Source organism: Prochlorococcus sp. MIT 1323 (genome assembly GCF_047304905.1).
GTDB classification, from domain to species: Bacteria; Cyanobacteriota; Cyanobacteriia; order PCC-6307; family Cyanobiaceae; genus Prochlorococcus; species Prochlorococcus marinus_D.
Genome location: NZ_CP138973.1, coordinates 1 through 115,343 on the forward strand (window position 1 = coordinate 1; position 115,343 = coordinate 115,343).

Below are 115,343 nucleotides of genomic sequence, written 5' to 3' on the forward strand. Positions count from 1 at the left end.
AACTATGGAGATGGGAGCGATTGAGAAGAGATTGCGAGAGGGGTATGGAATGGGCTATGTTTTTGGACTGCGCGAAGGGCTGAGCCCTGTAGCGCAACCCACGCGGTGCTGATAGCGAAAGCTTGAGGTGTCAGTGGGCGCTTACAAGATCAGAGGAGCGATCCGCTGGTGTTGTAGGTTTTAGAAGCGATCGTAAGATCGCAGCGCCTGACACTCCTTACAAGGGAGTGGAGGAGCAGAACCTGGACAACTTAAGAGTTTAGGAACTGACGCTTTTGTCGCGTTTAGGCCCGATGAGCAGCGATCAAAAGCTGATCAAAAGGTTTGAGCAGATATGCGACGAGAGTGTGAGGTCCCGTCAAAAGAAATGAGTTGCAGAAACCTGTTACAGCATCAATTTTTGCTTTCACGGGCGAGGATTGATGTCAAAGGTGTGACAGGTGAAAGCAACGACCGGATCTGAGATCCTGGAAAGTCACAGAAGGAAGAGATTCTGAAGTGCACTCTTGTAATCCTTCTGTCAGAGGAAGGAGGCAACAACTGCTTGTCGTACGCCAGTGCGAATGAGTGGGTGAAGCAAATCAGACTGAGTGATGAGCCTGTAAGGGTTGATTGCGAGAGGGTTTGATCTACTACGGAGAGTTTGATCCTGGCTCAGGATGAACGCTGGCGGCGTGCTTAACACATGCAAGTCGAACGAACCTTCGGGTTAGTGGCGGACGGGTGAGTAACGCGTGGGAATCTGCCCTCAGGAGGGGGATAACGGTTGGAAACGACCGCTAATACCCCATATGCCGAGAGGTGAAATGAATTTCGCCTGAGGATGAGCCCGCGTCTGATTAGCTAGTTGGTGAGGTAATGGCTCACCAAGGCATCGATCAGTAGCTGGTCTGAGAGGATGATCAGCCACACTGGGACTGAGACACGGCCCAGACTCCTACGGGAGGCAGCAGTGGGGAATTTTCCGCAATGGGCGCAAGCCTGACGGAGCAACGCCGCGTGAGGGATGAAGGCCTCTGGGCTGTAAACCTCTTTTCTCAAGGAAGAAGATCTGACGGTACTTGAGGAATAAGCCACGGCTAATTCCGTGCCAGCAGCCGCGGTAATACGGGAGTGGCAAGCGTTATCCGGAATTATTGGGCGTAAAGCGTCCGCAGGCGGCTTTTCAAGTCTGCTGTTAAAACGTGGAGCTTAACTCCATCAAGGCAGTGGAAACTGATTGGCTTGAGTGTGGTAGGGGCAGAGGGAATTCCCGGTGTAGCGGTGAAATGCGTAGATATCGGGAAGAACACCAGTGGCGAAGGCGCTCTGCTGGGCCATAACTGACGCTCATGGACGAAAGCCAGGGGAGCGAAAGGGATTAGATACCCCTGTAGTCCTGGCCGTAAACGATGAACACTAGGTGTCGGGGGAATCGACCCCCTCGGTGTCGTAGCCAACGCGTTAAGTGTTCCGCCTGGGGAGTACGCACGCAAGTGTGAAACTCAAAGGAATTGACGGGGGCCCGCACAAGCGGTGGAGTATGTGGTTTAATTCGATGCAACGCGAAGAACCTTACCAGGGTTTGACATCCTGCGAATCTCTTGGAAACGAGAGAGTGCCTTTGGGAACGCAGTGACAGGTGGTGCATGGCTGTCGTCAGCTCGTGTCGTGAGATGTTGGGTTAAGTCCCGCAACGAGCGCAACCCACGTTTTTAGTTGCCAGCATTCAGTTGGGCACTCTAGAGAGACCGCCGGTGATAAACCGGAGGAAGGTGTGGATGACGTCAAGTCATCATGCCCCTTACATCCTGGGCTACACACGTACTACAATGCTACGGACAAAGGGCAGCAAGTTCGCGAGGACAAGCAAATCCCATAAACCGTGGCTCAGTTCAGATCGTAGGCTGCAACTCGCCTACGTGAAGAAGGAATCGCTAGTAATCGCAGGTCAGCATACTGCGGTGAATACGTTCCCGGGCCTTGTACACACCGCCCGTCACACCATGGAAGTTGGCCACGCCCGAAGTCGTTACTCCAACCCTTGTGGAGGAGGACGCCGAAGGTGGGGCTGATGACTGGGGTGAAGTCGTAACAAGGTATCCGTACCGGAAGGTGCGGATGGATCACCTCCTAACAGGGAGACAACACAATGATTTTGATGTCTGAGTATTTTAATTCTTAGGCCGAAATCCTGTCACCTTAGGTCGATCGGTACCTCAAGTTGAGAATCAAAGAAAAGCTGATTAATCAGCTTGGAGATTGATGATTGATTTTAGTTCCTAAACTTGTCTAGGTCACACCCCGCAAGGGTTACTCCTGGGCCATTAGCTCAGGTGGTTAGAGCGCACCCCTGATAAGGGTGAGGTCCCTGGTTCAAGTCCAGGATGGCCCATTCGGTGTTGGGGGTTTAGCTCAGTTGGTAGAGCGCCTGCTTTGCAAGCAGGATGTCAGCGGTTCGAGTCCGCTAACCTCCACTGACGAATCTTCTGACAACGAGCCAATGGTGAGAACCGTTGTGTGATGTGATTTAGAATTTAAGTTTGCTGGCAGACCCTAGCTTCTTATCATTCCAGGACTCAATCAATTGAGATGAGGTTGATAGGACGCTGGGCTCACTGTAATTCGCAAGAATTTCAGAGATGTTCAGCAGAACCTTGACAACTGCATAGGTAAGTCTGGAAAGAATAAAGCATCTCATGGATGCATTGTTCTTGGCAATCAGCTAATGCAATCTACGTCAGTAGAGAGCTGAGGTTGATCAACGAGAATGATGTTTGATTCTTGAGTCAAGAGCCGAGACTCTATAGCGTTCTTTCGATGTCATCGAGGCATCGAGAGTTTGATTGGTGATTCAAACCATCTTCAATGACAAACAATTCAGTTTAACTGGAGAAGTTTGAGATTGAAGCCAGGTGAATTGCTAAGAATACGTATTCAACTACGTGAAGCGTTATAGAGATTAATTGGTCAAGCTACAAAGGGCTCATGGTGGATACCTTGGCACACAGAGGCGATGAAGGACGTAGTTACCTGCGATAAGTCTCGGGGAGCTGGACACACGCTTTGATCCGGGAATTTCCGAATGGGGCAACCCCTAGTACGGCCAGCTGAATCCATAGGCTGGTGCGAGCCAACCCAGCGAACTGAAACATCTTAGTAGCTGGAGGAAAGGAAAGTAAAAACGACTCCCTAAGTAGCGGCGAGCGAACGGGGAAGAGCCTAAACCGATGGTTTCGACCATCGGGGTTGTGGGACAGCAATGTGTATCAGGGATGTTAGGAGAAGTGTTTGAATGGCACACCACAGAGGGTGAAAGTCCCGTAACCGAAAACTGAACTGAACTAGCTGTATCCCGAGTAGCACGGAGCACGTGAAATTCCGTGTGAATCCGCGAGGACCACCTCGTAAGGCTAAGTACTACTGTGTGACCGATAGCGCAACAGTACCGCGAGGGAAAGGTGAAAAGAACCCCGGGAGGGGAGTGAAATAGAACATGAAACCATGAGCCTACAAGCAATGGGAGCCCGACTAAATCGGGTGACCGTGTGCCTGTTGAAGAATGAGCCGGCGACTTATAGGCACTGGCAGGTTAAACCGGAAATGGTGGAGCCATAGCGAAAGCGAGTCTGAATAGGGCGATCGTCAGTGTTTATAGACCCGAACCCGGGTGATCTAACCATGGCCAGGATGAAGCTTGGGTGATACCAAGTGGAGGTCCGAACCGACTGATGTTGAAAAATCAGCGGATGAGCTGTGGTTAGGGGTGAAATGCCAATCGAACCCGGAGCTAGCTGGTTCTCCCCGAAATACGTTGAGGCGTAGCGTCTAGTGCTCCAGCAGGGGGGTAAAGCCACCATTTCGGTGCGGGCTGCGAGAGCGGTACCTAATCGAGATGAACTCTGAATACCCTGTGTGTAACTAGGCAGTCAGACTGTGGGGGATAAGCTCCATAGTCGAAAGGGAAACAGCCCAGACCGCCAGCTAAGGTCCCCAAATCAACACTAAGTGATAAAGGAGGTGGGATTGCCCAGACAACCAGGAGGTTTGCCTAGAAGCAGCCATCCTCAAAGGAGTGCGTAATAGCTCACTGGTCGAGCGATCCTGCGCCGAAAATGAACGGGGCTAAGTGTTGTACCGAAGCTGCGGATTTAACTTGTTAAATGGTAGGGGAGCGTTCTATGTGGGGCGAAGCGTTAGCGTAAGCGGGCGTGGACTGCATAGAAGTGAGAATGTCGGCTTGAGTAGCGAAAACATGGGTGAGAATCCCATGCCCCGAAACCCTAAGGGTTCCTCCGGCAGGCTCGTCCGCGGAGGGTTAGTCTGGACCTAAGGCGAGGCCGAAAGGCGTAGTCGATGGATAACAGGTCAACATTCCTGTACCGGTTATGTTTTGGGAAGGGGGACGGAGAAGGCTAGCCAAGCCAGATGTTGGTTACTGGTTTAAGCGTTCGAGGCGTTGAGGAGCGGCGAAAACGTTCTGAGCTGAGGCGTGAATACGAGCTGCTACGGCAGCGAAGTTGGTGATGTCATGCTTCCAAGAAAAGCCCTATACCCGTTAAGGCATAACTGCCAGTACCCGAAACCGACACAGGTAGGGTGGTAGAGAATACCGAGGGGCGCGAGATAACTCTCTCTAAGGAACTCGGCAAAATGGCCCCGTAACTTCGGGAGAAGGGGTGCCAGCGAGAGCTGGTCGCAGTGAAGAGGCCCAGGCGACTGTTTACCAAAAACACAGGTCTCCGCTAAGTCGCAAGACGATGTATGGGGGCTGACGCCTGCCCAGTGCCGGAAGGTTAAGGAAGCCGGTCAGCGTAAGCGAAGCTGGCGACTGAAGCCCCGGTGAACGGCGGCCGTAACTATAACGGTCCTAAGGTAGCGAAATTCCTTGTCGGGTAAGTTCCGACCCGCACGAAAGGCGTAACGATCTGGGCGCTGTCTCGGAGAGAGGCTCGGCGAAATAGAATTGTCTGTGAAGATGCGGACTACGTACACCCGGACAGAAAGACCCTATGAAGCTTTACTGTAGCTTGGTATTGTGCCCGGGCTCTGAATGCGCAGGATAGGTGGGAGACGTTGAAGTAGTGCTCGTGGGTGCTACTGAGTCAATGGTGAGATACCACTCTTTCAGAGCTAGGGTTCTAACGTTCACCCGTTATCCGGGGAGCGGACAGTATCAGGTGGGCAGTTTGACTGGGGCGGTCGCCTCCTAAAAGGTAACGGAGGCGCGCAAAGGTTCCCTCAGGCTGGTTGGAAATCAGTCGACGAGTGCAAAGGCAGAAGGGAGCTTGACTGTGAGACCTACAAGTCGAACAGGGACGAAAGTCGGCCTTAGTGATCCGACGGTTCTGAGTGGAAGGGCCGTCGCTCAACGGATAAAAGTTACTCTAGGGATAACAGGCTGATCTCCCCCAAGAGTTCACATCGACGGGGAGGTTTGGCACCTCGATGTCGGCTCATCGCAACCTGGGGCTGAAGTCGGTCCCAAGGGTTGGGCTGTTCGCCCATTAAAGCGGTACGCGAGCTGGGTTCAGAACGTCGTGAGACAGTTCGGTCCATATCCGGTGTACGCGCAGGAACATTGAGAGGATTTCTCCCTAGTACGAGAGGACCGGGAGGAACGCACCTCTGGTGTACCAGTTATCGTGCCAACGGTAAACGCTGGGTAGCCATGTGCGGAGTGGATAACCGCTGAAAGCATCTAAGTGGGAAGCCCACCTCAAGATGAGTGTTCCCATGGCATAAGCCAGTAAGGTCACGGGAAGAACACCCGTTGATAGGCTCTACGTGGAAGTCCAGTAATGGATGCAGCGGAGGAGTACTAATAGACCGAGGGCTTGACCATCCATTTGGTTCTTGCCCGAGAAACAAGTTTTATTCAATTCAGAGCATCATTCGCAAGGATGATGACCTATGCAGTTCTCAAGGTTCACTCCTTGGGAATGATTTTATCCTGGTGTTCATGGCGATGTGGAACCACTCCGATCCATCTCGAACTCGGTTGTGAAACGCATCAGCGGCGACGATATTTTAGGGGTAGCCCTCTGAGAAAATAGCTCAATGCCAGGTAAAACATTTCCGCATGTAGATCATCAACCTCTAGAAAGAGTTGTTGATTTACCAAGAAAAAGCCACCCCTGCGGGTGGCTTTTTTGATGTGCAAGTCAGTGTGATTTTTAAAGAAGATAATCAAATAGACACCTGAGGTCTTTGATTGCTTTGTAGGCCACTTGGATCTTGCTCTGGATTGCCTTCCCTAAGGCTGAATAAAACACGCATGCCTGCTTTTTCTGCGGCATTACATTCTGCGTAGCTATCACTGACAAAAAGCACATTTCCTACGGGAATGTTCATGGCTATGGAGATGTCGCTATAGCTTTTGCTCTCTTTTTTGTTGCCAGTACGAGTATCAAACCAGTGACTAAATAGTGCTGTTTGATCTCCATTGGTCGTGTGTCTGTAGAGCAGCTTTTGAGCTGATATGCTGCCTGATGAATAGACAGCAAGTACATAATCTTTTTGTTTTAGTTTGCTTAGTGCCTCGATAGTTTCTGGGTAGAGTGAAGAGCAGAGTTCACCTTTCTGGTAACCCTCTCGCCAGATCCTACCTTGTAGATCTTTTAAAGCACTAGACTTGCGATCAATTGCTATTAAATGGTGAAGGTAGCTGCAGATGTTCTCGATTTCGCTGCTGTTCTGTCTTAGTGCTTTGCTTAGAAGATCTTTGCTGCTCGGATCCGTATCAGCTTGCCATTCCCCCCAAGCTTCATCTATGAGAGATTGAATCTCATTTTTTTCTCTGTGTTCATTTAGGAATCCTTCTAGATGGGTATCAGCGTAAGGAAAGAGGGTATCGCTGACAAAACTTGTAGGGCATGTGGTGCCTTCAATATCCAGCAAGACGTGAGTGATCACGGGTTTTGTCTGGTTATAAGTTGTTCACGCCAGCAGAGCTCTAGTAGGAACTCCAATATTTCTACATGACGTCTTGCTTCGTTGAGGCTCTCCCCCCAAGCGTATAAACCGTGCCCTGCGATCAGTAGTCCATAGGGTGCATCATGGACTAATTCGCCTGCTGCTTGACTCAATTGGGCAAGGTTTTGGTTGTTTAATAGGATTGGCAGAGTGATTGATGTGGAATGGCTATGAATCCCTTGCAGCCCTTTCAGCATTTCCCAGCCCTCAATTGTTAGTTTCCCAGTATTTTTATAGTAGTTCGATAGCCATGTTGCTGTTATTGAGTGTGTGTGCAGTACGGCCTTGGCGTTGGTCTGCTTGATGATTTTTAAATGCATATCTGTTTCAGCACTAGCCCTACCTTCTCCTTGAATCACGTTACCCGAGCTGTTGACTTCAATGAGTTCGTCTGCCCTGATATTTCTTTTCTCAATGCCGCTAGGGGCCATCAATAATCTCAATGGCGTTTTTTGTAGCACTAGGCTGAAATTACCGCCAGTTCCATCACACCAACCGCGTTGATGGAGATCGCGAATGGTGTCGCTTAGAGCTTTCCGCTGTTGCTGTGAATCGAACATTTTTGCCAGGATTCATCTTTGGCAATTTGGGCACCAGTGGGTGCCACGACCGCAGAGGCTTTCACGGCGGATGGGCGTGCTGCATATCCGGCAGGCTTGGCCTGCTCTGCGATACACCCAGGCTTGACCACCGTAGTTGCCGTTAATGCCTTCAAGATCTCTGAAGTCGCTGAAGGTTGTTCCTCCAGCACCGATGCTCACTCTGAGGACCTCCGTGAGGCAGTTGCATAAGCGTTCAAGTTCGACCTTCTTTAATTGACCTGATGGAGTGTGGGGACGGATTCTGGCTGCAAAAAGGCTTTCATCGGTATAGATGTTTCCTGCCCCTGCCACGATGGATTGATCCAAAAGTGCTGACTTGATTGGTCGTTTCGAACCCTTCAAGCGTTTGCTTAGGTATGAGGAATTGAAGGCGCTGCTGAATGGCTCTGGCCCAAGTTTTTGCAGCCCTGTGATGATTGTTTCCGGGGCGTTGCCAGGTGGAACCCACCACATTTGTCCGAAGCTGCGCGTGTCAACGAAGCGCAGTTCCTCATCTTTTTTGTTCCAGATGCGTACGCGTGTGTGCGGGCAGGGTGAACTGATGACCTCATGCCATTGAAATTGCCCTGTCATGCGCAGGTGAACGCCCCACCATCCACCATCAGGATCTGGTTCTGGTTCTGAATCAGCTGATGGCTGGGCAACATCATGATGTAAAGACGCCATCAAGTACTTGCCGCGTCTTAACCATGAGCCCACGTGCATGCCGCAGAGCATCTTGATGAATAGGGCAGAACCGCCAGGGCTTGCTATGGCTCGTTCTCGGCAAACCTCAACCTGGCCGATCTGAAAATTAACAAGACGGTCTGCCAATCCGCGGCGGACCGTCTCAACTTCAGGTAATTCCGGCAAGCGCCTTAGGCGCGATCGAGCTCTGATTCAGCAAAGCTGTTGGTGAGGTTGCCGTTATCGGTACCTTGCATGCCGAAGTAGTTCGTTTTCTCGAAGCGAACCAGTACCCCATATTTGCCGGTGGTGTCGACAGAGGCCACTGTGCCCACTTCATTGTGCCAGTAACTCTCTTGGCGCCTGATGCGAACTTTGTCGCCTTTTGAGATCGCCATCGCTGCGCAGGTATTGAATTCACCCATAAGACTATCGCCGTGAGTGTGTGAGTTGACTCATGCGTCACAGAATGTCGCCCCTTGGGGTGTAGGCCATGGCAGCATCCAGCCTTAAGTCAGGTGTGTTTTGGTGAGTTCGTCCGTTGCTCTTGATCCTCCTGCTATTGAGTTGGATCTGCCCGATCCGGAGCAGGACGACATCAGCACCATGGAGTTTCTTGCTCGACTCGAGCAAGCCTGGGCCTTGTGCGATCGCTTTGATTTGCAAACTGAGATTTGGCGGGGGCGAATCCTTAGGGCAGTGCGGGATCGTGAGAAGCGCGGTGGTGAGGGGCGTGGTGCCGGCTTTTTGCAGTGGTTGCGTGAACGGGAGATTAGTAAGACCCGCGCTTATGCCCTGATTCAGCTGGCTGATTCGGCTGAGAACTTGCTGGCAGAAGGAATGCTGGAGGAGAGCAGCGTGAATCAATTCTCTAAAAGGGCCTTCATGGAAACAACGCAGGCTGTTCCAGAAGTGCAGATGATGATTTCCGAGGCAGCCAATGAAGGTCAAGAGATCACTCGCAAGCAGGTTCGCCGACTGACAGATGAGTTCACCTCTGCCACAAGCCCCCTGTTGCCGGAGGAGATCCGCCAGCGCACGCAGGAGAATCTTTTGCCTCCCAAGGTTGTGGCTCCTCTGGTAAGGGAGCTGGCAAAACTGCCGGAGCTTCAGCAGGAAGATCTCAGGCGAGCTTTGCGGGAGGAGCCAGAACTGGATTGCATTAAGGATGTAACCAGCACAGCACGCTGGATCAGTAAGACCACAGAGGCCAGCGAGGCGGTGAGGGCTTTCCAGCAAGGTGAACTCAACCTTGAGAAGGCCATGCATGAGGCTCAGCGTCTCGATGCCTTGGGTTTGCTGGCTGATGCTGTCTCTCAGGCTCAGTCGTTAGAAGCCTCCGTTCTGAAGCTGCATACAGCCTGGCGACGATTGGGTGGCTTGCAGGAACGTCTTTGGGTGGAAAGTGGCAGCAGTACCCCTTATCTCCGTGATGTTTTGGGTGCTTTGCAGAGCCTTAGCGGAGCAACCTTGAGGGTGTCGCTTGGGGAGTTGGCGGGAGGGAAACGGGTTCGCTTGCAGCTGGTGGAGGAGGCTCCTGACCAGCTCGAGCCGCCGCCGCTGCCTTGAGTTCGAGATCGTGCCATCAGGCTTGGCGCTCGTTATCTTGAGGGCGCTATTGGTGGTGTGAAGTGGATCCACTGATCGAGGCCCTGCACCATCACTATGGCTGGGATGGTTTCAGGCCTGGTCAACGTCCTGTGGTTGAAGCGATTCTTGCGGGTCAGGATGTTCTGGCGGTGCTCCCCACCGGTGGTGGTAAATCGCTTTGTTATCAGCTGCCAGCCCTGTTGCGTGATGGTTTGGTGGTGGTGATCTCTCCCTTGGTGGCTTTGATGGAGGATCAGGTCATGCAGCTGCAACGGCGGGGGATTGCCGCCGCTTGTTTGCATGCTGGCCTGGATCCGGTGCGCCGTCGAGATGCGCTGGTTCGCTTGCGAGATGATCGCTTGCGTTTGCTGTATCTGGCTCCTGAGCGGTTGCAGGGTGAGGCCACGCGGCAATTGATCGAGGACACAGCTGCGCAGGGAAAGTTGGTGGCACTAGCTGTTGATGAGGCCCATTGCATCAGTGCTTGGGGCCATGATTTCCGGCCTGATTACCGTCGCCTGGGGCAGGTGCGCCGCCTCTGCCCAGGTGTGCCTGTGGTTGCTCTCAGTGCTACTGCGGCTCCAAGGGTGCGTGCCGACATCATCCGCCTCTTGGCTCTTCGTCGGCCGCTGGTGCAGGTTTGCTCGGCCCGGCGCAATAATCTCCACTACGCCATGCGGAGGCGATCGAGAGATCCCTTGCCTGATGTGCTTTCGGCTTTGCAAGGATCACGAGGTGCCACGCTGATCTATGCCAGAACGCGTCGCTCTGTGGAGCAATGGGCAGAGCGGTTGCAGGCTGAGGATGTTGCGGCTACTCCTTATCACGCCGGGCTTGACCCGGAGGTGCGCCAGCAGGCGCTGGCTGATTTCCTAGATCAAGAGAAGCCTGTGCTGGTGGCCACCGTGGCCTTTGGCATGGGTGTCGATCGCAGCGATGTGGGATTGGTTCTGCATTTGAATCTGCCTGCAACGCCAGAGGGCTATTTGCAGGAGTCTGGCCGGGCGGGCCGTGATGGACTTCCGGCCGATTGCTTGGTGTTGTTTTCTCCTGGTGATCGCACCAGCCTTGGTTGGGCGATGCAGGCTTCCGCTCGCCGTTGTGCTGATGAGAACGCTACGCAGGAGATTCAGATGCGGTTGGAGCTGGCGCAGCAACAGTTGCGGCGTATCGAGGCGGTTGCAGAAGGGGAGTTTTGCCTGGAACAAGGGCTCTTGCTTGCCGTTGGTGAATTGGTGCCGCCTTGTGGTCGCTGCGATCGCTGCCAGCAGACTGCCCGCCGCCGTGATTGGTCTGAGCAAGCCTTTGCTGTGCTTGAGGTGCTCGAAGACAGCAAGGGCATGAATCTTCGCAGTCTCAGTGAAAGCCTTTCGTCCACTACAGGCCGCAAGCAAGAGCGTTGGGGTTGGTTGGCTCGCAGGTTGGTGCAGGAAGAGCTGATTACGGAGAGCAATGATGGTGTCCAGCGGCTCTATATACGTGAGAGCGGTCGGCGCTTTTTACGCCAACCCTGGCCGTTGCACTATGCGGCCTGAGTGCAGCCCTCGATGCCCTTAGCCGCCTTTGGCTTTGCAGAGATCCTTGACGAGATCATGCTCAAAGCGCTGCTGTGGAGCACCCCAAGTTTTCCAAGATCCATTCGTGCCGGTGGTATTGATCTTGCGCGCTGGGCAGTTCACAGCCAGATAAAGGGCTTTGCCATCTTTGTTGAGGGTTGGGGCCACGTAGCTTCCTCCCATGAACTTCCAATTGGCCCAGTCCACTTGAAGTGAACCGTAAGTGCGCCATTGCGTTTGCGAAGGCTTGACAGCAACTTGCTGGGTGGATTTGGGCTTGGGTTGTGATTTTGCAGCAGGTTTGGCGGTGGATTTAATCGTTGGTTTCACGGTGGTTTGTGCAGTTGGTTTGATGGCAACTGCCGTGGTGGACTTGGGCTTGGTTTGTGGATTTGCAGCAGGCGTGGTGGTGGATTTAACGGTTGGTTTAACAGCTGGTTTAACGGTGGTTTTTGCAGTCGGTTTGATGGCAACTGTCGTGGTGGATTTTGGCTGGCTTGTTGTTGATGGTTGGACCCGTAGAGACAGTTTGCTGCCGACTAATAACTTGTTGGGGTTGTTGATGCCATTGATCTTGATCAGGGTTGCTACAGGGATTTGATAAGCCCCAGCGATTTGGTTCAATGTTTGCCCTCGAGCCACGGTATGGGAGGTGGCATTTGGATTTGCCTGAATGGCTACAGGTTTGGGCTTTGCTGCTGCTTTGGGTTTGGGAACAACAGCCCCTTGGGGCAGTTTCAGGGTTTGGCCACGTTTGACATAGTTGGCATTGGCAAGGCTATTGAGGGCGACGAGATCCTGTTGGCGCACTCGGTAGCGGGCCGCAATGGTGCTGAGGGTTTCGCCACTGCGGACCGTGTGACGAGTGGTGCCAGCTCTGACTGTGCCTGATGAGCTGCCTGGCAGTTTGAGGGTCTGGCCGATGAATAAGGTATCGGCATTGGCAAGGCCATTGAGGGCGACGAGATCCTGTTGGCGAACTCGGTAGCGGGCAGAAATGATGCTGAGGGTTTCGCCACTGCGAACCTTGTGTCGACTGGCGCCAGCTCTGATTCCCCCAGAAGCACCTCCAGGTAATTTCAACGTTTGGCCGATATATAAATTGTCGGCATTGTTCAGACCATTGAGGGCGATGAGATCCTGCTGGCGCACTCGGTAGCGAACAGCAATGGTGCTGAGGGTCTCGCCACTTCGTACCGTGTGACGGCTTGCTCCAGCCGTGACTGTGCCTGATGCGCTACCTGGCAGTTTGAGGGTCTGGCCGATGTAGAGGTTGTCTGCATTGGCTAGGCCGTTCAGCCGCATCAAGGCCCGAAGGGATACCTGATATCGCGCTGCGATTTCCGAAAGGGTGTCACCGGGTCTCACTGTGACGCTGGCACCCCAGGATGGCAGCGGTAGAAGTGTTGTCAGGGCTAGAGCGCTAACAATGATCCGGCGCATCAATCTCTCTCTACAGTTTGGTGAAAGATAAGCTGCCTCAACAGATGCGCTAGCCCTTTTCAAGCATCCCGAAATGATGCCCTTGCAAAAAGAGGCTTGATTATCCCAGCACCTTTTTGAGCAACGCCAGATTGGCCTTGTAGGGGGGGTAGCGCAATTTGAGATCTAGCCAGAAGGGGCGACGTAAGACAGACTTTTGATGCGAAAAGGTTTCGAAACCAGCCAGGCCGTGATAACGCCCCATGCCACTGGCCCCGACTCCACCAAAGGGCAGCTCAGGAATGCCTACATGCATCACCACATCGTTGAAACACACTCCGCCTGAACTGGTTGTGTTGAGGAGCTGTTGTTGGTCGGCATGTGTTCCGCCAAAGAGATAGAGGGCCAGGGGCTTTGGTTGTTGTCGGACCTCAGCGAGAGCCTCATTAAGGCTTTGCACGCTGATGACAGGCAGCAGTGGGCCGAAGAGCTCTTCCTCCATCAGCGGATCGTCACGCTTGTCTACGTCAATCAGAGTGGGAGCGATGCGTCTTTGATCGGGGTCAATTTGTCCGCCTGAGAGCACCTTGCCGCGCTGCTTTGCTTGATCAAGCAAGTGTTGTAGTCGCTGGAAATGACGATCGTTGATGATCTTGGCGAGGTGGGGTGATCGCAGCGGATCGCCTCCATAGAGCTCAGTAATGGCTCCTTTCATCGCCTGCAATAGAGGCTGTTTGAGTTGTTCTTGGATAAGTAGATGGTCTGGGGCGATGCAGGTTTGACCAGCATTGAGACCCTTCCCCCATACCAATCGCCTAGCCGTGACCGAGAGATCGGCGCCATCAATCACGATGGCTGGGCTTTTCCCTCCTAGCTCCAGGGTCACCGGAGTGAGATGTTCGGCGGCAGCAGCCATGACCTTCTGGCCGATGGCGCCGCTGCCGGTAAAGAAGATGTGATCAAAGGGTTGCTTGATCAGTGCCGCTGCAATGGCCCCATCCCCCTCGATTACCTGTACGACCTCGCTGGAGAAATGTTGAGGGATCAAATGGGCGATCAGTCGAGAGGTGGCAGGGGCATGCTCGGAAGGTTTGAGCACTGCTGTATTGCCTGCTGCTAGAGCACTAATCAGTGGTTGGAGGGTTAGAGAGAAGGGGTAATTCCAGGGGCCGATGATCAGAACGCAACCCAGGGGGTCGAGGATCACCTCGGCTTGACCTGGCTGATGGGCTAAAGGCACTTGTACGTGCCTGGGTTGCATCCAGCGGCTGAGCTGCCGTTGAGCCAGTTTGAGCTCCCCACGCAGAGCGATCAGCTCAAACAATGCCTCGGTTGGTGGTTTGCCTAGATCCGTTGCCAGGGCATCAAGCACCTCGTCTTGGTGCTTTTCGATGAGGACATCAATTTGCTTGAGTTGCTTTCTGCGCCAGGCTTCTGGTCTTGTGAGGCCCGAAATGACTGGCTTGCGCAGTTCACTCAGTAGAAAGTTCTCAGGAAGCAAGGTCTGACACCATTGTTACTCGTGTCTAGGTGTCTAGCAGTGGTGCCGGCGCTGTTGGCGGATGGGCACAAGCGTTGGCGATCAGTTGACCTGCGGGGTTGAAGACGGCGGCCCTGGAGCTACTGGTGCCCTGAGCGAGAGCCAGGCTTAGGAGCTGATCATCCATGGATGTTCTCTTGTTCAAGTGCTAGCGGTGGTCTTGGTATGCAATGGGGCATGCATCAGATCGATGGACTGACCAACACTCCCCGCTGGGTTGCCCAGGCGGTGGTGTATCAGATCTTCCCGGATCGTTTTCGTTGTAGTGGCCGTGTCTTAGTTCATCAGCATTTGGCTTTGCGCTGCTGGGGCAGTGATCCTTCTGAGCAGGGTTTTCAGGGGGGAGATCTCTACGGGGTGATCGAGGCCCTTGATCATCTCCAGGCGCTTGGTATCAGCTGCCTTTACTTGACACCCGTCTTTAGCTCTGCCGCTAACCATCGCTATCACGCTTATGACTACTTGCAGGTGGATCCGCTTCTCGGTGGCAATGCAGCGCTAGAGGCTTTGATTGAAGCGGTGCATCGCCGCGAGATGCGCATCATTTTGGATGGCGTGTTTAATCACTGTGGTCGCGGGTTCTGGGCTTTTCATCATCTTTTGGAAAATGGTGAGGCTTCGCCCTATCGCAATTGGTTTGAGGTGAGGCAATGGCCGCTTCATCCCTATCCACGGCGTGGGCAGGATTGTGGTTACAGCTGCTGGTGGAACGATCCAGCCTTGCCAAAGTTCAATCATGCCCATGCCCCTGTGCGTGAGTATTTGATTGCCGTAGCCCGCTATTGGCTCGAGCAGGGAATCGATGGTTGGCGACTTGACGTTGCTGATGAGGTGCCTGCTGAGTTTTGGCTGGAGTTTCGGCACATGGTTAAGGCAGTGAATCCAGACGCTTGGATCTTGGCTGAGATCTGGGGTGATGCGAGATCGTGGCTGCAGGGGCAGCACTTTGATGGGGTGATGAATTATCGGATGGGTTGGAGCAGCCTTTGCTGGGTTGCTGGCAAGCGATTACGCCGTCGGTATCGCAATCCTGCCTATCCCCTTGAAGCTCTCAGCGGAGAGGCTTTTGTTGAGCTATTGGCAACAACGCTGGGTTGGTATCGACCTGAGGTGAACCGCAGCCAGTTGAACCTGCTTGATAGCCACGATGTGCCGAGAGCTCTGCACACACTTCAGGGTGATCTTGCGGCGTTGAAGTTGGCCTTGCTGTTGCTGTTTTTGCAACCAGGGGCGCCTTGCATCTACTACGGCACAGAGGCGGGTTTGCAGGGTGGCCCTGAACCAGGCTGTCGAGAGGCGTTCCCCTGGGGAACGCAGTGGCCTGCAGACCTGCGCGATTTCATTCAGTCGTTGAGTGATCTGCGCCAACGCTGCCCAGCGTTGGCTGATGGCGGTTTGCAATGGCAGACAATCGGGGCTGACGGGCTGCATGGCTGGGGGGTGAATCCTGAGCTATCCACAGCGCAAGATGAGAAGTCGATCAAGGTTTGGATCAATCGCAGCCGTAGGTCTTGGTTGCCGATTGGCGAATCATCGATGGATCCTCTTTGGTTGGTAGGAGCGCTGGAATGCAATGGCCGGGGATTAGGCCCTCAATCAGCAGTGTTATTAAGGTGAACGTCTGTCGTTGTTGCACTCGAATTTTTTGTTGATTGTTGGCCTGTATTTGATTGACAAAGGCTCGAGGCTTTGATGGCTTGGCTGTGTTTTGTACAGGATATTTGCTGAGGCACTTCCACCAATTGTTGATGTCAAGTTGCGTGCCGATCAATTGAAAGAATAGCTTGATCGATAAGCATGCAGACGATTCTCAGGATCTTTGAGACTTCAAAGGATTGGATCCTACTGCTTAGATAAAATCGGCCTACATCCAAAGTGAGGGCAAAAAGATAACTGATTGCAAGTGCAGCTGTACCACCAGAGATCTTGCTGGTTCTAATGGGTGCTGAAAGGGAGGTGATCAGGGGCTGGGAGGGGGTGATTCCACCGTTATTTGTTGAGGCCGAGTGGCCCAGGGGTGTTCGCAAGCTTTAGGGCATCAAGCCAAATTTCGCTGTCAAGAGGATTGCTGTAAGGGTGATCAGGATGAACGTTTGCCATGCAAAAACTATTGATCGAGTTGGCAATGGTCTTTGTTGCGTTTTCTAGACATAAACGAAGCCGCGCCAAGGTGATCGACGGCTCAAGCAGGCTCGAGGATGCAGACACTTCGTAATGAGCAAAAGTAGAGGTCGATCGTGACAAACCCTCTCTCTGTGGCAATGATGTGTTGAGGCGCCTATTGAGTTGTTATCATAAAGAAAATGAAGGGATTCCCCCAGGCTGAACTGAGTTGTTTGCAGTGAAGTGAAGAGCTGAGGGAGCATTATGAGCAGGCATGACAATCCCCCAATAACCGGATTAACTCCATCAAATACATGGAGCAAATTGTCGGGGAGTAATTTTTCTGGGGATTATCGATATATAGAAGGCATCCTGACAGGTTCTAAATGGGGAAATACCGATCCAGATAAGAACATCAATGAGAGCATTAAGGTAGAACTTCAGTACTCATTTGATGCCAGAAATATTGGACTCGAATGGGGTGATCAAGAAAAACTTGTTGTTAAAGAGTCTCAGGACTCATATCAAGATGTTGGCAATGTCATTTTTACAAAGACAAGCGATTTTGAGTCTAGGAACATTGACTGGGTTTTACTTAATCGCGAAAAGTTTGATCAATATTTAAACATTGAGACTGAGCTTGATGGTGGAATTGTACTTGGTTTGGCGCTAGTGCCAGATAGTAATGATCATGGTGATTTTGATGGCAGTGTGTTTATTAATACTGATGCATATAAAAATAGTGATAACAGCACAATTTCACCCAATGCGTTAGATAGTGGTAGCCTTCATCCTTTGACATTTAAGCATGAACTGGGCCATGCTTTAGGTTTATCTCACCCTCATGATACTTGGGTTGAAAATAAAGCATTTCCAGGTGTAGCTGAAGGCCAGCAAGGATGGAATCAGGGAGGCGATCATGGCCTAAATGCGACTCCTTGGACCGTAATGACATACAACAATGTAGGGGCGAATGTTTACTCACCATCGACTAACACAGGCAAGGGTTTTATCACTGAACTTGGCGCTTTTGATATTGCAGCAATCCAGTATCTCTATGGACCAAACAATTCAAATAAAACTGGCGATGATACTTACTTATTAGATTTAAATTTAAATGGCTTTCAGTCGATCTGGGATGCTGCAGGCAATGACACCATTGACGCATCAAGTTCTACAGGATCAGTCACAATTGATCTACGTAATGCAACGCTTGAAAATGCCCCAGGCGGTGGAGGTTTTGTTTCTCAAGTTGATGGTGAATTGAAGGGCTACACGATTGCCTATAACTCAACCGGTGATGCAGTCATTGAAAATGCAAAAGGTTCAGCGTATGAGGATTATTTAAGCGGTAATAGCTCGAATAACACGCTGGATGGCCAGGCAGGATTTGATACAGCTGCCTTTACTGGAAATATTGGTGAATACAATTTAAGTCTAGATGGCAATACAGCTGCCTTTCAAGTTACTGATAACAGCTCATCGAGAGATGGAACAGATCAGTTGCTCAATATTGAACGGATTAATTTTAATGGCTCAACCTATGACTTTCCAACGGATATAACGCTTTCAACTACAAACTTTGATGAGAATCTTGCTGCTGGAACTACGATTGCATCACTATCTGCAACTGATCGAGATTCAGACAACAACCATAGTTTCTCATTTTCTTTAGGTAGTGAAAATGAAGACAATGCATCTTTTGTTATTACTGGCGATCAGTTAAGCATCAATGAATTAGCAGACTATGAAATCAAGGATGCTTATTCAATCAGGCTCAAAGCAACAGATGGTGATGGATTGGCAATAGCAAAGTCATTTAATCTAAATGTGAATGATATTCAGCAATCTTATTTAGTCAATTCATCAACCAATATTCTCAATGAAGGCGACACCCTAAACACAATAGTAACTACCACAGATGTGGCACAAGGAACAGAACTGTTCTGGTCATTGGCTGGAGACAATATCACAACTAAGGATTTAGTAGATGGTCAACTGAGTGGTTCCAATCAAGTTAATGGGCAAGGCGAATTCACCATATCAAACACATTTGCAGAAGACTGGAGACGGGAAGGCACGGAGAATGTGCTGATCAAGTTGTTTTCTGATTCAGCACGCTTGAGTCAGGTTGCGGAAACAGGCTCTATTGAAATTACTGACACCTCAGTTTCTATTTCTGAAACTTGGCCAGCGAAAGTAGGTGTCACAGAAGCAACAGATCTAAAACTTGCCTATAAACTCAACTCTACAGAAGAAACTAACCATAGCCAACTTGCTGTACTTGGAGATAACGTTGACTTTTCAAAACGCTATAACCTTGAGATTAGTGGTGAAGTTACAGGTGAAACGAAGGATGATAATTACATCTTAGAATCAGCAGAAATCATAGTTAAGCTTGATCCCTTTCTGTTTAATACAGTCAAGGCCTCTGATATTCGTATTAGTAATGATCTCCCCATCGCCAATGCAGTTCATATCGATGAAGACACCGGTAACATTCGTATTGCAGCAGCTGGCCTGAGTGCCCTTTATGCCGGTAATGCGATTTCATCTGAAACTGTACTTGCGTCAATAGATCTTGATATAAAAGAATCCTATCTACAGCTGACTGATCAAGCAGCAGGTGATCTTAACAGAAAGTTCACTGATCCATTGTTATTTTCCTTGGCTGCTAATCAAGACCACACGATATTTTCTCGTGAATTTGATGATGGCACGACTCATAGCAACCGCGAGATCAAAAGTTTACGTGAACTTGGAGGTGATCTTGCCGTAGAAGGAAATGATATTACGCTCTTTAGTGGAAACCTAAACTTAGAAGAACAAGGAGATGGTCTTGTTCTTGGTACGGATCGAGTCATTGGTGTGAAGACAGAACAATTTACCAACCTGGTGCGTTATGGGGATACGATTCAGGCAAGTAGCGTATGGACTAATACCGGTAATGTCAAGGCGAATGATATCCAAGTCATAGGTGTATCTAATAGCAATGCTGAACTCACGAGTTATTATTTTGATACGGGTGTAAGCAGTGTTGATCTAAACAGTGGTCGATTTGATAATGGGATCTTTAATACAGCAGAGCGTCAATCAACTCAACTCAATGCAGAGATCAAGATCACTGGATCGGCAGGTAATGTGGTTGACCTTAGCTCTGGGATAGTCAACCTCAAGTCGAGTGAAGTTGCTAAGTCATTTGAAAATACTAAGGGCTCAAAAAATCTGATTACTTTCCAAGGAGATCTTAATTATGATGGAAGTGTGACAATGAAAGACCTTGCATATCTCAATGCAGGTGCAAGACGTCAACAACTGGAAGATAGAACAGGTGATGTAGATGGAATGATCAAGGATAATGCCGGTAAATCAATAGCAGAAGGCGAAACAAAAAGCCAAGCGAGCAAAGAAACCTATGCGGCAGATGTAGACGCAGATTTCAACGGAAAAATCGACATTAAAGACCTGGCTGTACTAGATCAAGACTGGGGTAAAACACTGCATATTGGTGATAATGATTTTCAAGGCAAAGGAACGAATTTTACTTGGGCAGAACTCAACACTCAATCTGGTATTAGTCAACAATGGAATAATAAATCCTTTGAAGATCAGAATGCCTTAGAAGCCAAGGCCTCTATAGGTGGATATGATGCACCACTTGAGCAAATACTTAGTGTTAATACAGCAGATTCAAATAAAGATGCAGATGCCGTAACTCAATCTGAAATAGTGACTGGCAGCGGCAGCTCACCTAGCATAAGTGATATTCAGGGTGAGGGATTACAAGATGATGTAATCGGTGGATCAAGCAGTTAAGACTTCTTTTAACCTTACAAAATATAAGGCCTAGATCATGAGATTCAACATTTTACAATTTCGAGGAGTTTTTTAACTCATCAGCGAAAGCTAATATTTTATCCACCCTGTGATTGTTCTTTGCATTCTATCTTCCTTGAATATTCATAGATGCTAGTCTATAAATGTTTGCAAGATCATAGATTTTTACTTTTATGTTTTGCTCTTATGTTTCTAGGGAAGTTAGATATTTCGTTGACAACGGGTTTGCTATTGCGTGGGCAATGCAAGAACAAGTGGTATACGTTCCTCAAATGCCCAAAACGGCAGGACGTTTTGCATGCGGCACCCATTGGTTTACTGAATGAATTTCCATTTCCATACCTTTTGGTTTTCTGTTCTCATTCCTTGATGATGTATTCGTATTTGATAAGCGTACTTCTCTACTAAGCTTCTGCAAATTCTTTTCTGCTCACTGGCTTTGGCTAAGCCGCAAAATACAGGCATACTTATGACATAGTATCCTTTTAAAAGAGATACTCGTCTTGGCTTGTCTCTCGACTCTTTGTTCGCTATGTCTGTGCGAAGGAGGTTTTCTTTGAGCTATAATGAGTAGTAATAGCTAGCAGGTGAACCATATGAGATTCACCTCTGAGGACACCCCCGGTCGCATGAGCCCACCCCCGGCCACTTGATGGGTATTTTTACTTATCACGCAAGCGAGGATTATGGTGATTGATCCAGCGAAAATACAAGAGCTTAGGGATCAGAAAAAATCCTATAAGGATATTTATAACAATGGGAACAATGAATGGGGAATAGAGATATCTGATTTAGTAACCCATGCCAAAGCTAAGAATGAGACTGAAGAAGCTGTTCAAAGTCTAAAAGGAGTTGATTCAGCTCACAAAACAAAGCTAGTCAAAGCAGGCTTTGATCTAAAAGAGTTGGCCGATGGAGGAATGAGTGCGGCTGATTTGATTAGAAATGAGGACTTTAACAGCAAAGATATTCTAGCTCTTATGGACGCAAGCGGCAGGCCAAAATTTACTTATAGCGACTTATATTATAATGGTAATAATGGAAGACCACTCCCTGACCTAGCAATAGTAGCGAAAGGTCTAGGCAATGATCAACAAGTAGAAGCGGTTAAAAGCCTAAAAGCAAACCCTTACGTAGACAAAGCAAAGCTAGTGAATGCAGGCTTTGATCTACAGGCCTTAGCCGAGGGGGGAGTGAGCGCGGCTGATTTGGTAAAAAATGAGAATTTTGAGAGCAAAGATATATTAGGGTTGATTGGTACTAATGGAAGTCCAAAATTTACTTATAGTGAATTATATGTGAATGGGACTAGTGGAAGACCACTTTTTAACCTAGTAGCAGCAGCTAAGCAAAAGGATATAGATGGTAATGATCAACAAGTAGAAGCGGTTAAAAGCCTAAAAGCAAACCCTCACGTAGACAAAGCAAAGCTAGTGAATGCAGGCTTTGATCTACAGGCCTTAGCCGAGGGGGGAGTGAGCGCGGCTGATTTGGTAAAAAATGAGAATTTTGAGAGCAAAGATATATTAGGTTTGATTGGTACTAATGGAAGTCCAAAATTTACTTATAGTGAATTACATGTCAATGGGACTAGTGGAAGACCACTTTTTAACCTAGTAGCAGCAGCTAAGCAAAAGGATATAGATGGTAATGATCAACAAGTAGAAGCGGTTAAAAGCCTAAACGCAAACCCTCACGTAGACAAAGCAAAGCTAGTGAATGCAGGCTTTGATCTACAGGCCTTAGCCGAGGGGGGAGTGAGCGCGGCTGATTTGGTAAAAAATGAGAATTTTGAGAGCAAAGATATATTAGGGTTGATTGGTACTAATGGAAGTCCAAAATTTACTTATAGTGAATTACATGTCAATGGGACTAGTGGAAGACCACTTTTTAACCTAGTAGCAGCAGCTAAGCAAAAGGATATAGATGGTAATGATCAACAAGTAGAAGCGGTTAAAAGCCTAAAAGCAAACCCTTACGTAGACAAAGCAAAGCTAGTGAATGCAGGCTTTGATCTACAGGCCTTAGCCGAGGGGGGAGTGAGCGCGGCTGATTTGGTAAAAAATGAGAATTTTGAGAGCAAAGATATATTAGGGTTGATTGGTACTAATGGAAGTCCAAAATTTACTTATAGTGAATTATATGTGAATGGGACTAGTGGAAGACCACTTTTTAACCTAGTAGCAGCAGCTAAGCAAAAGGATATAGATGGTAATGATCAACAAGTAGAAGCGGTTAAAAGCCTAAAAGCAAACCCTCACGTAGACAAAGCAAAGCTAGTGAATGCAGGCTTTGATCTACAGGCCTTAGCCGAGGGGGGAGTGAGCGCGGCTGATTTGGTAAAAAATGAGAATTTTGAGAGCAAAGATATATTAGGTTTGATTGGTACTAATGGAAGTCCAAAATTTACTTATAGTGAATTACATGTCAATGGGACTAGTGGAAGACCACTTTTTAACCTAGTAGCAGCAGCTAAGCAAAAGGATATAGATGGTAATGATCAACAAGTAGAAGCGGTTAAAAGCCTAAACGCAAACCCTCACGTAGACAAAGCAAAGCTAGTGAATGCAGGCTTTGATCTACAGGCCTTAGCCGAGGGGGGAGTGAGCGCGGCTGATTTGGTAAAAAATGAGAATTTTGAGAGCAAAGATATATTAGGGTTGATTGGTACTAATGGAAGTCCAAAATTTACTTATAGTGAATTACATGTCAATGGGACTAGTGGAAGACCACTTTTTAACCTAGTAGCAGCAGCTAAGCAAAAGGATATAGATGGTAATGATCAACAAGTAGAAGCGGTTAAAAGCCTAAAAGCAAACCCTTACGTAGACAAAGCAAAGCTAGTGAATGCAGGCTTTGATCTACAGGCCTTAGCCGAGGGGGGAGTGAGCGCGGCTGATTTGGTAAAAAATGAGAATTTTGAGAGCAAAGATATATTAGGGTTGATTGGTACTAATGGAAGTCCAAAATTTACTTATAGTGAATTATATGTGAATGGGACTAGTGGAAGAGCTCTGTCTGATTTAGTAGCAGCAGCAATAGAAAGACGTGAAGAAGCTATAGCAATTAATAGCTTATATTCATCACCCCACTTATCAAATACTAAACTTGGTAATGCAGGCTTTCAGGCAGATAACTTTTATCAAGCTGGTTTACCAGGCCTATTCAAAAGTCTTCCGGAGCAGGCTAACCGTTTCCATATTGACGCTGCAACATACAAAAGGGAGCTCAAGGGTCTGAGCTATAAAGCTATATACGAAGAGGGACAGAACCCTTTAATAAACGATACAGGATCGCATCAATGGCTAAGCGCTATTATTAAGACGGCTCAACGACGTAATGAAGAAATAGAGGCGATCAAGGATCTTCAAAATCTATCAAATGAATTGCTATCGACATCAGATATTGTTCAGTTCGGAGAAGGTAGTGACAACTATTATTCCTTTAGTTTATCTGCATTAGCTTCTGCGGGGATCTCCATACAAGAATTGATTAAAAATAAAGATTTTTCAAATAAAGAGCTATTATCTATTAAAGATACCGATGGAGTTACTGCTAAATTTACATATAAAGACTTATATAATAATGGTTATGGACGAGATCTCGCTGGACTAGTTGCTACGGCACTTACCAATAATCAAGCAGAAGCAGCGATTAATAGTCTAAAGAGTGTAGAGCATAAATACCTTGGTGAAGCGGATCTGGTCAAATATGGAGAAGGAGATAGCTCGATAAATGGTTTCACTGCTAATGACTTAGCTCAAGCCGGAATTGCTGCATCAGTACTTGTTCAAAATAAAGATTTTTCAAATAAAGAGCTATTATCTATTAAAGATACCGATGGAGTTACTGCTAAATTTACATATAAAGACTTATATAATAGAGGCTATGGACGAGATCTCGCTGGACTAGTTGCTACGGCACTTGCCAATAATCAAGCAGAAGCAGCGATTAATAGTCTAAAGAGTGTAGAGCATAAATACCTTGGTGAAGCGGATCTGGTCAAATATGGAGAAGGAGATAGCTCGATAAATGGTTTCACTGCTAATGACTTAGCTCAAGCCGGAATTGCTGCATCAGTACTTGTTCAAAATAAAGATTTTTCAAATAAAGAGCTATTATCTATTAAAGATACCGATGGAGTTGCTGCTAAATTTACATATAAAGACTTATATAATAGAGGCTATGGAAGAGATCTCGCTGGACTAGTTGCTACGGCACTTGCCAATAATCAAGCAGAAGCAGCGATTAATAGTCTAAAGAGTGTAGAGCATAAATACCTTGGTGAAGCGGATCTGGTCAAATATGGAGAAGGAGATAGCTCGATAAATGGTTTCACTGCTAATGACTTAGCTCAAGCCGGAATTGCAGCATCAGTACTTGTTCAAAATAAAGATTTTTCAAATAAAGAGCTATTATCTATTAAAGATACCGATGGAGTTACTGCTAAATTTACATATAAAGACTTATATAATAGAGGCTATGGACGAGATCTCGCTGGACTAGTTGCTACGGCACTTGCCAATAATCAAGCAGAAGCAGCGATTAATAGTCTAAAGAGTGTAGAGCATAAATACCTTGGTGAAGCGGATCTGGTCAAATATGGAGAAGGAGATAGCTCGATAAATGGTTTCACTGCTAATGACTTAGCTCAAGCCGGAATTGCAGCATCAGTACTTGTTCAAAATAAAGATTTTTCAAATAAAGAGCTATTATCTATTAAAGATACCGATGGAGTTGCTGCTAAATTTACATATAAAGACTTATATAATAATGGTTATGGACGAGATCTCGCTGGACTAGTTGCTACGGCACTTACCAATAATCAAGCAGAAGTAGCGATTAATAGTCTAAAGAGTGTAGAGCATAAATACCTTGGTGAAGCGGATCTGGTCAAATATGGAGAAGGAGATAGCTCGATAAATGGTTTCACTGCTAATGACTTAGCTCAAGCCGGAATTGCAGCATCAGTACTTGTTCAAAATAAAGATTTCTCAAATGAAGAGCTATTATCTATTAAAGATACCGATGGAGTTACTGCTAAATTTACATATAAAGACTTATATAATAGAGGTTATGGACGTGATCTTGCTGAATTAGTCACAACTTCGAAGGCGCGTAAGGAGCAAATTGATGCTATTGATAGTCTAAAGTCTGTGAATTCAAAGTATCTAGGTAACTCTAAGATAGCAAAATCAGGCTTTAATGCATCAGATTTAAAGACGGCTGGAATTTCTGCTAGTGATGTCATTGATAATTCTGACTTTACTAGTAGTGAACTTGTAGGCGCTGGTTATACATACAAGGAATTATTTGATAATTCATCAGGTCGAAGATTAGATGATTTGATTACAACGTCAAAGGCTCGTGGAGAAATGGATATTGCTATTGATCAGCTATCAACTGTTCAGGGGAAGTACTTGACCCAAGGTGAACTCATTTATGCCTTGCCCTCAGCATCTGTAATGGCAGTAGGTGGAGTAACGCAAGATACGTTTGTAAATTCACTTGGCTATACAGAGGCTGAGGCTAAAGGCTTTATAGCAACGGCCAAAGCATTAACAGATAACATTCTACTTGCAGCGGAAGGAGTAACAAATGAATTAGGTCCAGAGAAGTCATTAGAATTTACTTATGAGTTGAGAGATGCAAAAGTAGTCCCAAGCGCCACAAGCACTACTTTCTTAGATTACAAAGATAAATCTCAAACCGCCCTTACAAGTGTAGCCGTTAGAGGAGATAGTATTGATTCTACTTCTAAGTACTTACTTGATATAAAGGTCAAAAACCTGGAAGAAGATTATGATTTGGAATCTACAGATATAACAATCAAATATGATAAGGATCTTTTCGATCAAATAGATCAAAGTCAAATACGCATCGGTGATGCTATGCCTATAGCGAACGCAGTACATATCGATAATGATAATGGCGAGATACGCATCGCTGCAGGTAGTATTAATAAACTAGGTAAAGGCAAAAAAATTGATCATCTTGGTGAAACAACCCTAGCAACAATCGCCTTTAACTTTAATGAAACCAACTTAGAGAAGCATTCAACAACAAATCCAGGCAAGAAGCTTTTTTATTCTCCCCCTGCTGAAGGCGATAATTTAATCAATGAATTTAAAGGTAATCTCAGCTTTTCACTTGAAGTTAATAAGGATTCAACAATATTCTCAAAGGTCGATGAAGCTGCTAACAATTCAACTATAAAAACTTTGCGTGATTTAGCGGTTGATTCCGCTCATGTTGGCGGTGATTTCGAAGTCACTGGTAAGCCAATAAGTCTCTACGAAGCGTCTATGGAGCTTTCTCAGGATAATCAACTTTATTTCGGATCTGAAAGGATTATAGGTGTTTCATCCAACTCTCTTAAAACTAATCTGATTCGGGCCGGTGATACAGTAAAAACAGATATATCTTGGAAGAATACCGGTAATTGTCATGCAGATGATATAAAAATTGAATCTGTTGGCAGCAACAGTTTGGCTACATTAGTTGAAGAGCTTTCCTCTATTAGCTCAACACATCTCTGCGGAGGTGAGTTTGATGACTCAGGACAGTACGTCGCCAATGATAAATCGATAGATGTAAGTCTTGCAGTCAGAATTGAGTCTGATTCAGCTGGAAAAGTCTTCGACTCCTCCCAACATTTCTATAAGCTATCTGTAGGGTCACAATCCTTTGATCAAGGCAAAGGAACTAAAAATTTAATTACTTTTCAAGGTGACTTGAATTACGATGGAAATGTTGGCATGAAAGACCTCGCCTTTCTTAATGCTGGTGCTAGGCGGCAAAAGATAGAAACAGGTCAAACGGTGGCATCGGATACAACTTATGCACGTGATGTAGATGCAAACTTTGATGGATTGATTAGCATTAATGATTTGAGCATTCTAGATAAAGATTGGGGGAAAACAATGCACTTGGGAGATAATGATTTTCATGGACAAGGTACTGCTACCAACCAAATCACCTGGAATGAATTAAGCAGTCAAAATATTGAAGGTACATCAAGTAATCAAGCTCACACTTGGCAGAACGATTCCTTTGAAAAACAAAATTCCCTAGAATCAAAAGCCAAGAGCGACGGCTACGATACCCCTCTTGGTTATCGAGTAATCAATGAGAATTCCAATCCAGCTCCAACTGTCTCTGATTCGAATCAAGACCCTGATGTAGTCACTTATTCTGATTCTGCTCTGACGACTGGTTTAGGTTCTACATCTGGAGATGGCGATATTCAAGGAACTAGCCTTCAAGACGATATCATTGGCGGTTCTAGTATTGGATGAATTGATTTGTCATGCCGTCAATGATTCACTCATGTTTTAATTCAAATAATCTACTTCTTTGCATTATTCATTCTTCTTGCAGTCCTTCCCTTGTTGGCGTCTAAGCAACAAGCTTTTATTTAGTCTCCTTCATTGAATTATAAGTGTAAACTTCCCTGGCAGCACTTGTAGCTCTGGGATCATTCAGTAGTGCTTTGAAAACACTGTATTAGAAGTCAATAGCTCTAAGATGAACAGCCATCCCAAGCCTTTTATTCTCTCATCTTAGGCATATCACTCTCAACCAGAGAAGCGTTTCAAGCTTCTCCCCTTATGATCACCTATATCTTGTTACTGCACTATTGGAATGATCGCATAAGCTCCCGTAGATATTGCTCTCAGGCAATAAGGCCAGTCCAAGGCTTAGACGCAGATCCCTAAGTGCTGCTCTTAAGCAGTATTTGTAACGGGATGAGCATGAACTGCTCAAATCGCTTCCCCTCATTGAAGGCAATGAATAATGAGAATGCAAGATCAGTGCAGTGCTTTTGTCACTTTTCTGTGCGAACGACTCAAGTTTGGTAAAATGTATTGAAATGCTCTTGAACTCCTGTTGGGAGTAAAAGGATGGCCGAATTCACTGCTAGTACAGCCTTTAAGCATGAAATAAAGGGCGATCCTTTGCCTGACAGGGGCTTCATAGACATCGATGGGGATGAGGTTGTTGACATAAAGATAGACCTATACTGGGCACCAGGAGTTCCAAATAACAACGGACACCCATACCCAAAACGCGCCCCCCGACTTTCTGTCAACGGGGGGGACTGGCTTAGTACTAATTCACCTCAATATACACAATATACATATAAGTCATACGACACTGATCCAAACTTTTCCTTAGAGGATTGGAGCAGCTACGACGAAAGTTTATTTGATGATTACGATAAATATGCTGCTGCTTCGACAACTGATTGGCATACGGGGTATATTACTCTTCCAAATAATGACGATGGTAATAGTGTAAGCCAAGAAAATTATATTCTCTATTTTGCTAATCAGGATAAATCCGTTGTCACAAGGTTTGTTGGTGACCATGGTTATGGTGACACCCATGATGCCGCATGGGTCGGTCTCATAGATGGAGCAAGTGCTACCCCCGATCAAGCAACATATAACAGTTGGACTATGTTAAGCGCTACAGCGTCTGGAGGAGATGGCTCTTCATCTGGAGGAGATGGCTCTTCATCTGGAGGAGATAGCTCTTCATCTGGAGGAGATAGCTCTTCATCTGGAGGAGATGGCTCTTCATCTGGAGGAGATAGCTCTTCATCTGGAGGAGATAGCTCTTCATCTGGAGGAGATAGCTCTTCATCTGGAGGAGATAGCTCTTCATCCCAATCAGAAAGCTCTGATCCAGCTGGGTCTTTACAAATCGAATACGAAGTCAGAAAGGCAAAGAGAGTAGATGGTTCTAGTTCTGAAATTCATGATGGAACAAAAAACAACCCCGCAAGTGATATCGCAATTGAGGATATCGATAGCGAGTCCGCTAGTGGTGGAAGTCGATGGACAAGAGCTGCTAGAGGATCTAATAATCTCCCACCGGTTAAGAGTTTAGCGGTAAGGGGTATTGGTGCTAAAGAGGATTCGAATGTTATTTTAGATATTAAAGCTAAGAATCTTTCAGATTATGATCTTGAGTCAGTTGATCTAACCATCAAATTTGATAGCCACCTCTTTGGAGATATCAAAGAAAACCAGGTAATCTTCAATGAAAATATAATGCCTCTTGCGAATGCTGTTCATATAGACAATGCCAATGGAGAAATAAGAATTGCAGCAGGTAGTCTCTCCTATTTTGGCGCGGAAGAAGGAACTACCTCAGGAGCATTGGGTAGTGGCCTGAAAAGTAAGAATGCCACAGAAGGGGACAAGGAAGGAATACTTGCATCGATTGCGTTCAACTTCAGCGATGACTTGGAAAAAGATGGAGGTGTTTATACAAGAACTGGAGATGGTAACTTGCTGACATATAGCGGAGCAAATGGAACTACAAATAAATTTGATGGGCAATTAGATTTTGATATTGAAGTCAATAAAGACCATACAATCTTTAGCAAAGTAGATAGCGCTCTTGGCACCGAAGCGATTGCGTCGCTAAGAGATATGGATGATAGTCGAGTTGACTTAGTTAAAAACAAAGTCAGCCTCTATGAGGGAACGATCGACCTCCATCAAACGTCATTCCTTAAATTTGGAAGTGAAAGAAAAATTGGTGTTGGCGCATCGCCGATTACGACAAACTTGATTCGGGCAGGTGATACGATCTCTGCAGAGGTTGACTGGAAAAATAAAGGCAATACAACTGCCAGTGATTTTAGAGTAGAAAACTGGGATGGATTGGGTTATGACGCTGAAACTCGTACATGGGCAGCTGGCTCACTGAAGGGGAGTAATTGGATTGCAGCAGTTGATGTTAATAAATCTGGACTGGTTGACTCTAGTGATAAGGATAGTGACCCTACGACAGAGCTACTGAAGGGAGCTACTGATGCAACTTTAACTGGGGGTGATTTTTCTCAAGATGGCACCTACAGCGATAAAAATGAGCAAACGAATAAAGTCAGAATTACAGTCGACATTAATGACAATGCTGCCGGAAAAGTCTTCAATGCATCAGATGACTTGTACCAAATTAAAGTTGATGGTGAAGCTACAGCATTCAGGAGCCACGATGGCCAGCAAGCTTATGCGTCCAAAAATCTGATCACCTTTAAAGGAGATCTAAATTATGACGGAAACGTTGGTATGAAAGACCTCGCATTTCTTAATGCAGGTGCTAGGCGTCAAACGATTGAATCAGGTCAAAAGGTGGCATCGGAAGCGACCTATGCACGCGATGTAGACGCTAACTTTGACGGAAAGATTAGTATTGATGATTTGACCGTTCTCGATGAAGATTGGGGTAAAACCCTACACTTAGGTGATGAAAATTTCCAGGGCAAAGTAGGATCAGACGGTGTGACTACTCAGATAACATGGACTGAACTCGATTCTCAAACAAGTGCCGATGTAATCAATGGAGTTTCAATATCAACTGCTGATAGAGCAAACAGCTGGATTAATACATCATTCAAAAACCAAAACGCATTAGAAAAGTTAGCTTCTACTGATGGCTATGACAGCCCTCTTGGAGAAAGATTGGAAGAGGACCAAACATTGGCTGATACAAACATAGATCAAGATGTGGTTAGTCACGGGGGCGAAGGGTTAACTACAGGTTTAGACTCTGGAGATTCGAGTAATGATATGCGATGGACTAGTTTGCAAGATGACATTATCGGAGGAAGCTCAACTTAGTTCTATACCTTCTGTCTAGAACTTTACTGCAATCACTTTAGTCCTGTGATCAAAAAGCTGTAGACATTGAATTGCATTGATTATTACAAGTAAACAGCGCTAGACACTTATCATCAAGTCAGCATAAAGGCCATTAAAAACATTAAGAATTGGCAGCAACAATGCATCATATGGGCAACGCGACCTCTACAGGCAATGCTTTGAATTTTGACCTGATAACAGCTTTAAGTTTAAATTGCGCTCCTGTCTTTAGTCAAAAGAATGACAAAGGAATTCCTATTTCATAGACAGAATTAACGTGATTTCAGCAGAATCGATGAAAAAATAGTTCGTGCTTTTCGATCCCCCGCTACTTCCTGCTGTTGATGATTAGATCGACAACAGCATGCTCTCTTATCCTTTAACCCTCTTCAAACTGATAGTTTTTAGATAGACGGAAGACAGTGCCCGATAGCAACACCAGTGCAATCAAGTTAGGAATTGCCATGAGGCCATTGAGTGTGTCAGCTACGTTCCACACAGCACCGCGATTTCCTGCAATAGCTCCGATCACAACTACAGCTACCCACACCAGGCGGAAGGGAAGAATTGCTCGCACCCCAAAGAGATATTCGGTGCATCGTTCGCTGTAAAAGCTCCAGCCAAGAACTGTCGTTAGCGCAAACACCACGAGCCCAGCTGTCACCACCCAACCTGAGCCTGCAAGGCCACTGTTGAAGGCAGCGATAGATAGATCAGAGCCTGATTCACCACTCTGATAGGCACCGGTGGTGATGATCACCAGAGCCGTCATAGTGCAGATGATCAAAGTATCAATGAAGGTTCCAAGCATGGCGATGGTGCCTTGACGGATTGGGTCATTGGTTTTGGCGGCAGCGTGAGCGATTGGTGCACTACCGAGACCAGCCTCATTGGAGAAGATGCCGCGCTTAAACCCCATCAGAACCACTTGGGTCAACGTGCCGCTGGCAGCGGCTTCTCCTGTGAAGGCATTGGAGAAGATTGTTGAGAATGCCGCTGGTACTTCATTGATGTTGCTGAGGATGATGACCAAGCAGGCAATCACATAAAACAACGACATCAGTGGAACGATTGCCGATGCCGCCTGGGCGATCCGTTTGATTCCGCCAATAATGACTCCAAAGACAAGCACTCCAAGGACGACACCCGTTAAAAGCCGAGGGATGCCGATCGTGGCTAAGGCACTTGACACCTCAAACGATTGCACGCCATTGCCAATACCAAAGCCCGCCAGCATTCCAAACAGGGCAAAGAATCCGCCTAGCCAGGCCCAGTTAGGACCAAGGCCATTGCGGATGTAGTACATCGGACCACCGACATGATTGCCGAGGGGATCCACTTCGCGGAAATGAACTGCAAGGACGGCTTCGGCATACTTGGTGGCGATGCCAAAAATGGCAATCAGCCACATCCAGAACACAGCACCAGGGCCGCCCATGGCAATCGCAACAGCGACACCGGCGATGTTGCCGGTGCCGATCGTGGCTGCCATCGAGGTCATCAGTGCCTGGAATGGACTGATTTCGCCATCGCCAGAGGCGGTTGGCTTGCGAAGCAGCATGCGCATGCCATAGGGAATGCGCAGTAAGGGCATAAAGCCCAGGCCAACCATCAGCAAGATGCCGGTGCCTGCAATCAGGATGACTGTGGGCCAACCCCAGGCAAAGCCGTTGATCGGATTATTGATCGCCTCGACTGCATCTTCCAGTCCGCTGGGGAACTGTCCGAGGTGTAAGGACAAATCTCTCAAGAGCGACGCTGGAAACACATCCATTTCTGCAAGGACTTGCACGATGGTCTCAGAGGTGCCTGCTGAAGGCAATATTCGTATCAGGCTGCCTTTGAGGTTGTTACATCAGCAGTAGCAAGCGTTGTCTCAAGGTTGGTCCTTTGTGACCACCCTCTCTCAATTGCGGCGAACCTCATTTAGGCAAGGACTTGCTGAGATTTGGGCAAGAGTTGCTGAGATTTGGGAAAGAGTGGTTGAGATTTGGCAAAAACAGCCTGAGATTTGTCTTGGCGAGGCAGGCAGAGATTGGCGTAAAGGCTTGCCTTGCAAGCGATGTAGGGCTTGGCGTCGATGCGATCTCTGCAAAAGACCGTTCGTTCTTCCCGCTCCCGGCGGGGAGTCTTTGAGACATCAGAAGGCATTTGGCTCAGCGACTTAAGTCTTGCTGCAGCTAGTGGATTAACCCCATCGCTGCATCTGTTGTCTGCCTAGATGACCCGACAAAAGAGAGAGACCTTGGCAGTCTGAAATTGCTGGTCAGGTTTTTGAGCCAAGGCTCAGCAATGGCGAGAAGCTTGTAGGCGTCAAATTTTTCTCTTCAATTCAGCGAACCTGCTCGTTGATCTTGAGGAGCTTGATCTGATCGGTGATCATCGAGAGCGTTTGAGGCTGTTTGCTGATCCTGCCTACTTCTCTCGAAGAGATACTGATCCGTGCTTTCTCGAGTGTTGTTTGCTTTTTCTTTGCTCGCCAGTTCCGATTAATGGGAACAACTGAACAACGCTGGCTCACTGATTGGGCTCCATAGGGTTGGCAGAGCTTTAAAAAAGACCTCCTAGGCTTTTTAAGCTGGGATTTATTTCTGCGGAGCCAATGAAATGGAGACACTGAAAAGCATTGTGCTTCCTGTGGTTGCGGCAGCTGCTCTGCTAATAGCAGCTTTGTCTCTTGCTTTCATTGCGTTCAGTTTGGCGCCTGTCGCTCACTGGGCAAATAATCAAAACATCTGTGTTGAACAAGAAATCGCGAAGTCGAAGGCTCCTATTTCATGGGGTGTGAGGAAGTGCAATGGCCGCTCAAAGGTCTATCAAGTGCAGCCAACTTGATTTTGCGGGGGCCTGTGGAAAGGCCCCCTGAGCCACAGCGGGTCTCAATCGTGCCCGTATCCCATTTGTGCAAGAAGAGATCTAGTGGCTTGCCCTAGCAATAACCCAAGGCTTTTGGCATGTCATTGGGGTGAACCAGACAGTGCTTTTAGTGGACTTGGTTGATTGTCAAAAGTCTTTTGAGAGAGCCAGCAGGGCTGTGCGCGCTTTTGGTTGCTGCCCTTGAGGTTGCATCGCAAGAGGTATTGGGTAGAAAGCAGATCAGCATGCAGTCCAGCCACCATGTCTTTGATCGAGCGTTGGGATGCGATGAGCGACGAGACAAAGACAATCGTCAAGAAATTCGGTGCGTTCTCTTTGCTTCTCTTTGTTGCTCTCTCGGTTCTTAGAGCCCTTGTGCCTTTGGCGATCATTGCCGCCGGTGGCTATTGGGCTTACAAGGAGTTGGCGAAGAGGGCTTGACGCGCTCCCCACCCTTGAAGTAATACATACTTACTACTAAGGGGCGTTATGGGCGGCAGTTCTGCATGTGAGCCAGAAGGTTGGTTGATTGATCCAAACAAGCACTGGTCCCTTCGCTTCCATCGAGATCAAAAGTCTTGGAGGAGCGATCTGTTTGTGTTTATGGATAAAGGGCGAGCAATGCCTGACGGGTCTCCTGCCTTGCTCAAAAGCAGGAGGCACTTGCCGAAGCGTGATGCCGTTGAGATCTGGAACAAGTTGAGGGCAGATGGATGGTCCCGTGTGGAGCCGCAATGGGGGGTTGGCTTAGACCCTTGACACACCAAGAACAAACCTGAACACCTCGTCTTAAAAACCTGCTACCTGGTTGAAAGAACTTGAAAAGAGGAGATGGATTTTATTTCTCTCAATTGCCTGCATCGGCACAACAAAAGAGACTTTTGCTGTCTCTTGACTGCTCTTGGATTTCCTTCGGTCTCGGTTTCAATGCCCTCGCCGGGATTTGAACCCGGGACCTCTCCCTTACCAAGGGAGTGCTCTACCACTGAGCTACAAGGGCATGTGGAAGGTGGGCCGGGTTGGATTTGAACCAACGTAGGCAGAGCCAGCGGATTTACAGTCCGCCCCCATTAACCACTCGGGCACCGACCCGAACCACACCTGCTGACATTACCAGCAGATCGCACCTTTGTGGCTGAATGTCTGGGAAGGTCTTGTGGGGATCGATACGATCCATTCACCCCCTTCATGCTTCAGGGCCATGCGATTGCTGCTGCTCAACGGCCCCAATCTCAACCTTCTCGGTCAACGAGAGCCTGGTGTTTATGGAGTCATGACGTTGAAAGCGATTGAGGCAGACCTGCTCGCTCAGGCGGAGGCAGAAGCGGTTCAGCTTGAATGTTTCCAGAGCAACTTTGAAGGTGCTTTGGTGGATCGCATCCATCAAGCCATCGGCCAGGTGCAAGGAATCCTGATCAATGCTGGGGCCTATACCCATACCTCGGTTGCTTTACGGGATGCTCTGCTCGGTGCAGCGATTCCATACGTGGAGTTGCATCTCAGCAATACCCATGCCCGTGAGGGCTTCCGCCATCACTCTTATCTTGCTGATCGCGCTGTGGGCGTGGTGAGCGGTTTTGGTGCATTGAGCTATCGCCTTGCTTTGGAAGGGCTGTTGGCTCATTTGCGTCAGCCGCAGCAGGCCCTATGAGTGCTCTTGCTGCTGCTAAGACGTCAAACGCCACGATCAAATGGCTGGCGGCTCCCACCAGTGATGCTTGGTTGGAGCAGGCGATTGCTCATCCGCTCGAGCTGCTGATTGATCACGCTCATTGCGAGCGCAAGGCGGCGGGTGCCGTCGTGCAATTGATGTTCCGCTACTTGTGTGAGCCTGGGCTCGCAGAAGTTCTCAGCCCCTTAGCAAGAGAGGAGCTGGAGCATTTTGAGCGTGTGCTCACGTTGCTCAAGGCCAGAGGGCGTTATCTGGAGCCTCTGGCTGCACCCCCTTATGGCGCAGTTTTGGCCAAACAGATCCGTAGGGATGAACCGCAGCGCATGCTCGATAGTTTTCTGGTGGCAGGGCTGATCGAAGCCCGTAGCCATGAACGCATGTCGTTGCTTGCCACCCACCTAGCTGATCTGGAGTTGCGTCAGCTCTATGCAGATCTGCTGGCGAGTGAGGCGCGTCATTTCGGCCTCTATTGGAGGCTCTGTGAGCAGCGTTTTCAGCGTGAGCTGATCATTGCTCGTTTGCAGGAGTTGGCAGAGGTGGAGGCAGGGATCCTCGCCAACTTGCACCCTCAGCCGCGCATGCATAGCTGAAGCCAACTTCAGCCTCATGGCAGCTTGGCGAATCTCTCGGCGATCGCATCCCCTGTGAAGCTTGCAATCCAGCCTTCTGGGTTATCGAAGAAGCGCACAGCACAAAACTGTGGCTTGCTGCCCATATCGAACCAATGGCGAGTTTTTGCTGGCACGTTGATGCAGTCGTTTTGTTCGCAGAGCACTTGCAGCACTTCCGCGCCGATGTGTAAGCAGAACAAACCACGGCCTTCTACAAAGAAGCGAACTTCGTCTTCGGCATGGGTGTGTTCGGCTAAGAATTTTTGGCGCAGCGCTTCACGATCGGGGTGGTCTGGCGTGATTCGGATTGCATCCACCGTGGGGTAACGGCCATCTGCCTGCACTCGGGCGATCTCGACGGCGTAGGCCGCAAGGATGTCGGCCTCGCTTGGGTTCTGATTGAGCTTGGCTTTGGCTGGCCAATGCTGGAATTCAATGCCCCGTTTGGCCAGCTCGGCTTTGATCACTGCAGGATCATCGCTCTCCAATAAGGGTTCCGCCGGGCTTGTGGCGTTGGTGCTGCCTTCGGGGTGGATGCTGAGGCGACTCATTCCCAGAGGTTTAAGGGGGCTTTGCAGCCATCTTGATCGTGGCGTCTTAGAACGACGGCTGAATGTTTCGTTCGGCTTTGTTGAGCCCTGCTGTTTCAACTACAGCTCTCATCCTGGTCGGAGTGGGCCCTGGTGATCCTGCCCTGTTGACACTGGCTGCCATTGAGGCGATTGAAGCGGCCACTGTTGTGGCCTATCCCGTGGCACGGCAAGGGGGCAAAGGGATGGCCGCGAGCATTGCCTCGCGATGGATTCGTGCTGAGCAACGCCAACTGCCATTGCTTTTTCCCATGGTGGCTGCCGCTGAACCGCGCCAGCAGGCTTGGCGAGAGGCCAGTGATCAACTGGCAAATGCCGTTGCTGAAGGAGAGCGTGTGGTGGTGCTTTGTCAGGGTGATGTGTCTCTGTTTGCCACCAGTTCCTACATCTTGCTTGCTTTGAAGAAGCATCATCCTGATTGCCAGGTTCGGCTGATCCCAGGAGTCACGGCCGTTGCAGCCGCCGCTGCTGCAGGTAACTGGCCCTTGGCGATGCAGCAGGAACAACTTTTGCTTTTGCCGACCCCCGATCAATCCAGCGAGCTCGAGGTTCTACTAGAGGAAGCTGCTGGTGCTGGGCGTGTGCTGGCGTTGCTCAAGTTGGCGCACCGCTGGGCCTGGGTGAGGCCCATGCTCGAAGAGCGCCATTTACTGCAATCAGCACTCTTTGCCCAGCATTTGGGCTGGCCCGATCAGCAGGTGTTGCAGGCCAGCGAGGTGCCCGCAACAGCTAAGCCCTATTTTTCGTTGTTGTTGGTGCGCCAAGGCTGGCCGGAGGTGATGCCCTGATGTCTAGTGCTCTCTCTTTGACCGCCATGCAGTGGTTTGGCTTGTTGCACCCCGTGCTGATCATTTTGTTTGTCTATCCCGTGGTGGGTGCCACGATTCGGCTTGGCACTTTGGCTCGCGAGCGGCGCTTGCAGATCAATCCGCTGCCTGCCTCGGTGCCTGTTGAACATGCCGAGCATGGCCGCTGGGTTGCTGGAGGGGTGTTGGTGGCAGTGTTAATCGCCTTTTTTCATAGCTATTTGGCCGCTTGGTTCGAGGCGGTGCCTGGGGGCTTGGCTGGCGTTGGTCGGCTCGTGGTCTTGGCCTTTGCAGAGTTGGGCACTGTGGTGATCTACCTCCGTCTCCTCAAGGTGAGGCGCCCTGCTGCGCGTGCGCTGTTGGGCCTCGCTTGCTGGTTGGCATTGCTGCTGCTGGGAGCACAACCGGAGATCAATCGCCTCACAGACAACCCTTTCGATGCAGACTTTTGGCGCTCCCACTACTGGAGCGGTGTGTTACTGAGCGGGTTGTTAATTGCATCGGTGGCAGCCAAACCTGAGATTGCTCGTCATCTCTCGATGCGACGACTGCATGTTTACGCCAACGTGTTGGTTGCTGTATTGCTTGCAGTGCAGGCGATTACAGGCACACGTAATCTCTTAGCAGCTTGAGCAGGCCATTGATCGCAACTGGATGATGAGCCGTTGAGTTGATGACGGCGATTGATTAGTGATATTGGCTGGGTGATTGGATGTGGCTTGGTAGCGGCTTGATCGCAACTTGAGGCTTGATTAGGCGTTGGTCGCTTCTGGCCATGCCGTTATGAGTTCTGCGCTGGCTTGCTCTAACAGTGATATTGCATCCGTTGGCGTTGGTGCACGCATCAGGGCATGGCGCAGTTTTGATGCGCCGGGGAAGCCGCTACAAGTCCATCCCATGTGTTTACGGGCAATCAAGAGGCCATGTTCCCCCTTTGCTTGTACCAGCGCTTCAAGTTGTTCACGAGCAATGGTGAGTCGCTCTGCTGCTCCAGGCGTTGCAGGCACTGGGTGGCCGGATAGTGCTGCATCGATTTGGCCCACAAGCCATGGCGCTCCCAGCGAGCCTCTGCCCACCATCACGCCATCGGCTCCAGTGATCGTTAGGCAGCGCTTGGCATCCATGTCGCTCTTGACATCGCCATTGGCAATCACGGGGATTTGCAGTGCGCTTTTGACGGCAGCGATGGCGTGCCAATCAGCTGAGCCTTTGAAGCCTTGCTCTCGAGTTCGAGCATGCAATGTCAACATTTGGGCGCCGGCCTGCTCGAGTGATTGGCACCATTCAATTGGTTTTGCATCGCTGCCACACCAGCCCAGCCTTGTCTTCACGGTGACTGGGATTTTGACCGCTGCAGCAACAGTGCTCACGATTTTTGCTGCCAGTTGTGGGTCACGGATCAGACCAGAGCCACCGCCCTTGCGTGCAATCTTGCGCACAGGACAGCCCATGTTGATGTCGATCAGGAAGGCACCAGCAGCCTCTGCTCGTTGTGCAGCATCGGCCATCGCTTCTGGGCGGTGATCGAACAATTGCACGCCAATGGGCCCGGCTTCATTGGCGAGTTCGTCGATTTTCTGTAGGCCGTGGCCTAGCTCCAGGCTGGTTGCATTGACCATTTCTGTGAATAACAATGCATCTGGCGCCCAGCGCCGAACCAGGCGTCGGAAGATCTGATCACTCACGCCTGCAAGGGGCGATTGCAGCACTCTGCAGCGCAGTGCCCTTGTTGTTCCCCTGCCGGGCAGGCTGAGTTCAGGCACAATGTTGATGATCAGAGTGATCGGATCAACATCCTAGAGAGAATGGCCTCTCTTCATTCAAGGGAGCGTTCTCTAAAAATAAGAATTTTTGGTTTTGTGTGATTGATGGTGGGCTAAATGAGGTGTGAGAATGAATTAGTTGGAGAAGCTTTCGCTTGTTATCGTGGGACAAAAATTGGATTGCAAGTATAACTTTGGCTTTTTGGGAAGTCATTTTTGCTTGTCAAAGACCATCATGCCTCCTCATCCTTGATGGCGGGGCTATGCTATAATTATTGCATGAATATGTAGCTTTTGTGACATGTCTGAGCTGGTGATTAAGTCATTAAAGGATCTCGATGGTCTCCGTTCGGCGCCTGATCTTGATGCGACGCAATCGAAGCATTTGCTTGATCAGCTTTGTGCCTCTATGGGCGATGCTGATTGGTTCACAGTGGGAATCATGGCCCCTTCCTCTAGCTTGGCAATTTTTGTCTTACGAGAGATGGAATCTCGTTTTAATTGGTCTGCCATGAATGTCGTTGATAAGCCTGCTGGCGAAGGGCCTGTCTTTCTTAAGGCGAATCAAAAGACCGGTGATATCCATGTACGCATCGAGCATGGCTTAGGTGAAGGCGTCTTGCTCAGTTGCCAACATAACAATGAAGAAAAAGAAGCAGATACCCTAGGCCCTTTCCCATTAGACTTTTTTAAAATGAAGGATTGAACTTGTTCTGATATTGAATTAAGTTCCTTCGGTTTCATGATCAACAGAAGAGATGCACGATTAGCAAATTAGAGAAATGAGCCATTATAATTTGTCTAAACGTTTTTTGTAATGCCTCTTCCCTTCTTTTTCGATGTGCCCGTTTCGTATTTTTACTATCTATTGGCGGGTACGCTGCTGGGCTTTGTCTTGTTAATTGCTTTTATCTTCTTTAAAATCAAACAAACTCGTTCCTGAACGCTGTATTTGTGATTACTGCCCTTTTCTCTTTGCTGCTGCTAAAATTTGATTTGGCATTCATCCGTTCATTTCTTTTCTATAGCCACTGCTGAAATATCCACGCTCATCATGTGAAAGCTCTGTGCCTGAGTATTCAAAGATGCCTTTTTCTAAATCTTCCATCGTGACTGTATAACCAGCAGCTTTGGCAAGCATCAATACATCCGTCCCTTCGGTTTTTAGCTTCTGCTCTAAGGATGGGCACGCACGCAGCATGGTCATGAATGCTTTGAGATGTGCTTCAGACATACCGTCTTTTGGTAGTTAAGCTGCGTCATCGTATCGACGAATTTAAATTGATCAAGTGCCAATTGTGGAGTGTTTGGCTTTGCTGATGTTGGCTGTGGCGAGCGATTGACTGGGTTAATGAGCCCTTATTTCTCGCGTAGGTTTTCCCGATTTTGCCGATGGCTTGCCTCTCAATCTCGATTACTCTTGACAGTAAACCTAAAATAAATTTTATGCTTGATTCTCTGAACGCTTCTACCCTGCTTGTCGTTGGTGGGATGGCAACCTTGATGTTGCTTTATGCTGGTTTCATCCTGTTTAAGATACGCCAGCGCACTCCTTAGCAAGCATCTCTAGCTTTGATTTGAGGCAATAAGGATCTTGGCTGTTTGGTTTTGATGTTGTTAAGGCGATGTTGCGACCATCGGCTTTTCATTCGCTGAATACGATCGCATCTGCTTAGCAGATGGAGTTGAGCTTTCCTTGATGGAAGTTGGTGATGATTTATCGCTCACAGCAGATGGCATTCACACCACCTTGCTGGATGTTGATAAGGGTGAGTTTCTCGTTGCTGATGTGATTGACTATATCTGATAGAAGAAACCTTGTCCTGGTTCCACATACAATGATTGTGACCGGTGAAATTGGCTTTGCTTCTCATTTAAGTCTTGAATTGTTCTGAAATTTCTTTGCAGGATCCGTCTCTGACTTGGCCTCTTAGCCGGGCTCTATTACTCCAGATTCTCGAAGACCGTCTTAGCGATCGGTTTGTTGCCGAATTGATCTGGGAGCGGCTTGGTTATCAACCCAGTGCTGATTCAGCGTCTGCTTGGTCTGCCGGGCCCCAAACACCGCAGCCCTGGCGTGATGCCTTCCCCACTGCCCCGCCTGTGATTGCGCAGCGGCCGGCAGCTGTACAGCTCACCCGCTCGATCGCAAAAGAACACAAACAGCTGTTAAAGCAGCAGCTTGATTTCGCTGGCTATCGCATTGATGAGCTCTACCCTCGTCGCACCCGTCGTGCCACGGCTGTGAACTGGTTGCTGGCCTGGTTGGCGCAACGGGGAGACGCTCTTCCCGCCGAAGGCCCCTTGCCGCAACCTCTTGACCCTCCCCTTGACCCCGTTAAAGGGCATCCTGGCGATCCGATTGTTGAGTGAACCCTGATTGCAGAGCTGCATCACCCCGTCTCGGTTTGATGCCTCTGTAGGGTCGAGAATGATTGCAAGGATTCAGCCCAGTGGCGCGTCCGATTGTCGCCATCATCGGTCGCCCCAACGTCGGCAAGTCCACGCTGGTGAATCGACTTTGTCGCAGTCGCGAGGCGATCGTTCATGACAAGCCAGGCGTCACCCGCGATCGCACCTATCAGGATGGTTTCTGGGGAGATCGTGAGTTCAAGGTGGTCGATACCGGTGGGTTGGTCTTTGATGACGACAGTGAGTTTTTGCCCGAGATTCGCGAACAGGCCAACTTGGCCCTGGCGGAAGCCTCTGTAGCACTTGTGATTGTTGATGGCCAGCAGGGTGTTACGGCTGCAGATGAGTCGATCGCTGAATGGTTACGCACGCAACCATGTCCCACGCTGGTGGCGGTTAATAAGTGCGAATCGCCAGATCAGGGTTTGGCGATGGCGGCCGAGTTTTGGCGTCTTGGCCTGGGAGAGCCGTTCCCGATTTCTGCAATCCATGGCGCTGGCACAGGTGATCTGCTCGATCGTGTGCTCTCTCTTCTGCCGCCAAAGCATGAGGAGGCAGAAGAAGATGAACCGATTCAGATGGCCATCATTGGCAGGCCCAATGTGGGTAAATCAAGCCTGCTCAATGCTATTTGTGGCCAGCCACGCGCGATTGTTAGCCCGATTCGTGGCACCACCCGCGACACAATCGATACACGTCTTGAACGTGAAGGCCATCCTTGGAGACTGATCGATACAGCTGGCATCAGGCGTCGGCGCAGTGTGAATTACGGCCCTGAGTTTTTTGGCATCAACCGGAGTTTTAAGGCGATTGAACGCAGCGATGTGTGTGTGTTGGTGATTGATGCCCTTGATGGGGTCACAGAGCAGGATCAGCGCCTGGCCGGCAGGATTGAAGATGATGGCCGCGCATGCGTGCTGGTGGTGAACAAATGGGATGCGGTCGAGAAAGATAGTCACACCATGCCGATGGTTGAAAAAGAGCTGCGCGCCAAGCTTTACTTTCTCGATTGGGCCACGATGTTGTTCACCTCTGCACTCACTGGGCAGCGGGTGGAAAGTATCTTTGCTTTGGCCTCCTTGGCGGTTGAGCAGCACCGTCGTCGGGTGAGCACCTCGGTGGTGAATGAGGTGTTGAAGGAAGCCTTGAGTTGGCGCAGTCCACCCACGTCCCGTGGGGGGCGCCAGGGACGCCTTTATTACGGCACTCAAGTGGCTAGCAGGCCGCCTAGTTTCACGTTGTTTGTCAATGACCCGAAGTTGTTTGGCGATACCTACCGCCGCTATGTGGAACGGCAGTTACGAGAAGGGCTTGGTTTTGATGGCACTCCCTTGAAGCTGTTTTGGCGTGGTAAGCAGCAACGGGCTGCCGAACGTGAGCTGGCTCGTCAGCAGAACCGTTCGGGATAAGTCATGGACTGGTTGCGTCAGCTTCCGATCGGGCAGTACGTGGCTGGCAACTCCGGTTGGTTGCGTCGTCTCGATCCCCGTTTGAAGTTGGCCTGGGTGTTGATGTTCCTGCTGACGCCAGTACTGGCTGGCTCGTTGTGGCGTATTGGTTTGGTTGTTGCGCTTGTCTTGATCACCTTGGCCAGTGGTTTGCCGGTGCGGATCTGGTGGCGATCGTTGCTGCTGTTGCTGTTTCTGGGCGCTCTTGTGGGGGTGTTCGCCATGATGTTGCCGACGGGGGAAACCGCTGCCACCCTTGCTGTGCGCTCGCCGCAGGAAGTGCCGGGGGCGAGTGTGACCAGTCTTTCTTGGGAGTTGCTGCGGCTTGGTCCCCTGCGCCTTGGTCCTTTGGCATTGGGGCCCTTTGTGGTTAATCGTCGTTCTGCTGAGTTGGGATTAAACACAGCCACTCTGATCTTCACTGTGGTGCATAGCGTCAACTTGATGTTGCTCACCACCCAGCCGGAGGATTTGGTTTGGGCTTTGAGCTGGTGCCTGGCACCGCTGGCCTTGATTGGTGTGCCTGTCGATCGGCTTAGCTTTCAGTTACTGCTTGCCTTGCGCTTTCTACCCTTGGTGCAGGAGGAGTTGCAGAACCTCTTACGGTCTCTAGCTAGCCGAGCCGTGAACTTGCGGCAGTTGGGTTTCAAGGCCTCTTTTGGTTTGATCCTTTCAGTGGGCGAACGCCTCTTGGCCAACATCCTCTTGCGAGCTGAGCAAGGAGCAGACGCTTTGCTTGCTCGTGGAGGTCTTTGGTTGCCGCCCGATCAGTTCCGCCCTCAGGTGTTATTGACTGGAGCGTCCCTTTGGCTCAACATCGCTTCGGCAATGTTGCTGCTGTTTGTGCTTGGCTTGCGTGGGAAGTACGGTGCTTTGTAGATGATGAACTGTTGCAGGTGAGCGCCGAGAGCTATCTCAATCACCCCACGTTCGGAATGCTCTATCTCGTGGCCCCCGCCGGCGATGGTCGAGACGTTTACGCCACGCTCTATGCCCAGAGGATGTTTTTTCTCGTCACGCTGCAACCTAGAGGGGCACAGTTTGAGGTGATTCCCTATCAGGACGCGCGCCATTACGCCGAACTTCATCTGACTCATTGTCGGCGTGATCGCTCCCCTGAGTACGAGAGTTGGCAGCAGTTGTTTGCTCAGACCTTTATCTGAGGTTGATGTGACGTTGTCTGCTCGTTGGCACGATCTGGGTGATCGGCTTGCTGATGGAGTTCATCTTTTGGCTGTGAGTAAGGGGCATCCCGCAACCTTGATCCGTCAACTTGCCGAGCTTGGTCAGCAGGATTTTGGAGAGAGTCGTTTGCAGGAGGCTTTGCCCAAGTTGGAGGCCTTGGCGGATCTCAAAGGTCTGCGTTGGCATTTCATTGGACGTCTACAGGCGAACAAGGTGCGGGGAGTGGTGAGATCCTTTGCCGTGATCCATTCCGTGGATTCTCTGGCTTTGGCAGAACGCATTTCAAGAATTGCTGCTGAAGAGCAGTGCTGCCCGCAGGTGATGTTGCAGGTCAAATTTCGCGATGATCCCTCTAAGGGTGGTTTCTCTCAAGAGCAGCTCATGCAGGCTTGGCCCGATCTGATCCAGTTGCCTCATTTGCAGTTGATGGGTCTGATGACAATGGCTCCTATAGAGCTTTCACTCGAGCAACGCCAGGAGCTTTTTCGGCAGTGCCGTGAACTTGCCGATCAGCTTGGCTTGCCTGATTGCTCAATGGGAATGAGCGGTGATTGGCTTGAAGCTATGCATGCAGGGGCTACCTGGTTACGGTTGGGGTCAAGTCTCTTTGGCGCGCGTTCAATGGCTAAGTCTTCTTCCGTAGATGACATTAATGCTGTCTAAACCCTTGCCCCGGCCTGCTTAGAGCGCTATTTAGGTGTCAGGTTAAGCAGTCTTCCTCTAAGGGGAACTTACCTTCAGTCGGTTTTAAGCCGATTTACGTTCACATCATCGCGAGAGGATCCCAACGGTGTCGCTTATTTCCCGTCTTCGTGCTGTCGTCGCTGGTGATGACTATCTCGATAGCGATTACGACGACCTCGATTACGACACCGATGACCATATGGATGCTGATCACAGAAGTGATCATGCCAGTGGCGGTGCTTTGGCGACGCCATCAGATTCCAGCCCTTTTGATCTTGGTGGGGGTTTCTCCGGTTCCAATGTGATTGGTATGCCAGGGGTTGGTTCGACTTCTGCTGAGGTGAACCTGATGGAACCAAGGAGTTTTGATGAAATGCCTCGTGCCATTCAGGCCCTGCGAGAACGCAAGACTGTGATCCTCAATCTCACGATGATGGAACCTGATCAGGCGCAGCGTGCGGTGGATTTTGTTGCTGGTGGCACCTTTGCCATTGATGGTCACCAAGAGCGGGTAGGAGAGAGCATTTTTCTCTTTGCTCCTAGTTGTGTCACGGTTTCCAATACCAGTTATGACGAGGCTTCTTCACCATCGATGGTGAGTCAGGATCACGATTCAGTACCGTCATCGTCTCAACAAACTGGTGCGGCGCCTGTTCCGGCCTGGGAGGTCACCAGCGCTGGTGGCCTCTAATCACTCCATGCCCTGCTCTTTGGGGGTAATCGGCCTGGGTCGAATGGCTCAGGCTCTTGTTTTGCCGCTGTTGAAGCAGGGAGAGCTTGCTCCGCAGCAGGTTGTTGCGCTAGTGGGCCGTGCTGCAAGTGTCGAACGTCTCGCAGACCAGCTGCCAATAGGTCTGCGTTTGAAAGCTGCAGATGATCCCACTGCGGCAGAGGCATGGATGGCGCCCATTCAATTGCTAGCTGTAAAACCGCAGCAGCTTGATCAGATAGGGGCTTCAGCAGCTCGTCTTAAGCAAACTGCAGATAGGCCGCAGCTGTTGATTTCTGTGCTTGCTGGCGTGACCTTGGCTCGTTTGCAGCAGGCTTTCCCCGCTCATGCCTGTGTGCGTGCCGTTCCAAATACCCCTGCCTTGGTAGGAGCTGGGCTCACTGGATTGTCTTGGGGAGAGGGAGTTACGGCAGAGCAACGCCTATCGGTTGAGCGATTGTTTTTGCCGGTGAGCGAGGTGCTGGAATTGCCGGAGTCGCAGCTGGATGCTTTTTTGGCGTTGACGTCATCCGGCCCTGCCTATGTGGCACTGGTGGCTGAGGCGATGGCTGATGGTGCGGTAGCGGCAGGCCTGCCAAGGTCCTTGGCCCATCATCTTGCCCATCGCACCCTTGCTGGCACAGCAGCCTTGCTTAAGGAGCAGAAACTGCATCCTGCGGAGCTTAAGGACATGGTGACCTCTCCGGGTGGCACCACGATTGCCGCACTGCGCAAGCTTGAGCGGGCCGGGGTTCGTTCTGCTTTGATTGAGGCGGTTGTTGCAGCTGCTCAACGTAGCCGTGAACTGGCTTGAGTTAGGCCGCCATCTTTGTCGCCCCTAATAAGCCGCGGTAGAGCGTTTCCAGGTCATCGATGTTGCGGGTGATGGTGTATCGCTCCAGCACGCGCATACGGGCGCGGCGACCCAGTTCGGCTGTTAGTACGGGCTGATCGCATAGCACCGGCAGCAGGGTGCGCAATTGGGTGGTGACACCCTGTGTGCTTAATACGATGCCCGCACCGCCATCCAACACTTCCCCATCAGCCCCGGCGTCAGTGGCCACGCAGGCTGTACCTGTTGCCATGGCCTCTAGCAGTGCCAGAGACAAACCTTCTACCAGGCTTGGCAGGAGGAAGACTTCAGCGCATTGCAGTAGGGCCACCTTGGTATTGAGATCTGACTCATAGCCCCACCAGAGCACGTTGTTTTCTTTTGTTGGGGTTGAGTTGTTTTGCAGGGTCGAACGCAGAGGGCCATCGCCAACGATGACCAGTCGACAGCCCTTGGTCTCTACAAGTCGCCAAGCGCGCAGCAGTGCCTCCACATTTTTTTCTGCTGCGATGCGTCCCATGTAGAGGAAAATTCGTTCATTTCCCAGACGTCCAAGCACCTCTTGCTGCATTGGGTTGGTGCATTGGGGACTTGTTGGTGCCCAACATTCAGGATCGACGCCATTGGGGATCACGGCGAGTCGTTGTTCCTGTACTCCAAGTTTGGTAAGAACCTCAGCTTGCAGCTCGGAGAAGACGATCACCTTGTCATAGCGAGCCAGGGCAGGGGCGTAGAGCTGATACGTGAGCTGTTGTGTGCCAGCCGTGAGGTGGCGCATGCCGCTATCAAATGGTGGGTGGAAGGTTGCCACCAATGGCACACCGATTTGCTCGCAGAGTTCTGGCAGCCGGAAGTCGAGAGGGGAAAGGGTGAGGCTGGCGTGGACGAGATCGGGTTGCAGTCTTTCTAATGATTCCCTGAGTTCTCGCTGCGCTCCTGGGAAGGGAATGGTGTAAACCTGTGACTTCACCAGGTATGGCAGGCTCACTTCTGGGTCATTGGCCAACAGTGCGCTCTCGCCGTTGCTAAGGCCGCCTGGATTGTCGAAGTGAATAAAACTCGTCTGATGGCCGCGTTGTCTTAGGGCCTCAGTCGTGTTGAGACCGTAGGTGACGTTGCCGCAGAACGGTGTTTTTTTGCCTAGCCAGGCAATGTGAGCCACCTGCTGCAATCCTCCTGCCGAATGTGAAAGCTAGCAGCGCTGCCAAGGGCGCTCTAATAAAGCTGCTACTAGGGCAAGTGCAGCAAGCAACCACAGCACTGGCACGAGCCCATAGCTGCTGACCAGAGCGCCAGCCAGCACAAGAGGCAAACTCAGGGTGATGTTGATGAGGTTGTTTTGTAGGCCAAACACCTTGCCGCGCTGTGCTTCTGGCGTGTCTTCTTGAATGGTGGTCTGGGCTGGAATCGCTACAAGGGCTGCTCCCACGCCCAGCAAGCCGCATAGCAAAAGAGTTGGTCCGAGAGAACCAAGGACTCCTCCAAGCAGCACAAGGGTGCAGGCGATTGTGCCCAGGCCGGTTGCACACAAGTTGCGGCGGTTGAAGCGGTGGCCGGTTTGGGCCATCACCACAGCCCCCAGGGCCATCCCAATCCCACTCATCGCCAAGATCATGCCGAAACCAGTTGGCCCCAAACCTTTGATCGAACCTGCCAAGGTGATGGCCAGCACGTACATGGCTGCTAGCAGGCTATAGATCACAACAAGGTGGAGCATTGCCCCTCGCACAGCAGCCTGTTGGCGAAGCACCTGCAGACCATCGCCGATTTCCTTCCAGACACTTTCTCTAGAGCTGTCGCGGGGCTGCTCCTGCATGTGGATCGTGCTGAGGCTGATCGCTGCCATGCCGTAGCAGAACGGTAGGAGCAGAAATTCCCCTCCATTCAGTCCTAGGGAGAGGAAGGCTTGTTTGAGCAGACGCAGGATTGGATCACCAAGGGCGAAGCCCACAATCGTGGCGCCCATGCTTGTTGCTTGATACAGGGAATTGGCAGCCAGGAGATGTTCCTTTGGCACCAGTTGAGGGATAGTTGCTTGCTCGGCTGGCGCGAAGAATTGGGTGAGAACTGACTCCAGAAAGGTCATCAGCAGCAGTGCCCAGTACCCCCAGCTCAGACCCATCCAATGGGGACCTGGCAAGAGACAAAGTGGGGCCAAGAGCACCAGCAGAGCACGCAGCGCGTTGGAGGCCACCATCACGCGACGTTTTGGCCAGCGATCAGCCCAGACACCCGCCACGGTTCCCAGCAACATTGCTGGAATGGTGTTGGCTACATAAATGCCTGTGGCAAGCAGGGTGATCTTTTGGGCGCGGGTTTCGAAATCCATCCGAATCGCCGCCGCCACCTCTGCAAGCGCCTCATTGCTTTGAGGGGTACTGCTCACCCAGTACTGGGCAATCAGGTACACCATCAAAACGATGTAGAACTTGTCGGCCAGTTGGGAGAAGATCTGACCGATCCACAGCCGGCGAAAGCCATCCAGCTTGATCACCGCTGCCAATCCGCGGCGTCCTTCTGGATTCGAGCCGGTTGGGAGGGCCGGTTCGGGGCTGTTTAGAGTTGGACCGCTCAAGATGCTTGTGGTGCCGCGGTTATGATCGCCCATCGCTTGAGCTGATGATGGCCTCGCGCAACATCCCTAGAGCTCGCATGTGATGTGGCAGATGGGTGCGGATCCAGCACTCCACTACCGCGAGCAACCGCAGCCACACCTCTGGCGGACCCATCAACTCGCCATCGCGTCGCATGGGCAGGGCAGGGCGAAGCAGCCGCTGCAATAGGGCTAGCTCTGAGGGATTCAGTTGCAGTGCTGCGCCGGGTAGGGCGCCGATGGCAAAACCCTCTTCTGGCATCAAACTGCAGCGCCATTCCCATTGGCCCAGGGGTGGCTCCAGCGCTGTGCCGTTGCGACAGCATTCCTGTACTGGCAGGCCATAGCCGCCTAGAGCAAGTAAATGCACGCACGCTTGCACGCTGCAGGCCAGGGTTGTGTTTGGCTGCGCTGGGTGGGCTTGGCTGAGGGCCTCGAGTCGTTCGAGATGCATCAGCAGTGTGTTTAGCAGGCCAGGTAGAGGATCGTTGCCTGCTACCAACATCAGGCTGAGTTCTGCAAGGGCCTGGGCAGCTGCCAGTGTTTCTAGCTGCTTCCCCACACTGTTAAAGCTGCGTAATACCTTGAGTTGCCGCACCCTTGCTAGGCCTCGGCGTCCTGCGACTTGCAGCTCCAGCAAGCTGAGTGGCACTGCTGCTGCAAGGCTGCTGCGTGGTCGTCGCGCCCCAGGTACGGCAAGGCGAGTCACTCCTTCTTGATCGCTGAGCAGAGTGAGAAGTCGATCATGTTCCCCGAGCGGTCCCACCTTCAAAGAGAGGCCGTTGAGGCGTCGTTCTCCACTCACGTTTGGCCACGGCGTAGTGCCTGCATGAGAGCTGGGCCTTGGCTGGTACCAAGACGGGTTGCGCCTGCTTCCACCATGTCGAGGGCTTGCTCGAGAGTGTGTAACCCCCCGGCCGCTTTGATTCCGCAACGACCCCGAGCGAGGTTTGCCAACAGACGAATATCAGCTGCCGTTACTGCTGGGCCGAAACCATTCCCACTTTGCAGCCCGCTGACGTCAGCATCGATGGCGGCGTCGACTGCCAAGCTCAGGCTATCCGCCGGCAGGCGGGCCATGTTGAGGATGACGTGTACAGGTAGCCCTAGTGCACAGATCTCGGCAAGTTCTTCGGCAAAGAGTTCTGCTTTTCCTTGGCTTAGGGCCCAGAAGTCTGGAACCACATCGAGCTCTTCAGCTCCATGATCGGCGGCCCATTCCGCTTCGGCTTGTTTGAGCGTGCTTGGTATGGCACCGAAGGGAAAAGCGATCACGGCAATCAGCCGCGTTGGACCTGGAGGACCGAGTCGTTCGCGAGCCGCCTGCAGGCGATTGAGGTTGGTGCATACGCCTGCAAAACCGAAGTGACGTGCTGCATCACAGGTCTGCTGTAGGACCTCTTGATCAAGGTGGGGATCGAGCAGTGCCTGATTGATCAGTGGTGCTAGATCAGGTAATTCACGCTGCTGGGAGGGTCCAGGCATCAAGATTGCTCATGCTTAATCTCGAGCCTGTATAACCCCGTAGCCGCCATGGTTACGTCGGTAGATCACCTGCAATTGGCCACTTTCTTGTTCGCGGAACAGGTAGAAATCGTGGTCGATCAGGTCTAGTTGATGCCGGGCTTGTTCGACGGTCATTGGCGACATGGCGAAGTATTTGCGCCTAACGCCTGGACTGGGGAGGTGGGCCTCCTTGCCATCGAGTAGTGAACCGTCGATAGGGGCTTCATCAATCACCGCTTCGGTGGTCGGCGTTGACGAGGCTCGATGCCCGGGGCTGTGATGGTGATCGCTGTGGCGTTCCTTGTAGCGGCGTAGTTGACGGCACAGCTTGCTGGCTACTAGATCAATGCTGGCGTAAAGGTTTTCACTGCGTTCTTGAGCGCGGATTACGGTGCCGTTAGCAAAAACGGTGACCTCGGCAGTCTGTTGAGGCACGCTCGGGTTTCGGGCGACTGAAAGGTGCACATCAGCTTCCTTCACCATGTCTTCAAAGTGTTGAATCGCCCGCTCCAGTTTTGATTGTGTGTATTCGCGTAGGGCAGGTGTTAGTTCAAGATTGCGACCATGGATCAGCAGCTTCATGGCATCCCTCCGGTGCCGATTGATATCGGCAAGTTAGTTACTACCTCTACATCGGCACAATCCCGATCGGCTTTTTTGTTTGAGTGCAGTGAGCCAGTGCCCTTCGAGATGGCTTGGGTTTGGCAGCAGCAGTGGCAGCAACATTTGTTTGCCAAACCCCTTGCTCCGCAGGCGGTTTGGCTGTTGCAGCATCAGGCTTGCTACACCCTCGGTCGCGGTGCAAGCGAGGTCAATCTGCTCTTTGATGTCAACAATCCGCCTGCTGCGTTGCATCGCATTGATCGGGGTGGTGAGGTGACCCACCATTTGCCTGGGCAGTTGGTGGTCTATCCCGTGTTGGATCTTCGGCGCTATCAAACCGATCTGCATTGGTATCTGCGTCAGCTTGAGCAGGTATTGATTGATGTTTTGGCTGTTTTGGGATTGACAGGTGAGCGCTTGCAGGGACTCACCGGGCTATGGCTGGAAGGTCGCAAGGTGGCTGCGATTGGCGTGGGTTGTCGTCGCTGGATTACTCAACATGGATTGGCTCTCAACGTGGATTGTGATCTTGAGAGTTTTTCCGCCGTTGTCCCCTGCGGCCTGGTGGGTCACCCGGTGGGTCGGCTGAATCAATGGATCCCTGGGCTCACAGTGGCGGAGGTGCAGCCTCTGATGCGTCAGAGCCTGAGTGACCGTTTTGGTTTGGTTTGGCAGATCCCAGAGTCTCTGGCCAAGCCAGGGGCATTTGCGTCCGATGCTTAGCGCTCTTAGCCCTGTTTGCATTGAAGATGTCAGATGAGGTAGCAGCAGGTAGCAGGTTGAAAGACGACAACCATGAGGGTTCTCTAGCCAAGGCGGTTTGGCGCCCTTCTAGACATGAAGAAGATGGATTAGCGCATCAGGGTCATGTCGCCCAGATGGGCCGCGTTGATCAGATCTGGCTTTGGTTGGCCCAGAAGCATGGCCAAATCCTGGCGGTTGATGCTCCTCATGCGACTCATCCTGAACGCTTTCGCTATGGAGAGCTTGCTGAGCAGATCGCTTTGGCTGCTGCTGCGTTCAGCCATCTCGGCATCGGCGGTGGAGATGTGGTGGCGTTTTTTGCTGAAAACAGCCCCCGCTGGTTGATCGCGGATCAGGGTTTGATGCGCACTGGTGCTGCTAATGCGGTGCGAGGAGCGACTGCTCCACTGGAAGAGCTGCGCTACATCCTCGCGGATTCAAGCGCTGTTGCCTTGGTGGTACAGAACGCCGAGTTGTGGCACAAGCTTGCTCTTACCGATGAGCAGCGCAGGCCTTTGCGCTTGGTTTTACAGCTTGAAGGTGAGCCCGCTGATGGCGTGATGGGGTGGCAGGAACTGCTTGCTGCAGGAGCGGGTCAGCCTGCACCAGATCCCTTGAAGGATCGCGATTCGGGCTCAGCGGCAACTGTGACGGCCACGATTCTCTACACCTCTGGAACAACAGGGCAGCCAAAGGGTGTGCCCCTTAGCCACGCCAACCTCCTCCATCAGATGAGGTGCTTGGCTTGTGTAGCTTTCCCCTCTCCGGGTGCGCCGGTGTTGAGTGTGCTGCCGATTTGGCATGCCTACGAACGCAGCGCGGAGTATTACTTCTTTTCGTGTGCATGTACTCAGAGCTACACCACGATCAAGCAATTGAAGCGGGACCTGCCGCGGGTTAGACCGATCGTGATGGCGACGGTGCCGCGGCTTTGGGAGGCGATTCAGGCGGGCTTTGATGAAGCGGTTAAGGCTATGCCAACTGGACGGCAACGCTTGCTGCGGATGGCTCTTGCCAACAGTGGCTCGCAACGAAAGGCTTGGCGTAGCTCTCGAAACCTGCTGCTGGAGCCGGTGCCTTTGACCACCCGGACGCTGGCTTTGCTGGAGGCAACGCTGCGCTGGCCTTTGCATGGTCTGGCGGGTGCTCTGCTCTGGCCCAAGGTGCTGAATCAGCTCTGTGGGGGGCGGCTACGTTTTCCCATTAATGGTGGTGGAGCGATTGCACCACATGTGGATGCCTTCTTTGAGGCGGTTGGGCTGGAGCTGTTGGTGGGCTACGGCCTCACTGAGACAAGCCCAGTCGTCAGTTGCCGAAGGCCTTGGCGCAACATTCGTGGCAGTTCAGGACCGCCTCTTCCTGATACTGAGTTTCGGATCGTGGACCCTGAAAGCGGCGTGGACTTGATGTTTCGTCAACGTGGCCGTGTGTTGGTGCGGGGGCCTCAAGTGATGGCTGGTTACTTGAGGAAACCAGATGCCACAGCCAAGGTGCTTGATGGGCAGGGTTGGTTCGATACCGGTGATTTGGGAATGCTGTTGCCCGATGGCTCCTTGGTGCTGACTGGTCGCGCTAAAGACACGATCGTGCTCAGTAGTGGCGAGAACATCGAGCCTGGTCCGTTGGAGGCGGCATTGGTTGCGAGTCCACTTTTGGAACAGGTGATGCTTGTGGGCCAGGATGAGCGGCAGCTTGCTGCACTGGTGGTGCCAAGGGAGGAGGAAATGCTGGCTTGGGCAGAGGATCAGGGATTGTCTATGCAGACTGGCCTGAGTGGATCTCCTGGGGATGAGGCGTTGCGGCGCTTGCTGCGCGGCGAACTCAATCGATTGCTGGCTCAGCGCTCAGGGTCTCGGGCGGATGAACGGTTGGCGGGTGTCGCTCTGGTCGAGGCGTTCACGATCGAGAACGGCTTGCTGACTCAGACTCTCAAGCAGCGGCGCGATCGGATCACGCTCCGAGATGGGGCATTGATTGCGGCCCTTTATGGTCGCTGTTGATTTCGTTTTCAGCCGGCAGTTGACCTCATGGTCACAGGCTGAGACCCTTAGCCATTACTCATCACTTTCATGTCCGAAGGCACGACCCTGTCGATTAAGCGCTCGATTACTGTTCGCGCGGTAGTTACACCAGATTGGAAGGAGGAGGCTGAGCGTGAGCTCAGCAACGCCATTGCAACCACCGATCAGCAGTTGGCCCAGTTGGAGCAGGAAGGTCAGCAGGTGGTTGATGAGGTCCGTCGCCAGAGTGCGAATCCCCTCGACCCACGCGTCCAGGAGCAGGTGGCCCAGGTGCAGCAACAGGTGGCTGGCAAGCGCAGTGAGTTGGAGGAACAGAAGCGCAACCTGCTGCAGCAGCAGGCGCAGGTGCGCGAACTAGAGATGGAGCAGATTGTTGAGCAGGGTCAGATTGAAAGCTTTTGTGACCTGAGCGTCGGTGACAACCTGGTGAAGAAGATGCAGGTGTCTGTGGTTGTACGCGACGGTGTTGTGGTGGAGATAGAGGGAGCCTGACCTCCTTTGAAGATGGGCTTAAGTATTGAAAATAATGTTGGATACAAACTTTGGAGTTAACTAAAGTCCCCTGGAGCCACAGATAGACCGTAGCCAGTAAAATGAACAATAAAGAAGGGCATCAGTGAACCCAACTGAAATAATCAATATAGAGATAAAGAAGAAGTATAAAAGAAAGATGTATCTGGAAATTGCCAGATCAGCCCATCTCTATAAAGATATATGCCTAGATGGGGAAGTCAATCATATGATTGCAGCCTCGTGCATGATCCAAGGGAAAGAAGAAGATCTAATCAGAATTCTGAAAGAAATCCATGAGCAAAGACAAACATGCAGAACAACCGCTCTTATTTTACGAAAAATAAGCGGGAACGATAAATCAAAGATCTACACAAGTTTGCTAAATCATTCTTGCTACAAGAAATCAAGATACGAGCAGATAGATGAGCACCTGACGACAATAAAAAATGGCCTGATCATTGCTAAAGAGGAGTATATAGAGATAAAGAAAAACGAGGATATACCTTGTTGGCCGCTAAGATTAGAAAAATCAAATGAGGTATTAGTTGTTTGCTGGAATGCCTCTATTAATGCAATGGGAAGAGCTGCTGTGCTGTGTGAAGCAGCTATAGAGAGTGGAAAGAATGTCGAACTACTAGGGCTATGTAACAGTAATAGCAAACTTGAGATATGGAAACCAATTCTGGAAAAAAATAGAGAGTACAATATAAGTATAATAACATACGAAAGCAGACAAGATTTATTTAGAAAAATAGTAAAATATGCTAAATGCCATAAATATGAACTTGTATGGGCATCAAAAGTAAGATATGAATCATTAGTCGCAGGAATCATCTATAAAGTCATGTACGGAACAATGATAATGGCAGATGTCGATGAATTTGAAAGTAGCTTCAATACAACAGGGATAGAACTTTCTGACGCGAGGATAATAACGACAAAACCTCTCTCAAGGAGAGAAGTTAATGAACTTGCAGATAATCAAAATAGAAGTACATTATCCTGGGATCTTTATGCCGAAAGAATGATAAACATGTACGATAGAATAACAGTAGCATCAGAAAATTTGAAAAGACATTATGGAGAGGCCGCAATAGTATTAAGACACGTAAGAAATACAAATAGACAGTCAAAAAGGACAATAAAAACAAGGCCTGAATTTATAAGTATACTGTTCAATGGAACAATCAGGAAGCATAAAGGTGTCTGTGAATTGATTGAAGTGCTCAGCGAATTAGCAAAGGCGGGGCAACTAATAGAACTATTTCTATACGAGCAGCCGATAGTTGATGAGTTAAAGAAGAAAAACAAAAGCAGCAATCTAGTAATAAAAGAAATAAAAGAAGTACGGTACAGTGAAAACATAGGCATATGTAAGAATTTTGATTTTATATGTGTGCCACAAAACAAAGAGAACAGCATAAGTAATTATCAAACACCGGCAAAGATCAGTGATGCAGTAATAGCCGAAGTAAGTATATTGTCATCCAATACACCGCCAATAGAAGAACTAATTAATAATGGTATTCAAATAGAGATTGTGGAAATGGAAAAAGAAAGCTTTTTAAAAGCAATTTGCAATTCAAGCAAAAAAAAGGCAAATAAACAAGGGGAAAGTATATTCTCAGTGAAATCTATTCCAAATGAACTGCGAGCAATTATCAGAATGCCTAGTTCATACAAAAAGAAAAGGGAAAACAAATGTAGTGAGCGGGTTGTTGAAGAACTGGAAATGTCTTTAGTAGTTGATATAAAAAAAGAGATCGGCAGAAATATTGCGTTCAAAGAAGAGAGTCTAGAGGTTGTTGTCTTGTGGAGACAGGCAGACACGGGGGATTACCCAAGAAGGCAGCACGCAATAACAAGACGATTAGCAAAAGACAGACGAATTAAGCAGGTTCATCACTTTGAACCACCCGTAAACAAGGATTCACTCGATAGACAGAAGAACAAAGAAAGGGTTATTAGAAGATATAGAGGAATCAAGGAAGGCAAGAAGATAAACTATAATACCTATATATACGAAAGGATAAACGTACAAACAAAAGAATCAGAAACATTCAAGTCAATTGATTGGTATCCAGAGTTCATTGAAAAAAGAATACTTCGTTGTGGTAAAGCCAAGAAGAGAATACTTTGGATATATCCACCATATCCAGAGGTTGGCAGTATCATTCAACAACTCGATTATGACATACTAGTAGTAGACATCGTAGACAATCTTTTAACTGAACATGATCCTTCGAGCATGGATTATAAATATACAATGAGCCAATACAAGTATTTTGCGAATGCGGCAGATATGATAATCGTAAATTGTCAGCCGCTGGTGGATTTATTCGAAAATCTTGGAGGTGAAAAAAAAATTAAACTAGTAAAGAATGCCTATCCAGAAATAATCGAGCAGAAGGTACTGTTTAAAGGACCAATCAAAAATTGTATATATACTGGCAACATGAATGGAAGAATGGACTGGCACCTACTAAGGGATCTATCAGCTCACATTCCAGAAGTAAAAATACAATTATATGGTGAAGCCAATGATAATATTAGTTGGCTAATTAGAGACTGCCCAAATATAGAGTGGAAAGGTGTAATTAGTCAAGATGAAATAAGAAACATATTTGATGAATACTCGATAGCAATTGTGCCACATATTAACAATGAAAAAACAAGATATATGAACCCTATCAAAGTATATCAGTATTTGAGCTTAGGCATACCGGTCATCACTTCATGTGAACTGAATATACCAGCAAGCGAAATATTAATCATAGCCAAAACCTTAGAACAGTTCAAGAAAGGACTTAAGCGCATCGAAGAGTATGGAGCATATGAGAAAGATCAAAATGAAATGAAGAAGACCTTTCTTCAATCAAACAATTGGGATTCGAGGATGGAACTAATCTGGGAAAATCTAAATGAACTAATAATAAATTAAGAGCAAAGAAATGAACCTAGACGCAATCGAAGCAGCATGGAAACAAATAAGTGAACAAGACGAAAAAGGATTGCAAAAAATAGTAATTAATGATCTCAATCAATTTGAGAAAAATATATGGGTTCATATACGAGCAATGAAATACTTATCAGAGCTAATGCCTATCGAAGATTTGGTAGAACTGACATCAATAGGAAAGTGGGAAAGAAATGAAGATGGAGAAAAATGCTTGATAGAAAAAATAGAGTCAATAATAAGAAAAGAGAATAATGAACAAGCAAGAATTAGATTATGGCAAGTTTTCGGTAAAAATAAAAGGTTCAAGAGTTTTTCATTGGCGAAACTCGCATCGATTGAATATAAAAATGGAAACAATAAAAAGGCAATAATATTAATGCTATTGGCAGAGAGTCGAGGAAGAATGAGGAATGATCACAAAAGAATAAAACTAAATATTACAACGAATCAGGAAAGACATATAAGGGAAAAAATGGTTAAGGGCTTAATATATGAGCATGAAAATACAAGATCAATAGAAATATTTAGCTCTTTAATGACACTTGCTATTATATCGGGAGGCAAGGATTACACGGAGAGTTTTTATGCATCACCAAAAGAAACCTTGATACAAAGATGGGAGTATCTATTGTGGTTCAATCGAATACCATTAAAACTGAGTAATGAAGAGGAATTTATTGATGAAATACAAAAAAACTACTTAAAAGCATTGGGTGAAAACGACTACAGGTGGCTTTATCAGTATGCACTAGCAATAATAAGGCATGGCAACTATTTAGAAGGATATGCCTTGCTAAAAAGAGTCAATCAGGAACATAAAAGTTTGGGGCACTTATGTAAACCGGCCATAAGATGTCTAAGAGAATACAAAGAAGATGAGAATAAAGCAAAAAAAGAATTAACATGTCGGACACAAAGGCTAACAATTAATAAAGCAAATAATCAAAAAGGTATTTGCGTACTTTTTTCAGGTTGGTACAGCGCTTTAGGGAATATACCTGATTATATAATCAAAGAAAAATTATTAGAGTTGGGAATATCAACAATCATCCTAAAAGATGATAAGTTGAATTGGTTTTTGACCAGGGAAAAAAAAGCAGATGATAAACTAAGACAGCTCATTGATATTAAAATAAAAGAGTTGAGAACAAACGAGTGTGAGGTGGTATTTATCGGTTCCTCCATTACAGGGTTGAGCGCAATCGAATATGCAACTGTATGTGAGGCCACAACTGTTTTACTGTATGCAAGTCCCTATCGAGAGAAAATAAAAATCAAAGGATCTCGTAAGAAAGTAGGAAAAAAGAATGAACTAAAAATAAAAATAATTGAAGAAATGTTTGCCGACACAGAATCACGGATGGAAATTCTTGAGCTAAGGAAAATACAGATTCTCTACGAGTTTGGCTCGGATAATATTGAAGACAGCGAGAATGCAAAAAAGTTCAGAAGATTCGATAATTGCAAGTCTAAAAGCTACAGAGGTATTGCTAGCCATGGAATCTCAGGGTATTGTGTAAGCATGGGATACTTAAAAAAAACAGTAAAATCAATATGTGAGATAAAATAGTGGCAAACCAAAATGAATGGTTGTGGTTGAAAAGAATAAGTATTCACTTGGAGGTGAATAACGTTTGCAATGCAATGTGCCCAATGTGCTATGACAGAAATTATATTGACGCTGATCAAAACGTAAAAAGACTTGAAAATAATTGTAATTATCAAGTTTCATTTGTCGAATTCAAAAGGTGGTTCAGCAATGAATTTTTCATGGAACATAGCATCAAAAAACTAACAATATGCGGTACAGAGTCTGAGCCCACCTTAAATAATGATCTAGAGAAAATGATAAAATATATTAAAGAAAAACAACCATCGACACTGATCAGAATATCAACTAATGGATCAACACACAAAGAAACATGGTGGGAAGATTTTGGGAAAAACTTGAAGCAGTTTAAGAGTACAATTCAAGTCATTGTAGGAATTGATGGCATAGGAACTAACCATGAAAGATATAGGCTAAACACAAATTACTATCAAATAATAAAAAATATGCAGGCATTTATAAAAGGAGGAGGAACAGCTGTTTGGCAATTCATAGTCTTTGATCATAATCAAGAAGATTTAAATGCAGCGAAGGAAATTGCCTTGAAAATGGGATTTTATGATTTCATAGCAAAGTACAGTAACTACTTATCGCGAGAAAAAAGAAAAGAATTGACTTTTAAATGGAAGGGTAAGACGATTCAATTAAAAAGTAGCGAAGCGAATGAACTCAATGAAAAACAAACGAATAACTCAAGCAATATAGAATGCTACTCGAAACAGAAGAATGAAATTTTTATAAGCTATAAGGGAATAGTGTACCCATGTTCGTGGATTAAATCATCTTTAAAGGGATCATATGGTTTAACAGAAACAGAGGGCTCGTTAAATATACTCAAAAAATTTAGTGTCAGAGAAGCTTCAATCCATCAAAAAGGAATCAACGCCATATTGAAAGATAAGCGTAAATGGCAAGAGTTACAAGACTCATGGGACGAAGTATCGACAAGTCCAAAAGTATGCGATTTATATTGTGGAAAAAGGAAACATGAAACACAATGTTATTTTGATATTGCAAGTAAAGAGAATGAAGGGCCTGAGAGACAAGACAAAATTAATTAAGTCTTTAAGGACAATGAAGTCAGAACGAAGCTAAACTGAAAAACATATGAATGAAATGGAATTAATTAAAACAGAGAGCAATCAATCAACAAAGATTGATTCTTGGGACTTTACCAAAGTAAAGCCCGAGATACCTCAGCAACCTATGGAACATTCAATTCCAGAATATAAAGATGATCATCAAATTATTAGAATTATGAGTCATTATTTTATAAAATAGGGATCCCAAATTTGTGATATTTGCTGCGGACCTGGAAGTCTGATAGAATAATTCTCTGAGGAGCATTCTGAAAAAACAATTTTGAGACTAGAGGGAATAGACCCATGGGATTAAAAACTTAAGGATAGACTACAAATCAAGAGAAAAGACATTTGTGAACAGACTTTTAGCAGATAGCCGATGTAATGTTGAGACATGGAGCTTACAGCTGGAGTTCAAAAGCTGAATGACACGAAGATGTTCATCTTCGGTCAAGAAAGACGTTGGCTCATCTGAAAGCAACACAGAGGGTCGATGAAGAACAACACGAGCAGCTTGTAAGAACTGAACCTGACCAGAAGATAGATCACTAGAAAGTTCACTAATCACGGTGCTCAGGCCCATATGCATTTGGGAGAACAAATCATTTAGACCAACCTGGCCAATTGCTGAGAGAATTTGCTCATCAGAGTATTGAAAAGATGGATCGAAAAAATCTCGTATCGTTGAACCAAGTAAGCGACCAACCTGAGGGACATACATAACATTGAATTGATCCAGTTGATTAATAAGTGGAGTGTTAGGAATGTCATTGACCAAAACGGAACCCTGAGTTGGCAAATAGAGCCCACCTAAAATCTTAAGAAGAGTTGATTTACCAGAACCAGGTGAACCTATAATAGCAGTAGAACCATTAATGAATTTGTAGGATATATTTTGCAGCAAAGGTTCTTGGGTGTTGTAGCAGAATGATACTTTGCGGATTTCAATCTGTATTTTTATATCCTCAGAGTCACTCAGCTTAGAAAAACTAAGATTATATCCACAAAACTGATTGAGATCTCGAATTGCATTCTTACTAAAGTAAGTCGGTGCTGAAGCTAGTATCTGAGAAATCGATTCTGCAAGTTTGGTAAATCCACTAGACACCGATGAGAAAGCAACAAAAATGACTAGATAGCTACCCTGTGATATTCCATTGCTTTCTGAGTATAAAAATAAAATAACAGCTATCAATAGTGACCCTAGAAGCGAATTAAGGAAGATACCAGCTTCACTCCATGCGTTAATTCGCAAGGTAATCTCATTGAGATCTTGTCTAAGATTGTAAAAACGTGAATTAAATGAATTAGTAACACCTAAGGAACGTGCGTCACTAATCGTTCTAAAACTATTGAAAAGATGTTGATCTATTCTTGAATTAATTGAAACAAGTCCAAAAGCTATTTTTCCTGTTCTCCACCCGAAAATAACATTGATAATCGCAGGAATAGTACACAAGAATAAAAGAAGAGCGATGACCCATGGCTGTGCTAAAGCAACACCAAATACGATACAATTAATCGCGATAGTAAATACAGCTAATGGAATACTTACAGACAATGTCTTTATGGAGTTAGTAAATGCCAAGGCAGTTTTGAAGGTTTGAGACCATAGACCAGCTTCTCTCTTAGGCAATGATAGGGGTCGTGCTAGTAGATAACGATCAACAATTGAGATAAAACTTCGATAGCGAATATCTTGTTCAACAAGTGTCGAAAATATTGAGGCTATGGATGAACTGACTGAACCAATAAATTGAGCAAGAATAAGTCCTGTGCCAATTAATAAGAGAGAGGGAAGCTCTCCGCGTGGAACAATAGAGCTGAAGATTGGGTCTATCGCGAGAACTGGTAGAACAGATATTGAAGCACCTAGTAGAAGAAAAATAAGGGTTATAAGATAGCTTTGCCACTGAGGATAAAATTGCAGCCATGCAAATTTGAACTTTGAGATTGGCAACAATGGTAAGCGACTAAACAAAATATAAGGTTGATATTGATCATCGGAATAAGATGGTAAAGTAGGTAGTCGAAGAAGACGAGGAGATAAATACAGACCTGTATTAGAATCCCTATTTAATATAAGAATAGGAGAGCGAAAAACCCCCCTGGCAAAATATCCAAAAGATTGGTTACAAGGAACTGCAATAATATTAAGGTCCTGGAGAATCAATAACAATTGAGAAGCTGAAATGTCTGCGGATGAATCAGAAGAAAGTTGTTTATAAAAATCAATTAATTGTGGAGATGCACAAGAGATAAGTGACTCACAAGAAAGAACTTCCTTTAAGGAAACATGTAGAGTGCATTCACCATTATCGCGAGTCATAGAAATCAGGTAATAGAAGAGAGCTGAATTTGTCCTTTAGAGAAGTCAAGAAATGTCTTAAACTCAATCTGATTAGGAACTTCATGGGATATCAAAATAAGGTTAGGGCAATAACGCATCGCTCCTGAGATAACAAGAGATCTATATCTCTCCGATATTGGAGATGCAGACTCATCTAGTATAATTAGTTTGGGTGAACGTGCTAACACACGAATAAGTTGAACCAGTACAAGTTCACCACCACTCAGATCACGAAAAGAGGAGCTAAGCCTCCGATTTGAGACAGAAAATAGCGGGAGATCAGAAATACCAAGTGTATTAATAATCTCTAAAATAACGTCAACGGAAGCATCTGAACCAATTCGAAGGTTATCAAAGACTGAGCTTTCGCGAATATAAGGGACACCATCAACAAGACCAACAAGCATGTTTAAATCAGTAAATGATATGCCGCTGACTTCATGTCCATACAGTTGAACCGACCCGGATGAAGCAAGTGTACGTCCGGAAACTACACGAGCAAGCGTTGATTTTCCAGAACCACTCTCACCCTTGATAAGAACGGGAAACTGTTCTGTTGACAATGAAAGAGAAAGCCGATTCAGAATTTTGGGTGAATATACGGAATAGGAGTAAACAACATCTGATAAATTCAAGACTAGTTGTTGTGGATCGATTACTAAGCTTGAATCAGATTTCAAAAGAAAACGCTTATCAACCGGTTGGTCTGTAATATCAGACAGACGTTGTATAGATACATTCGTTTCTTGAAGTGTTCTGATAACATTCGAAAGATTCATCAGAGGGGAAAGTGACATTGACACAAGAACATCAATGGCGGCGTATTGGCCTAGTGTCATTTGACCAGACATGATAACAACACCAGCAGCTATTAATAATAATGCTGAACTCGTGTTGTCCAAAACTGACAAGAAAAACTCTTCTCTGACGAAATTGAATGACAAGTCGTTAGATAAAGAAATGCGATTACATTCAGCATTACTGATACTTTTAAGGTAATACTGTTCACGTCCTTCAAGACGGATTTGATCAAAGTCAGTTATCAAATCATAGGTATATCGTTCTGTTAGTGCAGTACATTCTTGAACCTGCTGTTGCTTAGACCGTTGCCTAGGATTAATAGCAATAGCAATTCCTATCGCAAATACAGCAGCAAATAAAGTAAGGATAACAAGAACTAAATTTGTCAAAAATAGAATAAAAAAGAGGATGCCAAGGTTGACAAATGCAACCACAAGTTTAACTAATGACGACTGACTCGACCGGAGAATATTATCAGCATAATTAAACCTAGATATTGTGTCTCCAGATCTACGCGATAAGAAGTATTCTTCTGGAAGATAAAGCATACGCTGGAAAATGCGTGAATTCCATTTAAGGGAAAGATCAGTATATTTTTTAGCAACATATAAAGCGAGAGCGAAGAGAGATAAGGAAGCAAGAAGACCTGTGATAATTTGGACATAACCCAATGGTGTCGACCATTGCTTAATCTGCATCTCAACGATCCAATTGAAAAAAACATCTTGAACTTGTGCGTTACCAACCGCAAAAAAGGAAGAAACAATAACTAGTGAAAGAGCAATGATTAGGAAATATGGGCCAATATCGTTAAGGCTTAATATTCTTGGCACGTTGGCATCGCCAGTACTGTCAAGGGCATGCTTTTTGAGGACAGATGGGATGACACGAGACTTTAAGTAGACAGAGCTGAAATTACTTTGCGCTTCCTCTAAAGGCATCGAAGTGACTCCAAAGGCAGGGTCGTAAACAGTCACAGTATTATTAGTACGTTCTGACAAGACCACAAAATGACTCTCATGCCAAAGAGTAATACAAGGAAGATTTTCTGAAGGTATCTCAGAAATAAGTTCTGTATTCTCAGGGACAAGACGCAATCCGAGAGAAGATGAGAAACGCATTAAGTCTGAAAGATTAATACCACCCCTGGTAGACCCATAAACCTGGCGAATAAGATTAAGTTTATAGGGTGAACGATGAAACAAAAGAAGCATAGATAAACATGCCAATCCGCATTCAGCTTCCTCCGCTTGATAAACAATTCTAAGTTTATTTGTCTTATTCATAGAGATTAACTAACTCGTACGTAACCGGCTTCTTTTCTAAATGCAGGCACAATATATTGAAGAGGTGACCACTGGTCATAAACACATTGAACATCGGCTGCCGAACCTGATATAAAACCCCAAGGGGGAACTAGGCCTGTTGTCCAAATGGGTTTATCATCCTTCAGGTCAATATTGACGACCACGAGATATGGAAATGCGTTGAAACTATTATTCCCTTCATCATCCTTGGATAACTTATCAAATAATTGCTGAACCGTATAATCAAGACCAATTCGACGCTGGTACTCTCCAGGGTTGGTTGGTAAGAGACCAACACTTTCGGCTGTTGCTCTTACATAGCCATATCTTTCTGGTGGAGACTCAGCTGGGCTGATAAGACACTGGTCACCAGGCTTTACTCTTTTTGCCATGTCAGCTGGCATGACAAAAATCCCCTTTACTAATCCAGTCTTGAAATTGACTTGAGCAATTGTGTCGCCTTCTTTGACATAGTCGCCAGCGGTAACGTCTATCAAAGAAATAATCCCGTCTTGGCGAGCAATGATTTCCTTCGTAAGTTTTAAGTTGTAATTTGCAATTTGTGCATCTTGCTGATCGTTAATCTGACCACTCCTCGAGGCAATTGTAAGTTTAAAGAGATCAGACTCAAGTGAGTTGGATTTTCCTTTCAGGGCAAGCAATTGAATCTTGATGTCATCAACTGACTTTAGTTGCTGAAGATATTCCGAATAACTAATGTCATTAGTGGACAACAAAGAATTCATTTTTTCCAAAAGATATTCGTTGTCAACAAGTTGATCTTGTAAAGTAAGCATAGATGATTTTGTGGCCTTGATCTGCCTGATTGTCGATTCCTCTTGTGCTACAAGTTGGGCTGGTGTTAGATCAGACGAAATCTGATAAACCTCTTCGCGATTCGCTGAATTTATCAACTGCTTGGTATTATCAATTTTTGCTATCACATCACCAATTCGGACTTCTTGACCCAACTCGACCTCCACAGATATTACTCGACCTTCAATGGGGGTAAAAACTCGATTTACAATGCCGCGTTTAACTGTTAACCCTACACCATGAGATGTAGGCTTAATACGATAAAAAGCAGCCCATATTACAGTTAGACTTGCCAAAGAGAAAACGGACAAAATAAGAATAAGTATAGGAGAAGAGCTGACTTTTTTTGCCCAATTTGGATTGTAATCGGCCTGAAGCTGACGATAGAAGAATAGTGCAAATTGTTTAAATTTGATCATAATTTGTTCGACTTTTCGTAAACATTTTGCTAGCATTAGCTTATTATAGTCGAAACTGCATGAAAGGCAAAAAAGCAATCATGTTGTTACTTACTGGCCTAGCCAGTGTAACGGAAGCAACCAAAATATCTTTTTCAGAAGAAGCTCCTATGCCAGCAACAATTTCCAATACGAATGAAGTTCTGGCGGCCCAGCAAGAGCTTGGAAGATTGAGAGCAGAAGACCTTGGATTTGAATTTAGCTCTGATTTAATGAATAAAAAACAACAAAAACTTCTACTCAATAAAATAACACTGATTCCCGTCAACGACAATGAATTAGATATTATTCATTACGACCAAAATACATATAGTTGCTGGAAGCAAAAGCAACGAATTATGTTGCTACGTAAGAGATGCCAACCATTTACACAAGAAGAACAAAATTCACTGAGTTTAGACTCTATCTTACTGCGAACAATTGTGCATAGTCCGCTGATACGTTCAAAAGTCAATACTACTGAAAGTAAGCGATGGCTGGTAAGAAAAGCATTCTCTACTTGGTATCCCAGTTTGAGCTTGTCATCAGGTTCGCTCCTAAGTACAAACGTCAAAAACACCCAAAATTATGGGACGCCACCTGATTCAACCAATCCTTCAGTATCTGGAACAGCTTTTCAACCAACAGATCCAATCTCTAACTCCAGTACTCAAAGCAATAATTCCAATGGATTAGTTACACCATACACAACAACAAGTTCGTACACACAGGCTTATCCTGTATTAACACTCAATTGGCAATTCTTTGATGCTACTCGAGCAGATAACATAAACGCCGCAAAATTTGGGCTTGATTCAGCAACTCAAGATACTAAATATGCAATACACCAAGTCATAACAGAAGCAAGTGCACTCTACACCGCAATAATAACTGCTGAATTAAAAATTGCAGGCTTTTTAGATCAGCTTATAGCATACGATCGCTTTATAAAAGTCATTAAAAATCAGGTGCAAAAGGGTTACACCCCTATCAATGAGTTATATAATTCTCAGTCTCAAAAACAGGGAATATTGTATGAATTAAGCAATTCAGAATCAGAATACTTACAGAGCATAGAAGCTCTAAAAGCCCTTTTGAATATAAGCCCAAATCAGTCATTAATTATTGGCAATGAAATGTTCATGCCAAGCTATTGGCCATATTCAGAGCAAGAGACTGAAGATATGATTTATAAATACCCAGAAGTTCAATCATATTTCAAACAGTCGAGTCAATATCAAAGCCTGGCAAAATCAGAATACAAGTCTTATATTCCAAAAATATCCTTGTTGGGATACACAACTTATGTGGGAACAAAAGGTAGTATGTCATATTCTCCACCAAAGCAACCGAATGGTGCCTGGAGTGAACAGTGGTCAAATTACATTGGAATAAACGCAACATGGAATATTTTTGATGGGTTTTCAGAATATCAAACAGGAAAAAGCTATATGAGCCAATCAGATTCCTATAGGGAACAAGGTGAAAATACAATTGTACAATTGAGAGAAAGCATATATGGCGCATTAGCAACATTTAAAATGAGTGGAAGGTTGCTCAACCCTTTGATTAAAAGCTACCAATTAGCAATTCAAAGCCTGAGCTCACAAATAAAGAGGTCAAATATAGGGTTGGATGATCCAACAGATGTTTATCAAGCTGAAATGCAAGCAGCTACAATCATTAATAGCTTTTCAGAAGCATACTCTTCTGTCCTAAACTCTTATTTCACATTGCTAGATTTATCCGGCGCTTATATTTACATAGAGTGATCAACTAGCTTCCGTTGTCTCATACAAGCCTGGATCAACTGACTTTCCTGTTACATCTACCTTGCCTGTATTGGGATCAATTGATAAATCTACTGTAGCAGATGGTTTTGCATATATTTCTGTAATTTCATCACCTTCATCAATAGTGTCAACGAGGATTGGCTTAGTCTCATCAGCTTTCAAGTCAACATCTATATCTCCCATCTCAACATTTGAGGTTACTCCTTTATTAGAAATGTCAACATCTCCATCAACAGAAGTGCTGATTGTCGCTGAAATATCAACACCATCAACGTCCGTATCAACAGTTCCGGAAACCTTAACATCTTGATCTAGCTCTAAATTACTAGCTTCGTTCGTAGCTTTACTCTCAGAAGGATCCTTGAGATCCACATTAATAGCCTCATCGAAATTGCCTGTAACAGTTGTTGTGCCGTCAACAGTAAATTTATCTCCTGAATAATCTTCTTTGATTGTTTCATTGACCTTAGCATCAACATTAACTTCTAAACCACTACTTTCAGTGGTTACTGATGGTTTTTCTCCTGATTCAAAATCAATATCCATGCTTGATTTATCATTAAAGGTAGCCTCACCAGAGATTGAACCATCCTTATTAGTCTCATCAATATCCGTGCTGCCTTTAATATCTACAGTACCTTCTATATTTAGATCATTTACAGAAACACCACTCCCTTCATCGAAATCTAATGATGCTGAACCACTTAGACTTCCAGAAATCTCAGTAGAACCTTCTGTTTTATCAGCACTTGCTGAATCAGATATTTCAACCTGAACACCATCTGCCTGGCCTGCTGAATTGTCTGTTTCTGAGACTGTTACGCTGGCATTACTACCATCTTTAGCCAGGTCTTCGTTAATCTCATCACTGGCTTTGGTTAAAAGAGCATATACTTCATTAATGGCGTCACTTTTTAAGTCTGACTGTATTGTACTTAGGTCATTATCGATTGAATTCGAATACAGCGATGTGGCATCAGAAATATCAGATTTAAGCTCATTTACCTCTCTAGATATATCACTTTTAGAACTATCCGTGTAAGAACTCTCTTGTTCGGAAACATCTGATTGAGTTTCATTTTCTGCCTGTTCATAAGAATGTCTCACATCTGAGACATCAGAAGATGCCTCCGACGTAGCATCGTTGGTTGCTTCAGATTCTGCGTCTGTTTCTACGCCAGCAACAGCCCCTTTTGCTTTCTCAGGAAGTTTTGATGCTGCAGCTGCACCACCAGCAGTACTATCGAGTGAGCGTTTGTATGAAGCGTAGGAGCTGGTAATTGAGGCAATAGCTCCGCTTTGCTCCAGCTTATGCAGAGCATTCAAAACAGCACGAACTGGAGCCAGATCTTCAGGATCGACCTGACGAGAACGAAGCCAATCAGATAATGTTGTTTGAGAACCGTCAATCTCTAGAGGCAGTGAATTGACAGCTTCTTGTATCAGCTTTGGGTCAAAGCCAAGTGATTCAATAATTAGTTTTCTATCGGGTCGATTATTAGCATTAAAATATATGTTTTTTAGTTTCCGATCACGTCCGAGTTCTTGATAGAAAGCAAACAACTCTTGTCTTGCTTCGTCAGAACTGACAGACATTAGGTTTTAAATTACTGAACTTATCTTAGGAATAAAAGCTTTTAGTGATCATAAAGAAACAATTGTTGATACTAGCGACCATCTATTTGTTTTCGCAGCAACCCCGGATATAAGACGATAACTCAATATTTTTATAATTGGAGACGGTGGAGAAAAGCAGATCTTTGAATTATCGAATTGGGATGCAATCGGTCAATAATATTGCGTCTTTTATAGTCATCAGGACAATAGGAGCCCCAATTGAAAGGGTGTTGAAAGTTAATCTTATAAATTTTAAAAAAAACAATAACAAATATTATTCGAAATCACAGAGACTAGCTGCATTGAACCACTATTGATAAATTCAAATACGCTTGTGTCAATTACATACAGTGGCGATCCCTTTGCCAGTAATAACTATTTACAACTTGTGAACATCTTTAACAGCTGACGAATATAAAAATATCGGATTAGTAATTGCGATTAAAGGCATCAATTTAACACCTTTTGTATTGAAGACATATTCTGAGCTTTGGAGAAACCTCATAATCATCACAATATCCGTTGATGCAGCTTGCAAAGGAACCTATCGATAAGAGCGTCTCCCCGGTCATTGGGAATCACTTAGGCAAAATCTGCAGTATCCATTGAAGTGGAGACAATTATAGAAGATTTCTACCAAATTTATCCTATATCTTTGTGTTTACAAACTTAATCTTAGGCAAATGCTATCATTTTATTAATTAGCTGATCAAGTCTGTTTTGACCATTTTTATTATCAACTCACTTCTTAATTGGGGAATGTATACCTCAGAAGAATACCTTAGGCTAGATTTATCACAGCCTTCAAATATTCACAACAAAGTGTTGATTGATATTTTTCAAGAGATTAATATACGCCCTCTCAAGTCACCACAATTGACTCTAGGATTTGGAGCTTTCTAATGTTTACATGCGACGAGTTACGAGAAATTTGGGTCTACGGCACTTTTGATGTAGACAACTTTGGTGATTTACTTCTACCACTCATTGCTCAACATAAATTAGGTCATCATCACCGCGTTGTACCTGTTAGTCCTGAAGGAATGAGAACACAATATCAAGATGCAAAATGCCCTAGATCAATCGAAATCAATGGAATTCCTTCAATAATCTTAGTTGGTGGAGGAAACATCATTACAAGAGAACTGAAAGAACTAGCAGAATATCCTTCTTGGAAATTTGATACCGACACAGCAGCGCTTTCAATATGGCTAGGTCCACTCTTTCAGGCATTAAGGCTCAATGTTCCACTCGTATGGAACTCGCCTGGATGCCTTGAACCCTCCGACATTAGGGGACCACTACAGCATTCGGTATCTAGGTGGATTAATGAAGCATCCACGCTACCTGTTCGACTGAGAGACAACAGCTCTGCTAAAAGATTTTCTGAATTTTACGATGGGCCTATTCAAATTATACCTGATACAGGATATAGTGTTATTGATGCATACCCATATGTCACTCTATTAGAAAGACTAAATATAGTTAGGCAAAAATATTGCTTCGGTGAAAACTATATAGCATGCCATATTAAAATTGAATATGCAGATATAAGCTCTGAATATATAGCTAATATTCTTGATCGAATAGCGAACCATCATCATATGGAACTTGTTTTATTGCCACTTGGCCTATGCCATGGTGATTTAAAAGTTCTGTATAAAGTCTCTAAGAATTTAAAGACAAAACATACAATCATTGATCATGATTTTATGATTATTGATACATTATCAATAATATCAAATGCACATTTAGTGATTACCTCTTCATATCATGCATCCATAATTGCTTCAGTTTATGAAACCCCCTTAAAGCTCATTGCACCTAAGATCTTAGAAAAGTTTGACGATCTACATTTGATCCTCGGCATTGAGCGATTCGAAAGTTGGTCAACATTAACACCCGATCTAGACTTCGCAAAAACTAAAATTATTTGTCAAAAAGCACTTGAACAAACAAGAAAGCTACAGCAACACTGGGACGATATCAAAGATTTGCTTCGACTAAGTTTTCAACAAACTACTCAAAGGAAGCTGCCAGATTCATATCTATCACAACAACCAATCGCAAGAATGGCAATTTATTATTCACTGTTGAAGAAGCCGCGTTATAGAAGAGGCCGTCAGAGTTGTCCGATCTGTGGTTCAAGCAACTTTCTACCAGGAGGCTCGATTCATTTCCGACGTAAACGTGTTTGCAAGCATTGTGGTTCACGACCACGTCATCGAGCTGTTCATCAAGTCTTTAAATCTCTGAAAATCAATCCTGATAGAAAAAAAGCATTGATGTTTAGTCGAGACCCTTCAATTGACCCCAAGCCATTCAGTTCGTTTGAATATAGTATCTTTGATAAAGACAACCATATTAATTTGATGTCCATTGATAGAGAGAACGAATCATATGATTTAATCTTTCTAAATCATGTTTTAGAACATGTACATGATGACCAAAAAGCTTTATCCGAGTTGGCCAGGATATTAAAAGGTAACGGATACATTTTCATTACCGTGCCCAGCCCAGCTTTAATCAACGAGACTGAAGATTGGGGATTTCCAGATCCTAAACTTCACGAACATTATCGAACATACGGTAGAAACATCTATCATTTTCTAAAAGACACCCTTGCTGACTTTACTATTTATGAGGTCGAAGCAGAAGACCCAATTACACAAATTCCAGAATACGTCTATGTTTGTCACAAGGCTAACGTTTATTCGCTGAAATCAGACGTTATTTTAAATTTGAAAATTGTTGATAAACCATCTATCAATGAAAAGCCTGTTCTTGAAAATGGACTATGGCATCTTCGCAAATTAATAGAAACAAGGAATAATCGCAGAGCTCAAAATGCTCTTTCAAGACTCCGTCTTTCCTTTCCAGATGAATTGCGTGTATCAATGCTGGAATGTGACTTACTTCATAGTGAAGAGTTATTTGCTGAAGAGCAAAAACTTCTAGAAATATGTTCGAAGCAACATATCTATAATCATTCAATCATTCTTCGAAAAGCAAGATTAATAGCTGTACAAAATACACAAATAGAGGCATTGAAATTTCTAAGCGATAGCCTCGGCCGAGAATGTGTCTCCAATCAATCCCTTGAAAAAACTCTAGAACCAATCAGATATTTTTTAAACTAGTGAAAAGACACTCGATGTCTTTTGGGAGGTTTAGCTCTGATTTTGAAATACTCCAGAGTCATTTCCTTCAAAGCCTTACGTGTCTGAAGTGGAGATGATGTTGTTGTGCCAAAATGAAATTGATGAAATGTGCCAGCATCAGCCAATACCTTAAGCTCACAATTATTTTCAATCAATCTTGAAAGTAAATCAGCCGATGCAAATCCACCGTCTTTTCTTTGAAATTGAAGATCATAACCATTGACCTCATCCCACATCTTCCGACTTAGGAACAGGCAATTACTTTCAAATATAGTAGGGCCAATTCCAGCATGAGGTTCGAGAAAAGACAATTCAATTAATTGACTTGTCTTTAAAAATGGCCATCCACAGTCTATTAATAACTTGTCTTCACATTTAAAACTTCCAGCACCGTGGTTACCATACATTTGATAATCAGTGCCAAGCTGGTAGTTAGGAACATGGACAACAGTATATAGACTTAAATATTGATCTACCTCTCTAATAATATTTGGAGACCAAAGTCTTGCTCCGTCAATCATAAGGCATAGATAATCTCCACAAGCACGTTCAACCGCAAGGTTCATGGAAGCATGAATAGGTATATCTAGCTCACTAAAGTCTATCACATTGACATTTATGTAATTAACAATATTACTGTCAATGGTTTTTAAGCTCTTGGAGTTATCTGCAATAATTATTTCCGCAGATACTACAGTTTGACTGAGTGCGGATAATATCGATGTCACAGTATTACTGATCTGATGAGTTAATTCATAAGATCCGACGATGATCGACAGTTCCATTACCTAGGGAATATCAGTACAATACTTTGCTAGTGAATTAAGGGTCTTGTGATCCACGAGCAGCATAGGTTCAAATGTAATTCCATATTCATCCTCGATAAGAGATCCCATCATATGTGCTTCAAGTGAATCCATCCCTAAAACTTCAAAATCAATATCCATCTCGTCATTGTAGTTTTCAGGTAATCCCCACACATCTTCAACATAGCGTAGTAGCCAAGAACGAAATTCTTCATATGTGGCAGGAACGATTGGTTTTAGGCAAACAGACTTCGGAGAAGACATCTTTTTATAGACGGTGTGTTCTTATTATAGGTTTCTTATCCAAAAATAATTCTCTTTACTTTCTGCCAATGCAAATCTAGGATAGAGCTTGATTCAGAGCCTAATATAGCAAAAGTACGGGCATCATGATTTTTAATATCATGGAGATGTTGCCAGGATTCAGTAACAAATCCTGGCCTGTGCATAGCTGCCGTAATTGCTTTAAATTTATTGTAATGCGGTTTGGTGATTAAGATCACATCCCCACCAACAGAAGCCTTTGTCACATAGGTATGCATCGAGCTTGTGATGACAAGCCTCGCCTTCTGGATGCTATTAAATGATTGTTGAATGCTCGGTGCCACTTCAAATACAAAAGGAACAGGGGCGTGAGCTGATAGTTGCTGGCATGCCATCAAGTCGCTGTGTGATTCGGAATTCGCATGAGCGACGATAGGGAGGGACCACCGTTGGGCCAAATCTGCGAGATTTGACGCAACATCACTCAGATTAAAACCGAATAGGCTACGAGGCCTTATATTCAGTAAAATTTTTCCTTCAGCCTTTGACATTTTACTACCATGAAAAAGATCAGCATGATCGCGATGCAAAGCTGTATCTGGAACTATAAATTCATTTTTATCAGATCCCATTATCCTCCAAGTCGACAAGTCTCTCCAGGAGATATAATCAACTCTACTTTTTAATTGATCCCATCGTTTTAAAGTATTTCTTTTTAATGGTGCAAAAGCTCCAACAGCGTTAATGATGATTCTGCACTCTTTCTCCAAAGCAATTTCAAGACCTCTTAACCAGAAATCAGAGCCGATGCTATTAAGCGGATATGGTGACTTTTTACTCTCGACAAACCCAAAAGGGATGTCAAAAAGCATATTGCCTCCAATGAGTATAACAATATCACCATTCTGAATAAGATGCTGCGCACGCTCTAGAGAAATTGACGGCCATGCATCACTGAATGTCGATTTTTTACCTGTTAAACTAACACACTTTATTAACATACCAGTTGAATTAATATGGTGACTGAATATATAGGGGAACAGAGCATCGCCATAGTTACTTAAATCATGCATTCCTAGCAGCCATACAGTTTTCATAGCTTTGAATTACAATTCTTAGCCAGTGCAGAATGATTCAGCTTCCGGAAATATTGCCTATTAAATTGCAGCCATTTTTTTTCTTGAGTTATCCAACAAGATGGATCTTCACTCAGTGGCATATGTTCTTGATTACCAAGAGGAGAATAAATCTTCTTATTTAAATAGTCTTCATCGAGAGTATCTATGTTGGCATAGCGTAATACCAAGCCAATACGCCAGTCATTAGATTGATTATTGCTAGACATATGTGCAATTTGACAATGGTGGACGCTAAATTCGCCTTTGCCTAATTCCATCGGAACAAGCTTGCTCCCATCAATACACTCTTCACAAGTTTCTTTCATTTGAAGAATATTATCTTTAGACTGGCTAGATTTATGTCGAAGCTCTTGACAATGAGTTCCTGGAATCACTTGCATGCAACCATTGCTGAGATTTGAATTTGTTAGTGCGATCCAAATACTCAGTGCATGATTATTCTTTAACCCCCAATAGACTGAATCTTGATGAAGGGTGAGATGATCATTACTGCGCGGGGGCTTAGCAATGAAGATTGTATTAATACATACAACGTTCACCCCAATAAGCGACTTAACCATTCGAACAACCTGCTCATCATTAACCAATTCATTAATTTCTGAATACAACAGATGTGGATTCATTTCCTTGTTGAAAAAGCTAAATCTTGAAAACGATGTTTTGGAGCAGGAATCAATTTTCTTATCTCGCACTATTTCACTCATATAGAGATTCAATGCATTATCAACATTCACCTTTCCTGCGGGGCAGATGTAACCATTTTTAGTGAATTTTTGAATATCGACCATTGCTACGTCTATTAATCACTCACTCTAGCTAGTATCACTTCACATTACATAAGAATTTACATATTTCAGCTATAGTTAAAAATGAGTAATATTAAAAATGATTGAAGTACTCATTTCTCTTTCTTCGATCATCAGCTCATACAGCCTTTTTGTCCATATCTAACTTGAGGTAAAGATTAACTTAAATGCTGAGAATATCATTCTTGACCAGTATTAAAAGTCTCGAATTCGTGTCATCTTTCTCTCCCAAAACTTGGAATTGTTTGTCAAACACGACTTAAGGCCGCATCTGTTTTGTTTCTTGGATCTGGAGGTTTAGGGTCACCTATATTGCTTTATTTTGCAGCTGCAGGAATAGGGAAAATCGGAGTCGTAGATTTTTCATATTGTTGATGAATCAAAACTTAAATCACAAATCATTCACGGTACATCTAAAGTTGTTTTGTTGAAAATAAAGTCTGCAAAGGACAGCATTCATTAATTCAATCCGTTTGCGATGTAAGGATTCACAATATAGCTCTAAGCAGTGATAAAGCACTCGATATTCTCAAAGACTACGATATTGTCTGTGACGTAACTGATAATTTCTAGCCCGCTATTTAATCAATGATGCATGTGTCTTTCTTGGAAGACCAAATGTCTATGGATTTATCATTCGTTTTGAAGGTCATGCACTAGTTTTCAATCTTGATGATAAAAGTCCGAATTATCGAGACTTATTTCCAAGTCCACTTCCACCAGAAATGACACCATCTTGTGCTGAAGACGGTGTCATCGTTGTCCTTCCTGGAATCATCGGTGTTATACAAGCAACTGAGGTCATCAAAATCATTACTGGAATAGGAAATCCACTGAATGGTGGCCTTTTACTGTTCCATGCATTTGAGATGAAATTCGATGAACTTCAACTCTTAAATCATATCACAATACGCCAAAAATCACAGAGCTTCTTTACTACAGCATATTTTGTGGCCATCATTGTTCATTAGTAGATTGAATTAAGGCTCAAACCATAAGTTCGCTTCAGCCTTTCTGAATCAGTCAGCTTTTAGGAGAATGATGTTTTCATACTTGCATGGCTTTTTGAGTATTTGCCTATCCCTAATACTCGTTCGCAATCCATGATTCTGTCGAATGCATCACCGATTGCGTAATCAGTTTTCTCGCCCTGCTCTTCCAGTTTTTTGATTTTTTTCTCTAGTTCAAGCATTGGTTTTTGCGCCTTGATGTTTTCAGTTCCGCCATGACTTTTGGCTTCAGGCTCTAAGGCAGCATGATTCAAAAGGATCGATCCCTCTGATTGCAGATATAACGCTGCCAATTGTTCCAGCACCTTTGTGTATTTTTCACCCTTTTGTTTACAGCGTGATCTGAATGCATCCAGCAAATCGGGATTAAAGTTCGCCGAGAATTGCCCTGCTCTCACGATCGACTGTCGATGTATAGGCAAATTTAACAGGTTTGCCTATACATAGCGGCTCTTTTGTATAGGCAAAGCTGCCGCGAGGGATCCTTCGCTTTAATATCTTGATTGATCAACCTCAGTCAGCTCCTGCTATTTGCCTTAGGAACGTTGCAACGAGGTTTGAGCACCCCTCAAAATTCAAGCCGAGGACAGGATTATCGCAACTCACGACATTTTCATGCCTGCTCTGAGCTCAACGATGACGGAGGGCAAGATCGTTGAGTGGCTTAAGCAACCTGGCGACAAGGTTGGGCGTGGTGAGTCTGTGCTTGTGGTGGAGTCAGATAAAGCGGATATGGATGTGGAGTCATTTCAAGATGGCTACTTGGCCGCGGTCTTGATGCCTGCTGGTCGTTCGGCTCCAGTGGGCGAAACGATTGGTTTGATCGTTGAAAGTGAGGCCGAAATCGCGGCTGTTCAGGCCAATGCCCCTGCGCCAGCGTCTGATTCTGCCCCTCTCAAGACTGCTGCAAAAGTTGTCGATGATTCAGCGCCAGCACCAGCAGTGCCACCAGCGCCAGTCATGGAGAGTCCCACTGTTGCGGCTCCGCCGCCTGTTGTCAGCCAAGCAGTAGACACTGATAAACGCATCGTTGCTTCACCGCGGGCTAAAAAACTTGCTGTGCAGATGGGTGTTGATCTGGCCAAGTTGAGGGGTAGCGGACCCCATGGCCGTATCCAGGCTGAAGACGTGCAGCTGGCTGCAGGTCAGCCGATCAGTGTGCCTCAGGTTGCTGAAGGAAACGCTTCTTTCGCAACGCCGCATGCAACTTCTGCAGGCGTTGCTCATGCAGTGTCATCTCCTGTAGGTCAGAGCTTTGGGGCCCCGGGAGAAACCGCAGCCTTCAACAACCTCCAACAAGCGGTCAATCGCAATATGGAGGCCAGTTTGGCCTTCCCCTGCTTCAGGGTTTGCTACACGATCACGACTGATCAGTTGGATGCTTTTTACAAGCAGGTGAAGCCTAAGGGCGTCACGATGACAGCCCTTCTGGCCAAAGCCGTGGCCTTGACGCTGGTGCGTCATCCCCAGGTGAATGCTGCCTATAGCACCGCTGGGATGGTGTATCCAGAGCAGGTGAATGTTGCGATTGCAGTGGCGATGGACGATGGCGGTCTGATTACACCGGTTTTGCAGAACGCTGATCGCACTGATCTTTATGAGATGTCGCGGCAGTGGGCAGATCTTGTGAAGCGCTCACGCAGCAAGCAGTTGCAACCCGAGGAATACAGCACTGGTACTTTCACACTCTCCAATCTGGGCATGTTTGGCGTGGACCGCTTTGATGCAATCTTGCCCCCTGGCACTGGCGCAATTTTGGCGGTAGCTGCATCGCGGCCTGCTGTGGTGGCAGGAAAGGATGGCTCGATTGCTGTCAAGCGCCAGATGCAGGTGAACCTCACTGCCGACCATCGCGTGATCTATGGCGCCGATGGGGCCGCCTTCCTTAAGGATCTTGCAGAGCTGATTGAGACGCGGGTAGAGAGTTTGGCGCTCTGAAGAGGATTCAGATCCAGGTTTGACAATCTTTTGCCGCTCGCCAAAAAGTGATAGCGAGCGGCCTTGATTTTATTCAGGACGCCTAACCACACCAAGTAGAGGATTCTTGACCGGGCCGGCGACCCCGTAGGTCACCACGAATCCTTGACCACCAGCAAACGTCGACGTTCGACCCAAATAACTTTTGTTGATGACGGCATTTTCGTCGTACCAGTTGTTCGCACTCCAGATATTGCCGGCATCATCGACAATCACATCGGTGTTCATTTGAATAACACCACTCTGATAATCGTGAATTACATCACCTGTCGTTTTCCCCTCAGGGCAATTTGATGTATTGGTTCCACAGATGTGCATCAAACTGCTACCAAAAAGATTTGCAACCCATACATTGTCATTGCCATCGATGCTTACACCCCAGGGAATATAGACATCTCCTTTTGCAATGTCTGATTTAATCATCTTCAAATCAGGTGAGATCAAAGCAATCATTCCAGAGCTGGTTTGCTGTGGATTTGCTTTTGCATATTCAAGCCCTTGCATGAATTCCTGCATGATTGTTGTTGGGCGTGGAGGCGCCTTCCTGACCCCAGGAGGTAAAACTAGCGTTGCTGAATCAGTCTGCTGGGCGACCCAAGCATTGCCTTTGGAATCGATTGCTACACCTCTTGCTCCTAAAGCAATGTCAATTGATTGAACTGCCTCAGGGTTTTCTCCAGGGAAGATGGTGAGTTTATTGTTGTAGCTGCTGGTTACCCAGACTCTATTTTGCTGGTCAACAGCAATACCGAAAGGAGCTTGTAATCCTTTGACTGTTAACCGCTCGCCATTCTTATAGTCACCATCGGGGAAACGAATCATGTGATCCTTGGTGTTGTCTGCAATCCATACATCTCCATTCGCTGCGGTTGTTACTGCTTGCAGTTGGCCGATCTCGCCATCAACAGTCGCGGGGCCAAGTGGTTTGCCATCTTCAAGATCAAAGACCCCGATCTTGTTGTTAAAAGTGCCTACCCAGGCATAATTCTTCGAGACTCCTGTTCCCCAGCCCACGCCATTCAGCCCCTGTCCGTTATACCCCTGGGGAGAGGGAGATAAGGCTTCTCCGCTGGCGTTGAACCTGGTGAGGCCTCCGCCAATGGAGTTGATGACACCAGATTGGGAACCAGGCATCCAGTTGGCACCACTCCACATATTGGCGTTGTCGTCAAACATCATTTTCCCGAGTGCCATGGCGCCGCCACCCTCGAGACGGATCGAGAGTGAGAAGCTCTTCGGTTCAAACAACAGGTAGGGAAGGGTTGCGCCTTCTCGTATTTGTTCTGCCTTGTTGAGTGGATATTGTTGAGTGAACAGTTTGTAGAGCTCACTGGCTTTTGCCCATGGCTCTTTGGCGATAGAAATTAGTGCGTTGAGGCTGTTATCTGAATTGGTTAGATTGAGGAACTGATTGCAGCCATCGGCTGTATTGCTATTGCCACAAAGGGCCAATAGGTTGGAAAGAACGTTGAGACGAACCATCGTCTCGGAGTTGGGTAGGTTTAAGCCGTTCAGAAGTGTTTCGCCATATTTGCCGGTGTTTGTATTGACTAGGTGACTTACATGTCCCGAACCAATAGCTAAAGCTGTTTTGCTACCACTGATCTTATTTCCGTTGATCAGTTGAGCATTGGGCCACACTGATCCCACGGATGTCAGTTCGTTGATGACGACAGACTTGTTGGAATTGGAGTCAAGAACACTGAGCATTCTCAAGTTGCCAGCATCTTGCCCATCGATACTTCCTCCTTCGGAAATTAAATAAGTGACCTTATCCTTATTGCGGGGTATGGCCAATTTGAACGCCCCATCCTTAGAGGTTTTGGTCTCAACGATTTTCTTCGCTCCACCCTTGGCGGAAGACTGCCAGAGCAACACCTTGGCTTCACTGACGGGCTTTCCTAATACGGAAACCCTCCCGGAGAGACTTGACGCATTACCCGTGAGGCTGGAGACATCGCAGGAGGCAAGTAAGATCGAAAGCGAGCCCAGCAATGCACCTCCAAGGGTTGGAAAGGAAAGGGGTTTCATCGCTCCAGACCGTTGTTTTGTTTCTTCTAGTTGTAGTACGTAAGCGATGCAAGGTCTTCAGTTCTCGGTGTTACGTCATAGACCTGTGAAAGTGCCGTTTGCTTCCTTTTGTGCATCCTGAAGAAAACGATTCCAAGACGACTTGAGCTTTTTCCAGAAACTTCTGGGGCATCCACTCCTCCGCAATAAGGTTGACGATGAGCGGCTGCCCAGTGTTCAGGCTTTGCCGATCCTTTCTTCGGACGCCTTGTCGTCAGTGGCTTATGCCACTGAAGCTGCACTTGGTGTTCTGATTCTTGGCGGCAGCGGTGCACTTGGCTTTTCTGTGCCGATCACCCTGGCGATTATTGCTCTGGTTGCCATCGTTGTGCTCTCCTACCGCCAGGCGATTGAGGCTTATCCGAAAGGGGGCGGCTCCTACGTCGTGGCACGCGAAAACCTTGGCCGCAACGTTGGTTTGATCGCAGCGGCGGCATTGCTGATCGATTACACCCTTACCGCGGGGGTGAGCCTCATGGCTGGCACTCAGGCTCTCTCCTCCCTTGTGCCATCGATGCTCGATCACGAGGTTTCGCTTGCCTTGCTTTTGTTGGCGTTGATTGGCTGGGCCAATCTGCGGGGCCTCAAAGAGACTGGACGTCTTTTTTCTTTGCCCACCTATGCCTTTGTGGTGATGGTGGCTTTGTTGATCCTTGCCGGTTTGAAGGATCTGATTTTTGAGCATGGCTTTGTGCCGGATATGCCACCAGCTGTGCAAGCCGTTCAGCCGTTGGGGTGGTTTTTGATCCTGCGGGCCTTCAGCTCAGGTTGTTCAGCGATGACTGGTATTGAGTCCATTGCCAATGGAGTGAAAGTTTTTCAGGAACCTGCGGTGGTCAATGCCCGACGCACGTTGTTGGTGATGGGTGTGTTGCTCGCAGCCATGTTTTTGGCGGTTAGTGGGCTGGGTTACATGTATGGCATCGCTCCGAATGATCGGGTCACTGTGTTGGCTCAAATCGGTTCGCGGGCTTTTGGTTCGGGCAGTGTTCTGCTTTGGGCTCTGCAGCTTTCCACTCTCTTGATCCTTGTTTTGGCGGCCAACACCGCCTTTGCAGGTTTCCCTCGTTTAGCGGCGATGTTGGCAGAAGATCATTGCCTGCCAAGGCAGTTGAGCTGGATTGGTGATCGCTTGGTCTACCAGAACGGTATTGGCGTTCTTTTGCTGGTCACGGCGCTGATCATCGTGATCTGCAAAGGCGATACCACTGTTGCTGTGAACCTTTATGCCCTGGGGGTCTTCACTGCCTTCACCCTTTCTCAGCTGGGATTGGTCCGTCGTTGGTGGCGGTTGCGGGGGAATGGTTGGCAGGGCCGACTGTTGATGAATGCTCTTGGTGCAGTCACCACTTTTGTGGTGCTTGTGGTGATCGTGGTGAGCAAATTCCAGGAGGGTGCCTGGACTGTGGTGATTGCCATCCCTGCATTGGTATGGAGTCTGGCGCAGATTCGTCGCCGCTATCGAAAGGCTTATGCAGCGCTCGCTTTGGAGCCTGACTTTGGCCCATTGCAGGTGGCGCCTCGCCAACCTCCTTTGGGTAATCACTGCATCGTTTGGATTCCGGGTTTGTGGCGTGCCTCCATGGAAGCGTTGCGTTATGGATGTTCCATTGCTGATTCCGTGACGGCTGTCTTTGTGCTCGGCGATGATGATGATCCAGACGCAATTCGTACCGCCTGGGACAGACTTGTTGGCGATCATCCCGGTGAACTCGAGCTCCGCCTTTTGGAGAGTCGCTTTAGTTCGGTGATTGATCCTTTTTGTGATTATGTCGTAGAGCAGGAAGAGCTTCATCCGGAGCGCACGACCACTGTGGTGATGGCGCTAGTGATCACTCGCGATTGGCTCGATCAGACGCTTCTCAATCAGCGGGCTGTCTATTTGTTTAAGGCCCTGTCTGGCGACTACAGCCGAGTCTTTTGCGTGGTGCGCTATTACCTAGCGGGATAGTCGATCAGCGACGTCGTTTGGGTTGACAACCTTTCTCTACACACTTTGGCGTTTCAGCTTGAGAGAGGGCGTAGGGGGCTTTTGGGAAAACATCATCGCATTGCTGCTAGCTATTCGCTCCTGTAGTAGGCCTGAGGCTCAAAAGAGGGCACCACAATTGCACTTGCCATCCATGGATCATGAGAAGGGAACTAGAGATTGGATGGGCGACTGAGGTTCTCTAAATGTCAGAATTGAGTTGACGTAGAGCAACACACTCAAGCAAGCATTAAAGATCTCCCATTCCACCCATTACACATCTCCCTTGCGTACAACTCTTCTTCACCCATCCCTCTTTTGTGCAACTGAATAGGCCATTGGTTGATGTTTCTCTCTTGAGAGATTCATTCCTGCAGAAAAAAAGTTCCCTTTGGTGTTTGCATGACTTCATTACTAATCCGTTGCCACTTGCCAAGATTGATGTAGGGTTTCTTCTCGCAATCTTCAGGAAATCTTGACATGCAGGGATCAAAGGCATAGCCATCCTTGTTAACATAAACCCCAGCATCCCCAGGACTCCATGGAGAGTAATAATCATGGTCATTGGTGATACCTTTGCTTGGTTGTGATTTGATTGATAGAGGCAAGGATGCAGCGAGAATGAAAAGAAAACAAGCAGTGAAGGGATTTATGCCTTTAGTCATTTTTAATGGAGTGCTATTAAAAAATACTAGATTAAATGGTGAAACTGGCCAGGCGATGCAATTGATCCTGTTAATGCCCATGCATAGACAAATCTTTTGACCTTGTATTGCTACTGACAATTGTATAGCCTTGAAAAATGAGCACAGATGCGAAAGAATCGAGTTTGCAACGCTCAGCATGATGGTTTATCTCTGCAAGGGATCTGATGCAGTAAATGACAAGATATTATTTCTTCTAAGAGTGATAGGTAGAGATCAATTTCATCAAGATCATGATTTTGAATTGATATTCAGATGTAATCCTCCAGAAATAGTTGAATGCACCCATGAATTGCATCTTGGATCACAAAAGTTTTTACTTAATACCAACAGAGGCAGGCTTTTTCATGAATTTTGCAAGAGAAATTTTTGAACTGTAAATCAATAGTTTTTGCCCTATTCACTTTCATCTGAACAGCATCAAGTGCATGGTGCCGCAATGTGCGATGAGGATGATGCTGAGCGCTCTTAGCAGGGCAGATTGAAAACCTATGCTGATTTTCAGGAGATTTGCTTTGCTTTGCTCCGACCCCTTTTGCAAGGGCTGCTGAACTGACGCTGCTCTGGTGGAGGCTCTTCCCTGCTAGAGCATTAAAATAGATAGGGATAACCAGCGGACCAAAAACTTGCTGGTTTGTGAACCCAGAACTTTTTGAACGGTTTTTTGAACGTCACTCATAAAGCAATACCTCACGAATGATTCTAGATCCAAGAGATTCTCTGCTCAGTTCTTATGACTATCCGCTTGATCCTGAGCGAATAGCTCAGCTGCCTGTGGAGCCAAGGCATGCGGCGCGGCTTTTGATAGTTCAGCCATTGGGGATGAAGCCTCCCATTGCTCGACATGCCGAGGTTTGGGATTGGCAGGAGGAATTGCGCGCTGGTGATCTGCTTGTCATCAATGACACTCGCGTTCTTAAGGCTCGGCTGCGGGTGCGGCGATCAGGTGGTGGCTTGGCTGAGTTGTTGGTGCTTGAGCCGCGTGGTGAGGGATGCTGGCTGTGTTTGGGCCGGCCTGCTAAACGTTTGCGCCCAGGTGATCAGCTTTGGCTTGAGGCTCCAGGAGAGGAGCCCATTGCTTTGCAGGTGGTTAGTAAAGACAGCGCTAGTGGCGGACGGGTTGTGCAGTTCCCGAGCCATTACGCCAATGCCGAGCAGCTTGAGTTGCTGCTTGAGCGCTACGGCGAAGTGCCCTTACCGCCTTATATCAAATGTCATGATCCAAGTGATAGCGACCGTTATCAGACCCGTTATGCATCCCGCCCCGGCGCCGTTGCGGCGCCAACGGCTGGGCTTCATCTCAGTGATGAGTTATTGGAGGCTCTAAAGCAGCGGGGAGTGATACTGACCAGTGTCACCTTGCATGTGGGCTTAGGCACGTTTCGACCTGTTGAAACTGAGGATCTGAGCCATTTGCAGCTTCACAGCGAGTGGGTGGAGGTGCGCGACGAAGTTGTTGAGGCGGTGATGGCTTGTCGAGCACGAGCAGGCCGGGTGATTGCTGTGGGAACCACCAGCGTCAGGGCCCTTGAAGGTGCTGCTTTAGCAGGTGGGGGATTCCTGCAGTCGTTTTGTGGACCAGTGGATTTGGTGATTCAGCCTGGTTATCGCTTTGCCGTGGTGGATGGACTGCTCACCAACTTCCATTTGCCCAAAAGCTCTCTGTTGCTGTTGGTGAGTGCCATGGTTGGTCGTGAACGGCTGCTGGCGCTCTATGCCGAGGCCATTGAGCACCAATATCGCTTTTTCTCTTATGGCGATGCGATGTGGATTGATCCAGAGGCGGTGTTGCCAGCGGCCCGCCCCTGTTGATCTGTTTCAAGCTGGAGGCGATTTAGGCAGCTACAGGGGCCTGAATGATGCCTGTGGGCACATTCTCAAACATCACTGAAGAGAGATAACGCTCGGCCATATCTGGCAGCACTACCACGATGGTTTTGCCCGCAAATTCGGGTTGTTCTGCCAGACGAATAGCCGCTGCAACTGCCGCACCACTGGAGATGCCCACCAGTAGACCTTCTTCATTTGCCAAGCGCAGGGCCATTGCGATGGATTCATCATTGCTGACCTGCTCAACACGATCCACTAAAGAAAGATCGAGGTTTTTGGGAATGAAGCCGGCTCCAATGCCCTGGATTTTGTGAGGACCAGGTTTGACCTCTTCCCCGTTGAGGGTTTGGCTGATGACCGGGCTATGGGTTGGTTCGACGGCTACAGAAATGATGGCTTTGCCTTTCTCCTGCTTGAGGTAACGGGAGACACCTGTGATCGTGCCGCCGGTGCCTACGCCAGACACGAGCACATCAATGGCGCCATCACAGTCGTTCCAGATTTCTGGACCGGTTGTTTTGCTGTGGATGTCGGGATTGGCCGGATTCTCAAACTGACCGGGCATGAAGTATTTCTGGGGATCGCTTTCGGCGATCTCTTTTGCCTTGGCAATGGCGCCTGGCATCCCCTTGGCGGCTTCTGTGAGAATGAGTTCTGCACCAAGCACTGCCATCACCCGCCGCCGCTCTAGCGACATTGATTCGGGCATGGTGAGGATCAGTTTGTAGCCGCGGGCTGCTGCTGTGTAGGCCAGAGCGATGCCGGTGTTACCAGAGGTGGGCTCAATGATCGTGCGCTCTTTGCTCAGTAAACCGCGCTTTTCGGCATCCCAGATCATGTTGGCGCCAATGCGGCATTTCACGCTGTAGGCGGGATTGCGGCCTTCAATCTTTGCGAGAACAGTTGCCTTGGCGTTTTTGCTGACGGCGTGCAGTTTGACCAGTGGAGTGTTGCCGATTGCCTGGCTGTTGTCTTCGTAAATGCGGGACATGCGTGCATATGAATCGACCACATCATTAGCTGGAATTTGGCTCTATTGGTGAGGACGATGATCTGTTGTGACGACCATGTGATGGGTTGCTTACGGTTAGGCCTTGAAGGCCATCTCAAAGCGGCGCCAAAGGGTATCGGGATCTTCAAGCCCTACGGATACGCGCAGCAGATGGCTGGGCACTCCACAGGATTCTGCCCAGCTCAGTTCGTTGTAATGGGCGAGCAGTACATAGGGGCACACCAGCGTGAAGCTTGTGCCGAGGCTTGGACCTTTACAGACCTGCAGGGCGTCATACACCCGCTTGGCTTGCTCTATCCCCCCCCATAGCTCAAACGAGAGCAGGCAGCCGTGGCCGGCGCCAGGGCGCATCAGGGCTTTGAAGTTGGTGCATTGGCCTGGGTGGTGTACTCGAGCAATAGAGGGATGACAGGCCAGCTTGTCTGCCAATCTTTGGCAGGCGTTGTTGAGCTGCGGCAGCCGCTGGGCCACATCTCGGCTGGCTTGTTCTAAGGCGATGGCATCGGCATCCCCCAGGGGAGCAAGGGCAGTCGAGAACTCTCTGGACAGCTCCTCTCGCCAGGGGGAGCTAGGGCTGACGACGAGAGAACCCGCCAGGATGTCACCACGGCCGGCGAAGCTTTTGGTGAGGGAGCTAAACACCAGATCTGCATGGGGCAGCGCATCAAGATTGAGTGGTGAGCCGATGGTGTCATCAGCGATCACGGGGATACCTCGAGCCTTTGCTAGGCGGGCTACCGCTGGCAGATCGACGCACTGCAGCATGGGGTTGCTAGGGAGCTCAACGATCACAGCGGCTGGTTGTCTGCGATCAAGTTCCAGGGCCAATCGGTTCAGATCTGTTGTCAGTAGAAGGTCGCAACCTTCAAACACCACCTCAGGCAGCTTGAGCACATCCACATAGGGGAAGCCAAGCTGCAAACAGGGTTTGCCTGGGCGTAGAGCCGTAATCGCTTGCAGGGCTTTGGTGAGAGCAGCCATCCCGGAGGGATGGAGTTGCACGAGCTCTGAGTCGCAGCCATAGATCTCTGCGAGTCGTTGTTTTAGCAACGTCTGGGCGGCTGCACTGGCTTGCAGTGAGGGAAAAGGTTCCTGCCCAAGTGCGCTAGCAGCCTGACGTGAGGATGCACCAAGGCCGCTGTGTTGCCAGAAGGCCTTGGCAGCGCTGCAGCCTTTTGCGTCGGTGAGCAAACATGGCAGGCCCAGTACGGTTTTGATGCTTGTTTTTGCCATCGGCTCACTGCGCTGGCAATGAAATCTGGCTCGTTCAGCGGCAGCAGCAGTGGGATAGGGCCAGGCACTGCCATCTGCCCAGCCATGCTCTTCCCGTGCTTTTTGGGCGATCTCTGCTACCAGTGGATGGAAGCCGAAACGGGGGTAGATGGCCTGCAGGGCCTTAAGACAAGCAGGGTCTTTCTCCTCATAGGCGACCACGTCTTGCCAGCGGGGTAGGGCTACCGAAACGGCATGGGGAATATCTGGTAGAGCTTTGCCGAGGTCATCAGCGTGCCAGCAGGGATCCTGCAGTAGGTCGCGTGGGCTCACTACAGCTGTTTGAGGGCTTGATCTAAATCTGTTCTGAGATCAGCGAGGTCTTCGCAGCCCACGGAGAAGCGCACCAGACCATCATCGATGCCAAGTTTTCGCTTGATATCTGGATCGACTGAGGCATGGGTCATGGTGGCGGGATGACAAACGAGGCTTTCAACACCGCCCAGGCTTTCGGCCATCGTGAAATAGCGCAGGCTCTTGCAGAAGGCGTAAGTCTGACTTTGGTCAGCGTTGAGACTGACCGTGACAATGGCACCACCACCATTCATCTGCTTGAGGGCTACAGCCTGCTGGGGATGGTCTAAACGGAATGGATAGCGCACCCAGTGCATGCGTGGATGGCTGGCCAGTTGATCAGCGATGGCGGCAGCATTAGTGATTTGGCGTTCCAGTCTGAGTGGCAGGGTTTTGATGCCGCGAGTAATCAACCAGGCGTCAAATGGGGAGGGTTGTAATCCCAAGGCCTTTTGTGCGAACACCATCTTTTGCTGCCATTGCGGGTCGTCGCTGCAGACCACACCACCAAGGGCATCGGAATGGCCGTTGATGTATTTGGTGGTGCTGGTGAGTGAGAGGGTGGCGCCTAGCTGCAGTGGTTGTTGCAGTAGGGCTGTGGCAAACGTGTTGTCGACGACAACTGGGATTTTTTCTGCTGCAGCGGCATCACAGACGGCTGCTAGATCGATCACTTTGAGCAGGGGATTGGTTGGACTCTCCAGCCAGATCATTGCGGGTTTTTGAACTGCAATGGCATCAAGCGCTGATGGATTGGTGAAATCCAGCCAGGCTGTTTGTACACCAAAACGACTAAAAACTTGCTCGAATAAGCGCACGGTGCAGCCGTAAAGATTTTCCTCACAGAGCACCAGATCTCCGGCTTGCAGTGTTGAGGCGATGGCTGTGATGGCGCTCACCCCTGAAGCGAAGACAGTGGCGAATTGACAGCTTTCTACGGCTGCCAACACTGATTCGAGGATGCGGAAATTGGGATTGCCTGAACGGGTGTAGTCGAAGCCCTGAGGATTGCCGTGGGCAAAGGTTGAACTGGTAAAGATCGGTGGCATTACGGCACCGGTCTCTGCTGCAAAGCTTTCGCCGTGGTGGATGGCGCGGGTGCTGATCCCTGCAACCTGCTGTTGATCGCTTTGAGCTGGGGCCACGACCTAGAGAGGGCTTTGAGCAGGGTAGGCAACAGCAACAAAAAACCCCTGCAAAGCAGGGGCCTGTTGAAGAACGCTTGGCTGATTTTGATTCAAACCTTTCTGGAGTAGTACTCCACCACCAGTAGTTCGTTGATCTCAAGTGCGACCCATTCGCGTTCGCACTTGCTAATGATCTTGGCGCTCATTTTTGCTTTATCGAGCTCAATGTGTGGCGGCACATTTGCCAATCCGGGGAACTCTAGGTTCGCTTCGGCCAGCTTTTTGCTGCCTTTGCGCTCTCTAATGGCAACCACATCACCGGGTTTGCATTGGTAACTAGCAATGTCGAGAACACGGCCGTTCACGGTCACATGGCCATGGTTCACCAGTTGACGAGCACCTGGAACTGTGGGCCCAAAACCGAGGCGGAAGCAGACGTTATCGAGTCTGTTCTCCAACAGCTTGAGCAGGTTGGTTCCTGTAGAGCCATCTTGGGCACGGGCTTTCTTCACGTAGCGCACAAGCTGCCGTTCGGAAATCCCGTAGTTGAAGCGGAGCTTCTGTTTCTCTTCAAGGCGGATTGCGTATTCGGAGCGCTTGCGACGGGCTTGGCCGTGCTGACCGGGGGGATGGGACCGCTTAGCGGCCTTCCGGGTGAGACCTGGTAGATCTCCCAAGCGCCGCGTGATCCTCAGTCGAGGGCCGCGGTATCGAGACATGAGTTAAGGCAGGTTGGATAGAATAGTTCGCGCTCCCGATACGTCATGCTGGACCTCAAGGCCCAGCCTTCGGCTCGCCATGCGCGAATCCAATACTCTATCTGGCGGCATCTTTGCACTGCTCAACCGAGCCATTGGTTCAGTGCTGCTGGCCTTGATTGGCTTTTATCGAACCTGGATTTCCCCTTTACTTGGGCCCCATTGCCGCTTCATCCCAAGTTGCAGTGCTTACGGGCTTGAAGCGATCCAGCGTCATGGACCATGGCGCGGTGGTTGGCTCACCTTGCGGCGCCTGTCTCGTTGCCATCCTTTTACCCCCTGTGGTTGCGACCCGGTGCCTGATTAATGCAGGCCTTGAAGTTGTTGCTTTACAGCCGCAATGGTTGTTGTCTATGTGAGGGGCTTGAACAACGCCTGCGCGAGCTGGCTTTGGATCAACTCCAACCACCTTTAACGCTGCGTGTGATCGATATCGATGATGGTGCGACACCCGCCAGTATCCGCGACCATTACGACTTGCAGGTTCCTGTTTTGGTGTTGGTTGAACTGGAGCAACAGTTTTCGCTAGAGCTGCCGCGGGTGTCGCCGCGGCTTGGGGGGGAAGGACTGTTCCGCTGGTTGCAACAGGCCTGCACCAAGGCGCTTGGATCGGACTAGAACGGCTCCATTCATGGGCGGGCCTGGAATGACCCAGATGCTCCATTCATTGTTGCGGGCTGTAGGACTCCCTGTGCCGGAGGGATTGGCGAATCCCTCTCTTGCAATGGTTAGCTGTGATTCCCGTTCGGTTGCTCGAGGCTGTTTATTCCTGGGCTTACCTGGTGAACAGGTTGATGGCGGCAGCTTTTGGCGTCAGGCTTTGGCCGCTGGTGCAGAGGCGGCGGTGATTGGACCCGCAGCAGCAGCCTTGCAGCCGCCTGGGCCTACAGATGCGGTAGTGGTGGTACCGGAGCCGGTTGCAGCATGGGTTGGACAGCTGGCAGCGGCCTTTTGGCAGCAGCCCTCCTCGAGATTTGCTCTGATCGGGGTAACGGGGACGAATGGCAAAACCACCACCACCCATCTGATTGAGCATCTCAGTGTGGCTGTGGGCAGATCAACTGCCTTGTTCGGCACCCTCGTGAATCGCTGGCCTAACTACAGCGTTCCCGCAACGCATACCACGGCCTTTGCTGATCGCCTTCAGGCTCAGTTGGCGCAAGCGGTTGAGGCCGGTGCTGAGTTGGGAGCGATGGAGGTGAGCTCTCATGCCCTTGAACAACAACGGGTCGCGGGATGTCGTTTTGCTGGCGCCGTGTTTACCAACCTCACTCAAGATCATCTTGACTATCACTCTTCGATGGAGGCTTACTTCGAGGCCAAGGCGCAGCTGTTTGCACCACCGTTGCTGGAACCTGGATCAGCTAAGGCGGTGGTGAATATTGATAGCCCCTGGGGCGCAAGATTGGCCCAGCGTCTCGGCGATACCTGTTGGCGCAGCTCTCTTGCCGAGGGTGTTTTGCAGCGAGCTGATGCTGAACTGACAATGACGGAGCTGACGATGAGCTCCGCTGGGGTTCAAGGTCGCCTGATCAGCCCTTGTGGTGAGGGCTGGTTTGACTCTCCATTACTGGGTCGCTTCAACTTGATGAACCTGCTTCAGGCGGTTGGGGTCTTGTTGCAACAGGGCTTGCCCTTGCCGTTGTTGTTGAAAGCGATCGCAGACTTCCGCGGCGTACCTGGGCGGATGGAGCGCGTGTTGATCCCTGCCGCTGATGCCAGTCAAGTGCCCACTGTGTTGGTGGATTACGCCCACACCCCTGATGGTCTGGAGAATGCCTTGACGGCTTCCAGGCCGTTCACCCGTAAAAACTTGTGTTGCGTGTTTGGTTGTGGAGGAGACCGAGACCGTGGCAAGCGCTCTCAGATGGCTGCGATTGCAGCGCGGTTGGCCGATCGAGTGGTGGTGACCTCAGATAATCCCCGTACAGAAGATCCCCAGCAAATACTGGTTGATGTGGTGGCTGGAATCCCTCAAGGCACAGCCTTAACTGTGGAGGTTGACCGGGCGGTGGCGATTGCGCTTGCGATTGCCGAGGCAGCTCCTGGTGATGTGGTGTTGGTGGCAGGCAAGGGCCATGAGGATTATCAGATCCTCGGAACCAGCAAGGTGCATTTTGATGATCGCGAGGAAGCTGAGCGGGCGCTCAGATTGCGACTGCAAATTTGATGAACCCTCTATCGAAAAGAGGTTGCTTGATGAGGTTTTGTTCTTAGTGCTAACAAAAAGTTCAGACTAAGAACAAAATAAGGCCTTGACGTTGTTGATCTTGTTGTGGCTCTTAAAGGGTCTAGTGATCGTGGCTCAAGTCTTGTATTTTTCATCATGTGGACAACTGTTTGCTTTGTTTAAAATAGAAGACTTGATTTACAAGTGGCTTGTCTTTTAAGGAATTAATAGTGACCAGGTAAAAGCGGCTCCAATGCCGATCCAAATGCCTGCGGCAATGTGTTGCGCGCCGTTGCCTATGCTATCAAGAAGACGCTTTGAATATGTTGTGACAAGCAATAGTATGCTTCCCTGACTAATGAATAAGCCTAGGAAATAAGCTGTTAATGGAGTTGGTTCTGCTCCTATAATTGCTCCGCCTAATAGATATCCATGTAGGGAAATTAAAGGTGCCAAAAGCAAGGGAGATGCTTTGCCTAAAGCTACAAGGCCAGCAACGACAAGGCTCAGTGAGACAAGTGCTTCTGCATAAACAGAGAGAGTTTCTGGGAGTGGGATGAGTAGGGAGATCGCACTACCGATAAGACCAGCTGAGAGTAAAGGTGCCAGCCATTGGCGTGGTCTGTTCAAGCCCACGAAGCCAATCGCCAACAGAAACAAGAGATGGTCTGGCCCCAGTAGTGGATGGCCAACCCCACTGATTAAACCCTGCAGGGCATTGAGATTTCCCGCCTCTGGCATTGCGAAGGGGTGATGGGCGAAAGCTGGCCTCACCAGCATCGCTAGTAATGCTGGAGTGGCCAGGATGGCTGCAATGAGCCAGCTGTGGCTGCGGAATAGTGTGGAAGGGTGCCGATGGGCAAGCTTGGTAGGAATGATTCGATCCTCGTCGATGGAAATTCGGCGGGTATTCTGACTTGCGCAAGTGCTCTAAGACGGACGTTTGCGCTTTACAGCTGCGGGACAGCGCCGGACTTTCACCGAACTTTCCCCGTTTCCTTCAGCAGCTGATCTCTGCTGAAACCGAGTTAACGGTTCAAGCATAGCTGTTTTGTGAGATCATCGCCGAAGTGTTACTTTGCCGGCTTGGGTAAGTGCTAATTAAGTGTTGAATAAATTCACCTCTCTTGTCTAAGTATCGGCTGTTTTTACTTTTAAATTCATTTAATCAATGTCTTTATGATTTGATGCACATCAGGCATGCTCTTTAGAGGCTGGATTTGACTTTGCTTCTGATTCGTAGACTTGTTTTGTCGTCGATAATGGAACTTTTGAGATCAATTTTTTGAGATCAATTATATATCTGCTTTTGGCAAATAAGATAACGCAGCTAACGGCTAATTGCTTGGCTCTCCTTTGCAAGCTAGCTGCTTGAGTGCGGTTGTAAGTGTGTTGAGTTCTTGCTCTTCAGTGGTGATGTGCACGCAGGCACGTAGGCAGATTGGATCTTCTAGATATCGAATCCAGAGCTGATCGTTTCCTAATTGTTGAACCACATCAGGAGCTGGGGGGCCTTGGGGTAAGTCAAAGCTGACAAGACCAGCGGCTGGGGCACTGTTGAGCAGTGTTTCAACGCCTGTGAGCTGTTGTAGTTGATTCCATAGTTGTTGGCTGCCTTGGCGAATCTGGCTCAGTCGTTCCTGCTGAGAGCCTGCGGTTTCGAGCAGCTCCAACGAACAGCGCAGGCCTGCCATCAGCGGCACGCAGGAGGTTGCTACCTCAAAGCGGCGACTGTCGTGATGGAAGAGTTCGGCCTGGTTGTGTCGAAGATGGCCTTCGTTCTGCAAGCTGCGCCACCCAATCAGGGTTGGATTCGCTTCGATGAGCACCCGTTCTGAGAGGGCGACTCCACCAAGCCCTTCAGGCCCGCAGGCCCATTTGTGCCCCGTAAAGGCATAGATATCTGAAGCGACAGCTGCTTCCTGTACCGGAACTTGGGCGAAGCTTTGTGCCGCATCGACGAGCAAGAAAGGCTGTTGTGGATGATGGCTGAGGGCTTTAGCAACAGCTGAGATCGGCATCACCTGGCCTGTATTCCAAAGCAGGTGGGAGAGCACTACCAGCCTTGTGTTTGGTTTGAGGTGTTGCTCAAGTCTTTCCAGCACAAGGCTGTCGCTAGTCGTTTGATCGTTAGCACCATGGCGCAAGTTTTTTACAGGCAGCGTGTCTATTGCCAGGTGTTGTCGGCGGGCCAGTTCAATGCATGCAGCAACAACTCCTGGATGTTCACAGTCGCTAATGAGCAAGCGATCGCCTTCTGAGAAAGGCAGGCCCCAGAGCGGCAAGACACAGCCACTGGTGACATTTTCAGTGAGGGCGATGCGATGGGGGGTAACGCCGCAGAGCTTGGCTAATTGTGAACGCGTGGCCTGGATTTCTTTGGCCACATAGGGCCACACATCGTTGGTAAACGGCCCTAGTTCCTGAATACGTTTCCAGCTGCAGGTGATTGCTTCTAGTGATGGCGTTGGCAGGGGGCCTTGGCCGCCGTAGTTAAAGTAGGTCTTGTTAGCGAGTGCTGGGCAGAGATCTCTAAGCATCACTAGAATAGCGTTGGTATAGCTGTTGGTATAGGTGCCGTTCAGAAAGGTCCCGAACTACATCACTAAGGCTCGTCAAAGCTACGTGTTGCAACGGGCAGTTCCTATGGATTTGAGGAGCGTGATCGGCAAAGCAGTGTTTAAAGAGCCAGGTGGGAAGACTCTGCATGAGGCCAGAGCCCGCCAGAAGGCTTTCTTGCAGAGAACTGATGCGCTGATTGCGGAGGCACGGGGGCAAGCTGCCTTGACTACTGATGAGCTGTTAGAGGCTTTGCCTGAGCTGACTCCTCAGGCTGAGAAGGGTGATATGGCAGTCGGCCTTGAGATGTTGAGAGTTCAAGGCCTCTTAAGTAGTGAACAGGCCAAAAGAGGTTTTGATCTGCTCCAAGGCATCGAAAAGTCTGAGAGCTTGTTGATGCCAGAAGACTTGCTTGAGTTACGACGTCAGCAAAAAGAACCTGCCTCAAGAACCTACGTGCAGTGGGTCAAGGCTCTAGAAGCGTTCATGAGTTTTTGCCAAGTAGCGAGCCCTCTTTCGTGTACGCGCGAAATGGCTGAGGCCTACAAGCAAAAGTTGTTAGCTAGGGGATTAAGTAAGAACACTGTAAAAGTGCAGCTGGCTTATCTCTCAGGCCTATGGACCAGCTTGAGTGAAGTACGAGGTGTAGCGCATATTTTTAAGGGTTTACCAGCTTCAGTGCGATTGACTCCTGGAGAGGTTGCTAGGCAGTTGCAAAAGAAAGGCTCGTTTATTTGTCGGCCCATTAATGAGTGGGATCAAAGCAACAGTCAATATCTCCCGATCTTTCAAATCCTTTATTACAGTGGTTGCCGTCTTTCTGAAGTATGTGGTTTAAAAGGAGAAGATATCAATGATGATCGCTTCAATGTTATTTTGTCTGATGAGAGAAGTTTAAAGACCCATTATTCACAACGTCAAATCCCTTTACATCCACAGATCTATGAATTAATGCAGGAACTGCGTAGAATTACCGGTCTGATATGGCCAAGCTTAAAAACAATTGATCGCAAAACAAATGAAATTCGTTGGGGGCATAATCTTTCAAAGCCATGCAAACAAATAACAGGTCTATCACCCAAGGATTTCAGAGATCGAGTAACTGCCCAGCTCGTTGAGCTGGACTATTCAGAAAAGGTCATAGGTTTGCTTCTAGGCCATAGCCCTCGATCTACGATACAAATGTATGGAGGTTCGGTATGGAAAAAGGTTGTTGAGGCAGTTCATTCGTTGTCTTGAAAAAAGACAGTCGATTTACTAAAAATATTTGAAGGTTAACTATGGCCAACAATAACCGGAACAAGTTCAATACAACATCAAAATCCAAGACCTTCTTTCCCATCAAGCAGCACCGCTTTGACTCTTCAAAGCATCCAATCATTCAATCAACTCAAAAGTGTGCAGCACGCATGACAACTATGCTATCTGCGCAAGAAGATCAAATGTTAGAAGGTCTTATTAACTCGCTTCAATGTAATCAAAGGGAAGCCATTCGCATCGCCTAGCATGAGGTATCTAGAAGCGGCTTTAAGGCCCTGCAAGGCAACTCTAGATGCCCCCGCGTCAACAACAAACAAGGGCTATACAGGTCGCTCTAGGCCTATCTCAGTCAGTCTTCCTAAAGCAGAAAAGCATCAGGCAATCTGCCTAGCCGGTCAACTCGAACTTACAGACAAAGAAATCCTCAGACTTGCAATCATCTCTATCCCAACCTGATTTCTTTCCTGTCCCAACCAGACCTCTAGTACCTCCTAATGACTAAAGATATGAAGTTCTATTCATGATAGACAATGATAAAGGTTTGATAAGTAAAAGTTATTAGTGGATTACTTTTTGTCCTGATAATCCCTATTCTCCAATTCCTCTATCTTCTTACGTCTCTTGAAATAGTACCCCAGTTTCCTTATCTTGTCATCAGTCTCATCCTTATCTTCGTTTGAGTTACCATACTGGACACCTAAAAACCAAAAGATAATGGGACTAAACCCCAATGTCTCCGAGTAGTAGAAGACACAGAAGAGAGTAACCCCAACACTAAACAACATCACCCCAATAGACAATTTATTCCTGTTTTTTAATTCCTTCCACAATTTACTAGGGTCTTGAAATTCAGGTGTTATAGAACCTTTTGTCAATTCCTTCACATAATAGTCATTGTTCTGTTTCCTTAGTCTGTCAATCTCTTCACGAATATCGTCGACCATCAGTCACCTCCTTTATCAACACTTGGATTGACCATCAATCTCCACCTTAACACTTCCTTGTGTTTCTCCTTCCCTCTTTGAACGAACCAACCATAACTACAACCAAAAAGAAAGAAGATAAGTTTAGTGATTCCTAACTCCTCCCAACTATAACCAACGAAGAACAAAACAAGGAGTAGGATGAACCACTTCATATAGTTATAAATCCTAAGTTCATTTTCTAAATCTCTCAACTTCTTCTTTTGTTGATGAGGAAAAAGATGAAGAGGTGGTTCTGTCATTAGTCCTCTCCTGATGGTAATTGTTCATTAGTCCAATCTACCGTTTGAATAAGTCTTTGTCTTTCCTCCTCTATCTTTTCCTTCTCCTCATTAGTCCTCCTCCATTCCTTATCCATCAACTCAACCAATCCAAATTCCTTCAACCATTCATAAGTAATCCAATCTTCGTCTTCCTGTGATTGGTTTAGACATTCATCAGTTTCGAGATAGGGATTGATGAGAATATTGTAATCAGAAATAGTTACAGTTACCGTCATCAGTTTATCTCTTATCTTGATGTTGATGTAACTACACTCATCAAGAACACGAAACAAGAAACTAAGATTACTAATGAGACTCCTCACACCAACAGAGACTGATCCCTCATCGAATTCCATCCCTTTACTACTTTCAATAATCCTGTCTCGTTTGTCAGTTACCCAATCCTCTCTATGATTCATTTCTCTTGTTCCAATCTTTTACTCTTCTTTTTTCAGGGTCAGTCATTAGGTGCAAATACTCTCAACATAGTCTAATCGTTGATAGAGGTTTCTACTAGAAAATAAAGTCAAAAGAAAATAAGGTTAGTGACGGAAAAAGGGACCACGACTATTACGACCACCTTCAATGTCTAGAAAGTGTCTACAGTGTCTGGTCTCATCAAACAATTCCTTCATCTTCGTGTCCCACTGTTTTGTCTTTCTCTCACGTTGGTAATCAAAATAGTTCTCTATGCTATCTCTACAAACATTTATCTTGTGGTTCCTTACTGACTGTGGAATTTGAGTAATAATCAAGACAAGGAAGAGACCCATGTAAATCCAATCTGGTTTTGTTATTGATGAGTTCATTGGTTATTTAGATTGGCGTAGGTTGTTGAGACAACACTGGCCAGGATCGGGTCCTATTCCTATTGGATCCCAGGGATTGGGTCCTATTCCCTGTCTTGACTTCTTCCAATCTTTGAGTGACATCACAGAACCTGAACCTTCTGGACCATTCCCTTTCAAATTAGTCCCTTCACCAGGAAGCATTATTCCACCATTAACACCTTTCAACTCGTCTGTTGAGAGTTCCTCATTGATTTCATCGTTTGTCTCCTTGGGGCCAGTCATTAGGGGTAAATACTCTTTCCTGAGTATAGCTAACCTCAGCGGAATTGCTATGAATGTAATAATAGATGAATCAGCTTGGGTTTATATAGTGTTTCTATTGGTTATTGAGGATTGTCCTGTTAAAATCCAACTGAAAAGGCTCGGCGTTCTTTCGCACGTGTTCCCGTACAGCATTATCTAAGACAATATCACCATAGTATTCAAAACTATTATCACCTGTTTGAGCCAGACTCCTTAAAGCCATTCGCTCAGCTCTGAAGCCGTCCAACTTCGCAAATACACCACCACCTTTGATGGCCTGTAGCTCTTCAACCGTAAGTTCGTTGTTTGTCATTAGCTTGGATTGGTTGTGAGGGACTTATCCCTCGGATGAACAGATTATCTCCCAAATCAGCAACAGCTGTGATGATCTCAGTCATCTTCAACTGTGATCTTAATAACAAGCTGAAAAGGCTACAAAAAACCCCGCTCAATGGCGGGGTGATAAAGACACTTCATGTCTAGAAGGGGTCAGTCTTTTTTGTCACTTTTCTTACTAGATAGGAAACCAATAACCGCAAGGACTTCGTCAATGTAGTCACTCACTTCATGTTCTCCATCACCATCACCCAAAGTACTTTCGACCCAGTCGGCTGCTTTCTTGGCTGTTTTTTTAACCCAAGACCAGAAGCCCCCACCAGTTACGAATGCCAGTTGTTCAGGAGTTAGCTCCATGTCTTCAAGCTCACTCATAACGAGTGCTTCAAATTCAGCTTCGGTGATCTGATTTTTAAAAGTAGTCATGATTAAAAATAAGTAGTGTGTTTAAGTTCGTTGGAATCTCTTCCGCCGACAAACACACTATCTCCCAAATCAGCAACAGCTGTGATGATCTCAGTCATCTTCAACTGTGATCTTAATTACAAGCTGAAAAGGCTACAAAAAACCCCGCTCAATCGCGGGGTAGCAAAAATTTGCTTTGAGAAATTTTTATTTGCCGTATACATGCATATAAAAATATTCCCTATCTAAAAGCATCAGTCTTCTATTAAAAACAAGGACCTGGGTTTGGACCTGGGTTTGGGTTAATAGGACCTGAAGGGCCTGGGATTGGGTCACACGGGCCTGGAACGATGATATCAATGATTTTCTTGACTTCGTCTTTGTAGTCGCTCCATTCATGCTTTCCATCACCGTCGCCCAACGTACTCTCGACCCAATCAAGTGCTTGCTTGATTTTATCTCTTAACCAGCCTCCACCGCTAATCACTTCAAGCTGCTCAAGAGAAAGCTCCATGTCTTCAAGCTCACTCATAACGAGTGCTTCAAATTCAGCTTCGGTGATCTGATTTTTAAAAGTAGTCATGATTAAAAATAAGTAGTGTGTTTAAGTTCGTTGGAATTTCTTCCGCCGACAAACACATCATCTGCCAATTTCTCTACTACGTCATTGACTCCAATCATTGCTAGTTGTGATCTGAGTCACAGGCCCTGAGAGGAATTAACAGAACTAGAATATTTGAGGAACCTGCTTGAGATTACCTAAACTGTGGATGACAGACCACGCTATGCCACTTAAGTGAATTAGTACCTGGCAATACAGAGTGCCATTTAGTATGTCCATCTTTATAATGTTCTCCTATAGCACGAAACCTTCAGTTCTTACAATCACCTTCAAAGGAACTATGACCTCGCCCTGCAGGAGTTTTAATTAAATAATAAATCCTCGGCCATGTTCCTCCCATTTTCTTAACCCAAGTACATCCTTCTGGCCGACAGAATGCTTCAACCCAACCTTCTTGAATCCATTTATTCCTGTATTGAGCTTCAATAGGGTTAATATCAATAGCAGAACTAAGTAGAATAGCTAATCCCATCAGCATGGTTTTAGATTTCACCTAGATGCTCTAGTTCTATCAATAGTAGCGCTCCTTGAAGAAATTACTAGAAAAAATAATTTTAGATCGGGCTGAGGTTTCATTACACAAATGTCTGAAGCGATATAACGTATGTAGAAAGATCGATTTGACCCCATAGCCCCTCTGCAACGCACGTCTATTCCTTGAGACGTGATCTGTTAGGGCGAACAAGATGCGTTGAGTCGTGAGCACCAGAGCGAAGGAGCCTGCTTGATATTCACAAACTCCTATCTCTCATGGATTTTTTCTTGTGGGGATTATTTCTGATATCTGCGGATAATGTTGGTATAGCTGTTGGTATAGGTCTGATTCTCTATTCCTGAAAAGCCTTGCACTGCAGGAGATCTTAGAGGCTGTTGGGGTAGTGCTTTCTAGTTGAAGTAGGTCTTGTTAGCGAGTGCTGGGCAGAGATCTCTAAGCATTGTGGTATTGGTGTTGATATTGCTGTTGGCATAGGTGACCTTTAGGAAGGTTCTGCACTCCATCACTAAGGCCCGTCAAAGCTAAATACTGCAAGGTGCTATCTTCTATGGATGTGACGGGCCATAATCGGAGAAACATCGTTTAAAGGGCCAATATGGAAGTCTTTTCAAGTAGAGATAGTCATTGAAGCTCTTCGATTTCTAAAGGCAATCTCACATTAATTACTGATGCCCTATTACCTTAGAGTAAAGAAATTTACTTAGACCTAGATAGCTGATGGTTAGGCTAAGCAACAAGCATACTGGCTCATAAGCTAAGCAAGATGATTTGCCTTCATCTTGAGTTGCCCATAAAGCGGCAATCATGGATGCTATCAATTATCCTATTCACTGAGCCCTTTCAAACCATAGACATTGAATGATCATTCATAAAGTCATGAGAAAACATTTTTTAGACAAAAACCTGCTAAAGAGATCATGATATCTGGCCTCAATGGAAAGGCGCTTCAGGTTTCTAAAGACGATATACCTGATCTGGCTGCAATTAAGGCTGTTTTGCCTCGTCAATGCTTGAATTGCAGCACCAACACTTCCCTTGCTTATCTAGCGCAGTCTCTGATTATACAGGCCATTGTAATTTTTATAGGGTTCTCCATTCCTCTTAGTGTTGAAATATTGCCTGTTTGGCTTCTCTACTGGCTTGTATCTGGCACAACAGCAATGGGCTTATGGGTCATCGCCCATGAATGTGGACACGGTGCTTTTTCGAAAAATAGGAAATTAGAAACATTCGTTGGATATGTGTTGCATTCGATGCTTCTTGTTCCTTATTTCTCATGGCAGCGTTCACATTTAGTTCATCATACCTATACAAACCATATCGCCAATGGTGAGACCCACGTGCCTTTGGTTATTCGTGGCAATGGAATTGATGAGCAAGCTGGTGGAGAAAAAGATATTGCCATGGCAGGCAAATTAGGAAAAGTTCAATATGGTTTATTTCAGCTTGTGCTTCATCTGATTTTTGGTTGGCCAGCCTATTTGCTTATTGGGAAGACTGGAGGCCCAAAATATGGCCTATCGAATCACTTCTGGCCGATCGCACCTTTCTCTAATAAATTGTGGACAAAAAAATGGATAAATAAAGTATGGCTTTCTGATTGGGGGATTGGCCTGACTTTGTTTGCTTTGATTGCCTGGACCCTGCATGATGGCTTTGTTACTGTTTTCGCAATTTATATAGCTCCTCTGTTAGTAGTTAATATCTGGCTAGTGACCTACACTTGGTTGCATCATACTGATACTGATGTTCCCCACCTTGGAAGTTCAGAATTTTCCCAATTGCGAGGTGCATTCCTATCGATTGATAGGCCATATGGAAAAGTAATTGATTTCCTCCATCACAAGATAGGCTCTACTCATGCTATTCATCACATCGCACCTTGCATGCCTCATTACCATGCGGGCAAAGCGACTGTTGCCCTGAAAAATGCTTTCCCAAAGGTATACCTCTACAATCCCACACCAATTCTTCAGGCTCTTTGGCTCATTTCTACCAACTGCATAGCTGTCACTCGGGAGGAGAACAGTGGGCGCTATGTATGGAAAAGTCCTTGGTGAGAGGAGGAGGATAGAAGAAGATCCACTTATTGTCTTAATGTCTATCCAGTCAGTTGTTTACTGATTATCTATAGCCAATATATACTCATACTCCATTGCTTTTTTATAGGGAGTACTCCTTAAATCTGTGGATAATGTTTGTATGGCTGTTGTTATGGGTTTGATACTCTATTTCTGAAAAGGATTGTACTACAAAAGATTTCTTAGGCTGTTGGAGTAAAATCTACTCGTCAAAATAGATCTTGTTAGCGCGTGCGGGGCAGGCGCCTCTATGAATCACATTAAGACCATATATTGGCTTGTAGTGAATGTCAGTGAATAGAATTCGATATGATATCTCAATATAGGATTCTCCCTAGTTAGGTATATGACTATTCATATGAAGTGGCAATCATTCATCTACAGAAACGTAACGTGTCCATTCCTCCTTTCTATGTTGTTGATGGTAGAAAACAACAAAGGGAAAGTTGAATTTATAATGACTGTTGTTCAAGTGCTTGTTCACCCAGTAACAGCCTATCTGATAGTTATTTCTAAACATCTCGTCATTATCTGAATAAATGTCTACGATTGAAGTGTCACCATTTAGGTGTTCTTCTATGAAGGTCTGTTTGTCTTCGAAGACGTCGATCAGAAAAATCTCATAGGTATTTTTGGTGATACCAACCCTCATTAACTCTTCGATAACTTCATCATCCATATAGTCAAATCTCCAGCTACCATTATCCTCATCAGGGGGTTTAATGTCTTCATCCTTAGACAAAAGGATTGCCAAGTCAGTTTTGTCCTTAGTCATGACTCTCTAAGCGGGAGAATAAAAACGGTTGTTTTAAGGAGCTTCTCACGATGCCAAGCTGTTGACCATCATAACCAACACCTTCTTGGACATCATCAGTTAATGATTCACCCAAGTGTAGCTCAGTGTAATTCGTCTTAGGGGTGGGGTGGTTCTCACCACTAGCAATAGTCTCCAACCCGCCATCTTCAATACATTGCTTTTCGTTAGTTTCTTTATAGTTAGTTATCAGTCTAAAGCTAATCGAAAGCTAGCCTGATCGGGCTACATGCTTCCATCCAGGGATATAGATCCTACTTGACCTCACAGCACTTTTCATAATCCTTTTTCGTTAAACCAGAACCTGACCCTTGAGGGTTTTTGTTCATTAAATTATGTTGTGTTGATTGTGGGGGTAATTTAAGTTCATCTCTCAGATGATGTAGCTCATCACCTTTTAGATATTCATAACCACCATCACATTTCACTTTTACCCAAGATTCACAATCCAAGGAAATGACCTTGCTTCTTGATTGATTCTTGCTCATAGGTGCTTTTACTTCGAAGATATTCTAGTGCTTCGCAAGTATCTCCTGGGAAAAATAGAAAAATGCTTGAAGGCAAGCATCTTGTTTAGAAGTGCCCATTTAACCTTTAGCAAGTCTTCTGACAATAGATATACTTGTCAAAAGCTGCATATCAACAATGTCTATTTAGTCCTCAAGCTTCTCCGGTTGCTTTATAAACCAAATTTGGGCACTATTCCTCCCATGCCAATTAGATAGGATAATGCGGCCAAAATTATAAAAGAAACTACGATTTGTAGAGGAAGCTGCAGCAGCTCTTTCGAGGTAGGTAGAGGAGAGAGGTTGGGCATTTGATCACGAGGATCCTCTTCTTCGCTGGGCATGGAATGTTTTTCTCTGACCTTTAATGATTTATTCTAGTCAATCCAAGCATGAGCTCGATGACTTCTTACAATTCTTCTAACTTCCTACTTCTTTTTCTTGCCCTCCTGGGCTAAGTATGTTAATAAAAAAGTTGTCTTTCCCTTTTGTCTTTGCCTGGCTCTGTCTTCTTCCTGATCGCAATCCTCCTGATACTTGTTTCATTTGTAGTGGAGTTTAATTCGTTAGTTGCAAAAAAGAACCGAGTTAAAAATGCTTTTGCGTCAGTTGATGTTCAGCTCAAGAAACGTTATGACCTGGTGCCAAACCTGATTGCGACGGTTAATCAGTATATGCAGCATGAGCAAGGAACCCTCGCCAAGCTAACCGAGCTTCGAGGGATGGCTCAGAGTGGAAGGCTAGGCACGCGTGGCAGGGTTGAACTTGAGAATCAATTCTCCCAGGCCATGGAGTCAATCATGTTTGCAGTTGAGAATTATCCAGATCTTAAGGCTAGCCAAAATTTTCTTGTTCTTCAGGGATCCTTGAATGAGATCGAGGAGCAGCTTTCTGCCGCCAGACGTACCTTTAATGCCGTAACCACTGACTACAACGATGCCATTGAAATGTTTCCTAGTAATCTTTTGGCTGGGCTGATCGGCTATCGACTCCGCCCTCTTTTTGAAATGCCTGCTATCGAAAGAGAGAACCCTAACGTGGCTAAACTATTTGCTGACTAATGGTGAATCAAAGATCCTTTTTTGCTGGTCACCCTTCTTATTTCCGCCAGGAGATCATGCCAGTTTTACGGATATTTGAAAGCAAACGAAAGCTCATTTTGCAGAAAATATTGAAGATTATATTCTTAATTGTCTTGTTGTTAATTGCATTTGTCATTCTGCTAGCTTTTCAGCTAATCTCGCAGAACGCAGCTTTTATTTTGCTTCCCGTAGTGGTGGTTGTCTTTGCCATCGTCTACAGGCAACTGACCAAACAATATAAGACGCAGTTCAAGCTGCAGGTTATTACAGCGATCGTCAACTTTTTTGATTCAACTCTTCAATATGATCCACACGGTCGGGTGTCTAAGTCTCAGTTTGTGCAAAGTGGGTTATTTAATACTTCTCCTGATCGTTATCGTGGCGAGGATCGGGTTTTTGGTACTTTGGGAAAGACCCGTATCGAGTTCAGCGAGGTTCATGCGGAATATCAGTCTCAGAGCACCGATTCTGATGGATCCACGCACACCTCATGGCACACGATTTTCAAGGGTTTGTTTTTCGTCGCAGACTTCAATAAGCAAATTAATGGCACCACTGTTGTGCTTCCAGATGTAGCCGAACGTCTTTTTGGGGGTGTTGGAAAATTTTTTCAAAACATTCAAAAGATTGGACGACATCCCGAACTGATCACTCTGGAAGATCCTGATTTCGAGAAGTATTTTGTGGTTTACGGGGATGATCAAAATGAAGCAAGATACATCCTCAGCCCGAACCTTATGGAGCGGATTGTTTCATTTCGGCAGCGAACTGGACAAAAACTTCGTCTTTCTTTTTCTGGAGAGAACGTTTATGTGGCTATCCCGAGCGACCATGACATGTTCGAGGCCAGAGTTTTTCGCACTCTTTGGAGCAAGACACTGATCAAGAGCTATGTGGACGACATGGCGATGGCGATAGGTGTGGTTGAAGAGCTCAATCTCAACCGTCGTGTTTGGACGAAGCCATGAATTTCTAAATTCTAAAAATTTTCATGCGGAAGAGTTGTTCTGGTTACAGCCTTTAAAGCACCTGCACCACTTCACTGACTTCGGGGATCATTTCACGCAACTTGCGTTCGATACCCATTTTCAGGGTCATGGTGCTACTAGGGCAGCTGCCACAGGCTCCTTGAAGACGCACTTTCACCACAGGACCATCAATTTCGACGATTTCTACATTGCCGCCGTCTGCCATAAGAAAGGGCCTTAGTTCATCGAGAACGGTTTCCACGTTCTCGTTGGTGAGGGCCATGGCTTCTGTACTCATGGATGCTCTGCACGTTTGGATCTATCCAGCCTAGGGGGTTCGCTCATAACCTTGCCAGCAGGGGTGCTTTCAAATTGTGGCCGTCTCTGATGTTGCTGGATCCCAATCTCGCTACGACGCGGTGCTTGTCGGGGCTGGAATTATGAGTGCCACTTTGGCGGCCCTGCTGCATGAGCTCGATCCTGAGCTGAGTTTGTTGATGGTCGAGCGTTTGCAGGCGCCGGGTCTTGAGAGCAGTGCGGCAGAAAACAATGCAGGCACTGGTCATGCGGCTAATTGCGAACTGAATTACACACCTCGTCAGCCTGATGGCAGCGTGGTTACTGCTAAGGCGTTGGCCATTAATACCGCCTTTGAGCGCTCTTTGGAGTTCTGGGCTTCGTTGACGGAAAAGGGCAAGTTGCTACCGCAGCAATTTCTACATCTGGTCCCTCATATCAGTGTGGTTTTTGGCGATGCTGATTTGGCTTTCTTGCATCAACGCTTTCAGCAATTGAGTGCGCTGCCTGCCTTTGCCTCCATGCAATGGAGTACTGATGCCGCTGAGCTTGCCGAATGGATGCCATTGGTGATGGAAGGGCGAGCCAAAGCAGAGTCTGTTGCTGCAACCTGCATTAAGCGGGGTACGGATGTGGATTTCGGATTGCTGACGGGGGCCTATGTGAAGTCATTGCAAGCCAGCGGAGCTTTGGAATTGAGTTGCGGCTGCGAAGTCGTTCATTTGCACCGGCTCGGCAAGCACCAGTGGAATCTTGATCTCAAGCATTCTTCTGGAAGTCGCTCTGTGCAGACACCTTTTGTGTTTCTCGGTGCAGGCGGGGGGGCATTGCCTTTGTTGCAGCGATCTGGCATTCCAGAGGCAGCTGCCTATGCAGGCTTTCCAGTGAGCGGACAGTGGTTGGTCTGCTCTGAGCCAGGTTTAACGGCAAGGCATCACGCCAAGGTGTATGGCAAGGCGAAGGTGGGTGCTCCTCCAATGTCTGTGCCACATCTTGATAGCCGTTGGATTGATGGATGCCGCTCGTTGCTTTTCGGGCCTTATGCGGGTTTCAGTAGCAAATTCCTCAAGCAAGGCTCCCGCTTGGATCTCTTGCGTTCGGTACGGCGAAGCAATTTTCGCTCCATGTTGGAGGTGGGCTTTAAAAACTTTGATTTAGTCACTTATCTCCTCTCAGAGCTACAGCAGAGTGAGAAAGATCGATTTGAAACCTTAAAGCAATTTCTTCCCAATGCGCAGTTGAATGATTGGACGCTTTCAGTTGCCGGACAGAGAGTACAAATCATCAAACGCACAGCCGAGGGGGGGCGGTTGCAGATGGGTACAGAGGTGGTATCCGCTGAAGATGGCTCCCTAGCTGCCTTATTAGGGGCTTCGCCTGGGGCTAGTACAGCGGTGACGGTCATGCTGGAAGTGTTGCAGCGTTGCTGGAGCGAGCGTATGGCAAGTGAATCTTGGCAAAAACGATTGCAAAAATTGTTGCCGAGTTATGGCCATGACCCTAATTCTGATCCCTTACTGCTGAGGCAGATGCGCATACGCAGCAATACATTACTCAGTTTTACTTGATCAAAAGATGGTCTGATTTTGATGTTGTGATAATTGGTCAGTGGCTCTAAAGTTGGGGGGACAGGAGAAGCTTTAAAGCCCTGGCTTTTAGGTCTGTTTTTCAATGGGTCTTATGTGAATAATTCATGATTTACTAGCCAGTGTTTAGACGCTTGTGCGTTCTGCGATTCTCCTTCGAGAACGGGCTTTTAAGGCTTGAAAGTGAGTGAGGGTTGGCTGATCGATTATTATCTCATCCTTTGGATTGTATGAGAATTTTGATCAATAGAGATGACCTTTGCCTCGCGTTTGCTCATCAATTTGAGGTCTGTGATCTTCGGTCTCTGTTTAATACTTGACTCTAGTCTGGATAAGTCGATCGCTATAGATCCTGCTAGTTGAATATCTCTTGTTTGCATGATTATTGCAAAGCCGTTCTCAATTTGAATATGTTGACTTCTGTTGCTGTGAATATTGTTGTTAGGATTGTGCTTGGATCCTGAGGCGCTATTTTGCTAGTTTTGCTTTAGCTCTTTAGAGAGAGTCTCTTGCTTTATTGGCTTTTGACACTATCGAGATCATCTGTGATAGGGATGCATAAGCTTTAAGCATCAGTATCCCAGTGAAGAATATTTGATGCTTTTGAGTAAATCTAGGTTGTAGATGTTGTAAACTAGGTTGTAGATGTTGCAAAATTCTTCCATACACTCATACAGCAATGGGCCTGATGAGATGGCTACCAGCATTCTTCATGGCTGGTCAGATCAGCAGGATCCTTAGAATCTTGATTCTGACTCCAAAGCGCCCGAGAGGGGAATTCGCCAACGCATGACCGACGTTCCCGTTTCTCGCTTGAGGAACTTCTGCATCATTGCCCATATCGATCACGGCAAGTCGACTTTGGCTGACAGGCTGTTGCAGGACACTGGCACGGTGGCCGGTCGGGATATGCAGGAGCAGTTTCTCGACAACATGGATTTGGAAAGAGAGCGGGGCATCACGATCAAGCTCCAGGCTGCCCGGATGAACTACACGGCTGCCGATGGCGAAAGCTATGTACTCAACCTAATTGATACCCCTGGCCATGTTGATTTTTCCTATGAGGTGAGCCGCTCCTTGCAGGCCTGTGAAGGGGCCCTGTTGGTGGTGGATGCCAGTCAGGGTGTTGAGGCCCAGACCCTGGCAAATGTCTATTTAGCGCTGGAAAACGATCTAGAGATTATTCCTGTGCTCAACAAGATTGATCTGCCGGGCTCTGATCCAGAACGGATTAAAGAGGAGATCGAGGCGATCATTGGTCTTGACACCTCAACAGCAATTGCCTGTTCTGCCAAAACAGGCTTAGGTGTATCAGAGATTATGCAGGCGGTGGTGGATCGCATCCCGCCCCCTGCAGATACCCTCGATGAGCCAACGAAGGCATTGATCTTCGATTCCTACTACGACTCCTACAGAGGCGTCATTGTGTATTTCCGGGTGATCAGTGGCCGTATCAGCACGAAGGACAAAGTGTTGCTGATGGCCAGCAAGAAGAGCTATGAGCTTGATGAGATCGGTGTGATGTCACCAGATCAGTGTGAGGTCCATGAACTTCATGCCGGGGAGGTGGGTTATCTGGCGGCTTCGATCAAGGCGGTTGCTGATGCACGGGTTGGAGACACGATTACCCTCCTCAATGCCCCAGCAGATGAGCCGCTACCTGGTTACACCGAGGCAAAGCCGATGGTGTTTTGTGGCTTGTTCCCTACGGATGCAGATCAATATCCAGATCTAAGGGAAGCGCTTGACAAGCTGCAGCTTTCAGATGCAGCACTGAAGTATGAACCTGAAACCAGCAGTGCGATGGGTTTTGGCTTTCGTTGTGGCTTTCTAGGACTCCTGCATATGGAAATTGTGCAGGAGCGGCTTGAGCGTGAATACGACTTGGATTTGATTGTTACTGCTCCTTCAGTGATCTACAAGGTGAACATGATTAATGGAGAGATGTTGATGGTGGACAACCCTGCAACATTGCCAGATCCGCAGAAGCGGGAATCAATAGAGGAGCCTTATGTACGGATGGAGATCTATGCCCCCAATGAGTACAACGGCACTCTGATGGGTTTGTGCCAGGAACGACGTGGTGAATACATTGATATGAAGTACATCACCACTGAGAGAGTTACCTTAATTTATGAGCTGCCCTTGGCTGAAGTGGTGACGGACTTCTTTGATCAGATGAAGAGTCGCACAAAGGGGTATGCCTCAATGGAATATCACTTGATTGGCTATCGCCGCAATGATCTGGTGCGCTTGGATGTCTTGATCAATGCAGAAAAGGCTGACCCACTTACCACAATTGCGCACCGTGATAAGGCTTATAGCATTGGGAAGGGTCTGGTGGAGAAGCTCAAGGAGCTTATCCCAAGACAACAGTTTAAAATTCCCTTACAGGCTTCCATTGGTAGCCGCATTATTGCCAGTGAGAGTATCAGTGCGATGCGCAAAGATGTGCTTGCTAAGTGTTATGGTGGAGACATCTCAAGAAAAAAAAAGTTGCTGAAGAAGCAGGCCAAGGGTAAAAAGCGGATGAAGGCGATGGGCAAAGTAGATGTTCCTCAGGAAGCATTCATGGCTGTGCTGAAGTTGAATCAGGAAAGTTAAGGATGGCCTCTTTATTGACTGGAATTCGTTGTTACGTAATCCTTGTCGATTTGTAGATGATCCCCGGTAGTATTGGCTGATAATTTCTCCATCCAAGGTGATTCTAAACCAAGGGCTATCGTGTTTGTTTTGAGTACCTGTTCTCGTGTGTTGTTGAAGTTTGAATAGTAAGTGACTGTAGGGTCATAATCATTGGTTTGCCAGCTACCGCCCATACGATCGGCATTAGGCTCTCCGTCTGAGAGGAAATAAAGTGTGTCCGATTCGTTATCTTTGAAAGAGGCATCTAAGCCTTCCCATGGATAGGTTCCTCCCCACTTTGTGGGACGATCATTGTTCAGTGAATTAACGAATGCAATTGCGGATTCACGCACACCATCATTTCCAATTTTAACCAATCCATTGCTTGATTGCTCCCAAACTTTGTGGTTTTTTCGACCTGGTGAGCTGAAGGACTGGAGGCTGACTTTTGTATCTGGTGAAAGCGCTGTAAGCAGACTTGTGAGTTCCGTTTGCATTGACTCCATTCTGGTTAAGGCGCAGTTCTGACGAGACCAGAAATAGTAACTTCCACTCCAATATATTTTCCAGTCGCCATAAGTACTCCCCCAAAGGATGCAAGCACTCATGGATCCTGAACCATCAACAAGGAAGCGGATGCGCTTGCTTTTTACATTGCGGAAGTAGGCCCCATTAAGCACACCATTGCTATCATCTCCATAGTGCTCAATCCGTTTGTCTGCTCTAGCGAATGCCGCAAGATAAAGTGGATATCTTGTAATTGTGCGTGCAGCACTGAGGGCTTCAAGATAACTCTCAGTTTCAAATTTTTCTGCGTCGTTGTTGGGGTTCGGATCAATAAATTTGACCAACTTGCGTTTTTTATCAGTCATCACGCCAAGAGCCGGCTCCATAAAGGTGCGTACTGGTGTGCTGTCAGCTGTAAAGGTGACATCAAGGCCTTCAATGACTTCTCTGAGGCTTTTAATATCGCCCTCATTGTTTGTTAAGTGTTCGCAATCACCTTCGGGTTTTGTGCATTTCATGACTCCGATATCTTCAATTGCTTTGGCAATAAATGGATCTTCTGTTTCGCTATAGCGTCCATCCAAGCTTAGAGGTGCACCACATCGCATCAGGGCATAGCCTGCTTTATTTGAATTAACACTGAGCCCATAAAGAACAGGTGTGTTAAGTTCAGCCATCTTGATGCCGAAGATTGGCTTGAACACTTGATGTCGAGCTTCTGCGAGCAGGCCACATTGTTGAAGAGTGTCTTGATATTGCTCATTGGCCATATCGGTATGTTCCATTCCAGCTGGTACAGCGTCGCTGTTATTGACCAGGATGTGGATGCTTCGTTCGATTTCTGATCGCAGTAGGCGTAGACCATTGGTTGTGTTTTGCCGCAGAGTCGCCTTGCTTTCAGCCCTATCCATCAATGTCTGCGTCGAGCGCAGCGCTAATGAGGATGCTCCGATTAGCAGAATGCCTGTCCCCGCTGCGACGACGGCTTCCGACATCCCAAACCCATTGCTAGGTAAAGGATGAGATCGGCGATGATAATGACTCTTTAGCAGTTTCATGGATCAAGTGCCATAGAACTATGGCTTTTGATGGTTTAACGATGACAGGGTTGAGATCTTTTTTCCTCAATTGGTTGTGAATGTTTCCTGAGGATTGTCTGAAGACAACGATTAACTGCTGTCACAGAAATCAGTGCCACCATTCCAGGTTCCGCTTCTGATGTGGCCATTGCCTGAGAGCTCGACGCATCGGGTTCTCAGCAGAGGCTCTTGGGAACTATGTCGAGATCGAACCAGGATCGTGAGATTGTCATGTTGTGCGCTGGTTCCAGGCGGTGATAATTCGTAGCTGGCTTGTGATGCAGACACCTCGACCTCTTTTGACTCTCTGGTTCCTTCAATAGTGAGAAAGCGATAACGTGATTTACCTTTTAGCAATTCGGGCGTGCAGTTAACAATCTCCCCATCTTGATTCCAGCAACACTTAAGACGTTGAGTATTACTTTGAGAGCCATCAGGTTGTTGAAATTCCAGCAGAAGCCAAGGTGGTCCAAATGTTTTTTTGGTTAGATCCTGATCAAGGCTGAAGCTGCAGCTTGATTTTGACTGCCCCAATCTTGCGCGTAAGTTGAATAAGCCAGATTCGATAAATTGTGTGTAGCGATCCACCTGTCCTTGAGCTACATTTCGGCGAAACCTTGGCACCCCATACGCAGATAAAATACTTACAATTGTGATGACAACCAGAATCTCTAGCAGGCTGTAACCCTGCGAGGTGTATTTATCAGAACGTAAGTGTTTTATTTGTAGCACCTCGCCTGGAAATTTGGATTGAGTTCCAGCACTCTTTGTTCAGTAGCATTTTTCATTTCAGTTTCATGGAGAAGCTCAGGAGAACCGTTGTTGGTAACTATTGCTGCTCCTGGGCCTTCAAAGCTGTAGATGACAATTGCAATCTCTTCTTCAGCGGTGGTATTAACTATTCTATTGATCAGTTTTTTGTTTGATTCATTCTTGAGATTCGGAGCTGGTACATGTTGCCGACCCGCGCTCTCAAAGATTTGCTCCTTTAGGTAGTTAGGAGGGTCATTACAGGCATATTGCTGCTCATCTTCGCTTGGGATTGAATCAAAAGTAAGTAGAGAGTCAGCTTGTTGTAAGAGCTGAATGTTGTCATTAATTGCTGCCTCTATACGTGTTCTTTCCAGTTGATTCCTGCTGTTGATCAGTGCTGAAAGTGAGAACCTACTTACTGCAGTCATCACCATGGCCAGCAAGACACCAGCAATCAGAACTTCCACCATGGTGAAGCCCGGATCCCTTTGATTGCTAATGCTGCTGGTGCTGAAAATTTTTAGCTGATTTGTAATCACTTTCCTGTTATTTTCTCTAGGTGCGCCTGAGTCTTGCTTGTGTTGGCTAAGTTTTATCCAATTAATTTGTTTGAGCTTTGGTTTAAGCAGGTGACTGGTTAGGTTCCTCTCAATGGCTTGATTCCATCGAGATCTTTGTAGGTTCTCGCCAGATCGCGTGTGTTTCACCATCGCCGGAACGTATCTAGGCCTGTTCCTCGAATACCGCGGGCTACGGTGCGGCCATAGCCTTTGAAGCCATAAGTGCTCCACTGCCAGAGTTCTTCGGCTGCACGAGTTACAGATCCTTCACCGCCATCGGCGCGATCGGTGATCAGATTGAGTGAATGATCTTTTGAGCAGAAGCTATTCGCCCAAATCACACCACGCATCTCTGCATCACTGCTTAGCGTGAATGTTCCTTTGCCAAGAGCGACCCATGCAGCAGGCAAACTGTTGCCGGCAACACTCAAAACGTATGGGTCATCTAAAACTCTATTAGTGGCACAGTCGCTTGGGGCATCACCTTTTGAAGACGTAATCACAAAACTTTCGGGACGATTGTTACACGTTGTTTGCCCAGAGTTAACCCCACAGAGAAGGCTGCTCTCTGATAGCTCTATACGCCCACTTAGATTCGTCGGGGTAGAACCTGAGACAGGTAATTCAAGGTGTAAAACTATCGGTTTATTGTCATTCTCAATCAATACTCTCGTGTTTTTTATATTGATGTGCTCAACGTAAAGATGACATTCCCCATTTTGATTGGAGCAAATATCATTCTGCCTGATTCTTACCTCCCACTCCTTCTGCGCTTGTGTTGTCCAGGATTTCCAAGTCTTGTAATAGATTGAAGATTTGTACCAGCTGTAGCCATCTCTAAGAGTTGGTTTGCCTGTATAACACCAGTTGTATATACATGCCAGAGTTGCATCCCAGGTGAATCCATTAGAAGCTTGTTGAGAGGTTTGACCAGTAGAGCTGACTTTGCTTGTGATCTGTATTCCTGGTGGTGCAGATGTGGTCTGGCTGTGGTTCGCTCTTGTACAGACAATTTGGTCGGCACCGCAATTAAAATTTGAATTGTTGCCTGTGTCATCAATACTCCATACACGCGTAGCCCCTGAGTCGCTTGGCATCGTGTCGATAACTTTGTTTTTGTCGTAAAGAGCAGTGCTTGGCAGCCCTCTGTTGAGCACTGGCCAAATTCGATCTGCCACTGCGCTTGATTGGCCTTGAATGCCAGCTTTGAGAGTGTTGTCATCACATCCACCTTTTCTCTGGAAACTGTTTGGAGATTCCACGTCCCACAGGATTAAGCCTGCGCCGCTGATGTTTGCAGGGCCAAGATCAATATGTTGTGCAGCAAGGACACCCCAGTCTTCAGGCCTTACAACACTTGAGCTAATGTATAATGAACGTGTTAGAAGTGTTCGAGCTAAATAGTCTTCGTCAGAAGAACCGACCCTTTTTGCGATACCTTCAATTTGGAATACGCCTTCGCCAAGACCATTCTTTCCTGGGCTTAAGTAATCACGAAGGCGGTAAAATGTTTGAATACTGCCTTTGCCATCCTGACGCTGGGTTCTCGTTTCGTCATCAATAAATGGTACTGAGATGATTGTTTCTGTATTCCCTTTACCCACGTGGCCTGTAGGCCATTTGGCTGTCTCGCTGGACGGATGAATGGGTAACCCCATTGAGGTGTCAGTGCATAGTTCTTCAAGAGGTTTGGCTTCTGTCGTATTGATGAGTTCCCAGGAGAATCCGTCATTGGGATTATTAGTATTCTTTTGATTATTGAGTGTGAAAAGAAAGCCTCTATAGTTCTCAGGATCATTTTGGTTGAGCTTGCTCAGGATTCGGTTGAACCCATTGACTGCAGCAGCTTCGGCCATCTGTTGATAGCTTTCGGATGCCCCTAGTTTCCTTGCCATCAGTTGACGTATGAGCAACCCGGTGGCGCCAGTCAGTAAAGTTAAACCTGTTAGCAATGCTAACAATAAGGCTAAACCTTCTTCCCCGCTAGGCGCTTTTCTCTGCCGAGAATACCAGAGGCTATGATGTAGTAATGCTCTTTTAATCTTAGGCATCAACCACCTCCTTTGCAGACAAGATCAGCGTCGCTAATTGTGTTTTTGCTGTCTTTTCTACCTTGCTTTATATCGCTAGCGCCCGTTGCAAGGTCAATGCAAGCCATTACATTTAATTTGGCGATTTCTGGATTTTCACTAGTTGGCTTTGCAGTGAATTCGAAGTAGGTATTGTTTCCTCCATTGTCTGTGCGACTTACTGTGTAATTGCCTCCAGGCAGATTGATTGAACCGAAAGTGGATAGACTTGCCGGCCCGCTGGTTGTCATAATCGCTGCGATGTCATTGAGTTCTGCCCAACCAGTTGGGATTTTATTGAACTCATCGATATAAGCTGCCAGAGTATTTTGTATCTGAGCAAGAGTTGAGACCGCCTCGTTCTGCTTCGCTCTTTGTACTTGATTGAAGTAATTTGGTAACGCAATGGCGCTAAGGATCCCTATGATTACTAGCGTCATAAGCACCTCAATTAGCGTAAAGGCCTTGCTCTCCTTGTTGTTTATTTGGCTTGGAAGAAGCTTCATGTGAAGTTTTCTCTACCTGTCTCACTTTATTTGTCTTTTTTTGCACAAGACTTAGAGAAATCTGAGAAGTGATTGAGAGTTTTATGCAGAAAATGCTTTACGCATAAAGCTCGTATTTATTATCTCTTGGCCATGTTGGCCTTTTGCCAGCATTTTTCGGCCTAAACCTTTAGAGAAAGATTTAGGTCTTCGCTAAATATGTAATTGTGCTAATTGGATTGACTACGTTTATTGATGGCTTATGTGTGACTACTTCTTGTAGTTGTTGTGGTTAGA

89 protein-coding genes, 4 tRNA genes, 3 rRNA genes, 1 pseudogene and 1 riboswitch are annotated in these 115,343 nt (G+C 47.0%); of the genes and pseudogenes, 47 read left to right on the forward strand and 50 right to left on the reverse strand.

Going from position 1 to position 115,343, the window contains the following annotated elements:
- Positions 1-631: 631 nt before the first annotated feature.
- From SIB68_RS00005 to rrf, 5 genes are all read left to right on the forward strand, one after another.
- A 16S ribosomal RNA gene (locus tag SIB68_RS00005) occupies positions 632-2,116 on the forward strand.
- A 184-nt stretch (positions 2,117-2,300) separates the two neighbouring features.
- A tRNA-Ile gene (locus tag SIB68_RS00010) sits at positions 2,301-2,374 on the forward strand.
- Positions 2,375-2,383: 9 nt separating this feature from the next.
- A tRNA-Ala gene (locus SIB68_RS00015) sits at positions 2,384-2,456 on the forward strand.
- Positions 2,457-2,947: 491 nt separating this feature from the next.
- Positions 2,948-5,824 (forward strand): 23S ribosomal RNA (locus SIB68_RS00020).
- Positions 5,825-5,931: 107 nt separating this feature from the next.
- Positions 5,932-6,048 (forward strand): 5S ribosomal RNA (gene rrf / locus SIB68_RS00025).
- Together the 16S, 23S and 5S rRNA genes with 2 tRNA genes alongside form the textbook arrangement of a ribosomal RNA operon.
- A gap of 120 nt (positions 6,049-6,168) precedes the next feature.
- Here rrf and mtnC read toward each other — a convergent pair.
- Genes mtnC through SIB68_RS00045 form a run of 4 tightly spaced genes read right to left on the reverse strand, consistent with a single transcriptional unit; the run spans position 6,169 to position 8,620 of the window.
- Positions 6,169-6,879 (reverse strand): acireductone synthase, encoded by a 711-nt coding sequence (gene mtnC / locus SIB68_RS00030; RefSeq protein ID WP_413681840.1) that lies wholly within the window; start codon positions 6,877-6,879, stop codon positions 6,169-6,171.
- A gap of 11 nt (positions 6,880-6,890) precedes the next feature.
- Positions 6,891-7,514, reverse strand: a complete 624-nt coding sequence (gene mtnB / locus SIB68_RS00035) for a methylthioribulose 1-phosphate dehydratase (RefSeq protein ID WP_063399022.1) — start codon at positions 7,512-7,514, stop codon at positions 6,891-6,893.
- 12 nt (positions 7,515-7,526) lie between these two features.
- Positions 7,527-8,408 carry a DNA-formamidopyrimidine glycosylase gene (locus SIB68_RS00040; protein ID WP_063399021.1) on the reverse strand — a complete coding sequence of 294 codons (882 nt, stop codon included), beginning with the start codon at positions 8,406-8,408 and terminating at the stop codon, positions 7,527-7,529.
- 5 nt (positions 8,409-8,413) lie between these two features.
- Positions 8,414-8,620, reverse strand: a complete 207-nt coding sequence (locus tag SIB68_RS00045; RefSeq protein ID WP_063399026.1) for a photosystem I reaction center subunit IV — start codon at positions 8,618-8,620, stop codon at positions 8,414-8,416.
- A 130-nt stretch (positions 8,621-8,750) separates the two neighbouring features.
- Here SIB68_RS00045 and SIB68_RS00050 point away from each other — a divergent pair, with 130 nt between their 5' ends.
- Entirely contained in the window at positions 8,751-9,791 is a 1,041-nt protein-coding gene (locus SIB68_RS00050; protein WP_011129567.1) for a hypothetical protein, read from the forward strand.
- Positions 9,792-9,853: 62 nt separating this feature from the next.
- On the forward strand, positions 9,854-11,347 hold the full coding sequence (locus tag SIB68_RS00055) for a RecQ family ATP-dependent DNA helicase (RefSeq protein ID WP_063399020.1): 1,494 nt from the start codon (positions 9,854-9,856) through the stop codon (positions 11,345-11,347).
- An 18-nt stretch (positions 11,348-11,365) separates the two neighbouring features.
- On the opposite strand, the gene SIB68_RS00060 is transcribed toward SIB68_RS00055, so the two are convergent.
- From SIB68_RS00060 to SIB68_RS00070, 3 genes are all read right to left on the reverse strand, one after another.
- On the reverse strand, positions 11,366-12,811 hold the full coding sequence (locus tag SIB68_RS00060) for a LysM peptidoglycan-binding domain-containing protein (protein WP_063399025.1): 1,446 nt from the start codon (positions 12,809-12,811) through the stop codon (positions 11,366-11,368).
- Positions 12,812-12,911: 100 nt separating this feature from the next.
- The gene (locus tag SIB68_RS00065) at positions 12,912-14,291 is read right to left on the reverse strand and encodes an aldehyde dehydrogenase family protein (RefSeq protein WP_063399019.1); all 1,380 of its coding nucleotides are present in this window, start codon (positions 14,289-14,291) and stop codon (positions 12,912-12,914) included.
- Positions 14,292-14,316: 25 nt separating this feature from the next.
- Positions 14,317-14,457: a hypothetical protein gene (locus SIB68_RS00070; RefSeq protein ID WP_155724835.1), complete on the reverse strand. Its 141-nt coding sequence runs from the start codon at positions 14,455-14,457 to the stop codon at positions 14,317-14,319.
- Positions 14,458-14,495: 38 nt separating this feature from the next.
- Between SIB68_RS00070 and SIB68_RS00075 the strand changes: the two genes are divergently transcribed.
- Positions 14,496-15,947, forward strand: coding sequence for a glycoside hydrolase family 13 protein (locus SIB68_RS00075; protein ID WP_155724836.1), 1,452 nt, complete (start codon positions 14,496-14,498; stop codon positions 15,945-15,947).
- Positions 15,948-16,319: 372 nt separating this feature from the next.
- Here SIB68_RS00075 and SIB68_RS00080 read toward each other — a convergent pair whose 3' ends face one another.
- Positions 16,320-16,538 carry a hypothetical protein gene (locus tag SIB68_RS00080; RefSeq protein ID WP_155724834.1) on the reverse strand — a complete coding sequence of 73 codons (219 nt, stop codon included), beginning with the start codon at positions 16,536-16,538 and terminating at the stop codon, positions 16,320-16,322.
- A gap of 159 nt (positions 16,539-16,697) precedes the next feature.
- On the opposite strand from SIB68_RS00080, the gene SIB68_RS00085 reads away from it, so the two are divergent.
- From SIB68_RS00085 to SIB68_RS00095, 3 genes are all read left to right on the forward strand, one after another.
- Positions 16,698-20,249: a cadherin domain-containing protein gene (locus SIB68_RS00085; RefSeq protein WP_413681842.1), complete on the forward strand. Its 3,552-nt coding sequence runs from the start codon at positions 16,698-16,700 to the stop codon at positions 20,247-20,249.
- A gap of 707 nt (positions 20,250-20,956) precedes the next feature.
- Complete coding sequence (locus tag SIB68_RS00090; protein WP_413681844.1) at positions 20,957-27,568, forward strand: hypothetical protein; 6,612 nt, start codon at positions 20,957-20,959, stop codon at positions 27,566-27,568.
- Positions 27,569-28,174: 606 nt separating this feature from the next.
- The gene (locus SIB68_RS00095; protein WP_413681845.1) at positions 28,175-30,907 is read left to right on the forward strand and encodes a hypothetical protein; all 2,733 of its coding nucleotides are present in this window, start codon (positions 28,175-28,177) and stop codon (positions 30,905-30,907) included.
- A 400-nt stretch (positions 30,908-31,307) separates the two neighbouring features.
- Here the strand turns inward: SIB68_RS00095 and SIB68_RS00100 are convergent, their stop codons facing one another.
- Both SIB68_RS00100 and SIB68_RS00105 read right to left on the reverse strand, forming a co-directional pair.
- A complete protein-coding gene (locus SIB68_RS00100) occupies positions 31,308-32,702 on the reverse strand; it encodes an alanine/glycine:cation symporter family protein (protein WP_081215480.1) in 1,395 nt (464 codons plus the stop codon).
- 152 nt (positions 32,703-32,854) lie between these two features.
- Positions 32,855-33,079 (reverse strand): hypothetical protein, encoded by a 225-nt coding sequence (locus SIB68_RS00105; RefSeq protein WP_063399738.1) that lies wholly within the window; start codon positions 33,077-33,079, stop codon positions 32,855-32,857.
- A 993-nt stretch (positions 33,080-34,072) separates the two neighbouring features.
- Here SIB68_RS00105 and SIB68_RS00110 point away from each other — a divergent pair.
- Together SIB68_RS00110 and SIB68_RS00115 are read left to right on the forward strand one after the other, a co-directional pair.
- Positions 34,073-34,225: a hypothetical protein gene (locus tag SIB68_RS00110; protein ID WP_169189841.1), complete on the forward strand. Its 153-nt coding sequence runs from the start codon at positions 34,073-34,075 to the stop codon at positions 34,223-34,225.
- 48 nt (positions 34,226-34,273) lie between these two features.
- Positions 34,274-34,543, forward strand: a complete 270-nt coding sequence (locus SIB68_RS00115) for a DUF1651 domain-containing protein (protein WP_063399732.1) — start codon at positions 34,274-34,276, stop codon at positions 34,541-34,543.
- Between the two features lie 169 nt (positions 34,544-34,712).
- Here SIB68_RS00115 and SIB68_RS00120 read toward each other — a convergent pair.
- From SIB68_RS00120 to SIB68_RS00130, 3 genes are all read right to left on the reverse strand, one after another.
- Positions 34,713-34,784 (reverse strand) — tRNA-Thr (locus SIB68_RS00120).
- Between the two features lie 10 nt (positions 34,785-34,794).
- Positions 34,795-34,876: transfer RNA gene (locus SIB68_RS00125), tRNA-Tyr, on the reverse strand.
- Positions 34,839-34,961 carry a hypothetical protein gene (locus SIB68_RS00130; RefSeq protein WP_255327626.1) on the reverse strand — a complete coding sequence of 41 codons (123 nt, stop codon included), beginning with the start codon at positions 34,959-34,961 and terminating at the stop codon, positions 34,839-34,841. The genes SIB68_RS00125 and SIB68_RS00130 overlap by 38 nt, the downstream gene beginning before the upstream one ends.
- Before the next feature lie 24 nt (positions 34,962-34,985).
- Between SIB68_RS00130 and aroQ the strand changes: the two genes are divergently transcribed.
- Positions 34,986-35,435: a type II 3-dehydroquinate dehydratase gene (gene aroQ, locus SIB68_RS00135; RefSeq protein ID WP_063399730.1), complete on the forward strand. Its 450-nt coding sequence runs from the start codon at positions 34,986-34,988 to the stop codon at positions 35,433-35,435.
- Positions 35,432-36,046 (forward strand): tRNA-(ms[2]io[6]A)-hydroxylase, encoded by a 615-nt coding sequence (locus tag SIB68_RS00140; protein ID WP_063399728.1) that lies wholly within the window; start codon positions 35,432-35,434, stop codon positions 36,044-36,046. The genes aroQ and SIB68_RS00140 overlap by 4 nt, the downstream gene beginning before the upstream one ends.
- Positions 36,047-36,060: 14 nt before the next feature.
- On the opposite strand, the gene SIB68_RS00145 is transcribed toward SIB68_RS00140, so the two are convergent.
- Positions 36,061-36,618, reverse strand: coding sequence for a 1,2-dihydroxy-3-keto-5-methylthiopentene dioxygenase (locus tag SIB68_RS00145; RefSeq protein ID WP_063399726.1), 558 nt, complete (start codon positions 36,616-36,618; stop codon positions 36,061-36,063).
- Between the two features lie 62 nt (positions 36,619-36,680).
- Here SIB68_RS00145 and cobI point away from each other — a divergent pair, with 62 nt between their 5' ends.
- Positions 36,681-37,445, forward strand: a complete 765-nt coding sequence (gene cobI, locus SIB68_RS00150) for a precorrin-2 C(20)-methyltransferase (RefSeq protein ID WP_063399724.1) — start codon at positions 36,681-36,683, stop codon at positions 37,443-37,445.
- On the forward strand, positions 37,445-38,095 hold the full coding sequence (locus SIB68_RS00155; RefSeq protein ID WP_063399722.1) for a DUF4079 domain-containing protein: 651 nt from the start codon (positions 37,445-37,447) through the stop codon (positions 38,093-38,095). Before cobI ends, SIB68_RS00155 begins: the two co-directional genes overlap by 1 nt.
- 120 nt (positions 38,096-38,215) lie before the next feature.
- Here SIB68_RS00155 and dusB read toward each other — a convergent pair whose 3' ends face one another.
- On the reverse strand, positions 38,216-39,226 hold the full coding sequence (gene dusB, locus SIB68_RS00160) for a tRNA dihydrouridine synthase DusB (RefSeq protein ID WP_063399720.1): 1,011 nt from the start codon (positions 39,224-39,226) through the stop codon (positions 38,216-38,218).
- A 301-nt stretch (positions 39,227-39,527) separates the two neighbouring features.
- On the opposite strand from dusB, the gene SIB68_RS00165 reads away from it, so the two are divergent.
- Entirely contained in the window at positions 39,528-39,932 is a 405-nt protein-coding gene (locus SIB68_RS00165; RefSeq protein WP_063399718.1) for a DUF1824 family protein, read from the forward strand.
- A 297-nt stretch (positions 39,933-40,229) separates the two neighbouring features.
- Here SIB68_RS00165 and SIB68_RS00170 read toward each other — a convergent pair whose 3' ends face one another.
- On the reverse strand, positions 40,230-40,460 hold the full coding sequence (locus SIB68_RS00170; RefSeq protein WP_063397834.1) for a Nif11-like leader peptide family natural product precursor: 231 nt from the start codon (positions 40,458-40,460) through the stop codon (positions 40,230-40,232).
- Positions 40,461-41,107: 647 nt separating this feature from the next.
- Here SIB68_RS00170 and SIB68_RS00175 point away from each other — a divergent pair.
- From SIB68_RS00175 to proC, 7 genes are all read left to right on the forward strand, one after another.
- Positions 41,108-41,599, forward strand: a complete 492-nt coding sequence (locus SIB68_RS00175) for a DUF1823 family protein (RefSeq protein WP_196757093.1) — start codon at positions 41,108-41,110, stop codon at positions 41,597-41,599.
- 80 nt (positions 41,600-41,679) lie between these two features.
- Positions 41,680-43,047, forward strand: coding sequence for a ribosome biogenesis GTPase Der (gene der, locus SIB68_RS00180; protein ID WP_063399797.1), 1,368 nt, complete (start codon positions 41,680-41,682; stop codon positions 43,045-43,047).
- 3 nt (positions 43,048-43,050) lie between these two features.
- Entirely contained in the window at positions 43,051-43,965 is a 915-nt protein-coding gene (locus SIB68_RS00185; RefSeq protein WP_063399716.1) for an energy-coupling factor transporter transmembrane component T family protein, read from the forward strand.
- A 17-nt stretch (positions 43,966-43,982) separates the two neighbouring features.
- Complete coding sequence (locus SIB68_RS00190) at positions 43,983-44,249, forward strand: PipX family protein (RefSeq protein ID WP_063399795.1); 267 nt, start codon at positions 43,983-43,985, stop codon at positions 44,247-44,249.
- A 7-nt stretch (positions 44,250-44,256) separates the two neighbouring features.
- A complete protein-coding gene (locus SIB68_RS00195) occupies positions 44,257-44,934 on the forward strand; it encodes a YggS family pyridoxal phosphate-dependent enzyme (protein WP_063399793.1) in 678 nt (225 codons plus the stop codon).
- 127 nt (positions 44,935-45,061) lie between these two features.
- On the forward strand, positions 45,062-45,646 hold the full coding sequence (locus SIB68_RS00200) for a cell division protein SepF (RefSeq protein WP_063399714.1): 585 nt from the start codon (positions 45,062-45,064) through the stop codon (positions 45,644-45,646).
- Between the two features lie 7 nt (positions 45,647-45,653).
- Entirely contained in the window at positions 45,654-46,478 is an 825-nt protein-coding gene (gene proC, locus SIB68_RS00205) for a pyrroline-5-carboxylate reductase (protein WP_236068874.1), read from the forward strand.
- A 1-nt stretch (position 46,479) separates the two neighbouring features.
- On the opposite strand, the gene SIB68_RS00210 is transcribed toward proC, so the two are convergent.
- Genes SIB68_RS00210 through hpf form a run of 5 tightly spaced genes read right to left on the reverse strand, consistent with a single transcriptional unit; the run spans position 46,480 to position 51,177 of the window.
- Positions 46,480-47,658, reverse strand: a complete 1,179-nt coding sequence (locus tag SIB68_RS00210; RefSeq protein ID WP_063399791.1) for a glycosyltransferase family 4 protein — start codon at positions 47,656-47,658, stop codon at positions 46,480-46,482.
- Between the two features lie 30 nt (positions 47,659-47,688).
- Positions 47,689-49,104, reverse strand: coding sequence for an MFS transporter (locus tag SIB68_RS00215; RefSeq protein WP_063399710.1), 1,416 nt, complete (start codon positions 49,102-49,104; stop codon positions 47,689-47,691).
- Entirely contained in the window at positions 49,091-49,894 is an 804-nt protein-coding gene (gene recO / locus SIB68_RS00220) for a DNA repair protein RecO (protein WP_063399708.1), read from the reverse strand. The genes SIB68_RS00215 and recO overlap by 14 nt, the downstream gene beginning before the upstream one ends.
- Complete coding sequence (deoC, locus tag SIB68_RS00225) at positions 49,891-50,574, reverse strand: deoxyribose-phosphate aldolase (RefSeq protein ID WP_063399706.1); 684 nt, start codon at positions 50,572-50,574, stop codon at positions 49,891-49,893. Before deoC ends, recO begins: the two co-directional genes overlap by 4 nt.
- A gap of 15 nt (positions 50,575-50,589) precedes the next feature.
- Complete coding sequence (gene hpf / locus SIB68_RS00230; protein ID WP_063399704.1) at positions 50,590-51,177, reverse strand: ribosome hibernation-promoting factor, HPF/YfiA family; 588 nt, start codon at positions 51,175-51,177, stop codon at positions 50,590-50,592.
- Between the two features lie 12 nt (positions 51,178-51,189).
- On the opposite strand from hpf, the gene lipB reads away from it, so the two are divergent.
- The 6 genes from lipB to SIB68_RS00260 all read left to right on the forward strand — a co-directional run bounded on the left by lipB (position 51,190) and on the right by SIB68_RS00260 (position 60,105).
- Complete coding sequence (lipB, locus tag SIB68_RS00235; RefSeq protein WP_063399789.1) at positions 51,190-51,921, forward strand: lipoyl(octanoyl) transferase LipB; 732 nt, start codon at positions 51,190-51,192, stop codon at positions 51,919-51,921.
- A 155-nt stretch (positions 51,922-52,076) separates the two neighbouring features.
- On the forward strand, positions 52,077-53,942 hold the full coding sequence (locus SIB68_RS00240; protein ID WP_413682002.1) for an AMP-binding protein: 1,866 nt from the start codon (positions 52,077-52,079) through the stop codon (positions 53,940-53,942).
- 69 nt (positions 53,943-54,011) lie between these two features.
- On the forward strand, positions 54,012-54,455 hold the full coding sequence (locus SIB68_RS00245) for a YlqD family protein (RefSeq protein WP_063397846.1): 444 nt from the start codon (positions 54,012-54,014) through the stop codon (positions 54,453-54,455).
- Positions 54,456-54,579: 124 nt separating this feature from the next.
- The gene (locus tag SIB68_RS00250) at positions 54,580-57,417 is read left to right on the forward strand and encodes a hypothetical protein (RefSeq protein ID WP_063399700.1); all 2,838 of its coding nucleotides are present in this window, start codon (positions 54,580-54,582) and stop codon (positions 57,415-57,417) included.
- Between the two features lie 10 nt (positions 57,418-57,427).
- Positions 57,428-59,005, forward strand: a complete 1,578-nt coding sequence (locus SIB68_RS00255) for a hypothetical protein (RefSeq protein ID WP_063399699.1) — start codon at positions 57,428-57,430, stop codon at positions 59,003-59,005.
- A 200-nt stretch (positions 59,006-59,205) separates the two neighbouring features.
- A complete protein-coding gene (locus SIB68_RS00260; RefSeq protein WP_196757092.1) occupies positions 59,206-60,105 on the forward strand; it encodes a radical SAM protein in 900 nt (299 codons plus the stop codon).
- A 349-nt stretch (positions 60,106-60,454) separates the two neighbouring features.
- On the opposite strand, the gene SIB68_RS00265 is transcribed toward SIB68_RS00260, so the two are convergent.
- The 3 genes from SIB68_RS00265 to SIB68_RS00275 are packed head-to-tail and all read right to left on the reverse strand — an operon-like array spanning position 60,455 to position 65,819.
- Positions 60,455-62,455 (reverse strand): ATP-binding cassette domain-containing protein, encoded by a 2,001-nt coding sequence (locus SIB68_RS00265; RefSeq protein ID WP_081215474.1) that lies wholly within the window; start codon positions 62,453-62,455, stop codon positions 60,455-60,457.
- 5 nt (positions 62,456-62,460) lie between these two features.
- Entirely contained in the window at positions 62,461-64,563 is a 2,103-nt protein-coding gene (locus tag SIB68_RS00270; RefSeq protein WP_074160269.1) for a cysteine peptidase family C39 domain-containing protein, read from the reverse strand.
- A 5-nt stretch (positions 64,564-64,568) separates the two neighbouring features.
- Positions 64,569-65,819, reverse strand: coding sequence for a biotin/lipoyl-binding protein (locus SIB68_RS00275; protein ID WP_196757091.1), 1,251 nt, complete (start codon positions 65,817-65,819; stop codon positions 64,569-64,571).
- Positions 65,820-65,878: 59 nt separating this feature from the next.
- Here SIB68_RS00275 and SIB68_RS00280 point away from each other — a divergent pair, with 59 nt between their 5' ends.
- Complete coding sequence (locus SIB68_RS00280; RefSeq protein ID WP_063399694.1) at positions 65,879-67,609, forward strand: TolC family protein; 1,731 nt, start codon at positions 65,879-65,881, stop codon at positions 67,607-67,609.
- Here SIB68_RS00280 and SIB68_RS00285 read toward each other — a convergent pair whose 3' ends face one another.
- The gene (locus tag SIB68_RS00285; RefSeq protein WP_063399693.1) at positions 67,610-69,226 is read right to left on the reverse strand and encodes a hypothetical protein; all 1,617 of its coding nucleotides are present in this window, start codon (positions 69,224-69,226) and stop codon (positions 67,610-67,612) included.
- A 923-nt stretch (positions 69,227-70,149) separates the two neighbouring features.
- Here SIB68_RS00285 and SIB68_RS00290 point away from each other — a divergent pair.
- A complete protein-coding gene (locus SIB68_RS00290) occupies positions 70,150-72,387 on the forward strand; it encodes a polysaccharide pyruvyl transferase family protein (RefSeq protein ID WP_063399692.1) in 2,238 nt (745 codons plus the stop codon).
- On the opposite strand, the gene SIB68_RS00295 is transcribed toward SIB68_RS00290, so the two are convergent.
- Genes SIB68_RS00295 through SIB68_RS00310 form a run of 4 tightly spaced genes read right to left on the reverse strand, consistent with a single transcriptional unit; the run spans position 72,384 to position 75,405 of the window.
- Positions 72,384-73,193: a glycosyltransferase family A protein gene (locus tag SIB68_RS00295; protein ID WP_063399691.1), complete on the reverse strand. Its 810-nt coding sequence runs from the start codon at positions 73,191-73,193 to the stop codon at positions 72,384-72,386. The genes SIB68_RS00290 and SIB68_RS00295 overlap by 4 nt on opposite strands.
- Positions 73,194-73,196: 3 nt before the next feature.
- Positions 73,197-73,478 (reverse strand): acyl carrier protein, encoded by a 282-nt coding sequence (locus SIB68_RS00300; RefSeq protein ID WP_081215473.1) that lies wholly within the window; start codon positions 73,476-73,478, stop codon positions 73,197-73,199.
- Positions 73,479-73,513: 35 nt separating this feature from the next.
- Positions 73,514-74,575 (reverse strand): polysaccharide pyruvyl transferase family protein, encoded by a 1,062-nt coding sequence (locus tag SIB68_RS00305; RefSeq protein ID WP_063399689.1) that lies wholly within the window; start codon positions 74,573-74,575, stop codon positions 73,514-73,516.
- On the reverse strand, positions 74,572-75,405 hold the full coding sequence (locus tag SIB68_RS00310) for a phytanoyl-CoA dioxygenase family protein (protein ID WP_063399688.1): 834 nt from the start codon (positions 75,403-75,405) through the stop codon (positions 74,572-74,574). The genes SIB68_RS00305 and SIB68_RS00310 overlap by 4 nt, the downstream gene beginning before the upstream one ends.
- A 228-nt stretch (positions 75,406-75,633) precedes the next feature.
- On the opposite strand from SIB68_RS00310, the pseudogene SIB68_RS00315 reads away from it, so the two are divergent.
- Positions 75,634-76,378, forward strand: a pseudogene (locus tag SIB68_RS00315) (ThiF family adenylyltransferase); the annotation flags it as partial.
- A 75-nt stretch (positions 76,379-76,453) separates the two neighbouring features.
- Here SIB68_RS00315 and SIB68_RS00320 read toward each other — a convergent pair.
- Positions 76,454-76,831, reverse strand: coding sequence for a hypothetical protein (locus tag SIB68_RS00320; protein ID WP_236068872.1), 378 nt, complete (start codon positions 76,829-76,831; stop codon positions 76,454-76,456).
- A gap of 217 nt (positions 76,832-77,048) precedes the next feature.
- Between SIB68_RS00320 and SIB68_RS00325 the strand changes: the two genes are divergently transcribed.
- Positions 77,049-78,371: a dihydrolipoamide acetyltransferase family protein gene (locus SIB68_RS00325; RefSeq protein WP_063399685.1), complete on the forward strand. Its 1,323-nt coding sequence runs from the start codon at positions 77,049-77,051 to the stop codon at positions 78,369-78,371.
- 69 nt (positions 78,372-78,440) lie between these two features.
- Here the strand turns inward: SIB68_RS00325 and SIB68_RS00330 are convergent, their stop codons facing one another.
- Complete coding sequence (locus SIB68_RS00330) at positions 78,441-80,441, reverse strand: hypothetical protein (RefSeq protein ID WP_063399684.1); 2,001 nt, start codon at positions 80,439-80,441, stop codon at positions 78,441-78,443.
- 142 nt (positions 80,442-80,583) lie between these two features.
- Between SIB68_RS00330 and SIB68_RS00335 the strand changes: the two genes are divergently transcribed.
- Positions 80,584-82,431: an APC family permease gene (locus SIB68_RS00335; protein ID WP_063399683.1), complete on the forward strand. Its 1,848-nt coding sequence runs from the start codon at positions 80,584-80,586 to the stop codon at positions 82,429-82,431.
- Between the two features lie 383 nt (positions 82,432-82,814).
- Here SIB68_RS00335 and SIB68_RS00340 read toward each other — a convergent pair whose 3' ends face one another.
- Positions 82,815-83,294, reverse strand: coding sequence for a hypothetical protein (locus tag SIB68_RS00340; RefSeq protein WP_155724911.1), 480 nt, complete (start codon positions 83,292-83,294; stop codon positions 82,815-82,817).
- Between the two features lie 555 nt (positions 83,295-83,849).
- Between SIB68_RS00340 and queA the strand changes: the two genes are divergently transcribed.
- The gene (gene queA / locus SIB68_RS00345) at positions 83,850-84,965 is read left to right on the forward strand and encodes a tRNA preQ1(34) S-adenosylmethionine ribosyltransferase-isomerase QueA (protein WP_063399681.1); all 1,116 of its coding nucleotides are present in this window, start codon (positions 83,850-83,852) and stop codon (positions 84,963-84,965) included.
- A 22-nt stretch (positions 84,966-84,987) separates the two neighbouring features.
- Here queA and cysK read toward each other — a convergent pair whose 3' ends face one another.
- The 4 genes from cysK to rpsD all read right to left on the reverse strand — a co-directional run bounded on the left by cysK (position 84,988) and on the right by rpsD (position 89,407).
- Complete coding sequence (gene cysK / locus SIB68_RS00350) at positions 84,988-85,974, reverse strand: cysteine synthase A (RefSeq protein WP_063399680.1); 987 nt, start codon at positions 85,972-85,974, stop codon at positions 84,988-84,990.
- Between the two features lie 96 nt (positions 85,975-86,070).
- A complete protein-coding gene (locus tag SIB68_RS00355) occupies positions 86,071-87,540 on the reverse strand; it encodes a PLP-dependent transferase (protein WP_063399679.1) in 1,470 nt (489 codons plus the stop codon).
- Positions 87,540-88,706 (reverse strand): trans-sulfuration enzyme family protein, encoded by a 1,167-nt coding sequence (locus tag SIB68_RS00360; protein ID WP_063399678.1) that lies wholly within the window; start codon positions 88,704-88,706, stop codon positions 87,540-87,542. The genes SIB68_RS00355 and SIB68_RS00360 overlap by 1 nt, the downstream gene beginning before the upstream one ends.
- 92 nt (positions 88,707-88,798) lie before the next feature.
- Positions 88,799-89,407, reverse strand: coding sequence for a 30S ribosomal protein S4 (gene rpsD / locus SIB68_RS00365; protein WP_063399677.1), 609 nt, complete (start codon positions 89,405-89,407; stop codon positions 88,799-88,801).
- 79 nt (positions 89,408-89,486) lie between these two features.
- Between rpsD and yidD the strand changes: the two genes are divergently transcribed.
- The 3 genes from yidD to SIB68_RS00380 are packed head-to-tail and all read left to right on the forward strand — an operon-like array spanning position 89,487 to position 91,616.
- On the forward strand, positions 89,487-89,753 hold the full coding sequence (gene yidD, locus SIB68_RS00370; protein WP_063399676.1) for a membrane protein insertion efficiency factor YidD: 267 nt from the start codon (positions 89,487-89,489) through the stop codon (positions 89,751-89,753).
- On the forward strand, positions 89,753-90,064 hold the full coding sequence (locus SIB68_RS00375; protein ID WP_063399675.1) for a glutaredoxin family protein: 312 nt from the start codon (positions 89,753-89,755) through the stop codon (positions 90,062-90,064). The genes yidD and SIB68_RS00375 overlap by 1 nt, the downstream gene beginning before the upstream one ends.
- Positions 90,065-90,092: 28 nt before the next feature.
- A complete protein-coding gene (locus SIB68_RS00380) occupies positions 90,093-91,616 on the forward strand; it encodes a UDP-N-acetylmuramoyl-L-alanyl-D-glutamate--2,6-diaminopimelate ligase (RefSeq protein WP_063399674.1) in 1,524 nt (507 codons plus the stop codon).
- Between the two features lie 216 nt (positions 91,617-91,832).
- On the opposite strand, the gene SIB68_RS00385 is transcribed toward SIB68_RS00380, so the two are convergent.
- A complete protein-coding gene (locus SIB68_RS00385) occupies positions 91,833-92,396 on the reverse strand; it encodes a HupE/UreJ family protein (RefSeq protein ID WP_063399787.1) in 564 nt (187 codons plus the stop codon).
- 104 nt (positions 92,397-92,500) lie between these two features.
- Positions 92,501-92,659, reverse strand: a riboswitch (cobalamin riboswitch).
- A 294-nt stretch (positions 92,660-92,953) separates the two neighbouring features.
- Complete coding sequence (locus SIB68_RS00390; protein ID WP_063399673.1) at positions 92,954-94,156, reverse strand: aminotransferase class V-fold PLP-dependent enzyme; 1,203 nt, start codon at positions 94,154-94,156, stop codon at positions 92,954-92,956.
- A 34-nt stretch (positions 94,157-94,190) separates the two neighbouring features.
- Between SIB68_RS00390 and SIB68_RS00395 the strand changes: the two genes are divergently transcribed.
- A complete protein-coding gene (locus SIB68_RS00395; RefSeq protein ID WP_155724910.1) occupies positions 94,191-95,414 on the forward strand; it encodes a site-specific integrase in 1,224 nt (407 codons plus the stop codon).
- 1,245 nt (positions 95,415-96,659) lie between these two features.
- On the opposite strand, the gene SIB68_RS00400 is transcribed toward SIB68_RS00395, so the two are convergent.
- From SIB68_RS00400 to SIB68_RS00420, 5 genes are all read right to left on the reverse strand, one after another.
- The gene (locus SIB68_RS00400; protein WP_063399667.1) at positions 96,660-97,100 is read right to left on the reverse strand and encodes a hypothetical protein; all 441 of its coding nucleotides are present in this window, start codon (positions 97,098-97,100) and stop codon (positions 96,660-96,662) included.
- A 748-nt stretch (positions 97,101-97,848) separates the two neighbouring features.
- A complete protein-coding gene (locus tag SIB68_RS00405) occupies positions 97,849-98,088 on the reverse strand; it encodes a CCRG-2 family RiPP (protein WP_063399664.1) in 240 nt (79 codons plus the stop codon).
- Between the two features lie 176 nt (positions 98,089-98,264).
- Positions 98,265-98,537 carry a hypothetical protein gene (locus SIB68_RS00410; RefSeq protein ID WP_063399663.1) on the reverse strand — a complete coding sequence of 91 codons (273 nt, stop codon included), beginning with the start codon at positions 98,535-98,537 and terminating at the stop codon, positions 98,265-98,267.
- 244 nt (positions 98,538-98,781) lie between these two features.
- Positions 98,782-99,099: a hypothetical protein gene (locus SIB68_RS00415; protein ID WP_063399662.1), complete on the reverse strand. Its 318-nt coding sequence runs from the start codon at positions 99,097-99,099 to the stop codon at positions 98,782-98,784.
- Positions 99,100-99,388: 289 nt separating this feature from the next.
- The gene (locus tag SIB68_RS00420) at positions 99,389-99,631 is read right to left on the reverse strand and encodes a hypothetical protein (RefSeq protein WP_155724909.1); all 243 of its coding nucleotides are present in this window, start codon (positions 99,629-99,631) and stop codon (positions 99,389-99,391) included.
- A 920-nt stretch (positions 99,632-100,551) separates the two neighbouring features.
- Between SIB68_RS00420 and SIB68_RS00425 the strand changes: the two genes are divergently transcribed.
- Positions 100,552-101,694 (forward strand): fatty acid desaturase, encoded by a 1,143-nt coding sequence (locus tag SIB68_RS00425; protein ID WP_063399661.1) that lies wholly within the window; start codon positions 100,552-100,554, stop codon positions 101,692-101,694.
- 391 nt (positions 101,695-102,085) lie between these two features.
- Here SIB68_RS00425 and SIB68_RS00430 read toward each other — a convergent pair whose 3' ends face one another.
- Positions 102,086-102,490 carry a hypothetical protein gene (locus tag SIB68_RS00430; RefSeq protein ID WP_063399660.1) on the reverse strand — a complete coding sequence of 135 codons (405 nt, stop codon included), beginning with the start codon at positions 102,488-102,490 and terminating at the stop codon, positions 102,086-102,088.
- A gap of 1,096 nt (positions 102,491-103,586) precedes the next feature.
- Between SIB68_RS00430 and SIB68_RS00435 the strand changes: the two genes are divergently transcribed.
- On the forward strand, positions 103,587-104,096 hold the full coding sequence (locus SIB68_RS00435; RefSeq protein WP_268874300.1) for a LemA family protein: 510 nt from the start codon (positions 103,587-103,589) through the stop codon (positions 104,094-104,096).
- A complete protein-coding gene (locus tag SIB68_RS00440; RefSeq protein ID WP_063399659.1) occupies positions 104,096-105,085 on the forward strand; it encodes a DUF3137 domain-containing protein in 990 nt (329 codons plus the stop codon). The genes SIB68_RS00435 and SIB68_RS00440 overlap by 1 nt, the downstream gene beginning before the upstream one ends.
- Positions 105,086-105,137: 52 nt before the next feature.
- Here the strand turns inward: SIB68_RS00440 and SIB68_RS00445 are convergent, their stop codons facing one another.
- Positions 105,138-105,383, reverse strand: coding sequence for a NifU family protein (locus SIB68_RS00445; RefSeq protein ID WP_011129633.1), 246 nt, complete (start codon positions 105,381-105,383; stop codon positions 105,138-105,140).
- A gap of 76 nt (positions 105,384-105,459) precedes the next feature.
- Between SIB68_RS00445 and SIB68_RS00450 the strand changes: the two genes are divergently transcribed.
- Both SIB68_RS00450 and lepA read left to right on the forward strand, forming a co-directional pair.
- A complete protein-coding gene (locus tag SIB68_RS00450; protein WP_063399658.1) occupies positions 105,460-106,950 on the forward strand; it encodes a malate:quinone oxidoreductase in 1,491 nt (496 codons plus the stop codon).
- 807 nt (positions 106,951-107,757) lie between these two features.
- Entirely contained in the window at positions 107,758-109,572 is a 1,815-nt protein-coding gene (gene lepA, locus SIB68_RS00455; RefSeq protein WP_063399657.1) for a translation elongation factor 4, read from the forward strand.
- A gap of 11 nt (positions 109,573-109,583) precedes the next feature.
- Here lepA and SIB68_RS00460 read toward each other — a convergent pair whose 3' ends face one another.
- On the reverse strand, positions 109,584-110,804 hold the full coding sequence (locus SIB68_RS00460; protein WP_413681857.1) for a hypothetical protein: 1,221 nt from the start codon (positions 110,802-110,804) through the stop codon (positions 109,584-109,586).
- A gap of 121 nt (positions 110,805-110,925) precedes the next feature.
- Here SIB68_RS00460 and SIB68_RS00465 point away from each other — a divergent pair, with 121 nt between their 5' ends.
- Entirely contained in the window at positions 110,926-111,123 is a 198-nt protein-coding gene (locus SIB68_RS00465; protein ID WP_236068867.1) for a hypothetical protein, read from the forward strand.
- Between the two features lie 146 nt (positions 111,124-111,269).
- Here the strand turns inward: SIB68_RS00465 and SIB68_RS00470 are convergent, their stop codons facing one another.
- The 4 genes from SIB68_RS00470 to SIB68_RS00485 form a co-directional block, all read right to left on the reverse strand.
- The gene (locus SIB68_RS00470; RefSeq protein WP_063399655.1) at positions 111,270-111,911 is read right to left on the reverse strand and encodes a type II secretion system protein; all 642 of its coding nucleotides are present in this window, start codon (positions 111,909-111,911) and stop codon (positions 111,270-111,272) included.
- Complete coding sequence (locus SIB68_RS00475; RefSeq protein WP_196757090.1) at positions 111,899-112,402, reverse strand: hypothetical protein; 504 nt, start codon at positions 112,400-112,402, stop codon at positions 111,899-111,901. Before SIB68_RS00475 ends, SIB68_RS00470 begins: the two co-directional genes overlap by 13 nt.
- A gap of 233 nt (positions 112,403-112,635) precedes the next feature.
- Complete coding sequence (locus tag SIB68_RS00480; protein WP_413681858.1) at positions 112,636-114,387, reverse strand: hypothetical protein; 1,752 nt, start codon at positions 114,385-114,387, stop codon at positions 112,636-112,638.
- A gap of 155 nt (positions 114,388-114,542) precedes the next feature.
- Positions 114,543-115,067 carry a type II secretion system protein gene (locus SIB68_RS00485; RefSeq protein ID WP_063399652.1) on the reverse strand — a complete coding sequence of 175 codons (525 nt, stop codon included), beginning with the start codon at positions 115,065-115,067 and terminating at the stop codon, positions 114,543-114,545.
- Positions 115,068-115,343 lie beyond the last annotated feature (276 nt).

Coding starts and splice junctions, on each gene's coding strand:
- mtnB (WP_063399022.1), bottom strand. CDS start 7,514: ATGTTCGATTCACAGCAACAGCGGAAAGCTCTAAGCGACACCATTCGC.
- SIB68_RS00045 (WP_063399026.1), bottom strand. CDS start 8,620: ATGGCGATCTCAAAAGGCGACAAAGTTCGCATCAGGCGCCAAGAGAGT.
- SIB68_RS00060 (WP_063399025.1), bottom strand. CDS start 12,811: ATGCGCCGGATCATTGTTAGCGCTCTAGCCCTGACAACACTTCTACCG.
- SIB68_RS00070 (WP_155724835.1), bottom strand. CDS start 14,457: ATGGATGATCAGCTCCTAAGCCTGGCTCTCGCTCAGGGCACCAGTAGC.
- SIB68_RS00075 (WP_155724836.1), top strand. CDS start 14,496: ATGCAATGGGGCATGCATCAGATCGATGGACTGACCAACACTCCCCGC.
- SIB68_RS00085 (WP_413681842.1), top strand. CDS start 16,698: ATGAGCAGGCATGACAATCCCCCAATAACCGGATTAACTCCATCAAAT.
- SIB68_RS00090 (WP_413681844.1), top strand. CDS start 20,957: ATGGTGATTGATCCAGCGAAAATACAAGAGCTTAGGGATCAGAAAAAA.
- SIB68_RS00095 (WP_413681845.1), top strand. CDS start 28,175: ATGGCCGAATTCACTGCTAGTACAGCCTTTAAGCATGAAATAAAGGGC.
- SIB68_RS00100 (WP_081215480.1), bottom strand. CDS start 32,702: ATGGATGTGTTTCCAGCGTCGCTCTTGAGAGATTTGTCCTTACACCTC.
- SIB68_RS00105 (WP_063399738.1), bottom strand. CDS start 33,079: ATGCCTTCTGATGTCTCAAAGACTCCCCGCCGGGAGCGGGAAGAACGA.
- SIB68_RS00110 (WP_169189841.1), top strand. CDS start 34,073: ATGAGCGACGAGACAAAGACAATCGTCAAGAAATTCGGTGCGTTCTCT.
- SIB68_RS00115 (WP_063399732.1), top strand. CDS start 34,274: ATGGGCGGCAGTTCTGCATGTGAGCCAGAAGGTTGGTTGATTGATCCA.
- SIB68_RS00130 (WP_255327626.1), bottom strand. CDS start 34,961: ATGGATCGTATCGATCCCCACAAGACCTTCCCAGACATTCAGCCACAA.
- aroQ (WP_063399730.1), top strand. CDS start 34,986: ATGCGATTGCTGCTGCTCAACGGCCCCAATCTCAACCTTCTCGGTCAA.
- SIB68_RS00140 (WP_063399728.1), top strand. CDS start 35,432: ATGAGTGCTCTTGCTGCTGCTAAGACGTCAAACGCCACGATCAAATGG.
- SIB68_RS00145 (WP_063399726.1), bottom strand. CDS start 36,618: ATGAGTCGCCTCAGCATCCACCCCGAAGGCAGCACCAACGCCACAAGC.
- cobI (WP_063399724.1), top strand. CDS start 36,681: ATGTTTCGTTCGGCTTTGTTGAGCCCTGCTGTTTCAACTACAGCTCTC.
- SIB68_RS00155 (WP_063399722.1), top strand. CDS start 37,445: ATGTCTAGTGCTCTCTCTTTGACCGCCATGCAGTGGTTTGGCTTGTTG.
- SIB68_RS00165 (WP_063399718.1), top strand. CDS start 39,528: ATGTCTGAGCTGGTGATTAAGTCATTAAAGGATCTCGATGGTCTCCGT.
- SIB68_RS00170 (WP_063397834.1), bottom strand. CDS start 40,460: ATGTCTGAAGCACATCTCAAAGCATTCATGACCATGCTGCGTGCGTGC.
- SIB68_RS00185 (WP_063399716.1), top strand. CDS start 43,051: ATGGACTGGTTGCGTCAGCTTCCGATCGGGCAGTACGTGGCTGGCAAC.
- proC (WP_236068874.1), top strand. CDS start 45,654: ATGCCCTGCTCTTTGGGGGTAATCGGCCTGGGTCGAATGGCTCAGGCT.
- SIB68_RS00215 (WP_063399710.1), bottom strand. CDS start 49,104: ATGGGCGATCATAACCGCGGCACCACAAGCATCTTGAGCGGTCCAACT.
- deoC (WP_063399706.1), bottom strand. CDS start 50,574: ATGCCTGGACCCTCCCAGCAGCGTGAATTACCTGATCTAGCACCACTG.
- hpf (WP_063399704.1), bottom strand. CDS start 51,177: ATGAAGCTGCTGATCCATGGTCGCAATCTTGAACTAACACCTGCCCTA.
- SIB68_RS00240 (WP_413682002.1), top strand. CDS start 52,077: ATGGGCCGCGTTGATCAGATCTGGCTTTGGTTGGCCCAGAAGCATGGC.
- SIB68_RS00245 (WP_063397846.1), top strand. CDS start 54,012: ATGTCCGAAGGCACGACCCTGTCGATTAAGCGCTCGATTACTGTTCGC.
- SIB68_RS00255 (WP_063399699.1), top strand. CDS start 57,428: ATGAACCTAGACGCAATCGAAGCAGCATGGAAACAAATAAGTGAACAA.
- SIB68_RS00260 (WP_196757092.1), top strand. CDS start 59,206: ATGGAACATAGCATCAAAAAACTAACAATATGCGGTACAGAGTCTGAG.
- SIB68_RS00265 (WP_081215474.1), bottom strand. CDS start 62,455: ATGACTCGCGATAATGGTGAATGCACTCTACATGTTTCCTTAAAGGAA.
- SIB68_RS00270 (WP_074160269.1), bottom strand. CDS start 64,563: ATGAATAAGACAAATAAACTTAGAATTGTTTATCAAGCGGAGGAAGCT.
- SIB68_RS00275 (WP_196757091.1), bottom strand. CDS start 65,819: ATGATCAAATTTAAACAATTTGCACTATTCTTCTATCGTCAGCTTCAG.
- SIB68_RS00280 (WP_063399694.1), top strand. CDS start 65,879: ATGAAAGGCAAAAAAGCAATCATGTTGTTACTTACTGGCCTAGCCAGT.
- SIB68_RS00285 (WP_063399693.1), bottom strand. CDS start 69,226: ATGTCTGTCAGTTCTGACGAAGCAAGACAAGAGTTGTTTGCTTTCTAT.
- SIB68_RS00290 (WP_063399692.1), top strand. CDS start 70,150: ATGTTTACATGCGACGAGTTACGAGAAATTTGGGTCTACGGCACTTTT.
- SIB68_RS00295 (WP_063399691.1), bottom strand. CDS start 73,193: ATGGAACTGTCGATCATCGTCGGATCTTATGAATTAACTCATCAGATC.
- SIB68_RS00300 (WP_081215473.1), bottom strand. CDS start 73,478: ATGTCTTCTCCGAAGTCTGTTTGCCTAAAACCAATCGTTCCTGCCACA.
- SIB68_RS00305 (WP_063399689.1), bottom strand. CDS start 74,575: ATGAAAACTGTATGGCTGCTAGGAATGCATGATTTAAGTAACTATGGC.
- SIB68_RS00310 (WP_063399688.1), bottom strand. CDS start 75,405: ATGGTCGATATTCAAAAATTCACTAAAAATGGTTACATCTGCCCCGCA.
- SIB68_RS00325 (WP_063399685.1), top strand. CDS start 77,049: ATGCCTGCTCTGAGCTCAACGATGACGGAGGGCAAGATCGTTGAGTGG.
- SIB68_RS00330 (WP_063399684.1), bottom strand. CDS start 80,441: ATGAAACCCCTTTCCTTTCCAACCCTTGGAGGTGCATTGCTGGGCTCG.
- SIB68_RS00340 (WP_155724911.1), bottom strand. CDS start 83,294: ATGCTGAGCGTTGCAAACTCGATTCTTTCGCATCTGTGCTCATTTTTC.
- queA (WP_063399681.1), top strand. CDS start 83,850: ATGATTCTAGATCCAAGAGATTCTCTGCTCAGTTCTTATGACTATCCG.
- cysK (WP_063399680.1), bottom strand. CDS start 85,974: ATGTCCCGCATTTACGAAGACAACAGCCAGGCAATCGGCAACACTCCA.
- rpsD (WP_063399677.1), bottom strand. CDS start 89,407: ATGTCTCGATACCGCGGCCCTCGACTGAGGATCACGCGGCGCTTGGGA.
- yidD (WP_063399676.1), top strand. CDS start 89,487: ATGCGCGAATCCAATACTCTATCTGGCGGCATCTTTGCACTGCTCAAC.
- SIB68_RS00375 (WP_063399675.1), top strand. CDS start 89,753: ATGCAGGCCTTGAAGTTGTTGCTTTACAGCCGCAATGGTTGTTGTCTA.
- SIB68_RS00380 (WP_063399674.1), top strand. CDS start 90,093: ATGACCCAGATGCTCCATTCATTGTTGCGGGCTGTAGGACTCCCTGTG.
- SIB68_RS00385 (WP_063399787.1), bottom strand. CDS start 92,396: ATGCTGGTGAGGCCAGCTTTCGCCCATCACCCCTTCGCAATGCCAGAG.
- SIB68_RS00390 (WP_063399673.1), bottom strand. CDS start 94,156: ATGCTTAGAGATCTCTGCCCAGCACTCGCTAACAAGACCTACTTTAAC.
- SIB68_RS00400 (WP_063399667.1), bottom strand. CDS start 97,100: ATGAATCATAGAGAGGATTGGGTAACTGACAAACGAGACAGGATTATT.
- SIB68_RS00405 (WP_063399664.1), bottom strand. CDS start 98,088: ATGACAAACAACGAACTTACGGTTGAAGAGCTACAGGCCATCAAAGGT.
- SIB68_RS00410 (WP_063399663.1), bottom strand. CDS start 98,537: ATGACTACTTTTAAAAATCAGATCACCGAAGCTGAATTTGAAGCACTC.
- SIB68_RS00415 (WP_063399662.1), bottom strand. CDS start 99,099: ATGACTACTTTTAAAAATCAGATCACCGAAGCTGAATTTGAAGCACTC.
- SIB68_RS00425 (WP_063399661.1), top strand. CDS start 100,552: ATGATATCTGGCCTCAATGGAAAGGCGCTTCAGGTTTCTAAAGACGAT.
- SIB68_RS00430 (WP_063399660.1), bottom strand. CDS start 102,490: ATGACTAAGGACAAAACTGACTTGGCAATCCTTTTGTCTAAGGATGAA.
- SIB68_RS00440 (WP_063399659.1), top strand. CDS start 104,096: ATGGTGAATCAAAGATCCTTTTTTGCTGGTCACCCTTCTTATTTCCGC.
- SIB68_RS00445 (WP_011129633.1), bottom strand. CDS start 105,383: ATGAGTACAGAAGCCATGGCCCTCACCAACGAGAACGTGGAAACCGTT.
- lepA (WP_063399657.1), top strand. CDS start 107,758: ATGACCGACGTTCCCGTTTCTCGCTTGAGGAACTTCTGCATCATTGCC.
- SIB68_RS00465 (WP_236068867.1), top strand. CDS start 110,926: ATGCTTCGTTCGATTTCTGATCGCAGTAGGCGTAGACCATTGGTTGTG.
- SIB68_RS00475 (WP_196757090.1), bottom strand. CDS start 112,402: ATGGTGGAAGTTCTGATTGCTGGTGTCTTGCTGGCCATGGTGATGACT.
- SIB68_RS00480 (WP_413681858.1), bottom strand. CDS start 114,387: ATGGCAAGGAAACTAGGGGCATCCGAAAGCTATCAACAGATGGCCGAA.
- SIB68_RS00485 (WP_063399652.1), bottom strand. CDS start 115,067: ATGAAGCTTCTTCCAAGCCAAATAAACAACAAGGAGAGCAAGGCCTTT.